Here is a 115,343-nt window from a genome sequence, read left to right as displayed (position 1 = left end):
CAGCCCTAGTTCCGGAAGGGGAGAAGCTCCTGGTCCTGTAAAACTCGTAATTGCCCGATGCCCTCGATGTTAAGTTCAAGAACTTGGTAAGGTCATAGCTCACTTCTAACTGCGCTAAAGCACGCCTGGTAAGATCTAGGTTGACACCTTTCTTGTACGACTCCAGGTAGGAATCATAAAAGCCGCTGGCGGGGCCGGGTTGAAATGAAGATGAAAAGTTATTGCCGACAACCGCCGCGCTATAAGTATCGCCGCGTTTCTGGCTCGCATCAGTTTCGCTGAGATTGGCCCTGCCCGTGATGGTTAAGCCCGGTGTCGGTTTAAAGATCCCGGTATAAGTAAGGGAGTATCTTTTGAATCCTGAACCTAACACGATACCTTTTTCATCGTAATAATCAACACCCAAGCGGTAGCTGGCCGTTTCCGTGGCGCCGCTAACCCCGAGGTTGATACTTTTCAAATTGGCATCCCTGAAGTACAATTTCTGCCAATCCGTGTTATTGTTATAGAAACTATTTAAGCTATCCGTCAACTCGATGGGCATATCTGTTGCACCGCCACCCACTTTAGAAGCGCCGTACTTATTAAATAAGTCGATCTTGAATTTTCTTTCGGCAGCGCCTCCAAGTGTTTTACGTAATTCGGGATAATAAGTAAGACCATACTGCGTATTTAAAGTAACGATAGGCTTACCAACCTTACCGCGTTTAGTATTGATGATGATAACGCCGTTAGAACCCCTCGAACCGTAGATTGCCGTTGCGGAAGCATCTTTTAATACGTCGATCGATTCAATATCAAAGGGACTGAAACCGGATAAAACACTGGTGATAGCCTGCCTTGGATCGGAAGGATTAAATACATCCTGTTCCAAGGGGATACCATCGATGATGAATAACGGTGTACTCACCACGTTGGAGTTGGCCGAGTTAGAGAAAGAAGCCAGCCCGCGGATCTGGATATTGCTCCTTCCTCCCGGCATACCGGAGTTGTTCTGGACAACCATACCCGGCGCCAAACCTTGTAACAGGCCTTCAATAGAGCCACTCGGCCTATTTTGCAACTGCGAACCCTTGATGGATGAAATAGCAGCCGTTGTTTCCCGTCTTTTTTGTGTACCGTAACCGATGGTTACATTTACTTCTTGCAATTGGGAAGCAGAAGGCTGTAGCGTAATCAATAAGTTCTGGGCAGCGCTTCTAACGAGCTGATTTTTTTGCACCTTATCAGCGGCGCTGATTTTGCCGCCTGAAATAGTTAACCTGAACGCTTCGAAACCGATGCTCGACACGATGACGGTGGCGTCTTCAGGAACATTCGATAAGCTGAAATTACCATTGGCATCTGCAACGGTGCCGTTCTTCGTTCCGGCAATCATGATGCTGGCGCCGATGATCGGTTCATTATCCGGACTTAAAATCCTACCGGAAATAGTGATCGTTTCTCGTGATTGCATTGATTTTGCAACGATCGTTACGATGTTGTTTTCAATTTCATAAGTCAATGGCTGATCCTGGAAAATCAAGCTCAACGCTTTCTCTACCGGTGTTTTATCGAGGTTAATCGTTACCGGTGCAGCCTGGCTGGCAAATTTGGAATCAAAAATGAAAGAGTAGCCTGTTTGCGAGCGGATCATCGCCATAACAGATTCTAGTTTGGCCTCTTTTACCTTGAGGCTTACCAACTGGGAAAATACGGCTGCCGTCGCGATAAATGACTGGAATACGACCAGTATCATGCAACAGGCATAACGCTTCCAGTGGCGGGGCATTTTGCCACGTCTTAAATTCATAATCAAAAATGGTTTAGAGATGATTATTGGTTGATATAAAAACTATAATTTGTTCACTTTTAATGTATCGTTGTGGATTTCAAAGTTTAGTCCCGTGGTTTTTTCCATGGCTTTTAACAGTTGATTTAATGGGATGTCTCTCGGGATTTCTCCATACAGGTTGACCGATGGCAAACTATTATAATCAACTTCGATATCGTACCAGCGTTGTAACTCCCTGGTCACTTCTTTTAGCTCCGTATCTTTGAAATAAAATATATTCTCCTTCCAGGCGGTAACAACTTTCAGGTCGGCATTTGTTACCAACGTAGTGTTTTGTGTGCTGATAGTTGACATGCCCGGTTGCAATAATATATCTTTAGAATTTTGACATAGTACTTTTACGCTACCATTTTTCAAAGTTGTTGTTACCTTCCCTTCCCCCGGGTAGGCTTTAACATTAAATTCCGTTCCCAGCACAACCACTTCTTGCAATTCCGTATTTATTTTAAATGGATGATTTTCGTCTTTGGCAATTTCAAAATAGGCTTCCCCGCTAATCGTTACACGGCGTTCCGAGCCGGAAAATTGCACCGGGTAGCTGATGGTGGTCCCGGCATTCAACATTACAACGGAACCATCAGGGAGTGTCAATTTAAAGGTTCTGCCCCTTGGAATGGCCAGCGTGTTATATTTGAGTAATCCCGCCTCGATTTTTTCATCCATCGATTGATATTTCAGACTTTTATGATCTTCCATCAAGACTTTCGTGTCTTTTTCAATAATGGCGCTAGTTGAAGCTTGATCCAGCGAAATTGTTTTACCGTCAGATAAGGTCAAGGTCACTTCCTTAGCGGGATTATTAACAGCCAGCTCTACCGGCCTATCATACGCTATATTAGGTGATGTATTGAACAGGATTTTATAAACAGTATAGGCGCCGGCAAGTAATAAAAAGCTGGCAGCCGCAGGCCAGTACCAAGATTTCTTGCGTTTTGAAGGCAAGGCAGTCATTCCCGGTTGCCGTTCCCCGGACAGAATCTTATCTAGTATTCGATCGGATTCGTCCCTACTAAAAACATTGGCTTCTACCTGTACCGGGATAAGATCAAACAAGCGCTCGTACTCCTCCCTGTTAGCGGGATCAGTTAAAAGCTCATGGAGCCGCTCCAGCTCTTCTTTAGAACATTGATGTTGTACGGCCTTTCTAAATAAATAATCCAGATCTTGGTTGCCCATATAGGTGGTAGTTGATAAAGACTTTATTATAAAGACAATAAAAACTATAAAAAGGAGATACGCGGTGAAAAAAATTATTTAAATAAATGAATTAGTGCCAGGCAGGCCAGTAAGCTTTTTTCGGCATTTACTTTTTTCTGTAGGAATTTCAAGGCAAGTTGATTGTATTTTTTTACGGAAGCAGTACTAAGTTTCATCCGCCTGGCTATTTCTGGATTTTTGAAACCCTGGGCCCTTAGGAGAAATACGATCCTTTGTTGCCTTGGTAGCTCGGAGATTAACTGGTCTAGCTTGTCAGCTACCTGGTATGTCGTCTCCGGTTCGGCTTGCGGTTGGGAGAGTAGGTGGCTCGCGTAATTGTTATATTTTTTTCTTTCGGCAACCAGGGAAGCCAGGTAATTGATCGTGCAATTCCTTAATGAGATAAACAGGTAAGCATTAAATTTCTGGATACCGGTAAGTTTGGTTCTTTCCTTCCATACTTTAAGGAATACATCCTGGATGATTTCTTCGGTAAGCTCTTTGGAATGGGTTAGGGCAAATACGGTATTGCTGGCCTGGTGTACATAGCCATTATAAAGAGTGCGAAATGCAGTATCATCTCCCCCGGCAATACAGTGAAGTAATTTGTGCTCGTTTTCTATGCTTGTCAAACCCATAATTAGCGAAGAATAGTAGCAATCAATCTTAGTTTCGAATAATTATAACAAATATCTTAAGACAGATGAAAAAATCATGCTTAATATTACCTAATATACATACAATATTGCTTGGTTGTAAGTAATTTCCACCTGTTAAATTATTAATTAAATATTCTTATGATGTAAAATATATCAACTTGAATATTTTATGCTGTCAATTAGGGATATCACACCTGGTTATTTTTTGAAAACCCCCTTGCATAATACTATCCTGTTGCCGTCAGGATCTTCAAAGGTTTGGGCTTTTTCTGCCCAGTATGGATTGGAGGGTTGTACCTGCTTGGCCCCGATAATAGTTAGTTGATGTATGGGCCTCGAATATTCAGCAGGAAGATCGAAATAAAAAACTAGGAGGTTATCAGGATGGGGCGGGGGCAATGCCCCGGGCAGAAGCCTTTCCGTAAATTCTAAGTGATAAGTGTAACCGGGTAAACCTATCATAGCGCCGTTATAACCGCGGTGGTTTTCGAATTGACCGATAAGGGGGAGTCCTCATCCTTCGGTATAAAATTGTACCATGGCATTTAACTGGTTGGTATGCCGCGCGATTCTGAATTGTACTGCCTGCATAATTATTTATGATGGTCTTATAAATAAAGTACTGGTAATTTTACGAAATGGCCAATGATTTTCGACATAAATAATGATAATGGCAAGAAGTACTTTTGCGCCTTTATTATTGATTATATATATGAACACTAGGATTACCCCGGCTTTGCAAGCCCGTAGTGAAGGCAACTGTGAACTATGTGCCAGCGAATTAGCTAGCACCGCGTACGCGGTTAGCCCAAGAAATAATGATGCCATTGAAAATGAAGTGGCCTTATGTGAGACCTGTTTTAAAGCTTTAGACGATGCGGGCCAGAAGCTGCATTGGCATTGCTTGGCAGGTAGCATCTGGAATCCGGAACCCAGTGTGCAAGCCTTGAGTTACAGGATATTATACACTTTTAAGGATGAAGAGTGGGCCGCGGAAATCATGGGTTCGGTGGAATTAGGGGAAGCGGTAGTCCTGTGGGCTAAGAGCGCCTTCGAGGTGAAGGCAGTGCATAAAGACAGTAACGGAACCGAGTTGGCAAACGGGGATACCGTGGTATTAACCCAGGGCTTGAACGTGAAAGGCGCTAATTTTATGGCGCCGAAAGGCACCATCGTTCGAAAAATTAGGCTTGTAAATGATAATGTAGAGCAAATAGAAGGTAAGGTTAACGAACAAACCATCGTTATATTAACCAAGTATGTCCGCAAGTCTTAAGTTATTTAAATAAATCTGAATTATTATTCTAATCCGTCCCGGCTGGGGCGGATTTTTTATTGCGATAGGAACTGTAAGGGGCCATTGAAAAGACAAATATAAAGTTGTAACATATATTCCCAGCCACAAGGAAACTTCCCAAGCAATAGGAAATTATTGTTGATTTCAATAGGATTCTCTATCTTAGAATTATCTTTGTACATAACCAAGATCTAATAATAAACTAAATCAACAAAGTAAATCTATGCAATGAAGGGGTAGGTCTAATTTAAATCCTGTTATATGCTTTATTGTATAATGTGAAATGAAATTGTTCTGTTCTGCTATTTTTTATGTGATATCTAAATTTTATTCACATTATTTTATTGATTAATACGTACTGGTTGTTTTAATTTCTTGATGCAGGTAACTTATCATAATCTGACCGATGATGCACTGCTCGTCTTCGTGAAAGACGACAATATAGAAGCATTTACTACCATTTATAATAGGTATTGGGAGCGGCTATTGACATTTGTTATACGTGCGATTAAGGAGCAGTCTGATGCGGAAGATATCGTGCAGGAAATTTTTATTTCGCTGTGGAACCGCAGGAAGGTCATTGCTATAAAAACAAGTTTCTCCACTTATATATTTAATTGCGCCCGTTATATGTCTATCAGGTATATCGAGAAGAATATCAACCGTGGACATTACCTCGAATACTTGGCGGATTTTATGCTTAGCATGCAGGATGGCGCCGCACCGGAAAATGTTTTGAACCTGAAGGAAACCGGTCATCAACTGGAATCAGCAATTGCACAGCTGCCGGGCAGGATGCAACATGTATTCCGCCTGAGTAGGGAATACAATTTAAGTTACCAGGAAATTGCTAACCAGCTGGATATATCCGAAGAGACGGTAAGAAAGCAAATACATCGTGCCTTAAAATTACTGCGGGTACAATTACGTCATATCTCTATTACTATCCTGGTAATTATCGCCCAAATATCCATTCAAAATTTTTTTTAGTAAAAAAGTCCACTTTTAGTCTTTTCATGTCACTAATATTAAACTGAGTTAACTTGGATAAGGAAAAAGCACGGGATTTATTGGTAAAGTACCGGAAGGGCTTGTGTTCCGAAGAAGAGAAACGGATCGTAGAAACCTGGTTTGACTATATTTCCGGGGAGTCTGGCTGGACCGTTCCATTTGGAGAAGCAGAAGCTACGAGGGAAAGGATGCATGCAAATATTTTGCAGGGCATCGAAAAAACCGGGCCAGTTATCAAGATCAGCAGATCCAGGAAAATGGCCTGGTATGCTGCCGCTGCTGTTTTATTCCTCGCATTAGCTGCTAACTTGGCTTGGTTCCTTCAAGGGAAACAAGAAAAACGCCCTTTAGCAAATGTTATCGATCAAGAACACGATATTCTACCGGGGCAATCCGGCGCTATACTAACGCTTGCTAACGGCGAAGAAATAGTATTGGATTCGCTGGGCAACGGGATACTCACTACCCAGGGAAGCACGAAAGTTATTAAAACCGGCGACCAGATCAGTTACCAGGGGGCCGATTTTCAACAACAGGTAGTTTATAATACGATCAGTACGCCGATCGGGCGCACGTTCAGGGTTATGCTGCCCGATAGTACCAAGGTTTGGCTGAACGCGGCTTCCTCTATTACTTATCCCACGGCTTTCAACACGAATACCAGGGAAGTCAGTATAACTGGCGAAGCATATTTTGAAGTAACCCATAGGCCCGATATTGTTTTCAGGGTCAAAGCAGGCACTGAAATTTTAGAAGATCTCGGGACTAGTTTCAACGTAAATACGTATAATGACGAGCCCGTGCAAAAAACCACCTTGGTAGAAGGAAAGCTTAAAATTAGAAATGTTATCCTGGAAGAAAATGACCAGGTCAGTATACATGGAAACGGCAAATTAGTACTCGATCATAATGTTGACGTTGAAAATATTTTAGCATGGAAAAATGGTCATTTCCGTTTTAATAGTGTCGATATTTATTCCATCATGAGGCAAGTGAGCCGCTGGTACGGGGTGGCAGTGGAATATCAAACTGCAACTAGTATCGGGGAAACATTTAGCGGTGGCATATCGAGGGATGTTAAACTTTCCGAGTTACTGCATATTCTCGAAGTAACCGGTAAGTTGAATTTTGAAATGAGAGATAAAACAATCATTATAAAATCCTAAAATCTAAGATCGCTTATGCCTGAATTTTGACTTAAACTATCAACCAAAGGAAACAAAATCGGCTGGATATAAAAATGCCGCTCCATGGATCAGATGGAACGGCAAAAAATGTCCGGGTCGAATGAAAGAAAATTCAACAGTAATCTAACTGTTTAGTGATTTAGCAAACCCAAACTATTCAAAAGTATGAAATTTCGTGCTTATTTTAGTCCAATTTATCATTGGGCAAGGGGGATATTCCGCCTATTAACGGCGAAAACCAAGGTGATTATGCCTGCTTTCCGCCCCCGGTTCTTTATCAAGTTCGCAACAGCTATCCTGCTCATTTTCAGCGTTTCTGCACATGCTGCCTTGCTCGGACAAAAAATTACAATTACTAAGAGAAATGCTCCGTTAAAGGAGATTTTAAAAGAAATTGAAAAGCAATCCGGTTATTCCTTTTTCTTTAGCGATAAGGATATCCGCATGGGGCATAATGTGAGCCTCGCAGTGAAAAACGGGGATTTACGCGATGTACTGAATCAATGCTTTGAAGGCCAAACCCTTACCTACGAGATCGTTAACAATACGGTTGTCGTAAAGCAAAGGGCTAACGCCAGCCCGGAAATGATGCCCAGTTCAGCCGCCGCCCGGATCAAAGTTTCCGGTAAGGTGGTGGATGAAACAGGACAGGCATTACCCGGAGCAACCGTGGTGGTTAAAGGATCTAATGTTGCCACGGTAACCGATGAGAATGGTAATTACTCGATCGATTGTAAGCCTACCGACATTTTGGTCGTTTCATTCATCGGTTATAAAACAGCCGAAGCAGCCGTAGAAGGTAAAAACACTTTGAATGTCATCCTGAAATTGAACGTCAACCAATTGCAGGAGCAGGTGATTACTGCCTATGGTAGCGTGAAGAAAGATCTTTATACGGGTGCAGCAGCACAAGTCAATAGGGATTTCTTCGATAAAAGACCCTTAAATAGTATCGCGAATGCCTTAGTGGGCGCTGCTCCCGGTATTCAAACTACGCTTAGTGGTGGTGCGCCAAACTCCGGTGCTGCCATTCGCTTACGTGGCTTCGGTTCTATCTCTGCGTCCAGCAGCCCGCTATACGTGGTTGATGGTGTGCCGTATGATGGTTCTATCAGTTCCCTAGATCCGGCGGATATCGAGAATATCTCCGTGTTAAAAGATGCTACTTCTGCCGCATTGTACGGTTCCAGGGGTGCCAACGGGGTTATCGTGATCACTACCAGGAAAGGAAATAAATACAAGCCTACCTTAAGTTTTACGGCCAACTACGGGGTAGTAAGGCGCGGTTTACCGGAGTATGATAGGGTTAATGCATTCCAATATGTTCCCCTGATGTGGGAATCATACCGCAATAGCATGGTATACGGAGATGATCCAATTCCTTTGGAAGATGCTTCCAAGATTGCTTCCGGTTTATACCCACGCTTTACCTCCGGGGCAAATGCCGGGAAACAAAATTATAACGGTACCGCTTACAGTGATATCAGCCAATTACTCGGTATGAACCCGTTCAATGTTCCCGGTGATCAACTGGTTGATGAAAATGGTATGATGAACCCGAATGCCCGCCTGTTATATCCTGAAGATTTAAATTGGAGCGACGCTGCTGAAAACGGTGGCAGGTCCCGCCAAAATTATCAATTGGCTTATAGCGGTGGTAGCGATAAATCTACCTATTACGGCTCATTTGGCTATACCGATATGAAAGGTTACCTCATCAGTTCTAACATGAAACGTTTCAACGGTCGTGTTAACTTGGATGTAACTCCAACTACTTGGTTTAAAACCGGGTTGAATGTAGCGGGTACGTATGTAAAGGAGAATGAAGATAATAGTAGCAGTAATACCGGGTATGTAAACCCGTTCTATTTCTCCCGCTATATTGCGCCTATTTACCCGGTACATGCCCATAATGATGACGGTACTTACGTTCTGGATGTTAACGGTAAACCGGCCTATGATTTGGGTGAAGACAGGCCCTTTGCCACCGGTAGGAACGCCGTATATGAAAACTTGCTCAATGCCAGGATTCAAAACCGTACTTTCTTAAGTGGCCGTACCTTCGGTGAGGTTACCTTCGCGCCGTTCCTGAAATTAAGAACTAATTTCAGCGCCGACATTCAAAGCAATTTCCAACAGAACTACGATAACAAAATTATCGGTGATGGCTCCCCGGCAGGACGTTCTACCAGGTATTCGGATCGTACCTTGAGCTATACATTTAACCAGTTGTTGTATTTCGATAAAAAATGGAACAAGCACGGCGTTAGCGCCATGGCAGGTCATGAAAACTATAGTTTGACTTACAATTACCTGAGTGGTAACAAGCAAGGGCAAATTGTAGATGGTATTTCTGAATTACCGAATTTCTCTACCATTAACTCGACTACTTCTTATCAAGATAGTAAGGCCATCGAAAGTTACCTGGGTAAAGTGTCTTACGATTATGATGGTAAGTATATTGTAACCGGGTCTATCCGCCGCGACGGTAACTCGAAATTTTCTCCAGATGTGCGTTGGGCAACATTCTGGTCACTTGGAGGTGCTTGGAACATCCACCGTGAAGAATTTTTCAATGCCAACTTTGTTGATTATTTACGTTTGAGAGCTTCTTATGGTAAAATCGGTAATGATGGCGGCATCAGCTATTACGCTTACCAATCGTTCTATAACTTGGGGCGTAATAACGCTACCGAGCCGGGCTTCGTTCAAGGTACATTGGGTAATAACCAGTTGACCTGGGAATCTAACAATTCCTTTGACCTGGGAGTTGAATTTAGTTTCTTTAAAGGTCGCTTATCCGGTTTGGTCGACTACTTCGATCGTAAAACGAGCGGTTTGATCTTCGATGTTCCACAACCATTGAGTAACGGGGGTACAACATCCGGAGAATTCTCTATCAGCCAGAACGTGGGTAATATGTACAATAGGGGTGTAGAACTCCAATTGACAGGTGAAGTAGTGAAAACAAACGATATTAACTACTCTATCACGCTGAATGCAACTACGTTCAAAAATGAAATCACCAAGATGCCTGTTGGTCAAGAGAAAATCATTAACGGGACCAAGCAATTGAGTGCCGGTCATTCAATCTATGATTACTACTTGCGCCATTACTACGGTGTTGATCCGGACAACGGGGATGCACTTTACATAGCGGAAACCTATGATCCTGATGATCCGGGAACTACCAAAATTATCACTAATAAGAACGGCGGGCAGGATACGGTAACCAGTTCCGTGAGTAACGCTAAGCTGATGTATGTTGGGGAATCTTCCATTCCGAAGGTATACGGTAGCATGCAACACCAGGTTAGTTATAAAGGTTTGACATTATCAGTATTATTGACTTATCAATTAGGTGGTAAAGTATATGATGGTAGCTATGCTAGCTTGATGCATGCAGGTACTTACGGTACAATATTCTCTACGGATATCCTGAAACGTTGGCAAAAACCGGGTGACATCACGGATGTGCCGAGATTGGATAATAAACGTATTTCCGATTTCTCCGCTGCCAGCGACCGTTGGCTAACCAAGGCGTCTTTCATGAATATCAATAATATTACCTTGTCATATGATTTGCCTGCAAGATGGTTGTCACGCATTAATGCCACGAGAGCCAGTATCTATGTTTCAGGTGAGAACTTGCACATGTTTTCTGCCAGGAAGGGGATGAACGTGAACGGCGAGTTTAGCGGTACCACTTCTAACTCGTACACTTATAACAGGATTATGACAATGGGTGTTAATCTTAATTTCTAAAATGATGAAGCGCATGATTTCGAATAAATTATTGAGCAAAGGGAAATACTTATCCCTCTTTTTCTTTGCCCTGGTAATGTTGTCTTGCAGCAAGGATTATTTAACAACCAATCCTACAGACCAGGTTGCAACAGAAGATGCTTTCAGTACAACAGACAACGCTTGGGCTGCTGTAAACGGTATTCACCGCTACTTGTATTCCCAGTTTTATAGTAACCAGGACCAAGGTGGTCAAAGTGCCAACATGATTTACATGAATGTAATGGGAAGGGACCTGGTAATGACGGCAGCCGGAAACGGTTGGTTCAACAATGAATATAAATGGATCTCGCACCGTATCAGTACCAGCCGGGTTCCATTCTTTAATTATGCTTTTTACTACACGATCATCGGTAATGCCAATATGATCTTAGCAAACGTGGACGGCGCTACCGGCCCCGAAGAAGATAAGATGGCAATCAAGGGAGAAGCTTATGCTTACCGTGCCTGGGCTTATTACCAGATGGTTCAATTGTTCGGGGAACGTTATGTTAAGGGTGGAGATAATTCCAGCCTGGCCGTTCCTTTGAAATTGATGCCCAACGAGCCGATCACGCCGAGGAATACCGTGGAAGAAGTATATACCCAGATCAATGCCGATTTGGATCAGGCTAAGGCCATGTTGCAAAATTATAACCGCGCCAATATTTCACATCTTGATTTGAATGTTGCTGAAGGTTTAAAAGCCCGTGTTGCATTGACTCAACAAAGGTGGGACTCCGCCGCTTATTATGCTGCCCGTGCAAGGGATGGTTTCACGTTGATGAGTGATGCAGATTATATGTCAGGGTTTAATGATTACTCCAATGATGAGTGGATCTGGGGTGTGCACCAACAGTCGGATCAAACTACTTATTATTATTCCTTCTTTGCATACATGTCCTGTAACTTCGGTTCATCGAACATCAGGGGGAATCCCAAAGCAATCTTCTCTCCATTATATGCTAAGATTACAGATACCGATGTCAGGAAGCAATTATGGGATTCTACAGGTAAAAATACCGACTTCCCCATTCCTAATAGCGGTAAACGCTACCCATATATGAGCCGTAAGTTCCGCGTTGCGGATGGCGGTAGCAGTATCGGTGACCTGGTATTGATGCGTGCCTCCGAAATGATCCTGATCGAAGCGGAAGCAAATGCCCGCGACGGTAAAACTGCCGAAGCTGCGCAAGCTTTATATACCCTGGCTCATCAACGTGATCCTAATTATGTAATGAGTACCAATACGGGTGCTGCCCTGATCGATGAGATACTAACACAACGCCGTATAGAATTGTGGGGTGAAGGTTTCGACTTCTACGATCTGAAACGTATGAACATCGCCTTGGATAGAAGGGGTGGAAATCATAATTCAAGTCTTGCCGGTGACGTTCTTTACGTAGAACCGACTGACAAAAGATGGCAATTCGTAATACCGCAAGATGAAATCAACAACACCAATGGTATAGTTGTCCAAAACCCATTGTAATAGAAATTGTTGTGATTCTAAATGGTGCCGGTGGAACATATTTATGTTCTGCCAGGCACCATTTTTTTTGAAGTATGTTTTGTTATAACCCATCAAGATTGTTAACCGAAGGAGGATCCCTTTGTATATCCATATGACAAGTTTGTTAAATTTTTGCGCAAAATGAGGATAGGTATGCGCAAAACAAGGTTGATTTTACTGTCTAGTCATAATATATTTGTTTAAGTTAATGCCTTGGGAATATTTCATCAGATGTTGCATGAAAAGTATAAAGCGATATTCCAAGCTTACGCGATGAAAAACGATGACTTGTTCAACCAAAATGCTGTATTCATTCAAAAAATAAACCCAGGTAGGAAACAGATCAACCAAAATTGTGCAATGACGCTTAGCTTAGGTTAATTCACAACAAGCTACTCTGAGCTTTGCTCCTTTCAATCGAAATACAAGGTACTGACCGGGATGGCCAACTCCCGGAACGGACCGTCATTGCCCTAAGGTTTCATGATGCATATAAGATGTTGACTTAATAAAGAAAAGTAATGGCCGCAACAAATCAACCGATCGTCTTAATTAACTCCTAACCGGAGTATGGCATGATAAAAATCGATTTATATGAAAACTCTACAAATGCTGCACGAATCACGGGGAGTTATGATCAGCATCCGCTTGCTTATGATCATGATTTCGCTACTCGCGATTCCCCCTTCCATGTACGCCGCGGGCGGTAAATACATGGAACTATCCCCCCGGCAATCAAGAACCGTCAAAGGTACGGTAAGCAATGCTTCCGGCGAACGATTGATCGGGGTCAACATCTTGTTAAAAGGTACTTCTAAAGGAACGGTGACCGATGCACAAGGCGCCTTTAGCATGGAAGTTCCTTCTAATGATGCCGTTTTAATATTCTCTTACATCGGGTTTAAAGCAAAGGAAATCCAGGTAGGTACGCAAACAAACCTCAGCATCGTATTGGATGCCGACCTGGGTAATTTGGATGAGGTGGTGGTGATGGGTTACGGTACCCAAAAGAAAAAATTAGTGACGGGCGCCACTGTCCAAGTGAAAGGCGAGGAGTTACGCAAGTTAAATACGGTGAACCCTTTAGGCGCTTTACAAAGCCAGGCGCCGGGTGTAAACATTACCCAATCTTCCGGTATGCCGGGGGAAGGTTTTAAGGTCGTAATACGTGGTCTCGGCACCGTGGGCGATGCCAGCCCCCTTTATATCATCGACGGTTCTCCCGGGGGTGATATTAATAGTATTAACCCGGCTGATATCGAATCTATCGACGTTCTAAAAGATGCTGCCTCTGCTGCGATTTACGGTTCCAGGGCTGCCAACGGGGTAGTATTAGTTACTACGAAACAAGGGAAGGCCGGAAAGATGAAGATCTTTATCGATGGGTTTTACGGGGCACAGAATGTATACCGCATGCCGCAGGTATTGAATGCACAGCAATATGCGGTGATCGTGAACGAAGCCAGGTTGATGGATGGACTTACTCCTTACGATTTTGCTGCCGATGTTCCCGACTGGGATAAAATTGCGAACGGCTCGTGGAAAGGAACGAATTGGTTGGACCTTTCCCGTAATAAAAATGCGCCGACACAGAACTATACGCTGAACTTTAGCGGTGGTAACGAACAATCTGTTTATTCCGTTGGTTTCGGATTTACTTCCCAGGAGGGTATCTTGGGAAAACCCGCGCAACCGGATTACGAGCGTTATACCGCCAGGATCAACTCGGAGCATACGCTGTACAAACATAATGATCGCGCTATCGTGAAATTGGGTGAGAACCTGTTGTATTCTTTCGTTCAGAACAACGGTATCGCTATTGGTGATATGTGGTATAATGATGTTCGTAACCTGATCAAAACAAACCCTTTCCTTCCGAATTTAGATGAGAACGGGGAATACCATTACGCGATTCCTTGGGAAATCAGGACAGCCAACCCCATCGCCCAGATGGATGTGCGCTCAAAAAATTTAAATAAGAATCACAACCTGAAAGCCAATATATTCTTAAACATCGAACCGGTCAAAGGCTTGGTGTTGAACTCGAATTTTGGTTATACGCTCAATGCGGGAAGTTACCGCAGCTTTAACCCGAAATATAGCTTCTCTTCTACGGTATTTAATACTTTGGAATCCGTTTCGCAAAGCATGTGGGCCGGGATGAGCTATACTTGGCAAAATACGCTGACGTACCAATTTTCTTTGAGAGAGAAGCACAACTTCAACGCGATGGTAGGACAATCATTAGAACAATACGGGCTCGGTGAAAGTTTGAATGCAGCTAATGGTAATCCTATTTTTCATGATTTTAAACATGCGTATATCAGCAATGCGCCATTGACGGAAATCAATGCCGCTACTTCGATGGGCGGGACGCCTTGGGGTAAAAGCTCTATCGCTTCTTTCTTCGGTCGCGTGAACTACGATTATGCTGATAAATATATGCTCTCCCTGGTATTACGCGCTGATGGTTCTTCTAACTTCGCGGAAGGCAACCGCTGGGGGTATTTCCCTTCCGTGTCCGCTGGTTGGATCATGACTTCTGAACCTTTCATGCAAAAAATTTCTACCGCGGTTAATTTCTTGAAATTAAGGGCCAGCTGGGGACAAAATGGTAACCAGTCCATAGCGCCATTCCAATACTTATCTCCGATATCTAATAATGCGCAATACACTTTCGGGGATGATAAAACGGTTCCGTTAATTGGTTCTTACCCCAGGATTTTACCGAATGAAGATGTTAGCTGGGAAGTTTCCGAGCAAACCAATATCGGCTTGGATGCGCGTTTCTTGAATAGTCGCCTGGGACTTGCCTTCGATTACTATATCAAGAAAACGAAAGATTGGTTGGTCGTTGCACCGCAATTAGCTTCTTACGGCACGGGAGCACCTTATATTAACGGTGGAGATATCGAGAATAAAGGTATCGAGCTAGCCGTAGATTGGAAAGATCATATCGGTGCCTTCCAATACGGGGTAAATGCCAACATGGCTTATAATAAGAACAAGGTAACCCGCCTGGCCAATTCGGAAGGAATCATTCACGGTGGAACGGACGTTCTCTTCCAAGGTTCTACCGAGAGTTACCGCGCGCAGGTCGGCTACCCGGTTGGTTTCTTCTATGGTTACCAAACTGCCGGGATCTTCCAAACACAGCAAGAAGTGGATGAATATAAAGGTGCCAAGTTGGATGGAACGCGCGAAGGGGATGTTATTTGGGTAGACCGCGACGGTGACGGCGAAATCACGCCAAACGATCGTGGTATGATCGGAAACCCGCATCCCGATTTCTTGGTAGGCTTGGGTTTAAATGCCAGCTATAAGGGATTCGATATCAGTATTCAAATGCGCGGTGTTTTCGGGAATCAAATTTTAAGGTCATACCGTTCCTGGAGTGATTCCCCGAAGGATAATTTCACTGCCGACATATTCGACCGTTGGCACGGCGCCGGGACCTCCAACAGGTTCCCTAGGCTTAGTACGAATGTGCATACCAACAGGCAATACGTTTCTGATTTGTACATGGAAGACGGGGATTACGTGCGGATGCAAAATATCACCATAGGATATGATTTATGCAGGTTGTTCCCGCGTACTTTCTTACAAAAGGCACATGTGTACGTGGGTGCGCAAAACCTGTTCACGATCACCAAGTACCCCGGTATGGATCCCGAAATCGGTTATGGTGCAGGGCAAGGATGGGTTTCTGGAATCGATCTTGGTTTTTATCCAAGCCCTAGAACCTATATGGTGGGTATTAATCTGAACTTCTAAAACTAGCGACATGAAAAGAATCATCATCATAATGATTGCAGCCGTCTCCTTGGTGGCCTGTAACAAATTCTTAGATACGGAGAACCTCACCGAAAAGGATACATCCAACTATCCCGGGAACCAGGATGAGGTTAATAATTTACTCACCGGCGTATATGCCGCTGCCCGCGCCATGGAAATGGACGAAAATGCGCGTTGCGCGTTTGTGGTAGGAGAGGTGCTTTCGGACGACCGCTTCGGTGGCGGTGGGCCGGATGATAAGGATTGGGCCAACCTCGAAAAATTTGTATTGTCGGATCCGAACATGTTCCGCGATACCTGGTCAAACGCATATAGAAGCATCTTCCGGGTAAACATGTTGTTGAGATCCCTGGATATGATTACTTGGGATAGCGAGGCCTCCCGTTCGTACGTTGAAGGACAAGCTTATTTCCTGAGAGCCTATTCTTATTTCTACCTAGCCAAGTTATTCGGAACGGCGCCGCTAGTACTCTCACCCGATCCAGAAAACCTGCCGAGAGCCAGTGCAGATGAACTTTTTGGCCAGATCGCTGCCGATTTGAAAATGGCTATCGAAAAGATGCCAAACACCCCTAAAGTAGCTGAAAGAGGCAGGGCCAGTAAATGGGCGGCCGAAGCATTGATGGGCAGGGCTTACCTGTTCTATTCCGGGTATTATAAGAATGAAACCATCAACTTACCGGGTGGCGGTACCATGGGTAAAACAGAGGTTGTTAATTATTTAGACGATTGCATTACTCATAGCGGCTATGACCTTTACCCGGATTTTCGCAATTTATGGCCTTATAGCAACTTGCTTTCTAAAAGGGATGGCTATCCTTACTCTATTGATAATGATCTGCAATGGGCCGGGGAAAGTGGTGGTAACTATGAAACCATCTTCGCTTTTCAAAATGCTGCGAAAGTGACTTGGGATAACGTGGGAGATTGTAACCGCATCAACTTATATTTTTCTCCCCGTGAGCAGGATGAAGCGGGTATCTTCCCTTATGGAAAAGGTTGGGGTTTTGGCCCGGTAAACCCGCAATTATGGAATAACTGGCCACAAAACGATCCGCGTAAAAAAGGCTCTATCATCGATGTTACCGACGCAGATAACGAAATGCCGGCTTACCAATGGGCTGCCGATCATCAACAGCACGAATCCGGCCTTTGGCAAAAGAAATACATCGCCGTAAACGTGAAAAAGGACGGTGGATTCGTGAATTATAGTAAAGAATTATACGGCGAAATGGTAAATGATGATTATCAAATCAATAATACCCAGGACCTGGTGATTATCCGCTTTGCGGATGTATTGTTGATGGCTGCCGAATTGAAAAAAGATGCCGCACCTCTAAACCTCGTGCGCCAAAGAGTAGGCTTGGGCGCCGTTGCATATTCGGATAATGCGCTCCGCAACGAACGCCGCTGGGAATTGGCTTTCGAAGGTTTGCGCTATTTTGACCTGATGCGTTGGGGCATTGCTGCACAAGCCTTGAACAATCAAAACGGTGTAGAAATTCAAAATGATGGTGTACCAACCAACCTGGATCTAGGCGACCAAGTGGGACGATTCAATGAAACGGGTGGTTTTATGCCCATCCCTGAAGCGGAAATTCAACTTTCATCCGGCGTTTTAAAGCAAACACCTGGTTGGGAATAACATCTTTACAACATTCATTTAAATAGAATGATATGAAACATATTATAAAGCTATTGATACCCATGATCGTTTTGTTCGCTTGCGAACCGGTCGTAGATGATAAACCCATGGGGGGAGTGGTTCCGGAAGATCAACTCAGTTTAGTCGTGGAATCCGTTTCGGAAGGAAGCAACGAAATCCTGATGGAAAATAATACGCCGGGCGTCGGGTCTTATTGGGACTACGTTATCGGTAAATCTACCAAGCAAAAGGAAGTTGTACGTTTACCTTTCCTCGGGGAAACGACCATTACTTTTACGGGTCTGTGTGATGGCGGCACCGTGACTACTACCAGGAAGGTTAATGTGACTAAAATCGATAAACCTGCGGAGGCAGAATGGACTATTTTCGGCGGTGAGGATCCTGCCGGTAAAGTTTGGGAATGGGATCCGGAGAGTTTCGGCGGCATTGTATACGGTACTGCCGGCTACGGGAATGATTTTGGTCCGGGCTGGAGCGTTTTCGGAATTGGCGATGAAGTGTTCGGCGGTAAAGTAGTGAGCGCTGATGAAGAAATGGTATTTGACCTGAATGGCGGCGCAAATTTTACCCGTCGTAAGGTAGGTGGAGATGTGATCGAGAAAGGTACCTTTAAATTTGATATGTCCAAGAAAAAGGTGAAGGAAAATGGCACGGTATGGAGTATCGGGGAATTGCAGTTTTCTGGAGCCACCGTATTATCCGGCAGCAGTTGTTGGGATACGGCCCCGGTATATGTATTCGATATAATCTCTCTTTCAGATGATAAGATGGTATTGGCCTGGGCTGAGCCGGGGATCGAGTTTGAAGTGTGGAACGAAGCAACGTTTTGGTGTTTTAAAGCGAAGTAATAAGCACCTGGTATATTTTTAGTACGTAGGATTTGAGATGATAAAAAGCAGTATTAACCGTTTTTTGTCTATTAAAATTATCCCGGTTTCGCACCGGGATAAATCCTCGATATTTATTTATTCATTCTATAAAATAATTCAAAGCATATCCTCATGATGTTAGGTATTGATCTAGGTGGAAGTAATGTCAGGATCGGGCAGATAAGTGATGGGAAAGTGGTTAAAAAAATCGTGGAGCCAAGTATGGCTGGTTTGTCATTGGAAGATTCGTTAGCGTATTTTAAGAAATTAATCCGCGGCATGATGACGGATGATATCGAAGGAATTGGAATCGGGGTGCCTTCGGTAGTAGACATCGCCAGGGGTATTGTTTATAATGTAGCCAATATTCCCGCTTGGCAAGAAGTTCCTTTGAAAGAGATTTTATCCGCAACATTCAATGTACCGGTATTCATCAATAATGATTCGAATTGCTTCGTATTAGGTGAAAAAGAATTTGGGATCGGCCGGGAATTTAAAGATGTAGTGGGAGTGACGCTAGGAACCGGTGTCGGTGCGGGGATCATCATCAATGATCAATTATACGCGGGAAAGAATAGCGGGGCAGGAGAAATAGGTTGTATTCCATACCTCGAAGCAACCTTGGAGCATTATTGCGGAAGCGAATTTTTTAAGTTGCATAATACGACCGGGATGATCGCCGCGGAGAAAGCCTTGGAAGGAGAACTGGGCCTTTGGAAAGAATTTGGGAAGCATATCGGGGTATTAATGCAAACGATCCTGTTTGCTTACGATCCGCAGCTTATTATTATCGGTGGCGGAATTGCTGGTGCTTTCCCTTATTTTTCGGATGAAATGTATACCATCATGGAAAGTTTCCCTTACCCGGAGACGATTAAAAATATTCAGATCAAAGTTTCCCGTAACGCGGATATCGGTATTTTGGGTGCGGGCGCTTTAGTTGTAAACAAGATTGAAATGTATTAATTGTTATGAAGAAGAACTTGTTTTTACTGGCGGTAGCAGGGATCTGCTCCTGGTGCCACCCGGATGTATCGGCGCAGCAGAAGACAAATGCTCATGGAGAAATACTACTCTCCGGTAATTGGAAAATCCAGAGTGCCGCCAAGGTACATGATGATGGCAAGAAATTATCTACATCGCAAGGGAATACTGTCAACTGGTTCCCGGCAAATGTACCCTCAACCGTCATGGCTACCTTGACGGCTAATGGACTATACAAGGATATTTTCCTGGCGGATAACTATAAAAAGGCGGATCGCTCGGCATTTGATACATCTTGGTGGTATCGAACAAGTTTCGCTTTACCCCTGGAGCCAAACAAACGTGTTCACCTGGTATTTGATGGTATTTCTTACCGCGCTAATATCTGGATCAACGGCAAATTGATTGCACCTAAAACGCAAGTGTACGGCTCCTTCTGCCGTTACAGTTTCGATATTACCGGTGTCGCCAAACCGGAAAATTTCCTGGCAGTCGAAGTATTCCGTGCTCAGAAAGGGGAACCGAATATCGGTTTCGTAGATTGGAATCCCCGGCCGCTCGATGAAAGCATGGGGCTTTTCCGCGATGTAAAAGTCGTAATTACCGGGGATATTGGCATTGAGAATAGCTGGGTGAAGACGATCGTTGACACCGCTACTTTAAAATCCGCACAACTAACGGTTCAAACCGAACTAGTCAATTATAGCGATCATCCCGTGAACGGGACTTTGGAATTGAAGTTGGAAGGAAAACATTATTCTAAGCCGGTCAGCCTTGCCGCGAAACAAAGACAATTGGTTAAGATCGATCCCGCGCAGATGAAGGCTTTATCAATCACGAATCCGCGCCTTTGGTGGAGCCATGATCTTGGCAAACCTGAATTATACCAACTTAACCTGGCATTCGTATCCGGTAATAAAACAAGCGACCGTAAAACTGTCACCTTCGGTATACGGCAGATCGATACCTATTTTACTGGGGAAGGACATCGCGGTTATAAGTTGAATGGAAAGAAAGTGTTCATTAAGGGCGCCGGGTGGACGGATGATATATTCCTGCGTGATACGCCGGGATCCAACGAGCGGCAAGTACGGTACGTGAAAGATATGAACCTGAATACGATCCGTTTTGAAAACATCTGGGGAACTTCTCAAAACATTTATGACCTCTGCGATCAATACGGCATCCTTGCATTGGTTGGATGGAGCTGCCAATGGGAATGGGAAGGCTACTTGGGCATACCGGACGATGATTTCGGTTGCATCCGCTCCGAACACGATATCAATTTGCTGACGCGGTATTTTGAAGACCAGGTAAAATGGTTGAGAAATCATCCCGCTATCATCGCTTGGTATGGTGGTAGTGATAAATTGTTAAGGCCGGAATTGGAGCGGCGCTATTTATCCTTCTTAAAAGAGAACGATAATCGCCCGTATATCGGTTCCGCCAAGGGTTTGAAAAGCGACGTAACCGGCCCCACGGGCATGAAGATGCTCGGACCCTATGAATATGTAGGACCCAATTATTGGTTTATTGATGACAAATTGGGCGGTGCGTATGGATTCAATACGGAAACCGGGACCGGGGCGCAATTACCTGTTCTGGAGTCTATAGAAAAGATGATCCCCCCGGATCAGCTTTGGCCAATCGGCGCTACATGGGATGCTCATTGCACCACATCATCTACGGCATTGAACAGCCTGAAAGTTTTGACCAAGGTCATGGATGCTAAATACGGCGCTGCTGTTAACCTGGAAGATTATATCAATAAAGCGCACTTGTTAGGCTACGAATCTACTAAGAGCATGTTCGAAGCTTTCCGCGTGAAGCAACCGAAAACAACGGGTGTTATTCAATGGATGTTGAACTCGGCCTGGCCGTCGATGTATTGGCAACTCTATGATTATTACGGTATACCCACCCCGACCTATTACGGGGTGAAAAAAGCAAACCAACCGGCACAATTGATTTATAATTATAAAGATCAAGGTATTTATTTCGTCAATGAATCAACAGTTGCTCTCAAAGGAGCTAAGGCGATCGTGGAAGTATTCTCTTACGATTCAAAGCGTTTATTGAAGGAAAAGATTGATATTTCAGGCTCATCGGAACTGGCCAGGAAAATATTTACCCTCGATAAAATGGATCGGAACACTTTCCTTTCATTGAAGTTGGTTGATGGGAAAGGTAAATTGATAACGGATAATTTTTATACCCTTTCTTCCGGCCAAGATGTTTATGATTGGGAAAATTCGGATTGGGTAGGCTCGCCCATGTTATCTTATGCTAGCTTTAAAGAATTAAACGAACTGCCAAGCGCCAGCTTGGAAAAGGAGCTGATGACTGCACCGGGTAACCGTATGTTACAGGTAAAGATTAAAAATACCGGGGAAAACATAGCCTTCTTCGTAAACTTGAAATTGAAGGATGCGCAAGGTAATATCATTGTTCCCGTTACCTGGTCGGATAATTATTTCACTATTTTGCCAGGAGAAGCTAGGATCGTGGAGTGCAAGTTGCCGATGGATATGGAAAAGTTAGGCGCAACCTCTATCCAGCTTGCAGCTTGGAATGTGCGTCCATGGATAATTGCAATGAATTAGCCTAATTATAGTACGTGGAAAAATGTATGAAGGCATGGAGATCATATGATTCCATGCCTTTCATGCTTCAATAGATTAAAATCCTTACATTTAGAACTATACTTTAAATAGCTGGAACCATATGCCGCGGATTATCTTGCTAACTGATTTTACCGAAGATTATGCCAATGGACTTCTGAAAGGAATCGTGAATTACTCCAAGGGTAGGGGATCTTGGGTGTTATGTAAAATGCCGTTGTCGTACCGGGAAGTACACGAAGTGGAAGGCGTTTTGGAATGGGCATTGAAATGGAAGGCCGATGGGATCATCGCGCAGTTTTATAATAGCGACAATGTTAAAATCTTTCAAGAAAACGGTATTGCCGCCATTGCGCAAGATTTTAAACAGCGGTTTACCGATATTCCCAATATCACGGGAGATCATTACCTGGCGGGTAAGATGGGGGCGGCTTATTTTATCAAGAAAGGATTCCAGCACTTCGGCTTTTACGGTTTTAAAGGGATCGTTTGGTCGGAAGAACGTTGTGAAGGGTTTAAGAACGAATTGGAGAAAAACGGGTTCCACGACCGATTTTTCGAATATCAAAATGAAGAATCCACGGATTTATGGTATTATGAATCGGCGCCGCTGATGGATTGGTTGCGTAACTTACCCAAGCCGGCCGCGGTCATGACCTGCGATGATCACCAGGGGCATCATATTATCGAAGTTTGCAACCAGGCGGGCATCCAAATTCCCGATGAAATCGCCGTTCTAGGTGTGGATAATGATGAAATCATCTGCACATTATCCGATCCGCAGCTTTCTTCTATTCACCAAGATGTTGAGCAAGGCGGCTACGAGGCAGCCCGGTTGATGGAAAGCATGATCGAAAGACCAGGTGATCTGCATGATGACGTGATCGTAAACCCCACCCATATCGTTACCCGTAAGTCAACAGATGTGTATGCCACGCAAGATGCACAGATATCGATCGTATTGAAATACATCCACCAAAACTTGGATCGCAAGCTGAATGTAAACGAGTTATTGAAATTGGTGCCGCTTTCCCGGCGCTTGTTGGAATCCCGTTTTAAAAATGCCACGAATTACTCGATCTATTCTTATATCCTCAATCTGAAAATAGAAAAGTTTGCAGAAAAATTATTAGAAACGAACAGCCCGATAGTCGAGATCGCGATAGAAATGGGTTTCATAGAGTACAAAAATATTTCCCGTCAATTTAAAGCAAAGATGGGTTGCACTCCTACCGAATACCGGTCGCGTTATGCCGTTAATAATTAAAAAAAAATGTTAGTTTCAATCACTTATCATCCAAATCGGTAGTTCGGCATCAGAAAATTTTATAATTTTCCTATTATCTCAATGATGCAAATATGATCGGGAATTTCACATTTTATTTAAGTTTAATTGTTCTGCTGGTTTTAATTATCATGCTGGCAAATAAGATTAAGGTCGCATACCCTGTATTATTAGTTATTACGGGACTGGCTGTTAGCTTTATTCCGGGGCTGCCGCCATTCCATATAGACCCGGAGTTGATATTCATCATTTTTTTACCGCCCCTGCTTTACGAGGCAGCTTGGGCTATATCCTGGAAAGAACTGTGGCACTGGCGAAGGATAGTAGGCAGCTTTGCATTCATCGTTGTTTTTTTTACCGCTACGGCAGTTGCCATTGTTTCCAATAAAATAATTCCCGGATTCTCGTTAGCGATGGGTTTCTTGCTGGGTGGTATCGTTTCCCCGCCGGATGCAGTGAGTGCAGGTTCCATCCTGAAATTCGTAAAAGTGCCGCGCCGCGTATCTTCTATCTTGGAAGGAGAGAGTTTGATGAACGATGCTTCTTCGCTAATCATATTCCAATTTGCAATGATCGCGGTTGGAACAGGACAATTTATTTGGTACAACGCAGCGGCGAGTTTCGTTTGGATGGTAGTAGGTGGCATCGGGATCGGGCTGCTAGTGGGATGGATTTTCATGAAAATTCATAAGAACTTGCCAACCGACACGAATATGGACATTATACTATCGATCGTTGCCCCTTACGTGATGTACCTGGTTGCGGAGGAATTACATAGCTCCGGTGTGATGGCCGTTGTAAGTGGTGGCTTATTACTTTCGAATAAACGGCATGAATTTTTGAGCAGCAGCTCCCGTTTGAGGGGCGTAAATGTATGGCAAAGCTTGGTATTCGTGTTAAATGGACTGGTATTTATATTAATCGGCTTAGATCTTTCGGAGATCAGGGCAGGCTTAGCTACGGAAGGTGTCAGTTTAAGCCAGGCGATCGGTTACGGTTTATTGATAAGCGCTGTATTGATATTGGTGAGGATTATCGCGGCATATGGCGCCGTGATTACGACGCTGATCGCGAGGAATTTTATAACGGTGGCAGACGCCAGTAACCCAGGCATTAGGGTGCCTTTTATCCTGGGATGGACGGGGATGCGCGGTGTCGTTTCTTTGGCGGCAGCATTATCAATCCCCGTACAGATGGACAATGGTTTACTTTTTCCGCAGCGTAACCTGATTCTGTTTATTACATTTATCGTCATTCTGACCACCTTGCTCGTTCAAGGACTAACCTTGCCGGTGATCATTAAAAAGATCGGTTTGCCGGTTTATAAAGATTACTTACCGGAAGAAGAATCGGTCGAAATATTACGCAAAGGAGTAGCCGGCCATGGCTATAACTTTTTGACAACGGAATATAGTGAGCAATTGTCGAAGCACCCGTTCCTGCAACAACTAGCGGATAAGTTGCGGGGTAAAAGCAGCGATGAAATAGATTATGCGGTAACCGGGGAAAGCAGGGAAATTTATCTCGAGGTAATTAGTAAACAACGGCAATGGTTACTGGAATTGGGACATTCTAAGGATAAGCATGATGAAGAGGTGATCCGTAATTATTTGTTGCAATTGGATATAGAGGAGGAACGCATCAGGCTAAGCTAGCGAGCATTTTAATAAGAAATTAGCGGTCACCCAAAAGGGCGACCGCCGGCATGGCTGCTTTCTTGGTCTGAAAGACCCGATTTATATGAAATCTTTAATCACCTAAACTGTATTTAACATTCACGTTAGATAAGTAAACCTGCATGGAATTGGGGGGCGTATATGGTGAGGCCGTTCCGGAATTGCCGGAACCGTTTACACAGAGACTATTGATATCACTCAAGGATGATAATTCCCCTGAAGCCGGGAAGTCAACTAAAGAAGCGCCCGTTGCAAGCCTTGTACCATTCACCCAAACATTAAAAGTTTGTGCCGGCAAAGTATAAGTGCTCCCGCCTTTATTATAAGTAGTTGAAATACTGTTATTATTACAATACAGTTCGACTTTATAATTACCCGTTTTATTAAAAGTGGTATTATTGATGACATTATACCCGTAACTGCTGTTCCTGTATGAAAGCGTTGCATAACTACCACCGTAAAAGTCTAACCGGATAGCGCCAAATACTCCCGGTGTATAGGTAGATGTTAACTGGTTCGTATTGTTAAATACGGTACTGCCCGTAGTACTGTACCCGAAAGGTATAATCAATTGACCATTTGTATAAGCAGCATCTAATTCAAGTTCGAAAGAGAGCGCGGCAATAGCTTCCGATTCATCAATATTATACCAGGAATATTTAGAAGGGTTACTCGTAGCGCTGGAAGTCATCTTTAATCTCGGTATACCTGTAGCTGAGCTTAACTCGAAGGAACCGCCGCAATTCGCCGGTAAATGTACCTTTCCATAACCGTAATACGGAGCGGGTAAGAAACCGGGATTTCCTTTGTATGAAACGGAGTACTTGATCGCGGTAGAATCCCCGAAAGTGCTGCTACCACCCGTGTACAGGTTGTAACGCCAGTTTACATATGGGCTGGTCCAACCACTATCGATATTAATTTTATCATCTATGGCTTTCAAGAGGGAAAGGGAGCCGCTAGCATCTTGTAACACTTGCCAGAACATGATACCGCCGCCACCGTTTTGTGCGAGGGCAGTCTTGTTCTGAATCGTGGTAATGCCATTATAGTTAACGAAATACCCATCGGTTCTTCTCACGCTGTCCTGGTATTCACTGCCGGGATAGGCTGCAACGATCTGCGAAAACTTCATCGAATATAAGCTCCCGGATACGGTATAATAACCGTAGAAAGGTACACCGATTACCACTTTGTCAGCAGGCATTCCCCGGTCGTTTTTCCAGTAATCAAGATGTTGTGTTGCATAGCTGTAAGGCGAATGTTCATCACCTGCTTTATCGTAAGCCATCACGTTGATGAAGTCGAATGCCGCCAAGCAAGAGTCGGTAATCCTGCTGCGGGTCCACCAGGCAACGGCGGCGGTCAGTAATTTGCCCTGCGGTTTTAATTCGGCGGATAAATCCAGGATAAAAGCTTCGTAATTAGAGTCGATATTATCACCTTCCAGGTCTACATCGATACCATCTACCCCGTACAAGGACACGAGATCAACGATGTTATCTACAAAGTCTGCCCGGTTGGCAGTAGTTAGAAGATCTGCATACTGGCTTTGGTTGGAGCCGCCACCTAGCGACAGCAGAACTTTTACATCGTTCATATGCGCCTTGGAAACAATGGTATCTAAGCCGGTTCCTTGTGAAGCGGGGAAGTCGCCGTTAACATCAGGGTTGAAGAACGCGATGTTTAGGTGCGTGATCTTGCTGAAATCGAAGGCATCGATATGGTCGGCCAATGTGCTGGTGTACTTCGGTAGATAAGCGATGACTTTAAACCCGCTGCTCCCGGAAGTGATGCCGGCGCTCAGTGGTTTTCCGCCCGGTTTTTGTTGAAGAATTTGCTGCTTGTTACAAGCTAAAGCTATTGTAGTTAACAGCAGCAATAAGTAAATAGTAGTTTTCATTTAAATTGGATTTACATGGAGAAAGAATGAATTTAACTATAGGGAAAAGCCAATCGTAATCGGTCCGCGCACCGTTATGCACGCTGGAAAAGTCCTGTCATATACATTTTGTCAATATCTTATTGGGATACCGGGGAATAAGGAATATTGCTGCGCAATACTAATTATATGCGAGCATTGAAGAAGGTTGGCTGTCTTTTATGAAAAATTCGTGTACGTACACAAAAATATTTATTATTTTTAGATTTCCAAATATTTTTACCTGGTCAGTTTGATTTTCGTGGTAGAACGGATGCGGGAAATAAATTTTAAATGGAACAGCCTTGAATTTCGTAATTTCGAAAGTAGTAATGATTCTACGGTAATGACAACTGGTAAAACCACAATAATTGATACATGAAAAATGAAGGGGCACCCAGCCAAGTAGGCGTGAAGGAAATAGCAAAGAGGGCGAATGTTTCTATCGGTACGGTAGATCGTGTTTTAAACAACCGTACCGGTGTTGCGGTGAAGACCAGGGAAAAGATTTTAAAGATCATAAAGGATCTGGATTATCAGCCCAATATGATGGCAAGGAGGTTGGCCTCAAAGCGAACGTGGAAATTGGCTGTCCTCATCCCGGCAGCGTCGGGGGAAACTGGGTATTGGGATGCACCGTTGAACGGCATAAGGCAAGCTGCTGCGGAGGTCAGGGATTTCGGCGTCATTGTTAACGAGTTCCTGTTCGATCAGAATGATAAATCAACCTTTTCTGCCAGGGTCAACCAAATCATGAAACAAGAGTTTCACGGTATTTTATGCGCACCCATGTTCGAGGAGGAAACGAATAAATTGGTGAAGAAATGCGGCACCAAGAATATTCCTTTCGTATTTATTAACTCCGATATGGATCATATGCAACGCTTGAGTTATATCGGTCCGGATTTATACCAGAGCGGCTACCTCGGGGCTCACCTGGTACATTATATATTACGTGAAAAGCAACAGGTGTTGATCGTGAACATTTCGAAGGAGATGGATCTACACCATCACCTCTTAAAGAAGGAAGAGGGGTTCAGAGCTTATTTTGATAATAACGGCGTCAATGCAAAAATATTGAAGACCGATATCCGTCAAACGGATTACCGTTCGGTAAAGAATAAGCTGAACCGTGTGCTGAAAGAACATGAGGTGCAGGTTATTTTTGTCACCAATTCAAGAGTGTCAACAGTAGGGAAGTTCTTGGAAGAAACGGGAAAGCCGGATATCAAGCTCTTAGGATACGATTTTTTACCGGAGAATATCGAATACTTGAAAAAATCATTCATTGATTTTCTCATTTGTCAAAAACCGCAGGAACAAGGTCATAAAGGCATTATGGCATTGTATAATTACCTCGTTTTGGGTAAGCAAGTGGATATGGTGCAACATATGCCGATCGATATCATCACGAAGGAAAATTACCGGAATTACCGGAATTGATCAACGTTCATCCGTAGAGACAAGGCATGCCTCGTCTCTACTCGCACCGATCCCCCGCATCCCAAAAAAAATCCAAAAAAAATTCCTCTACCCCTTGCATTTTCAAACATTATGATTAAATTCGTGTACGTTAACGAAAAACAAGGCTTGCATAAAGCCTTTTAAAATTTGAAAAATCGTTAACGTACACGTTGCCTTCGGGCTTTTTTTAGGATAAATTTCGTGTACGTTAACGTAAATGCATCAACCAAATCATTTGCTGCAGCGCACTTTCTTCATTGTTTCTATGTGTGATTGTATACCAGGAAAAGGATTTATCCGTCTGAACGGGCCTGGCTGGTTTTATTGAAATTTCGACCGTGTACGTAATGAAATAGGTCAACCAAAATTACCACTATGATGAATGTAATTGTAAAATTGCAGCGCCTTTGTTGTTGCATCGGCATTATCTCTTTATGCCACCTGGATACCATGGCTCAATCGCCAGGTATTATCAAGGGTACCATCACCGATGAAGATGGTACCGCTATCCCTAGTGCCAGTATCCTCAATAAGAACAATAAGAAAGTCGTCATCTCCGATCCCAAGGGTAACTTTTCTATCGTGGCGCAAAAAGGCGATAGCATTATTATTCAAATGATGGGATATCAACGCTACGGGTTCTTAACCAATACTACTCAAAAAAATTATGATGTCATTTTGCACTCCGCCGTCCGGAACCTGAAGGATGTCGTGGTAACCGCTCTCGGTATCAGGAGGGAAGAACGTGAATTGGGATACGCCTTCTCCGAAGTTGATGGCGATGCCATCAACAAAGCAAAGGAAACAAACGTGATTAATTCGCTGGCGGGAAAAGTGCCGGGTTTAATTATTAACAGTACAGCGGGAGGCCCTTCCGGCTCATCCAGGGTGATTATCCGCGGTAATACCAGTATTACGGGCAATAACCAACCATTATATGTTATAGATGGTGTGCCGATGGATAATTCCAATTACGGTCAAGTGGGCGATACCAAGTACGCGGAGGGTGTGGATATGGGGGATGCAATCTCCGCGCTGAACCCGGATGATATCGAAAAAATAAGCGTGCTGAAAGGTCCGTCGGCTTCTGCGCTTTATGGCAGCAGCGCCGCTAACGGTGTTATACTCATTACGACTAAAAAAGGTTCCCGCTCGAAAGAATTGGGTGTAGAGCTAAGCAGTACGGCTACTTTCGAAAATCAACTTACGAAACGCGACGGCGTACAATACTTGTACGGCCAAGGGCGATCCGGCCAGCTTCCTTTAGATCAGCAGCAGGCGCAAGGTACGATGTTCATCAACTTTGGACCGAGATTGGATCCTAACATTAACGTGATCGGCTTCGATGGCGTATCCAGGCCTTATGCTTTAGCGGAAGATAATTTTGATAGCTTCTTCAGAACGGGTTCATCCCTGAATAATACCCTTTCCTTGACGAATGCTACCGACAAATCTAACTTCAGGTTCTCTGCCGGCGATTTGAGATATGAGGATATCGTGCCGAATAGTAATATCCGCAGGAATACTTTCAGCTTCAGCGGCCGCTCTAAGTTCGGTGAGCGGTTGGATGTATCAGTCCGGGCAACTTATATGAAGGAGAAAGTGAAAAACCGCGCCGGGCTGGGTGATTCTCCAACCAATATCGGGCAGAACTTCAACGGCTTAGCCAATAATATTGACCAGGCCATTTTCAGCGATACATATAAATCGCCCGGAGGTGATTACGTGGAATGGGGTGGTGGTCAATACCGCTTAAATCCATACTGGGTGCTGTATGAAATGTCGAACCTCACTAACAAGGACCGCCTCACGGGTTCCATAAATGCTAATTATAAGGTTAACAATTGGTTGAATTTGATGGCCAGGGCTTCCACGGACATTACTTTCCTGGATTATCAGAAATACAGTCCTGTTACTACTCCATTGGCTTTGTCTGGTTTGATGAACACGATGAACCAGAAATACACGACCAACCAGGCCGATTTCATAGCAACTTTCACTAAAAAGCTGAATAAAAATATCAAGCTAACTGCCCGTTTGGGCGCCAGTTTAAATCAAAGATACCGCAAAGGTACTACCGGCGCTTATTCTAATATGACGGTAAAAGATGTGGTGAGCATCAACAGTTACCAGGATAAAAGTATCGTGGAAAATAACATCCGCCGCGAAATACGTTCTGCTTACGGCTTGTTAACTTTTGCTTATAAGGATTATTTGTATGTAGATGCAACTTTACGTAGGGATGGTTCTTCCACTTTACCCGGGGGTAATAATGTGTACAGTTATCCTTCTGTCAGCAGTAGCTTCATCTTTACGGATGCTTTCAAAATACATAGCAATGTATTATCGTTCGGTAAGTTCAGGGCTTCATGGGCTGAAGTAGGTAGTGATACCGATCCGTATATGTTGGATGTGTATTACAATTTATACCCGTTCTCATTTAACGGTGTACAACCGGCCAAGTTAGCAACGAGCATCATACCGAATACCAACCTTAAACCGACCCGTACCCGTTCTTTTGAAACGGGCTTAAATATGAAATTCTTCAACGGCAGATTGAATTTCGATGGAACCTATTACACGGCGCATTCGAGGGACCAGATCAATATCGTTCCGGCGCCGGTATCTTCTGGCTATAGTAAGCAGATCATTAACGCGGGCATGATTACCAATAAAGGGGTGGAGCTGATGGTTTCCGGTACACCGATTTCCAAGAAGGATTTCAGTTGGGATTTGTCGGTAAACTTTGCCCGCAATATTAACGAGGTAGAATCCTTGGCGCCCGATGTACCTTTCATTGCGCTGTCCGAAGCCCGCTGGCTGGGCCTGTTAGTGGCTGCCAAACCGGGAGAGAAGTACGGCGCTATCATGGGTTATGATTATCAAAGGGATCCCGGTGGAAACATCATCCTGAATCCAAATACTTTAACACCGGTACCTACGGCAGATAGACGCGTGCTGGGCAAAGGTGTTTTTGATTGGACCGGGGGCCTAACTACGAAGTTTAATTACAAGAATTTTAGCCTGAATGCCGTATTCGATGTGAAATATGGCGCTGATATTTTCTCGATGACGGATCTATTCTTGGTTGTAAGGGGGAGCAGCGTAAAAACATTACCGGGTAGGGAAGAATGGATTGCTTCTGAAGAAGCCCGCATGGCGGCTAAAATGTCGTTGGGCGAATGGAGGGCCGCCGGAAATGTAAAAGGTTACGTGCCGGAAGGCGTCGTGCAAACGGGAACGGATTCCGAAGGGAAGCCAGTGTATGAGAAAAACACCCAAGCAGTGGATCCATCCACTTACTGGAGCCAGTTCTATTCTGATGGCAACGGTATCGCGGTGCCATTTATTTATAAGGCTACTTACGTGAAAGCCAGGGAAATAACCTTGAACTACAGCCTGCCGAGATCCTTCAACCGGAAAATCGGTTTTAAATCGGCATCGGTAGGGTTAGTTGCCAGGAACCCGTTTATACTGTATAAAGATGTTCCGAACGTAGATCCCGATTCCAACTATAACAACAGTAATGGACAAGGTTTAGAATATGGTTCCTTGCCTTCGAGAAGGGGCTGGGGAATCAATTTGAACGTGAAATTCTAAACAGTTAAAGTATTACAGTTATGATGAAGAGTTTATTCAAACAAACAAGATATATTTTACCGTTCTTGCTATTATTGGCGACTTCCTGTAGCAAATTCGGTTCCCTGAATACCGACCCTACCAAGTCGAGCAAAATCAACCCGCAAAGCCAGTTGATCTTCGCGCAATTGTGGTTTTCCGGTGACTTATCTACCCAGGAACGGACCAATAGCATCGTGTTGATGCCGATGATGCAGCAACTGGGCGCTGTATACTATGCCCGCGTAGGTGGGATGTACATCAAGGATGCTACCCGCATGTGGGTGATGTGGGAGAATAGCTATCCGAATGATGTTGTTAACATCGTGGATGCCGTTACCCGAACGAATGGTGTTGAAGGGCAGTCCAACCTGAACGCGATGTGCCGCATTATGAAAGCATACACGTTCGCAAGACTTACGGACCTGTACGGTGATATCCCGTATTTCGAAGCGGGCTCTGCTTACTATACCCAGGTGAAAAGACCCGTTTACGACAAGCAGGAGGATATCTATAATGATTTGCTGAAGGAGCTGAAAGAAGCATCGGCACAATTAGATCCTGCAAAGGACAAGGTGGGTGATGAAGTATTCTACCAGGGTGATATTACTTCCTGGAAAAAGTTTGCCAATTCCTTGAGAATACGTTTGGCGCTTAGAATCGCGGAACGTAATCCCGCTAAGGCCAAGGAAGAAATTACGGATGCTTATAATGCCGATGGCGGCGTATTCACAAGTAATGATGATATCTGTATGACACGCCATATGGATATCCAAAGTACTTATGCCGATGTCAGGGGAAATGCCGTCTCCGTTGCTATCAACCAACAAAGCGGTATGCCCAAGATCGTGAATACATTTCTCGATCAATTGAAGAATACGAATGATCCGCGTATTAACTATATCCCGCGTTGTTATAAGCAAAATTCACCAATGAAACCTTTCGAACGGGAAGATATTACCGAGCAGATCAAGGCGAGCCCTGCTGGGTTAACCGGTTCTAATCCCGGGAAATATGTGTATGAAGATTGGTCGGGTTCCGTAAATATTACCTTGGCCGATGGCAGTCCTTATACCGCGGTGAACGGTGATATTAAATGCGAATTAAATACCTGCTTCATGCGCAACAACGCGCCTTTCTTACATATGACTTATGCCGAACTGGAATTGCTATTGGCCGATGCTACCGAACGTCTTGGCTTAAGCTTGGGTGGAGACGCGGCTTCACATTACCGCGCGGGAGTTACAGCGGCGATGAAACAATTAAGCTTGTACCCGGGTGGTCCCGTTGTAAGCGATGCCGAAATCAACCAGTTCTTAACCGGTAATCCTTTGCAACCGGCAACGGCTTTAAAGCAAATCAATGAGCAGCTTTGGGTGGCGTTAATGTTGAATGGCCCGGAATTATTTGCTAATTGGCGCCGGAGCGGTTATCCTGATTTGCAACCTACCCCTAATTCAGAATCCACTTCCTTGCAAATTCCCAGGCGTTTTCAATACCCGCTGTCTGAAAAAGAGCAGAACGCGGATAACGTGAATGCCGCCATTGAAAGAATAGGTGAAGATGATTGGTTGAACAGGGTTTGGTGGGATAAAGAATAGTCATTCAAATTTTAGGATCAAAATCGAACACGATGAAAAGATATTCATATATATTATTGATATTCACGATTGGGGTTGTTGGCTTTGCTTCGAGTTGTAGCAAAGATGAGGTTAAGGAACAAACGGATAATGCAACTTTTTACCCCAGGATTTTTAATGATGTGTATTTATTCCCAGAATACAAGGATAGTGTGTATATCATGAAAGCCGGGGATACCTTGGCTTTCAGGGGGCTACAGTTTTCGCCCGGCGATAAAGTGCAGGTGGCTTGGTCGGTAAACGATACGCCTGCCGGGGATGGTAAAGAGTACTTTTTCGTTCCGCAAGAAGGTGGTGATTTCCGTATCAAGGTAGAAGCAAGCTATGACGGGATGAGTACCAGCCGTTACCGGGACGTTTTCGTAATCCCTAGTTCATTTACACCGAAACCTTATAACCACGTGGTGATGGCTTATGCGAGTGATACGGCGCAGTATAAGTACCTCGATTTCTCCAAGATGACCCACCTGGCCTACAAGGTCGCAACTGTGACTGCTGCCGGAACCATGGACGTCTCCAAAGGTGAAATCTATAAAAAATCGGATGTCCTGATCGGTAAAGCACATGTAAATGGTGTACCCGTTTTGCTCGGTATCAGTGGGACGCTCTCGGGCGATGGTTGGAGCGTGTATGCCAGTAGTAATTTCGGGAACGCACTAGTTGATATAGCAAAGCGTACCGCCTTAGTGGCCGCTATCAAGGAATATGTTACAGCCAAGAAGATGGATGGCGTTGAAATCCTTATGACGGATATCAACAATACTACCGGGGCGCAGACCAACGCTAACATACAGGCCGCTGGCTTATTTCTGAATGAACTAAGGGCAAGTCTCGGCGCGGATGCCATTATCACGATTACCGTACCGGGTATCCAGTATGCTGGCAGTTATCCCGACTTGTCGGCTGCCAATTGGATCAACGTTCATGCTTACGAGGATGGTTTGCATGTTGGCCCCGGGAAACCTTTAGGGCAACCTTCCGGTTATGATTATTTCGTAGATTGTGCCGAGACCTGGATGGCTAAGTATCCGAAGAATAAATTGGTAATCGGTATACCCGCTTTCGGATTAAGATACACGGCTTTGGACGGCAATGGTAACAATCTCGGTTGGACTTCTTACAATTACATGCCTTATAAACAAATTTTAGCCGCGGATGCAACCGCTTCCGGGAAAGAATATGCAGAGATAGCGGAAGGTGTTTATTTTAATGGTATCCCGCTGGTTACGGAAAAATCAAACTATCTTAAAGAACAAGGATACTTAGGCGCTTACATCTGGGCTGGCGAGTATGATGTTACGACGGAACAATCCTTAACGGCAACTATTCATAATATATTACAATGAGAATCTTAAAACTGGCTATATTTTTTTTGTTGTGCTCCTGCGCCGGGTTGCAGGCCCAGTTCAAAGTAATCGGGTATTTAAGGGTGACAGGTCATATGGTAGATGACTTATCGAAAGTTGACTTGTCAAAAGTGACGCATTTAAACATCGCTTTCATTAACCCAGATACTAATGGGGTCATCCATCCTGTTCCCGGTCTTGATACGGTGGTTAGCATTGCTCATCAGAATAATGTGAAAGTATTACTCTCTTGCGGCGGTGGTAGCAGGCATGCTTACTTTGCCAAGATATTAGCGCCGCCGTACCGGAAGTTGGTCATAAAAAATTTCCTTGATTTCGTGGATCATTACCAGCTCGACGGTATTGATGTGGATATAGAGGGTGAAGATATCGATACTAATTACGAAAGCTTCGTGCTCGGACTGGGAAAGCCGCTGCATAAGAAGGGAAAACTATTAACGGCCGCGGTGGCTTATTACACCCGCAATCGTATGACCGGTAAAATATTGAAGCAATACGATTTTATTAACATGATGGCTTATGATAAAACCGGCCCATGGCGGCCATCCAATCCCGGTCAACATGCGCCGATGTCTTACGTGCTGGATCATATGCTTTATTGGGGTAAGGACCGGGATTTACCCGCTGAAAAGCTGGTTGTTGGTTTGCCTTTTTACGGTTATGGATTTGGCGCTTCGCCGGATACCGGTTTATACCGCTCCATGCAATACAAGGATATCGTGGCCACATTTCCCGGCGCATCCAAAAGGGATGAAGTTGAATTACCCGCTGATGGCGGGACATTATACTATAATGGAATCGCGAGCATCAAGGAAAAAACCGCCGTTGCTGTAAGGCACGGTGGCGGCGTAATGATTTGGCACTTGTTAGCCGATACTACCGGGAACGAATCCTTATTAAACACAATACACGAAACGATCATCAAAAACGGGGGCAAATAATGTTTAGGAAATTCATCGCGTTATGTTTATGGGTAGTGTGTTGTGTGAATACTGTATTTGCGCAACGGGAGGATTTTCATATCAAGGGATTTCATCTCGATCTGAGGATCCAGGTAATGAAGATGCCCGTGTTAAGGCAATTTGTTAAACACCTGGCCGACAACGGAATCAATACCCTGGTGATGGAATGGGAGGCGAGCTACCCTTACCGGGAACATGCCGTGATTTCTAATCAATATGCCTATAGCCGTCAAGAGGTGAAAGACTTTATCAATTATTGTGATAGCTTACATGTGGATGTTATTCCTTTGCAACAAAGTTTCGGCCATGTAGAATATATCCTGAGACATCCCAGGTATAAAAACTTGAGGGAAGACAGTAAGGATTATTCCCAGGTTAATCCTACCAAGGATGCTGAGTGTAAAGCTTTGTTCAAGGATTTATACAAGGACATGATCTCAACACACCATTCCAAGTATATCCATATCGGCGGTGATGAAACGTATTTACTCGGTCATTCCAAAGCATCGCGGGAAAAGGTAGCCAAGGTTGGAAAGGGGAGATTATACGGGGATTATATCAAGATGTTATGCGACCTGGTGGTTAGCCTGGGAAAAATACCCGTAGTTTGGGCTGATATCGCGCTCAAGTACCCGGATGCCTTGGAAGGTTTGCCGAAGCAAACTGTATTCGTAGATTGGAATTATGGTTGGCCTTTAGATAGGTTCGGAGATCATTCCAAGCTCATGCGGAGCGGCTTCGAAATATGGGGATCGCCTGCAATCCGCAGCGGACCAGATAATTACTTCCTGTCGGATTGGGCCAAGCATTTCGATAATATAAGCACGTTTATCCCCCAAGCAAGAAAACTGGGCTATAAAGGCATCGTGATGACTTCCTGGTCTACTTCAGGCATTTATTCTCCCGTTTTTGAATCGGCAACCGATATTGTTGATCTATATGCAGTGAGGCGGGTGTATCCACTTTCTGGCTTCAATATGCTGGTAGATGCTTACTTGAGGTCCGTTGAAGCTTCCTCGCCGCTAAATATCCGGCAGTTTATTGACCAATATTGCAAGGAAAAATTTGATTTTAATCAGTCGCAATCCGGGAAATTTTGGGCTGCCTTAAAAGCCGCTCCTTATGAAGTAGTGCAAGATACTGTGCCGGTAGCCGGCATTTCAATTGCAGCTTTATTGGATAGCGCTCAACAAAGCGCGGAAGTAATCCGCAGGTTACAACCTCGGAAAAATTCGGCGCTATACGGCCATTACTTATTGATGGCAGATATCCGCGTGTTTTATTTAAGCTGCATGGAAATTCAATACCGTTTGAATAAGGATGATTTTAATCCGGCTATTGCTGGAAAGTTGTTAAGTCAATTAAAGCGACTGCATCCTGAAAAATTGGATCAAAGATTTGCATTGTTAAATAAAGATTGGCTGTATCCCGCTGAAATAGGCGAAGAAAATAGGCTAAGAAACTATAAATGGCATTTGTTAAAGCAGAAACTGGAAGCCTATGTCCGTTCAAACTAAGAATAATACTTTTACGGCCATCGTCATCATTGCCATGATGTTTTTCATCTTCGGTATTTTGACCTGGATCAATTCCATCTTGATTCCTTATTTCAAGATCGGTTGCGAACTCAATAATTTCCAATCTTACCTGGTAGCTTTTGCCTTTTATATCGCTTACCTCGTGATGGCAATCCCTTCGGGATTATTATTGAAGCGTGTGGGTTTCCGGAAAGGCATCATGATAGGGTTCTGGACGGTAGCAGCGGGAGCATTCATATTCGTACCTGCCGGGTTAAACCGTTCATACCCGCTTTTTCTTACAGGCCTATTTGCTATCGGTGTTGGTTTGGCAATATTGCAAACGGCCGCCAATCCTTATGTTACAATTTTAGGGGATAAAGAACGTGCGGCGCAAAGGTTCAGTATCATGGGTATTTGCAATAAGATGGCCGGGATTTTAGCGCCGTTGGTATTTGCAGCATTGATTATTCGACCGGGCGATCAACAGGTGTTTGATGCGCTACCCACGATGGATGCACTTACCAAGGAACGTACGCTGGATGAACTAATAGCGAGGGTGTCGACTCCTTACGCATTTTTGAGTGCAGGATTATTTCTATTCGGTTGCTTTATCCGGTTTTCTCCTTTACCCGATTTGGATGCAGATGAAGAAAAGAACCCCGCACTTATGAAAGGGAAGAAAAGTATACTCGATTTTCCACATTTGGTATTGGGAGCTTTTGCCATCTTCTTTCACGTGGGGTCACAGGTGATCGCGGTGGATAGTATCATTAATTATACAACGAGCATGGGAGTACCATTGGCGGAAGCCAAGGTTTTTCCCGCGTACACGTTAACCGCTACGATCATTGGCTACCTGTTGGGGATTATCCTGATACCAAGATTTTTTAGCCAATTACAAGCGCTCCGTTGGTGCACGATCCTGGGGTTCGTGTTAAGCGGCTGCATCCTCGTAACGAGCCAAGAAGTCCATTGGTTGGGACATGCCGTGGATCTATCCGTTTGGTTGATCGTGTTGTTAGGCTTTGCCAACTCCATGATCTGGGCAGGTATATGGGCTTTGGCGATGGATCGGCTGGGGAGTTTCGTAAAAACGGGGGCATCCTTATTGGTGATGGGCTTATGTGGTAATGCCATTTTACCATTGATTTACGGTTACTTAGCAGACAGGACTGGCTTACAAAGCGCTTACATTGTTCTGTTGCCTTGCTACGCTTACTTGATATTTTATGCATTTCATGCTTACCGTTTGAAAAGTTGGAAAAGGAGGATCAAAATTGATTATGAAGTACCTGAAACTGTATAACGGGAAAATTATTACCCCCGGTGGAATTATAAATGGAGGTTCCGTAGTTATAGCGGATGGAGTTATTGTGGATGTTTTGAAGGATGATGTCGACATACCGGGTGCGCAGCTCCTGGATGCCGGGGGCGCTTATATCGCCCCGGGCTTTATCGACATGCATGTACATGGAGGCGGTGGGCACGATTTCATGGACAATACCGTGGAAGCATTTTTGCAGATAGGTGCTATCCACGCCAGGTATGGTACCACGGCCTTGTTGCCCACTACCTTAAGTTGCGGGATGGATGATTTGATGAAAACATTGGATACCTACGAAAAGGCGCATCCGCTTAACCGCGGGGGCGCTACTTTTTTAGGGATGCATATCGAGGGACCGTATTTTGCAATGTCTCAAAGGGGGGCACAAGATCCCAGGTATATCCATCATCCGGATCCTAATGAGTATGAACGGATATTGGAAAAATATCCATCTATTGTTCGCTGGAGCGTGGCGCCTGAATTACAAGGGGCTGTGGAGATGGGGATAAAATTGGTGCAGCGTGGTATTCTTCCTTCTATTGCACATACTGATGCGATTTATGAGGAGGTGCTGAAAGCTTACGACGCGGGGTTTACCCATGCCACGCATTTTTATTCTGCCATGTCGGGTGTTACGCGACGAGATGCTTTCCGTTATGCCGGTGTCGTGGAAAGTGCGTATTTACTGGATGATATGACGGTAGAGATAATTGCTGACGGGGTGCATCTTCCGGAAGCATTATTAAAACTCGTGTACAAAATTAAGGGCGCGGAACATACGGCCCTGGTAACGGATGCCATGCGTGCGGCTGCTATGCCGGAAGGACCGTCGATCTTGGGTAGCCTGCATAACGGATTGGAAGTTATTGTTGAAGATGATGTTGCGAAACTACCGGATCGAAAAGCCTTTGCGGGTAGCGTGGCCACGGCTGATCGCCTGGTGCGGGTAATGATTAACAAGGCCGGCATTCCTTTGCAGGATGCGGTTCGGATGATGTCTTTAACACCTGCAAGCATCCTGAAAATACAAGATAAAAAAGGCTCCTTGGAGAAAGGAAAAGATGCGGATATCGTGTTGTTTAATGAAAATATTGATATACAAACTACCATCATCAAAGGGGAAATAGTTTACCAAGTAAAGTGAGATTAAAATAATAGCATGGAAAAAGTGTTTCACGTTGATTTATTACAAGTTAAAGTTTATAATGACCGTACTTCAATGGGCGAAAATGCTGCTGCTGAAGCAATCTGCATATTGAAAGACTTGTTATCCCGAAAGTCTGAATTAAATATCGTGTTTGCAGCAGCGCCTTCTCAAAACGAGTTCCTTGCCCATTTGAAACAAGCGGAAGGTGTTGATTGGACAAGGGTCAATGCTTTTCATATGGATGAATATACCGGTTTACCCGTTTCCGCACCGCAATCGTTTGGGAATTTTTTGAAAGCAAGGATATTTGAAGAACTTCCGTTCCGCGAAATATTTTATATACGTGGTAACGACGGGGACGCTGAATGTGAACGCTATACCAAAATATTAGAACAACATCCTCCCGATATAGTATTTATGGGTATCGGTGAAAACGCGCATCTCGCATTTAATGATCCCCCGGTAGCCAATTTTGATGATCCGCTTAAAGTCAAGCTCGTACCCCTGGATCTTGCATGTAGGCAGCAGCAGGTGAATGACGGTTGCTTTATTAGCTTGGAGGAGGTGCCTAGGGAAGCTATTACGCTGACGATCCCCGTTTTAATGTCGGCGCCGCATATTTTCTGCATGGTACCCGGGTCTAGGAAGGCCGCGGCCGTATTTAATTCGCTTACACAAGCCATTCAAACATATTACCCGGCATCGATCCTGCGGATGCATCCCGGCGCAACCTTATACCTGGATAAACAAAGTTTCGGAATGATGAGTACACAAAATATTTAGTGCATGCAGCAATTGAAAGTACCGTTTTGTATGGCTAGCACACCCTGGCAATTGGAGGAAATCAGCAATGTTTTAGACGGGCAGGCAATGATCCCGATCGCATGTAATCCCTGGCCGGAATTTGGGCACGAAGTAAAAGCAGGGTTCTCGATGGCGCATTGCAGGGAAGCCATTTTATTGAAGTATTACGTGGAGGAAAGTTACCTGCTGGCGGCTGCTACCGCTAACGGGGAAGTGCATAAAGATAGTTGCGTGGAATTTTTCGTAGCCTTTGACGGTGATGAGCATTATTATAACCTGGAATTTAATTGCATCGGTTGGTACAAGGCCGGTTACGGATCATTCCGGGAGAACAGGGATACCTTACCTGCCGAAGTAACGGATCGTATCCAAACAGCAACAAATATCCGTTCCTCCGTTCAAAACGGGGCAAGACGTTTTTATTGGGAACTTACGATGGTATTGCCCTTGGAAGTATTTTGTTTCCACGGGATACAGGGATTGTCGGACTTGAAAGTAAGGGGTAACTTCCACAAGTGCGGCGATGAATTACCTACCCCGCATTTCCTTACTTGGAACCATGTTCGTGCAGAAGAACCGGATTTTCACCGCGTGGAAGATTTTGCAGACATTTTATTTTTATAAATCTTTAAAAGCTATGCAAGCCGCCAGGGAAAGATATCAAGCTTTAGATGTTTTGCGGGGCATGACGGTCGCCTTTATGATAATCGTCAATACACCCGGCAGTTGGAGCCATATTTATGCTCCTTTACAACATGCGGAATGGCATGGATTTACGCCAACCGATTTGGTCTTTCCTTCATTCCTGTTCGTTATTGGGAATGCCTTCAGCTTCAGCATGAAAAAATTGCGCAGCATTGGTGCGGCATCATTTTTAATAAAAGTAGTTTACCGTGCTACGATGATTTTCGCGATCGGTTGGTTGTTAAATGCATTTCCTTTTGTTACCTATGTTGATGGGCATTATACTTGGAAAGATTTCTCAGCCATCCGGTTATGGGGCGTATTGCAGCGAATCGGGTTCTGCTACTTTTTTGCAGCCTTGTTGATGTATTACTGCAATAGAAGAACCTTGATATTGGTTTCCATATCGATTTTGTTAGCCTATTGGGGGATTTTATACTTTGGCGGGGAAACGGGAGCGCAATATACGCTTGCCGGAAATATCGTGGGGAAGATAGATTTAGTTTACCTACCGCCCAAGAACATTTACCCCCATTATGAAATTCCATTTGATCCCCTGGGTTTGTTAAGCTCATTCCCTGCAATCGTTAATATCATTGCGGGTTTTTTGGCAGGGTCGTATTTACAATCTTCCGGGCAAGCAAAGAAATCAGTCGTACGGAACTTGTTACTTTCCGGTTTATTACTATTGCTTTTGGGCTTGGCCTGGTGGCAAGTGTTCCCGGTTAATAAGGCCTTATGGACCAGCTCCTACGTAGTATATGCTACCGGTTGGGATTTGTTGCTACTAGCGATCTTGATCTTGGTTATAGATATATTTTCATGGCGCAGATGGTGTAAGATTTTCGAAGTGTTCGGGAAAAATCCGCTATTTATTTATATACTTTCCTGGGCCTTGATCGTGTTATTAGGTATCATGCATCTACCTTCGGGAGCATCCGTTAAAGGTTGGGTTTATGGCTATTTCACGATGGCTTTTCCTCCAAAGTGCGCCTCTTTAGCATTTGCCCTGTTGTACAGTTCCTTGATGTGGCTGGTGGCATGGTGGATGGATCGAAAAAAATGGTATATAAAAGTGTAATCTTCTCGCTGTGTTGATAACCCCGCCTGTGCATTGTTTCCAACACATCTTTCAACATTTCGCTGATAATTTCAATCGTTGAACTTTTTTCCCGGGATGAGAAAATACCCTGTGATAGGTATTTTCTTAGGTGTCGGTTCTATTTAAATTTGCAATATAGATTGATATTCATTATCATTGCTGTACGGCTAAAATCGCATCCAATTTACTTGGATTCCTTACTTGGTCAAGGACATAAGCGAAGGATGATCTATTCAAAATCCCGGGTTGCTACGCCGAGAAAACCGTGGAACTTCGTATTTTTAATAGCGAACGTTAGCTGGGCCATACAGTAGTACAAAAGCTGGATCGAGCGATCAAATTGGCGGCCGTGATGGCCAATTTGTGCCCTTTTTTGGTGCTTTTTTGGGCAAGCAAAAAAGTACAAGAAACGAGCAGATGAACATTGAATCGAACTATCGAGGGGTCAAAAGTGCTCCCCGGTTAAAATTTAGTCGGACAACAATGATTCATTATATTAATTTACATGACGAAATAATTCATACAGCGGAATATTAATTCAATAGCGTAAAAGAGATTCGAATAGCCTTTATTTTTCCGGCGCACATCACATGATCCTATACCTTATCATCCTTCTCTGCTAAATGGTATCTATACAATTTTTGGATACTGATAAACTGATTTGCGAACATTCTTATTTATGATGAACATGAAGAAATACCTACTGTTACTGCTTTTTTTATGGCCATTTTTCACGTTATTAGCTCAACGCACGGAACACAAGGAGGTGCGTTTTGAAAATGTTAGGGGCTTTTCAGGGCTGGTGACTTTTGACGTGACTTACACCGGGTTCGCGACTGTGCTTAGCGGGAAAAAGGCTGTTTTAATACTGGAGAAATATGATGCATCCAGTGAAGATTTAAAAGCCTTGCTCAAGGCCGGGTATGATCTTAGGGGATACCCTGAGAGCGGTTATACCCCTGACCAGTATTCATTCGTAGTACAGGGACAAGCAAAAATAGGGATGCTATCTTTCTATGGAAGTACTGAAAACAAGGCTATCGGGTTAGACAAGTTGCAGCTCGATAAAAATTTGGGTGATTTTACTACGCCTGATTTCAAGGAAAGTATGAAGGAGGCAACGAGGAAATGGCAGCAGGAAAATGAAGGAAGTCACTGGGAGTTAACAGGTTCGTTCACGGATATCAAAGTGATTGAACTGTATATTTCGGAGTTTGAAGAAACGATAAAAAAGGTGTTGGGTAAAGCGGCTGTCGCCGAGCGCTTGGAAAGTGCCGAAGATGCCGTTAGCGAAGCACAGAAAGCCATGATGTACGGGAACTTGAGCCGTGCCAAGAGCTTGTTGGAGAAAGCATACAAGCTGGATCCAAAGAATGAAAGAATGATCCAAGCTTCCAAGGAATATGCCGTGAAAAAGAAGGAAAAGGATGAAAGAGATCTGCAAAATATGATGATCGAAGCGGAGTTAGCCCGGCAGGAACGCCTGAGAAATGAAGCTGCGGCAGAGGCTAAGGAGTTAAAAACGCTGCGCTCCTGGCAAGCGGGAAGTCCCAATAATTTTAGTCCCCAGAACAGGGCACGGCTAGATGAACTAACCAAGAAGGAGACGGCGCGGAACGTTCAGAAAATCAACGATATATTTGAAGCAGGACGCGAACGTATCCGGGAACGATCCAAGCAAAGATTGGCGGAGATCGATGCAGAGTATGAACGGAATGTCGCTGCCCTGAATGAAAAATTTGCCAGGGAAAAAAGGCAAACTATAGCAGCTACTGAAAGGGATAAAGAAAAGATCCGGGCCGAGAATCTACAATATGAAATACAACGTTTGTCTAAATACGGATACCGAAAGGGGGAGTCCGAAGCAGAAATGAAGGGCAATGTCCGCAAGATGGCCGCGGAAATTCCAGCGAACAAATTCCATGATGGACTCGCTCCTTTGAAATATTTTAAATACGGTTATGTCAACAAGAATGGAGATATCATTGTACCCTTTAAGTATGATAGGGCAGGTGATTTCCATGATGGATTGGCAAGTGTTTCTTATGAAGATATTTACCTGGGGAATATGTACGAAGAATGGAAACGGAAAGCCGGTTATATCAATACTTCCGGGAAAGAAGTAATTCCCTTAAAATATGAAGAGGCCTGGGATTTTAAAAACGGCCATGCCATGGTTGCCATAGATTTTAAATATGGTGTCATTGATCGTACTGGTAATTTAATAGTGCCCATGGAGTACCAGTTTTTGGATTATACGAGCGTAGGACTTATAAAAGCAAAAAAAAATAACAGGTTCGGCTATCTTGATGAACGTACAGGAAGACCCGTGATCCCTTTTCAATATGAAAGGGTTTTGAATTTTCGTGATGGGCTGGTTGCGGTGAAGTCAAATGGTAAATGGGGATTCCTAGATAATAATGGGAAAGTCGTTATCCCGTTCAAATTTGATGATGTGAAAAATGGTGGTTTTAAAGATGGCTTAGTTTCCGTCGTTGAAAATGGAACCACTACCAAAATCAATCGATACGGTAGACGGGTAGATTATAGTGTTTACCCTTTTGATATCGGCGATGGAATGATTCCCTTTAGAACTAAAGAAGGAATGTATGGTTTTTTGAATGAAGCTTATGAACTTATTATACCTCCCCGGTATGACAAGTATCAAAAATTTGAGAATGGTATTGCATTGGTGGAAAAGAATGGGAAGCATGGAGGCGTTGATACGAAAGGAAACGAAGTGATCCCGGTTAAATATAATAGCTTGGGTTATAGATTCTTGTCGGGCTTGCTCAGGGTAACCGATGAATCGGGTAAATCGGGTTATGTAGATAAATCCGGCAATGAAGTCATCCCTTTAAAATTTGACAAGGCACAATCATTTAATGAAGAAACGGGGTTAGCCGTGGTTCAAAAGAATGGCAGGTACGGGATGATCGATACGAAGGGGAAAACAAAAATCCCGTTTAAATACGAATACATGAGCGATTACGAGTTAACGCGATTAGATTTAATCGAGGTTAAACGAAATGGTAAGATCGGTTTCTTAAATGGAAAAGGAAAAACGGTTATCCCGGTAACATTCGACAAAATTGTAAAAAGTTTTTTTGAACGCACGACGGCAGTACTGATGAAGGATGGTAAACAGGGCGTTTTTAATGCTCAAGGTAAAGCGTTGGTGGAAGTAAAGTATGATACCATTGCAGGGTTTAAGGATGGCTTAGCTTTTGCCAAGCTGGATGGAAAGTACGGATTTGTTGATAGCAATGGGAATGCCGTCATACCTTTTAAATATGATAGTGTATATGACTTCATGAAAGGTTTTGCAGAGGTGCATTTAAATGGTACGTCCTTTATCATAAATAAGAAAGGAGAAATACAGGAGGGGAAAGAATTTATCTTGGTCTCCAAATTCTCTGAAGGCATCGCAATGGCTATGCAGCATGGAAAATATGGTTATGTGGATGAAAATAACCGGTTACTCACGTCTTTTAAATATGATTTCTTACGGTTTTTCCAGGATGGGATGGGGATGGTAGCCGTACAGAAAGATGCTTATTCGCGTTTGTACGGGTTCGTAGATCGCAGAGGTAAGGAAGTAATCCCTCCAAAATATGACAACTTTGATCTAAAAGAGGGCAAGTATTACAACTATTATTACTTTGAAAACGGTTTAGTGAAAGCCGAGTTAAATGATAAATATGGTTTTATCAATAAAGAAGGCAAAGAAGTGATCCCGGTGATTTACCGTAAAGTAGGGGAATTCTCAGAAGGGATGGTGTGTGTTAATAATTATGGTTTAGACGGATTCCCCGAACCCCAGCGGGGTAAGTGGGGCTATTATGACCTGGATGGGAATAAAGTAATTGATTTCCGGTTTAGTGAAGCGCGCAACTTCTCGGATGGCTACGCTTATGTTGAAAAGGGCGAAAGTAAAGGTTTTATAGATCGTACCGGTAAAGTCGTGATCCCCTTTACTGAAAAATATAAGCGGATCAGCGATTTTATCGACGGTATAGCCATCGCACGCAACGCGGAAGCTTGGGGATTTATCGATAAAAAAGGACAAGCGGTATTGCCCTTTGAATTTACAGACATAAATGCAGGTAATGGCTATGTGGCTCTTCAAAAAGATAATAAATACGGTGTTGTGGATAAAAATGGGAAAACAATTATCCCGTTTAAATATAACAGGCTCTTTTTTGAATTAGGCGGCTTCATGTCTAATGATAAGGTTACTGATTTTATCGTATCCATGGAATCGGACAAATGGGGGCTGATCAGGTTATCCGATGGTAAACAAATCACGAGTAATAAGTATGATTTTATTTCTAGTTTCTACGATCATGATTTGACGACATTTAGGATGGGGGATAAATGGGGCGTGCTGGACAGGGATGGCCGGGAGTTGCTTCCCGCGCAATATGATGTGATCAAGTATTATGCTGACGCAGGCTTTTTAGCAGTTAGTTATAATAAGAAATGGGGGATTGTAAATAAGTTTGGCGGTATCGTTATCCCTGTTAAATATGAATCCATTTACCGGGACGATGACGAGATCATTGCCGTTCAATCAACCGGTGTAAAGGATATTTATAATAGCTCGAATTTCGAAATAGTATCCAGGTGAAAATCTGGCCAAGTTACAGGTGCATTTTCTTTAAGAAATTTTCCTTGTAATTGGCCCCGATCGGGATTTCAATGTCTCCGAGGGTGATCGTGTTTCCCTGTATGCTTAGAACTTTATCCATATGGATGACATAGGATCGGTGGATGCGGAAAAACTCATCTTCCGGCAGTAGCTCTTCCAGGGCTTTCAAATGCATACTGATCAGGATCGATCTACCATCATTTAGGAATGCTTTGCAATAATCTCTTTCTGCTTGTATGTAACAGATTTCCGCAAATGGCAACTTTACAAATTTGTAATCCTGTTTTATAAAGATGTAATTGGGTTTTTTGTTTGACTGTTGGCCCGGTGCAGCGTGAAGGAAACGCTCCCTTGCTTTTTCAACCGCTTGGTGAAAGCGCTCGAATGTAATAGGTTTTAGCAAGTAATCGACCGAGTTTAAATCAAATCCTTCCACTGCAAATTGTGGATGTGCCGTGGTGAAAATCACTTCCGGGGGATGCCGCAAAGATCGCAGGAATTCGATACCTGATACTACGGGCATCTGTATATCAAGAAAAGCAATATCGATGGTATGAAATTGTAGTGCCTCATAAGCTTCATCGGCATTGCGGCAGCTTTTTACCAGTTCAAAGTCCGGGATCCTTGAAAGATAGCTTGTCAACAGATCCCGGGCAATGGGTTCGTCGTCTACAATAATGCAATGAATCATTTTCATATTAATGATAAACTTAAATTTACGGTATAAACGCCATTTACATTCATTATTTCATAATGGTATTGATCCGGATAGTATAATTCCAATCTTTTATGAAAGTTTGTTAACCCGATACCACCTTTGTTTCCTTGCTGCCGTTTGGGGTCTATCGAATTATCAATTTTAAATTGTAAAGTAGCTTCTTTTACATCAATTGAAATATAGATAAATGCACCGGCTTCATCCGAGCAATATTTGAAGGCGTTTTCAATGATCGGGATCAATAACAACGGTGCTATTTTATTGGCAGATGCATCATACCGCGCGTCAAATTGCACTTCGGTTTGATTTAGCCGTACTTTTTCAAGCTCAACATAATCCTGTAATAACTTGATTTCTTTATCAATGGGCATATAAGTTTCATTAGATTCGTAGAGAATATATCTTAATAACTCGGATAGCCTAGCTACTAATCCCGCCGGTTTTTCTTTACCGCCTTGCATGATCAGGCCGTAAATATTATTCATCGTGTTGAACAGGAAGTGGGGGTTCAGTTGTGCTTTTAAGAAATTGAATTCTAATTCAACATTTTCTTTCTGTAGTTCTAAAGCCTTGATATGTTCCCTGGCGCCTTGTAATGATATTTTTATACACAAGGGGAATGCTAAAAACAGCATTAAACCCAGGGGAGTACCCAAACTAAGTAAACGTTTCAACACGATATTTACCAAGCCTGATTGTAACAAGGAATAATATGCCGGCTGATCTTCGGCTAGTATCGCTAAACAAGGCTTACATTGATGTAATACTATTTGTTCCGCGATGGCGTCAAAGAGGGTATACAGGACAAATATTCCAATCAGGAACATTATAAAGGAAAAGTATTTCTGTTGTCGTAATATTTTCCATGCAGGACCCACCACCATATAATAACATCCTGCTATAATGCCGGTACTTAAGAAATTTATCACCAGTAAACTTTCAACCGGGAAGCCGCTATACACATTAAATGTTATATGCGAAAGGTAAAATCTAATCAAGAATAGGATTATCCAAAAAAGTAGGTGCATCCATATTCTTTGTTTCAGACTAGGTTGATAGATATTAAATCGTTGAAGTATTTGCATGATCCCTGTTATATGCCGGTATAATTTACACAATTTTTGCTTGGCTTATTGCTCCTGGAAGTTCATTGTTCAATGGTTTCCGCTTAACGATATATAATATGAGTATTGTTAAGGATGCTACCAGCAGGTATGGAGCAATAATTTCCCAGGTATGGTACGTATGCTGCGAACTTGTTATTTGAATCAGCCCGTAACTGCCATTTTCCGGGCTAGCGGCCCTTGGAATTAAGGATTGGGCAAAGTTCCAACCGAAATGCAGGCCAATTGGTAGCATTAAATGACCTGTTTTAATGTATGCCAAACCGAATAATATCGAACCTATCCCGGTCGTGAGCATGGTAAGCCCCATTTGTGCAGCGGTCATCCCGGTATGGAAATGCATGAATCCGAACGGAATTAGTATAGCTAGCTGTGCAATCCAGGTACCATATTGACGGATCAGCGCTTGGAAGGGGTAACCCCGGAACACAAATTCTTGAACAAATGCGGAAAATAGTGTATTGACAAATGTCATCAGTATAATGCCGGTACGGATTTGATCGGCAAATTTCCAATGGTCTCCTGTTAACTGTAACGTAATCGCCGTCGTAAGCACTAACATGCCGCAACCGGCTACTGTTCCGAGGAAAAACTGTGCCCAGTGCCGAACGCTTTTAGGAACAAACTGTAATGAAAATATGCTTTTATCTTCTGACCAAAGAAAGAGGCCGCCCAGGGCAACGGATACCAACAGGAAAAATACGAACCCGTTCAAGGCTGGAACCAGTGCGGCCAACAATGTACTCAACCATAATATGAAAAAGTATAAGACTACTTTTAGCCATACCGGGATTTTTTGTAAGAAATTTTTCATCAGCTTCTATTTTTTTACAAATAGAAGGATTCGGATTCCGGCAGGAAAAAATATTCTACGAAATCAACGAGTAATCCAACGAGGGGATCATTTGGGCCAACAAATAATTTGCTGGTTCCCGTTAATGCGTGGCAATGATAGTAGTAGAATCAGGATTTCGAAGTAAAATACTCCTTTCGTCGAGTAAAGCTACCAGTTCCGGATTATGCAATGAATCCAATGGGAGGTTTTTTAGGTAAAATTGTTGTTCTTTTCCTCCGTCCGTCAAACTTATAATTTTACATTTGCAGCTGCTGTTCTCAATAGTATTCAGGATTTCTCTCGTGTGCCCATTATCGCTTTGCTTAATATAAACTTCCCTGATACCGATGATGTCGTTATATTTCTCGGTATCGAAACTCCAGGATGCTGAAATGACGTTCTGGTATTTTTTGCCGGGCTCCAATCGCAATAATGATAATCTCGGTGACTCGATAGTATCCTGGTCGTTTTCTACGTATGAATGGATCGATACCAGGTTTTTCCCTTCAAATTGCATATAGCCGGAATGGTTAAAGTTGGCGCCATATCTTTTAAATACGAAATACCCGTCTTTATACTTAACATCTACAATATTGGTTACGACGAGGTGATACCTGTTTCTCTCGGATTTCCGGGCCTGCGGGCTACCGATGTAAACCAACCACGTTCCTTCCAGGTTTTTGATGTCGGTTGCCGTAGGCGTATACACACCGATACGCATATCCTTGGTAATATGCTCCAACCTTTGATGATCGATGAAGCTAATGACGGCCAGTATGATACACAGCGTACCTAAAATAAGGCTGATAAATATCCACTTTTTTAGGAGCTTACGGCTCGACTTCCTTCTAAGAACGGCTAAATTAGTTGCTGTAGGAGCATCAATATCGATTCCATTATTTTCAGGCAGATCTTGCTCATCGATCAATAAATTTTCATCAAGCGGGTTATTTTCGAAACCTTTTCTGCCAACTCCATATAAATAAATGTAACAAGCATCAATTAAAAATGGCCTGGGGTTGGACACAATCCCGCTGGCAGCATCTTTAATTTGTCCGCCGGAAATGTCATATTTAAGAAAAGGGTACGATAGTTTGTTCTTATTTCTGTCGGGCGAATAATGGTCGTGTTGCAGTTCTTCGGCAGTTTCTGGCAAGCGGTTACTGATCTCGCTAAGCATCCTGGCGAGGTCTTCGTAATTCTTTCGGTTGGTATTACGTCGCACTTGGTTCCCGGTAGTACGTTCGTACTTGGAAAACACTTGTTCTAATAAATATATAATTTCTTCTTTACCAGATTTCAGTCTCATTATTGGAACTTGGATAGTGTTACAGGAAAAATGGTTTCTAAAATAGTAAATGTTCAGCTATTGTCCACGGATTTAAATCGATTAGGGGATTTTACGGATTGTTTTTAGGTTTTGTTCACGGATTTGAATTGATTAAGGGATTTCACGGATTGTTTTTGGGTTTTGTTCACGGATTTGAATCGATTGAAGGATTTCACGGATTGTTTTTAGGTTTTGTATGATTGGGTAAGGGGTGATCTTGAGGTTGTTTTTAATCAAATGAGGGGCAAATGCTGGGGTTAGATACAAGTTTATGCTGTCAAACGGCACCGATATACGCTTACATTTCAAATATCATCCGTGAAATCCTTTCATCCTTTTTAAAATCCTTGATAATTGATTATCAATTACTTGTAAATATTTCCGAAATCCATGACCGTTTTTTCGAACCCGTGAAATCGTTTTCAAAATAATTTCCATTGCAGAAAAGATAAATGAGAATGTTTATTTCGCTTTGAGAACAGTGCGGGCTCCCCCCGTGAAGATTTTAAACCAAAATTCTACGTCGCATGAAAAAGATGATTCCACAGAAACGTCCGGAACAGCGGTTTTTTAAACCACCATTTTTGAGAAGCATATAAAATTTCCACAACACTTCCTGTAGCTAAAACTTTATGGTTACGCTATTAAATTCCTAGTTATGAAGTATAATTACTTTCCACGCTCGTTTTACAAACGACTAAAACTGGTACTATCAGTATTTGCAATTCTATTGCTTTCGGCAGCGACCGCGGTAGCGCAGAAAAAGATTAGCGGCACCGTGGCTGATGTCAATAAGGAACCACTGATCGGGGTTACCGTTCATATCAAGGGCAGTATGAAAGCCTCGGTATCTAATAGTGACGGCGCTTTTAGCATTGAAGCGAAGACTTCCGACACATTGGTATTTACCTACATCGGCTTTATGGCCAAAGAGGTAGCCGTGGGCAACAATACCCGGTTATCCGTTATCATGGAAACCAACTCCTCAAAATTGAATGAAGTGGTAGTAGTCGGTTACGGTACCCAGAGAAAATCTGATCTTACCGGGGCCGTTGCTTCGCTTAATACAAAGGTTTTGGAAGAGAGGCCAACCACAAATATTGTAAGCGCCTTGCAAGGCTCGGTTCCGGGACTAAATATTGCTATCACAGGTTCCGGCGCTGATGGCAGTAATTCTGTAACACGGATACGGGGAACAAAATCAATCACCGCCGATGCCCGTCCCCTAATTATTTTAGACGGTATTCCTTTTGATGGCGCATTTGCTGAGATCAACCCGAATGATATCCAATCATTAGAGGTGTTGAAGGACGCATCTTCCGCCGCTATTTACGGCGCCCGTGGCGCCAATGGCGTGATCCTCATCACCACTAAGAAGGGTACGGAAGGGAAATTAACCGTAGCTTATGATGGCTTTGTTTCATTTGATAAAGCGATCAATATCCCCAAGATGATGGACGGGGAGACCTTCTGGAACACCAAGGTTGAAGCCTTGAAAGCTGCCAATACCATCACCCCGACACCGGATAATCCCGAACCCTGGTTAGGCGCGATCACGCCTACGGAACAACGTATGCATGATGAAGGCTTATCCACGGATTGGGTGAAAGTTGCCACGCAAAACGGCTTAAAGCAACAGCATAATTTCTCTTTCAGCGGGGGGAATAAAACTACGAAATACTTTGTTTCTATCAATCATGCCGATATTAAAGGTGTGGCTTTGAATGATAAATTCGGCCGGGATAATTTGCGGTTCAACTTTGCCCAAGAACTGACTTCTTGGATGAAATTCTCCACGAATACACAAGTAGGACGATACGCGCGGGATGGTTGGCCACCGGACTTTGGCCGTGCCTTCAGGATGGTGCCATTGGCAGAACCTTATGATGAAAATGGCAATATACGCCTTTCAGCCTGGGAAGATGCCAGTGTTGCTTTTGCTAAGAACCCCCTGAGCGCGATTAATGAGAAGAATAGCGACAAAACGACGAAACTGATTTCAAATAATGCTTTAGATATCACCTTCCCTTTCGTGCCGGGGTTAAGTTATAAATTAAATACCGGCTATACTTTCCAAGCCAATAATTATAAAAATTATCAAGGTCGCGATACTTATGAAGGTTCACAGGCTAATGGTGTACTGAATACGAGCAATACGGAAACCAACGACTGGATTATCGAAAACATATTATCCTACAACCGCGAATTTGGTAAACATCGCTTATTCTTGACCGGGCTTTATTCTGCCCAAAGCAGGGTCGTGGAAAATAATTCTATTACCGGCCGTGATTTTCCGAATGATGTCATGTATTATTATCAAGCATCGAAGGCAGGAACGCTGTCCAGTACAGCTTCTTATACAAAAGTGAACCACGAATCACAAATGTTTAGAGCCAATTATTCTTTTGACGGTCGTTATTTATTAACTGCAACAGCCCGTCGCGATGGTTATTCGGCTTTTGGAGATAATACCAAGTATGGCGTTTTCCCTTCATTGGCGGCAGGTTGGAATATTTCTAACGAAGCATTTTACCGTCAATCCGGCCTGGCCAATATTTTAACCAATTTTAAATACCGCGTTTCTTGGGGAAAGAATGGTAACGAGGCGGTAAATGCTTACGTAACATTACCCAACTTGTCAACATTCAACTACCTGTCGGACGACCATAAAGCGATGTACGGGTTTTATCCTTCCCGTTTAGCTTCACCCAACTTGGGTTGGGAAACGACCGCCTCCGTGAATACGGGATTTGATTTCGAATTATGGCAAGGTCGCGTATCAGGTACTTTCGATGCTTTCTGGGCCAATACGACGGATTTATTATTAAGCAGGACCATTCCTTCTATTAACGGGACCAACTCCGTAACGGAAAATATCGGGAAAACATATAATTCGGGATATGAATTTCAAATTAATGTAAATGCTATCCGTAGCAAGGATTTTTCCTGGACTGCAACCTTGAACTATTCCCATTACAATACAAAGATCAAGGATGTTGGATTGTATGATGAAAATGGTAAACCGGTTGATGACGTCGGCTCCCGGTGGTTTATCGGTCAACCGATCGATGTGAATTACGACTACGTATTTGACGGTATTTGGCAAATCATCGATAAGGATAATCCAACCGGGCAACAAGACCCTAATTATCGCTATTCCATCCCTGGAAATGTAAAATACAAGGATGTTGATGGCAAAGATGATATCACCACGGCAGACAGGCAGGTGATTGGGCGCACGATACCCGATTTTACCGCGAGCATCATTAATACATTCAGTTATAAAGATTTTACACTGAGCTTCTTCCTGAATGGTATGAAAGGCGTAACCGCCAGGAATGTATTACTGGAGGAAAACGATATGTCGTACCGCCAGAATGTACTCGATAAAGTTTTCTGGACACCTGGAAACCCGATCAATACTTATCCTAAAAATGATTTAAACGGCTCGGTTAATCCTTTGAAATCCGGATATTACCGCAAAACCGATTTTATTCGCTTGCAGGATATTACTTTATCATACAAGTTACCTGCTAAATTAACCAGCCAACTGCACCTCCAACGGTTAAATGTATATGCCAACGTGAAGAACTTGGCTACATGGACTAGTTGGACAGGATTGGATCCCGAGTTTATCGGTAACCAGCTAGCAGCGCCTCAAACCCGTTCCTTCATTATCGGTTTAAGAATCGGTTTATAAAATTAATTCCACCAATATGAAAAAGTTTATATATTTTATACTGACCGCTTGCATCCTGGCCTCGTCTGCCGGATGTAATAAAGACTTTTTGAAAGAAGAGCCGCGTGATAATATCTATGCGGAAAATCTCCTGGTCGACTATGCCGGCTTCAAAACGATCATCACCGCGTTGCAGGGAATGATGCGCCATGAATACCGCCGCACGGATGCCTTCGGGGGATTCGGCAGTTTACCTTTAGTGCAACAAAGTGTTTGGTCTTGCGGTGTAGATAATTCATGGAGTAACAACTCCCATAGCTCATTTAAGTTTATGTATTTTCCACGTAATATAGACCAAACTGATGCGCCGCCATTCAGGGCTACTTTCGAATGGCTATTCCGAATGGTAAATACATCCAACCTGGTTATTTCCAGGGCGGAAGCCGGGGGAATTGATTGGTCGGCAGGAAGTAAAGAAGAGATCGTGGCCACCGCGCGTTTTTTCCGCGCTTGGGCTTACCGGCATTTGACGTACACTTTTGGCGCCGTACCATTAACAACCGAAGAAATCAGCGGCTCCAATTACCGTTCAGATTGGGAGCGCACGCCCGTTGCCGAAATCAGGAAAGTAATGGAAGAAGACTTTAAATATGCTATTGAAAATCTTCCATTGAGAGCAGATAATAACACTTCCATTTCCGGGGCTATGGCACGCCATTACCTGGGCGAATTGTACCTGGCGATGGATCAGCCGCAACAAGCGGTGAATGTCTTGAAGCCATTGGTAGAAGGTTCCGAATACAAGTTAATGACCGAAAGGTTCGGTGCCAACGCTGCTAATCCTGGAAATGCATTTATCGATATTTTTCGTTCACCACTATTTTCCCAAGGTAATTTAGAAGTGTTGTACTCATTCCTGAATACCGAACCGGAGGTAGAATCGCATGGAACATCAGATATCTATATCAAGAGTACTTACAAGAATTATTACTCCAACGATGTGGTGATGCGCAAGAGTAATTTGAATGCACCGGAGTATGTTAGCGGCGCAGTTACCCTGCCGCAAATGTTTTGGTTGGTTAATGGTGGAAAAGGCGCCGGAAGGTGTGTGCCTTCATTGGGCGCCATCAGGCTGTATAACTATAAAGGACAGGGCACAATAGATGATCGAGTTTCTGAATACGCAATGGTATGGAAGATTTACGAGAAAGATGCATCCGGCAGTATCGTGGAGTACGCGCCAAATGGGAAAAGTCCTATAGATACGACGCTTACCGCGGCCATGTTAGACGACAACAGGACTACTATACAAAATTATAAATGGCCAACAACCCGTAAATGGGATTATACGCAAACGATCGCATCCCGCGGAGATGCAGATGCTTCTTATGCTGATGTACCTTATGTTCGCTTAGCAGAAACCTATTTATTGTACGCGGAAGCATTGTATGAGAATAATGATCCCGCAAACGCGATCATTTGGATCAATAAAGTACGCAACCGCTCGCAGGCATCATCAATTTCAGTGGCAGATTTGAATAGCGCCGGTTTGGATTTGATATTAGACGAACGCAGCCGCGAACTGCTTTCCGAAGAAGAGCGCAGGCACACGCTTATCCGCGTAAGCCAGGAAAACGGGGGAGATGAAAGGGATGTCAACAATTACTTCAAACGACGCATGCGCCAGTACAATGAAATTGCAGGCCGCGATGCCAGGGGGATGAATGATTATGAAACCCCGGTATTGTTCCCGATCCCGCAAGACTTTATCGATTCGAATACCGGGAGGGTGATCGATCAGAATCCCGGTTACCATTAATGCCCTTAAATGGGTCGCGATAGAATACCCCTTAGTATCGCGACCCATTTTTAAATAACAATTACTAGTTATCACAGAAAGATCATTCACATGCAATTTGCCAGGGGGATGAACCCATAAATTGAAAAAATAGTGAAATACCTGAAAACACTTTATGTACAGGTGCTTATAGCCATCGTGATAGGCATCCTCGTCGGACATTATTTTCCCGGTTTTGCACCCACGGCAAAGCATATCAGCGATATGTTCATCAACCTGATCAAGATGATTATCGCGCCGGTAATCTTTCTTAGTATCGTGGTGGGAATCGCCAAAGCGGGGGATATCAAGAAGGTGGGCCGCATCGGTTTGAAAGCGATCGTTTATTTTGAAATTATCACGACGATCGCCATCATCATCGGCCTTATTACCGCAAATTTGATTAAACCGGGTTCGGGAGTAGATGCCGCAAAGGTGGCCCATGAAGGCGCCGGCGCAGTTGCTTCCGCAACAGGTGGAATAGATTGGATGGAGTTCTTCGTGCATATCATCCCGGGTAACGTGGTCGAAGCTTTCGCGAAAGGTGATATCGTGCAAGTGTTGTTCTTCGGGATATTATTTGCATTGGCCGTAGGCAAGATGGGCTCCACCGGGCAAACCGTTGTGCAAGCCTGTGAGAAGATCAATCAAGTGCTGTTTAATATCCTGCATATCGTGATCAGGGTGAGCCCTTTGGGCGCTTTTGGTGGGATGGCATACACGATCGGGACGTTCGGCTTTGATACCCTGGCCGTGCTTGGGAAATTATTAATTACCTTTTACGCGACTGGATTAGTGTTTATTTTCGTAGTGCTGTACTCGATATTGAAGTTGAATGGATTCAGCTTATGGAAATTACTAGGTTATATCAAATCCGAAATTCTCATTGTGCTGGGATCGAGCAGCAGCGAAGCCGTATTGCCGAATGTCATGGAAAAACTGGAAGCCGCCGGTTGTCATAAAAGTGTTGTTGGGCTCGTGATCCCCGCGGGTTACAGTTTCAACTTGGATGGAACGAGTATTTACCTGAGCTTAGCAATTATTTTTTTAGCACAGTTGTTTCATATCGATCTTACGCTCGGCCAGGAGCTGACGATTATCGGTGTGCTGATGTTGACCAGTAAAGGCGCCGCGGGAGTTACCGGTAGCGGATTCCTGGTATTGACATCCACCTTAACAGCATTGAAAATCATTCCGTTAGAAGGCTTGGCTTTATTGGTCGGTGTAGACCGTTTTATGAGTGAAGGCAGGGCCTTGATTAATGTGATCGGGAATACGGTGGCAACCATCGTAATCGCAAAAAACGAAAAGTTAATCAATGTGAAGCAATATAAATCCGTGGTAGAACACCGTGGAAAACATCATCAGCATGGCATTGAAGAAGCGGAAGTAATCGCCTTGGAGAATGAGAAAGTATAATATAGCTAACAGATTATAACAGATATTATGAAGAGAACATTATTCATCATCCTACAGCTACTTTTTGTATGCTACGGGTTTGCACAGGAGAAGCACCGTTTTGAAGCGGATGTTAAAACTATCAAGAAATACGATAAGATTTATAAGCCTGTCGATAATCCTATCCTTTTCGTTGGAAGTTCTTCCATCCGTAAGTGGAACGATTTACAGCGCGTATTCGGTTCTTATAATGTAATTAACCGGGGAATAGGCGGAGCCGTTATAGATGACATTATTTATTTCAGTGATGACCTGATCTTTGATTATGCTCCCCGTCAAATTGTTTTATATGTAGGTGAGAATGATCTGCCCAAGGAGGATGAAAGTCCTGAATTGATCCTGAAAAAAACTGTGGACTTGATAAACCTGGTCCGTAAAAAGATTCCCGGCGTACCCATTGTTTACATCGCGATGAAACCCAGCCCCGTTCGGGATCAATATATGGATAAATGTAAAAAGGCGAACGAGTTGATAAAGAAGTATATCAAGGCTTTAGATAATGCCAGTTTCGTAGATGTTTATTCCCCGATGGTTAAAAATGGTAAATCCAGGCCCGAATTGTTCGTGAAAGATATGTTACATATGAATGCCGACGGGTATAAAATTTGGACGAAAGCCGTAAAGAAGAAGTTGATAAAGAGGTGAAAAACCGTAGAGCCAAGGCATGGCTTGGCTCTACGCTTAAAAGAAATAAAATTCACCAAAACATAAAATAACATCGTAACTTTGTGTAACATTGTTACGAAAATGAAGCATCTCGAACGCAAAATCCGCGAAAAACAACAAATCCGGGAACGCATCCTCAAAGCAGCGCTCCAAATTGCTGAAGACGAAGGTTGGACGGCAGTAACCATCCGTAGGATAGCGGATGCGATCGAATACACGACTTCGATCGTTTATAGTCATTTCGATAGTAAAGAAGCCTTGTTGGATGAATTAGCAACGGGAGGCTTCGAATCCTTATCGCGGCAATTACAGAAAATTCTTTCGAAGGAACGCGATCCTGCACAACAATTGAGAAAACTCTCGGAAATAAATTGGGATTTCGCAGTGCAGCACATGGCTTTATATAACCTGATGTTCAATATGGGGAAACCAAAGAACCCGGGCGCTGAAAAAGGTATGGAATTGGTTCAGCAAGTATTTAAATCACTGACAGGTAAAGAGGATGTACAAGAATACGTGTTGAATTGGATCTGTTTAAGAAGGGGATGCATCCATACCATGTTGAATTTCAATTATAAAGAAAAGGGACAAGCTAGCCCAAGATCTTCGAAAAAACGCTATATGAGCTTTATCGATCGTTTTATACAAAGCATCCTGTAAGATGCTTTTTTTTGTTCAAAAAAAATAACGTTGTTATAAAATATAATGTCGTTACGTTCGTCTTTAATAATAAAAAACATGGAAATGCATATTCAAGAGCAACAAATAGCTATCGTTGGAGGTGGCCCCGGGGGGCTCACTTTAGCAAAACTATTACAGCAGGCGGGCTGCCGGGTAAATGTATTGGAAAGGGATGCTGATAGGGAGGTGCGCCAGCAAGGGGCAACCTTGGACCTGCACCGGGATTCCGGTTTAAAAGCCTTGGAAGTGGCCGGGCTAATGCCGGAATTTAGAAAGCGCTACAGACCAGGTGCAGATAAAGTCAAGGTAGTGGATGCGGCGTTAAAAATGCATTTCGACGATCATGAGTCCAAGCAAATCGATGCCTTCGATGATGCTTATTTCCGCCCGGAAATAGATAGGGGACCATTAAGGGATCTACTCATCGATTCTTTGGAACCGGGAACCATCCTTTGGAATCGACAGTTTGATAGCATGGAAGCCCGTGGGGAGGGTTGGTTGTTGCACTTTAAAGACGGTAGCACCGCAACTGCTGACCTGGTAATTGCCGCCGATGGAGCTAATTCCAAATTGCGGAAATATATCACGGCCATTCAGCCGGTCTATTCAGGTATCTCTGTTGTTGAAGGAAATATTTACCGGGCAGAGCATAATGCAAAGCATTTATTTAATCTAACGGCAGGCGGTAAAGTGTTTGCACTTTCGAATGGGCAAAGCCTTATTCTGAGTGCGAAAGGAGACGGTAGTTTATCCTTTTATACCGGTTGTAAAACCCCGGAAGATTGGGCCAGTTCCGGTAAAGTGGATTTTAATAGCCGTGCATCGGTTTTTAATTGGTTTAAAGCTAGTTTTGATACCTGGTCTGAATCTTGGTGGGAGTTGTTCCAGTCGGATGAAAGCTATTTTGTACCGAGACCGATGTATCATTATCCGCTTGATCAATCTTGGGCTTCATTGCCTAATCTAACGATGATCGGGGATGCCGCACACAGGATGCCGCCATATGCCGGAGAAGGGGTGAACATGGCTATGCAGGATGCATTGGAGCTATATGAATGCCTGGTGGATCCCGGGTATAACACGCGGTTGGAAGCGATCGCCGCCTTCGAGGGGATCATGTGTAAGCGGGCATCTGGGATTACCCGCTTAACCTTGGAACAAACGGAAGCTTTACATTCCGGGGAAGCGCTGACACATTTGTTGACGCTTTTTACTAACAACCACGGAGAAGCTTAGCGCTGTATCAATAATTCTTTCTCATCCAAGTTGAATGTAATCTTGGAACCTAACCAGTTGATCCAGATGATACCGTCGTAAATCAATCCTTCCAGGAATTGTGCACGGAAATTTTCAATCCCGATGCTGGCAGTATTATTGCAAGCCAGTTTTTTAACTTGTGCGAGGTATATGTGGGATACGAAATTCTCGTCTACCTCGCTTTTCTTTGTAATAGTTTTTACATGGGCTGTATCCGATTTATCGATGCCGAGAGCTTCCATGTACTTGGCATTGATGCGGTACACATCTTTACCTGCACCGCTGTCTAAAGAGAATTGCAGCTTTAATGTATCATTGACTTTGAAATATGAGAATAATGTAAGCGACTTATCCCGCGATTGCTCTAATTGTACGGGCAATATTTGCGCAGACTTTTTAATCTCCCGGATGCTGCCGGCCGTTTCAAGCCTGATGACTTTCTTTTCATAATCGATCGTAAAGGCCGTATTTTCGAGAAATTTTAACGCGATGATACCATCCAAGCCACCGAAATTCGCTTCGATGGAACTTACCTCTTGCCAATCTTTATGAATGGGTCCCAAGTTAAAATCTTTCACTTGGTATAAGTCGATATCAAGTCTTTCACCGGTAGCCCTGAAGCCAGTATAGCCACCATCTTCTTTCTTCAACGCTTTCAATTTATCAGAAAATTGCTTGACGAAAACAGTAATGCCTGCGCCGGTATCGAAGATGAAATTGCCCTCAATACCCTCTACGCTTGCTTTTACCAGTAGGTGACCGGAAGGGAGCAGTTGGAATGGAATCTCATTTTCCTTGCTTTGCGCATGAAGGCTGGCATGGGCTGTAAATAAGGTCAGTATTAGTATATAGATACTTTTCATAATCAGATGTCGTTCAATTTTATAAGTTGCAAGGTATTATTTTCAAATGAAATGGAGAAACAGGCGTGTTTGATGTTAATATCCTCCTATATCTTAGGCCTGTAACTTCTACAGCTACTTTTACGTTTCATAAAAAAGCTTATTTAACCTAAAGACGACCTAAATGAAAAATTGTTACTATTACGGCTTGATTTTATTGTTTCTTTTATCTGCATGTTCCAAGGGAGGATTCGATCCTAGTGACCCTGACGATGGGGATGTTGTTAACCTGTTTCTGGATCATTATTCCCAGGGAGCGGATGCTCAAATTTATTTGAATAGCGATCGTACGAGACAGGTAGGGACTTCCTTAACGGGCTTTCCCGAAAGGCAAATTGGTTATACATATATTGTAAAGGCCGTTGTTGAAATGGCTCCAAAAGGTACACAAGATGGGCCTTTATATACTTTTCGATACATGAAAACTTATGCTTCGGAAAAACGCATGGATACGGCAATGTTTCCATTAAGGGTATTAAACTCTCAATTGTTTGGTGTGTCTTCGTTAATCAGTAAAGATTCAAGTGGGTATAAGTACTCCGGAAAATATTCATTGCGCTTGAATAATACGGATATGGAATCAAAGCTGGACCAGTTGATCGACTCCATAGGTAATTTGAAAAGGTATAACGGTGAATTTGGTCAATCAAATATCCTGGTGAATCACGATCCGGAAAACTATGGAGAGGGTTATGTCGTGTATAAAATAAATTATTGATTTAAATTATTGTCCGACTAAATTTTAACCGGGGAGCAATTTGATCCCTCAATAGTTCGATTCAATGTTCACCTGCTCGTTTCTGGTACTTTTTTGTTTACCCAAAAAAGAGTACCCAAAAAGGGCACAAATTGGCCATTACGGCCACCAATTTGATCGCTCGATCTAGCCTTTCTACTACTGTATGGCCAAGCTACCCTTCGCTATCAACGGTGCGAAGTTCCACGGTTCTCTTGGCGGGGGGTAAATGTATCATCCTTCGCTTATATCCTTGACCAGGTAAGGAATTTAAGTACCTTTAAAGCATTTTTAGTCGGACAACAATGATTGATTTTAATATTACGGAAACCGGGTTTAATTAATACCAATGCCATTCAAAAGCATCTGGGATCGGCTTGTGTAAATGTTTACACAGGCCGATTTTATTTTATGTGAGTATTTAAATCTATGTGAACATTACATGATACCTTGTTATTCAATGCTATTTCCAAGAAAAAAGCCGTAACATATTAGGAGTCCAAACCCTTTAAACTCATCTAGTTATATTTTTGTGCTAATAAAATGTTATAAATGGAATCTATAGTTATGTGAAAAATAATATTTTGCGATCCGAACTTTGTTCTTTGCTTAATTTTGACAAAGTTTACATTTTGAATAGCACCTAAAATAACTTATTGTCAACCAATCTTTCATACGATGAATCAGCGCTGATTTCTTCATTTCAGCGGGGAGAACGTTGGGCTTTGCAGCAGGTTTACGAACTGTATATGCGGCCGCTCTGCTATTTTACTGATCAAATAGTAGCAGACACTTTGGCCGCGGAAGATATCGTCTCCGAATGCTTTATCCAGGCTTTTCAACGGAAGGAGCAATTCCCTTCTTTACCGGGATTGAAATCTTTTCTTTACACGGCTGCCAAAAATGCCGCCCTCAATTTTTTGAAATCACAACAGCGCCACCAGGCCGTTCATCAATCTATTGCCTTAGGCTCCGAAAAGTTATCCATTGATGTTGAAAAGGCATATATCAAATCCGAAGTGTTACAAATTATTTACCGGGAAATTGAAAAATTGCCGCCACAATGCAGCGCGGTCGTGCGTTTGTCTATAATAGACGGTAAACGTCCGCAGGAAATCGCGGAAGAACTCGATATGGCTTACCAGACCGTTTTAAATCAAAAAGCAAAAGGACTGGCCATTCTAAGGACCAACTTATTGAAAAATAAATTAGTGGCATGGCCAATATTGGCTACAGCATTGACTTTTCTGAATAGTTAGAATTTTTTTGAAATCGTACGGTATAAAATGCCGACTTAGTTGTTTTAATAGTATATGGGCTTCACGGATCAGCATATCATTGAATTAATTCACAAGCATCTGCAAAATAATTTGTCGGATGAAGAACAGGTAATTTTAAATACTTGGGTGAATGCCTCTGAACAGAACCGCCGGATTTTTGAATCTGTGACCGATCCGCAGGAATTGTTGCCGGGTTTGCAACAGTTCTACAATTATAACCCGGATAAAATTGCCGCGAAAATTGCCGAACAAGTCCCGGCTTTCGCTGGAAGGGAAGTTATCGGTATTTCCCGCCGTAAATGGTGGTGGGCTGCGGCCGCCGCGGTATTGATGATCGGCGCAGGCCTGGTATTATTGCGCCCCAAGCCGCCGGAACCTACCATGATCGTTGGTAAACAAGCCGAAATTTCGCCGGGAAAACAAGGTGCGATCCTTACTTTGTCCGATGGTAAACAAGTGGTACTCGACAGCCTGGAAAATGGAGAGGTGGCTGAACAAAACGGTACTTCCGTGATGCTTGCTAACGGATCATTGATATATAGTAATAATTCCCATGTAAATGCTGCCCTGGCATATAATACCATGACAACTCCCAAGGGGCGTCAATTCCAGGTAACTTTACCGGATGGTACGATCGCCTGGTTGAATGCCGCCAGCTCTATCCGCTACCCGACTACCTTTCTTGGAAATGAAAGGAGGGTAGAAGTGGATGGTGAAGTTTATTTCGAGGTAGCGCCGGATGCATCGAAGCCATTTAGGGTGGCCATCGATAACCGGGCATTGGTAGAGGTTCTCGGTACCGATTTTAACGTGAATGCTTATAATAACGAAAATACGATTACCACGACCCTGGTTTCGGGGAGTGTCAGGGTTTCGAACGTGTTAAAAAACGGGGTTGTACTACAACCCGGCCAACAGGCGGAAATTATAAATGCCGCCAAACCGGATGCTAACATCAGGGTACATCAACAAGTGAATCTAGAGAAAATATTGGCCTGGAAAAATGGTCTCTTCAACTTCGAAGGCGCCACTTTAGAGGAAGCTATGCGACAACTAGAGCGATGGTACAACATAGAAGTAGTTTACGAGAATGGAATACCGAATATCACTTTCGTCGGTGAAATTAATCGCCAGATGAAACTAAACGACATGTTAGAGATATTAAAGAGAACAGATGTAGACTTCAAGATCGATGGAAGAAGGCTGATCGTATTGAATAAATAATTAATTGTATCGAATAATGGATGACCGGATTTTGCCCGGCAGGTTGAAGAACCTGGCCAGGTAGGGAACTTTTGTGCCCTGTCAAAAACCAACCATTATAAAAAAAAACGTCGCGGATTGCGGCCACGACGTTTTGAAATGATCCGGTTTTATCATTAAAGAGCTTTGTAATTCACATTAATTAAAAACCAAAATCACTTGCAATTTATGCAAAAAAAATGCTATTGGCCCCCCGGGAATGCCGGAAAATTTAGGGGTCTGACCAAAATCTTGAAGGCTATGAGATTGACCACCATCTTATTAACGGTTGCATTCTTGCAAACCAGCGCTGCTGGCCTAGCCCAGAAGGTGACCTTGATGGGCAAAACGATCCCGTTAAAAAATGTTTTTTCCGAAATCAAATCACAAACAGGCTACGTGGTATTCAGTAATTCGAATACCGTGGATCTGTCGAAGATGGTAAGCCTCAACGTGAAGGATATGCCATTGGAGGAATTACTCGGCGTGGTATTGAAGGATTTTCCCGTTACCTATATGATCAAGGATAAGACGATCGTCCTATCCAGGAAAGAAATACAGGATGTTCCCGCTGTTACGGAACAGCAAGCCCCGGGATCTATCTCCGGGGTGATTAAATCATCTTCCGGCGAAGTAATGCCGGGCGTATCGATCAGGGTAAAGAACTCCGCAACACCGATGGGGACGATTTCCGGGCAGGATGGTCGCTTTTTCCTGAATAATCTTCCCGATGATGCGGTACTGATCGTATCAATGATCGGTTTTGAAACGATGGAAATTGGCATCCGTAAATCTGGTAATAATGCTTATACCGCCTATCCCCTTAAGAAATCACATGCCGCTTTAATCAATAGTAATACAGGTGAAAACCTGGTATTGAATGTGATCATGAACAGGAAAGACCTGGAAATGGGTGATGTTGTTATTACCGGCTATATGAATGTCAATAAAGGTAATTACGTTGGTTCCGTATACTCTTTGAGGGCGGATGATATCAAGGTGGCCGGTGAAACGAGCATTGACCAAATGTTACAAGGTATGGTGCCGGGTATGTCGGTTATCACGAAGTCCGGCCAAGTAGGAGCAACGCCTAAGATCAGGATCCGCGGTACTTCTACCATTCTCGGCAACCAGGAACCGCTTTGGGTAGTAGATGGGGTTATCCAAAGAGACCCGCTGCCGATCCCGAATGGAAACGGTTCTTTGGCAGGCGATATGAGTGAATTACGATTGATCGCCTCCAATGCTATATCCTGGTTGAACCCTAACGATATTGAAACGATCACCGTGCTGAAAGACGCCTCTGCAACTGCTATTTACGGTTCGCAGGCTGCTAACGGCGTTATCGTATTAACAACCAAGAAGGCTCGTCCCGGCAAATTGGCTGTTGCCTATACTAATAATTTATCTGTAGGGCAACGTCCGCGCTATGGTATGTATGACTTGATGAACTCGCAGGAATTAATGCAGTTCTCGAAGGAACTATACGAGTCGAGGGATAGTTACACCTTCGATATCTTACCGATTGGCTACGGCGGTTTGATCCGTAAGTTACAAAACAAGGAAATAGACTACGCTACCTATATCGAGGAGTACCGTAAGATGGAAAATATGAATACGGATTGGTTTGACTTGTTGTTCCGCAACAGTTTTAGCCAAAACCATAGCGTCAGTGTTTCCGGTGGTAACGAAAGAATCGTGAACCGTACTTCGCTAAGTATGCAGCAACAAAATGGGGAAGCTAAAGGGAACGACTTGCGAACTTTTTCTGCCGCATCTAATACCACGATGCGTTTCGGGGAACGTTTGACCGTGAATTTACTTTTAAATGGTAGCATGCGGGAAGCGGATGGTTTTGCCTACGGTGTGAATCCTTTTGATTATGCCTACAATACGGCAAGGACAATCCCGATGTACAACGATGACGGCACCTTGTTTTTCCATGAAAAAAGGGGGACGACTAGTTCCGCGATCCCGGGGAAATCAAGCTATCTCTATAATATTCAGAATGAAATTAATAATACCGGCAATAATAATATGACCACTAACTTAAGCGCTACTTTAGATACCCGTTTGAAATTGTGGAAAGGCTTGGAATACCAGGGATTATTATCATATAACAGCGCTTCCAGTAACGTGAAATCTTATGCTACGGAATTATCAAACTATATTACCGAAATCCGTGGATATGAGTTCGGTTCCGTGCTTTCTAATTCGCCGCAGGAGCTTTCCACCATGTTGCCTTTCGGTGGCTTGATCCAATTGGAAAATGCTACCAACAGGGGCTATACTTTCCGCAACAGCTTGGTGTATAACAAGTTGTTTGCAAAGAAACATAACGTTACCGTACAACTCGGTATGGAAGCCCGTTCCAGTACTTTGGAAAGCAATTCCAATACCCGTTACGGTTATTTACGCTACAGGGGTGAGACCTACGCTCCATTGCCGCTAAATCCAACTTATTTAGGTGCTACACCCGCAACTTCTTTGCATGAACAAATGCGTTTGAATTCCAAGATCGTGAATCAAACCAGTAACTATGTAAGCGAATACTTTTCTGGTGTGTACGGCTATGATTCCAGGTATATCATCAATTTTAACGCCCGCTTGGATGCATCTAATAGGTTTGGACAGGATAAAAACAAACGTTTCCAGCCCACCTGGTCGATCGGTGGTAGATGGCGTGCGGCCAACGAAAAACCGTTGCGTAACCTGTCTTGGTTGAATGCCTTGGATTTGTATGCCACCTACGGTTACCAGGGAAATGCCGTAGAAGCCGTATCTCCTTACCTGATCGCTACTGATGGTGGCTTAAGCCCGATCTTTAAGCAGTACGTTTTGAATATTAAGTCATTGCCATATCCTGACTTGGGTTGGGAAAAAACAAAATCCTGGAACTTGGGTTTAGACCTTTCCTTGTGGAATGGAAGGTTGAACGCTACGGCTAACCTGTATAGGAAAACGAGTAATGTATTGGCTTCCCGTCCCGTCCCGGTTGAAAACGGGATGAGCTCCGCCACGGTATTCGGTTCAAAGATGGAAAACTACGGGTATGATTTCATAATCAGTGTAATGCCCATACGTACAGCTGATTTTACATGGCAGCTCTCCGTGAATGCCGGTTTGGCAAGGAATAGGTTGAAGGAAAACACCCGTATAAATTCATTGGAAGATTATATCAACGGTTCAGCCATCGTAAATGGTGAGGCGTATTCCACTTTCTATTCATACGCTTACGCCGGGTTAAACGCCGCTAATGGTGTTCCGATGTTCAATAACATGGATATCAAACCTACGGATAATTACCAGGAGTTCCTGGTGAAGTCCGGCAAATTGGAGCCTGATTTTGCCGGTGGTTTCAATTCTTCGTTCCGTTATAAAAATATCTCCCTGTATGCACAGTTTGCTGTTTCTTTCGGGAACCAGGGCAGGGTGCCGGCCTTTTATAACCCGGCAGGTGCGCCAACACCGGATCAGAACGTTCCGAGAATCTTGAAGAACCGTTGGCAAAAGCCGGGCGATGAGCAACAAACGGATATCCCGGCAGTGCCGCCCGGTAACCCTTCTTCGCTCAATTTTAACCTGCCCACCATTGCTTGGAATTATGTTTCTCCTTATACCTTGTATAACCAGTCTGATTTCATGGTGGCAGATGCAGATTTTATCCGTTGCCGCCAAATTGCGATCAACTATGAATTTGGTTCCGATTTTATGAAGTGGTCACATTTCAGGCGTCTGAGTGCTTCTCTTAGCATGACGAATCCATTCTTGATCACCTTCGATAAAAATTGGCGCGGCTACGATCCTGAAACCGGCGGATGGCCTGCAAGGAGGGTGACTTCATTATCTCTTAACATGACATTTTAATCTGGATATTCATGAAATATAGATTCTTAAACATATTCGCGATACTAGGTTGCCTTACGATGAGCAGTTGTTCCAAGTTCCTGGAAGAGCAATCTCAAAGCGAGGTCATCCCTAAAACCGCGATCGATTACCGTGAATTATTGATGGGTTCCGGTTATCTTGGCCAAACAGAACCGACATCCTTCCTGTACTTTATGGATGATGATGTGGATTTATTCCTGGAGTATGCCGATGGTAATGCTTCTATCGTTGGTAGTGATGACGCGGTTAGAAATTTCCTGTATTATACTTGGCAACCGAGGCTGGCCGATGTTGACGGCCTTGGCAATATTACCGGAGAAGATCCTGCCAGCACTGCTTATTATGCTTTTTATGAAAAGATTATGGGCTGTAACGCGGTATTGGACAATATCAATAGTTCTATCGGTACAGAAGATGAAAAAAATAGGGTAAAGGCGGAAGCCCTGGCGATGCGATCTTTCTATTATTTCCGCTTGGTGAACCTTTACGGTATGCCGTATAACAGCGATCCCACAGCCCCCGGCGTTCCTTTAAAATTAAATTCGGGCATCGATAACTTGCCTATGAAAAGGAATACGGTTAAAGAAGTATATGATGTAATCGTTAGGGATTTGAATTTGGCGGCCGATTTAATGGATCCGCTTCCGATTGCCCGCAGGGATTACCATATCAATCAACCTGCGATCCATATTTTATTATCAAGGGTTTATCTGTATATGGAACGCTGGGAAGATTGTATTAAAGAAGCGGATAAAGTATTCCAACAGGGAGGTGTAATTACGGATATGACCGGTTATACTACCGGGTACTGGATTACCTACACGAACCCGGAAGTTGAATGGATGTTCGGCGGAAACCCGCAAGCCAACCAAAGCACCTATATTCCTTCGGCTGATTTCAGGGGAACTTTCGATCCGCAAGACGTAAGATTAAATTACGGGTTCAGCATCCTTCCTCAAACTTTTACGCCATTGGTAACTAAATATACCCAAAGTGATGAGCTATCCCAGGGTATCCGCAGCTCGGAAGCATTGTTGAACCGTGCCGAAGCATATGTGCAGGTAGATGAATTGGAAAAGGCGATGGCGGACCTGAACCAATTGCGTTCGCACAGGATCGTTGGTTATTCGAATGAAAGCATCTCTGAAAAAAATACCTTGTTGCAAGCCGTGAGAGACGAACGCAGGAAAGAATTCTGTTACGAAGGTTTCCGTTGGTTTGACTTACGCAGGTACGGGATGCCCTCTATTTCGCACAGGTATCAACATCAATTGGGTGAAGCCGTTTTGCATTATGTACTCAAGGCTAAGGACCCGATGTATGTATTACCTTTTCCCAATAGCCTGATCTTAAGGAATACCGAGTTGGAACAAAATCCTTCGGCAAATATCCCCGAGAGGATCGGTGAATAATTCACGAACAAAATGATTATAGAAAATGAAATATAATATCATCATTACCGCGTTGACTTGCTTGTTGTTCGCAGCATGTAAGAAAGATGTTGCCATCGGGCCGCCGGAAAGCATCGAGCCGGATTACACCTTGCCTCAAGGCGATGCTTCCGATGAAGATAATGCTAAGATACAGGAGTTGTATGATCAGTATGGAACGTATTTCTTATACAACTTCACGCAGAAAGATTTTGTTTGGGCCCTGTATACCAGCACAGGGAATTCCAAGATTGATACTGCCGTGTTGGGCGATACCCAGTACGTTGGAGACATGTTGCAGTTTTTAGACGATTGTTGGTTGAAATTCATACCGGAGGAGAACAAGAAAAGTAACTGGTTACCTTACCGTGTTTTCTTGGCTGATACCATTCGACAGTTCCGTGGACCGGGTTATCCTCCTGGTTATGAATACTTGTATTCCGACATCAAGATCACGGGTAAATCATTTGCATTCGCGGGGATGAACGCTTCTTTAAGAACTATGACTCCCGCGGAAAAAAGAACGAAGAAAAATGCTTACATCAATGCTATTTGGAAATACTACCAAGATAATGGTTTGATCGAAGTGCCAGATTCTTTTTTCCTGTTCTCCGATTATAACGCGCCTGCGCCTACGCCCCCTGTAAATGCATCTAACCCGGCCAACCAGGCCGCTTTCAGGAGTATGGGCTTTTTGCCGGGCAGTTATACGTACGGTGTATCCGAATGGTATTATGGTACTTACTCCTGGGCCCGCGCCAAGGATAGTGATATCAGCTCTTTCATGCTGCATATCTTGCAAAGAACCGATGAAGAAATGGCGCCTTATCTTACGTATCCGTTGATCAAGGAGAAATTTGATTTCTTGGTGAGATTTTACCGGGAACATTACAATATAGATGTTAGAGCGATTGCCAACGCTACATTCTAATTCCTATTAAACTGTTTCCTCCCGGTGGTATTCCGGGGGGACAGTTTTCCCGAACATTACCTGTAAACCTATTCATTTTGCAAGTCCCTGGCTTGTACCGGGATTTTATTTTCATAACAATATCAAATAAATGGAAAACGCCATTGTAAAAGTTGAAAATTTATCGCACAAGTATACTTCCCAGTGGGCAGTGCGCGATATCAATTTCGAAATCCGCAGCCAAGGTGTGGTAGGGTTATTGGGCTCCAACGGCGCCGGGAAGTCAACCACGATGAATATTATCTGCGGTGTACTCAAGCAAACAAAAGGTGACGTGTACATCAACGGGATCAACCTGAAGGATAACCCGGTAGAAGCTAAGAAAAATATCGGTTTCATGCCCCAGAAATTGCCTTTGCACCTTGATTTTACCGTCGAAGAATACCTTACTTATTGCGCTGAATTGCGGATGGTGGAAAAGGCAAAGATTAAATCTGCCGTGGTAGAAGCTTCCGAAAGATGCGGTGTCGCGCACTTCAGGGAAAGGTTGTTGCGCAACCTTTCAGGTGGTTACCAGCAAAGAGTGGGCATCGCGCAAGCCATCGTTCACAACCCTAAGTTCGTAGTACTGGATGAACCGACCAACGGGCTGGATCCTAACCAGATCGTAGAAGTTAGGCACTTGATCAAGGATATTTCAAAAGAACGGTCCGTATTGCTTTCTACCCACATCCTTACAGAAGTGCAGGCTACTTGCCAGGAAATTAAGATGATCGAGGAAGGACAATTGGTATTCTCAGGAACCATGGAAATGTTTGATAACTATATCGAACCCAATACGCTCGTTATTTCCCTCGATACGCCACCGGTAGAAGAAAGGTTGAAAGAAATAGAAGGCATCCGCTCAGTCGAACAACTGTCGCCTTACAAGTTCAGGATGGGATATGACGGGGATAAATATACCGCGCAGCGACTTGCCGTTATGAGTGTGCAGCAAGGATGGGGACTGATGGAGTTAATGATTGAAAAAAGCAACCTGGATGCCGTGTTCGCACGCCTCTCGAAAAAATCGAAATAAACCATACTGATAAAATCAATATCAATGAGACAAATTCTTAAGATCGCCAAGGCGGAAATATTCACGATGTTTTATTCACCCATCGCTTGGTTGATCCTGGTCGTGTTTGCTTTTCAAACCGGTATGACCTTCATGGATCTTTTTCAGGAGATGGTACGCGCACAGCAAACCGGCTTCGGCGGCGGTTTTATGACTGCCGGGTTATTTGCTGGAAACCGGGGCGTTTTTACTGTATTACAACAATACCTGTACCTGTATATTCCATTGTTGACAATGGGATTGATAAGCCGTGAATTTAGCAGCGGCTCTATCAAGTTATTATATTCTTCTCCCGTTACTTCGGGTCAAATCATCATGGGGAAGTTCCTGTCGATGGTATTTTACAGCCTTACCTTGATCGGGGTATTGATGATCTTCGCTATTATCGGCATGATTAATATCGATCATTTCGATATGCCCTCCGTATTATCTGGTTTGTTAGCACTGTTTTTATTAATGTGCGCCTATTCTGCCATCGGTTTATTCATGTCCTGCTTAACATCTTACCAGGTGGTTGCAGCATTGGGTACCTTGGTATTATTGGCCGCGTTAAGTTATATGAATCAAGTTTGGCAAGATGTAGAATTTATCAGGGACATTACTTATTGGTTATCGATATCGGGCCGTTGTAACGAGATGGTGCTGGGTTTAATCAATTCGGAAGATGTGCTGTATTTCTTAATAGTGATCGCCTTGTTCCTTACGTTAAGCGTATTGAAGTTACAATCCAACCGTACGCATGCTTCTTTCTCGATGGTATGGATGCGTTATGCCGTGGTTTTTGTAGCGGCTATGATGCTGGGTTACATCACTTCGAGGCCGATGGTCATGGCGTACTACGATACTACTGAAACCAAAAGGAATACCTTGACGCCCAACAGCCAGGAAATCATGAAAAAACTGGATGGCGGTTTAACGATTACTACTTATGTAAACTTGCTGGATCGCGAGTACTACAATGGTATTCCTTCGCAGGTAAATGTTGATAAAGAACGATTGAAACAATACATCCGTTTCAAACCGGAAACCAAGTTGAAATATGTATACTACTATGATAAACCGAGCAATAACCCTTGGTTAGAACGCCGTTTCCCAAACAAGACTTTAGCCGAACAGGCAAAGGAACTTGCAGAAATGCGGGATATCGATCTCGACTTATTCATGCCGCCCAGTGAAATAAAAAAGCAGATTGATTTATCTGGTGAAGGGAATACGTTCGTACGTTTGGTGGAACGTGAAAATGGCCAGAAAGCTTTCTTGCGTATATACGATGATATGATGAAGTTTCCCAATGAAGCTGAAGTCACGGCGGTATTTAAGCGTATGGTCATGAAGCTGCCTAAGATCGCATTTTTACAAGGACAAGGTGAAAGGAAAATTGAAGGCGACAGGATCATGGATTATACCTTGTTCTCATCGGTGAAAACATTCCGTTATGCCCTGACAAACCAGGGTTGCGATGTCATGAACCTGGATCTTTCCGGCAACCGGCAAATTCCCGATTCAGTGGATATTATCGTGGTGGCTGATATGAAAGAAATGCCTTCAGACGATGTAATGAAAAAAGTAGATGATTATGTTGCGAAAGGCGGTAACCTGTTAATCACATTAAAACCGGGTTCCGAGGTAATGAACCAATTTATCGCCAAGTTCGGTGTGAAAACCGTTCCCGGTCAACTGGTGCAACCCAAGCAAGATATTGCCGGCAACGCGGTGATTTGCAGGCCTACCCAGGAATCTTACAAAACCGCTGAAATCTATGAAATGATGAATCAACGCCATCAGTACGTAGGAATGGTAAAAGCTGCCGCCCTGGTGATGGATTCTTCTAACGACAGGGGCTACGCCGCTATACCGATCATGAGAACGGATACGATGAAAACCTGGAACGAATTGCAAACGATCGATTTCGTGAATGATTCCGCTTCCTTGGATCCCGCAACAGGGGAACGTGTTGATAGCTTTGTAACCGTGATGGGATTAACAAGGCAAGTAGGTAAGAAAGAACAGCGCATCGTCATCATCGGTGATGCGGATTGTATCAGCAATGGTGGTATGAACCCGCCGATCAGGATTTATGGGGCGGGCAACTTCACCTTGGTGCCGGGTACTTTTCACTGGTTATCCTACGGCACGGTCCCGGTTGATGTTAGCCGCCCGAAACCGTCTGATGATAACACGACGCTGACCAAGTCCGGTGCTAAGATCCTGAGAATTTCCTTATTGTGGATATGGCCGGGATTGTTGTTATTAATTAGTTCCATTTTATTGATCCGTAGGAAAAGAAAATAGTTCGCGATGAGTTTGATGACTGATAAACAAACGCTCAACGATCTGAACATCTTTGGTAAAGCTGGGGCTGAAGGTATTTACAGTATCTTCAACCGCACCTTTACCCGGGGTGGGGCCTTGTTGTTGGAGCAGATGTTCCGTTCCCCGCTTTCCGATGTTGAAGAGATCAATAACCGCAGCTCGACGATCCGATTTTTCGCGGAAGGCGATATTGCTTTCCCTTTCGAAAGCGCCTGGTTTGATGCGGCCGATCAATACCTGCAACAAACAGATAGCCGTACGCGCTTAAATGCGGAAGATCAAACGCTTGCCAGGAAGTTTAATCAATTAATCGCTTCCGATACGGAATTTAAGAATACCGAGAAGGGTATCTTGCATCTGCTCAGGTTATTACAAGCCAGCCATGCTTTCGTAAAAAAAATGTTGCAGCAGGTAAAGCAAGAGCATTTCAAGCAACAACTTCGTAAAATTGCAGCCATCCTGGAAGCGGATGCCCTGATGCCGCTACAGCAGGAATCGCTGAAGGCTAAGCTGCCGTATGCTACTTTGGCGAAGTATGACCAGTTATTAAGATTCCGCCACCGGGAGGAGATGTTGAAGTTACTAGAGGCTATTTATTGGATCGATGTATATGCTTCAGTTGCCAAAGTTGCCAAGGAGCGGAATTACGTGTTTCCGGAAGCTAAAGCTAAGGAAGAGCAATTGGTTATCTTGGAAGATTTTTATCATCCGGCGCTTACCGACCCTGTTGTAAATACGCTCGAAATATCCCCCGGTGGTAATATTATTTTCCTGACAGGCGCTAACATGGCCGGGAAATCTACCTTCATGAAATCATTGGGCGTTGCCATGTACCTGGCACATATGGGATTCCCGGTAGCTGCTTCCAAAATGGAGTTTTCCGTGAGGGACGGGATATTTACTACGATTAACCTGCCAGATAATTTACGCCAGGGCGCCAGTCATTTCTATGCAGAAGTGTTGCGAGTAAAACAGGTAGCCCAGGAATTAAGCCGGGATAAGTACCTGTTCGTAATATTTGATGAACTGTTCAGGGGAACGAATGTAAAAGATGCATACGAGGCTACGATTGCTATTACGAAAGGCGTTGCCCGCAGGAATAACTGCATGTTCATCGTTTCTACACACATCATGGAAGCCGGGGAAGTATTGAAGGAAGCTTGTAAAAATATCCAGTTTTTATATTTACCCACGCATCTCGATGGAACTAAGCCCGTTTATACGCACAAGTTAACAAAAGGAATTACCGCAGATCGGCACGGGATGATTATCATAGAAAACGAGGGGATCATTGATATGTTACGGAAAGCAAAACAATAAGGAGTGTTATATGAGTTTTATTGCAGATAAACAAACTTTGGAAGATTTGCAAATGCTGGGTAAATATGACAATGCCTCGGTATTCAACATCTTTAACAAGGTGCAAACCAAGGGAGCAGAAAAGTTGTTGGATCAAATGTTTCAGCAACCTTTGACGAATGCCGGGGAAATAAATACGAGGAGTAATGCCTTCCGTTATTTTACCGAACATCCTACCGAGCTCAATTTGGATTTGTCGCTCATTGCCCCTTTTGAAGCTTTCCTAGATGAAGGCGGGGATTTGTCCATGCCCGTTCTGGCCTGGACACAATTGAAACGGAAGGTGCTGCATTTTGCCGTAAAAGATGAATTATTTGATAAGGATGTTGAAGGATTACATGCTACGATCGCTTTCCTGGGGCAATGCCAAAGGCTGCTGGGAGATTTGGAATCCGTTGGCATGGTTTTGAATACGCCTTGGGAAGCGTGGTACAGTTGTGCTAAACAGTTGTTTGCAGATGAAAGGTTGCAAGGTTTATTGGTGCAGCCGGCCAGTAGCTTATCCTGGTGGCAAAGTGCGAAATGGAAATACTTGATATTACAATCTTTGCAGGGAAACTTGCGGCAGCTAATACTGCTTACTTACGAGTTAGAAGTATTGATAACTGTTGGGAAAGTTGCCCGCGATAGAAACTTTGACTATGCGATTGCATTACCAGCCGAACTAAATCTGATGGAAGCTGCGAATGTAAGGCATCCCGGCTTGGATAAAGCAATAGGAAATACGATCTCCTTCCAAGGCAATAGTAATGTAATGTTCCTCACAGGTGCGAATATGGCGGGAAAGTCTACCTTGATGAAATCTACAGGGATCATGGTTTACCTGGCCCATATGGGATTTCCTGTCGCAGCCAATAAATTACGATTTTCAGTCTTGGATGGTATATTCTCCTCTGTAAATGTACCGGATGATCTTCAAAAAGGCTATAGCCACTTTTATGCAGAAGTATTGCGCGTAAAGCAAGTTGCAGAAGCGGTCGCATCAGGAAAGAAATTATTTATCATTTTCGATGAACTGTTTAAAGGGACGAATGTTAAAGACGCTTACGATGCAACCCTGGCTGTAACAGCTGCATTCGCGGCATTCCGTGCATGTTTTTATATAATCTCCACCCATATCATCGAGGTTGGATCTGCCTTGCAGCAGCAGGAAACTACCGTGCAATATAAATTTATGCCTACCGTGATGGAAGGAACCGTTCCCCGTTATACCTATCAATTGCAAGAGGGCATCACGGGTGATCGGCAAGGTATGATTATCATCGAGAATGAAAAAATTCTGGAAATGTTATAAGGAGTAGAAAACCCAACATAAGAAATGGAGGCCGAGAATATTGATAATACAATATTTTCGGCACTTCCATTCCAGTTGTAGGTTAATACGAGAAATATTCCGCCATTCTATTTCTCTCTTAAACTTATTTAAATTTCATTCCGAGTGTCAAGATATTACTGTTAAGGCCAGTAGATCGCATGTAATGACCGTATCTCAATTCCAACTGGTTAAACCGCTGCCAATGAAATACGCCCCTCGGTGGCGCCAAGCGAAGCCCGGTGCCTACGAATGAACTATGCTGCGTGGCCAGGTCATAATCGCTGGTGAAAAACTCCGTACCGGGTGCATGCTGCCCATAGGGCGCAAAATACCGGGTTCCCTGCTGGGTATTATAGCGGTAGAACGGACTTAGCGACACGAACGAGGTAAATTTAATCGGCACTTCAATTTCCGCCGTATGTGCCCTCACACCCCAATCATCCATATAGAAACGGTAGAAAGTCCGGATAATGAAATGGTCGTCCAGAAAATAATTGAGCCGCAAACCGATCGGTAATTTATAACGGTTGCCGGGTAAGTTTTCCGGCAGCACGCTGCCATCGGTAAAATAATTCCTTTGATAGCGTGTTGCCAATAAACCGTGTTGGTAAGACGGTTCCACGATAACCATGGCCTGCAACCTGGTATTGATGACTTGCGACAAGGCAAAAGAAGCGCTAAACGAATTGCGTGGCTCCGTACCGGCGCTTTTTACTGGTTCGTAACTTCCCGGTTTGGAAGGCCTTAACTCGTAAGGTAATATTACTGTCCAGTGATCCAGGAATGCTTGCAAATGAACGTCGAACTGCCGGTTTTGATCCTTGGAAATCCTGCTTAAGCTTAAGCCGGCGCCGATGGATTGATAATCATATTCTGATGAATAGTACAGTGATGCACCGAAGGAATTGCCGGTTTTGTTATCGGTATTCGTCCAAGTTAAAGAAGGATAAATACGAGTATCTGCGCTGGATGCGGAGGAAATCGTATTAGGATCGATTTTATCCGATGAAGCGGAAGTGTAATGATCGATCCCCAATTCTAATAAGAAGGTATGTTTATGATCATTTTTATTCACTTTCGACACCTGTACATCGAAAGTATTAGCAAAGTCGGTGAGTTTTTCCGTTCCGATGCCGCCCGTTACGGCCGAATTATTGCCATCTTGGTGATAATATCCCGACACGATATTGATCTCATCTAATGTTAATTTCTTGATCTTGTAATGCGATGAATCGGTAGCAGGCGCTTGCTGCGCTTTCGTTCCTGTGGCCAACATTGCAAAGTACATGGCCAGGATACCAAATTGAATCTTCTTCATATGCTCATCTGTTTAACTTAATTACAACCGCAGCCCCCGCCACTTTTACCACCGTTGGCCCCTGATCCGCCTTCCCGGTACAATTGGAAGTTCTGTTCGAACCTTTGTGTTTTCCTGGCGGATAATTCCATTTCCGCATCGTTGATCCTGTTCTTCTGGTAAGGTTTTACGGTAGCGCAGGCGCTAAAACCGATGAGCCCCATCATTGCCAGGCATGAGATTCCTACCTTGAGCCTTTTCATGGTTTGCTAATTTTTATGTTATCAGAACAATACATCCGGTCTTGATCATCGATAATGATGCATCCAACCATGTTTAATTGATTGATTAGATCTAATCCAACCCTTATACCCATCACCATTACAGGCGTAGCCATGGCATCCGCCAGCTCTGCACTGGGGCAGATGATGGTTACGCTTTTTATCCCGGATACCGGGAGCCCGGTAGTTGGATCTATCGTGTGCGAGTATTTTCTACCATCGATGATGGCAAATTTTTCATAATTCCCCGATGTGGCAACTGCCATGTTGCTGATCTGTAAAGTAGAAAGGGCTTTTCTAACCTGGTTCGGATCCGCGATGCCGATGGTCCATGGCTGACCATCGGGTCTATTTCCCCAGGTGGTCAAATCCCCCGCCGCGTTTACAATACCGCTTTCTACGCCTTTCGATTGCAGGAGTTTTTTCGCCCTGTCGGCAGCGTACCCTTTACCGATTCCACCAAAACCGATGCGCATACCTTTATATTTCAGGAATACGGTAGACGCTTTTTCATCGATCAGAACATTTTTGTAATTGATTAACCGCACCGCGGCTTTGGCGGTTTGAGGATCGGGTAGGGAAGTCATCGTGGTATCGAAATTCCACAAACTTTTGTCGATGCCGCCATAAGTAATGTCGAAGGCGCCTTGGGTAATTTCAGAGATTTTAAGAGAACGCTGAATTAATTCAATCACTTCACGATCAACCTTTACAGGTTGCGAACCCGCATTCTTGTTGATTGCATTTACCTGGCTAGCCTCGTTGAATGTTGTGAACAATTGTTCTATCCTTTGCACTTCTGCAATCGCTTCATGAATAAGGGATTCAGCCCATTCAGCGTTCCCGCTTACAACTGTAAATTCAAACCTGTTTCCCATCAATTTCGTAACCTTCGAATACGCTTGTAAGCTAATTTTACTACTGGTCTCCATCCTTCACAGATTTTATGGCCGCAATCATTTCATCGGCATCGAGGCCCGGGTTACCTTCCCATGATTTCAGGATTTTCCCGTTTTCATCCAATAGAAGTGTGTAAGGAAATATCCCGTTGGGATTATATTGATCGGCCATTTGTTCATTTCTTTTCACCTGTTCTTTATCCAACCGGTGCTTCTTTTGCCTGGGAAAATCGGCCCGCACCAATACCAGGTTATCCTTTGCATAATTTGAAAAGTTTTCGGACTCAAAAACATCCTTGGTAAGCCTTATGCAAGGCCCGCACCAATCGGAACCGGAAAAGTTTAACAGGATTAATTTGTGTTCTTTTGTTGCAGTTGTTTTGGCTTCCTGGATATTTCCCAGCCATGCGGTATTAGGCAATAAATATAGGAGTGCCGTCGCTAACATCCATTTCATACGATTAATTTTGATATAAGCCTATAACAGTATCGTCCGGAAAATGAAGCCGGTTTTAACGCTGTATTCAAATTTTACAATAATATTTATGTGATTCAAGTGGAGATTTATATCCCTTTATCCCAAAAAATTGACAAGTAGAATTATATCATAGACCGGTTTGGATGAATAGATTTCGAAAACGAAGCTAGCGGCAAAATCTGAACAGATTCTGAATTTTTAGAAGCCAATGGACAAGAGCGTACCTTGATTTATTAAATAGCTGATAATCAATTATATATAAAATGTTAAAATCTAATTTAAAATTACTTATATTTAATTTCTAATGATTGTGAAACACGGGTTTTATTAATCGATTACCATATCATCTACGCTTCGTATCTCATTCAGAATGATATTTTCTCTGAACAGTTTATAAAATTTCCAAATCCACTATCATGAAACAGAAAATCCTATTTGTAGTAAGCTTACTATTTGGCCTGATCTACATCAACTCTGGACTGAACAAGTTTTTTAATTACATGCCTGTACCGGACGATTTGCCTGAAAGTTTACTTAAAATAATGTCTGCTTACATGGAAATCGGCTGGCTGATTCCATTAGTTGGCGTAATCGAAATTGTTGGCGGCATACTTTTTATCACGAATAAGTTCCGAGCTTTGGGCGCTATCGTGATCCTCCCGGTCATGGTAGGAGTATTATTAACGCATACTGTTAATGCTCCATCGGGTTTGCCGATGGCATTAGCCTTATTTATCGTGAATATTTGGGTGATTTACGAAAACAGGCATAAGTATATGCCTATGCTACAAAAATAATTACTCGATGAAATAGCCCGTAAAATTTGCTACGGGCTATTTCATTTAAATAAATACATTATTGTCCGACTAAATTTTAACCGGGGAGTACTTTTGATCCCTCAATAGTTCGATTCAATGTTCATCTGCTCGTTTCTTGTACTTTTTTGTTTACCCAAAAAAGCACGAAAAAAGGGCACAAATTGGCCATTACGGCCGCCAATTTGATCGCTCGATCCGGCCTTTCTACTACTGTATGGCCAAGCTTCCCTTCGCTATCAACGGTGCGAAGTTTCCACGGTTCTCTTGGCTGGGGGTAACCCGGATTTTGAATGTATCATCCTTCGCTTATATCCTTGACCAGCTAAGGAATTCAAGTACCTTGAAAACATTTTTACTCGGACAACAATGAAATAAATATATCGTAATGTTTAGTTATCAATTGAACTTTCCAGCGTTTTAATATCCCGCATCAACTTCTGGATGCTTTGCTTGTCCGTGGCATCGTAAAAACCCCTGATCCTCCTGTTGTTATCCAGTAATGCAACGTACTGCGTATGGATAAAATCATTCTCGGAACCTGTTTTTACATCTGCCTCTTCAACGGCAAGTAAATAGTCTGTCCTCGCAGCTTTATACAAATCATATTTATTCCCCGTAAGGAAATGCCAGTTGGACGAATTATCTACGTTCATCTTTTCGGCGTAGGCGGCTAAAACAGGTACGGAGTCCATTTCCGGATCAACGGTATGCGACAGCATGATAAACTTAGGATCTTTTCCATACGCTTTATAAACATCATACAGGTTTTTGTTCATCACTTTACAAATTCCGGGGCATGTTGTAAAGAAATACTCTACTACTGCCACCTTGCCATCCAGATTTTTTTCCGTAATTGTTCGGCCGGATTGGTCTTGGAACGAGAATTGTCCTACCGTGTGACCGGGTTCCCCGACATACGGCAGCTCCGGCGTTTTGCCGAAGAAAGAATATCCCATGTACAAGATGACCAATAAAGTGGCAACTGTAAAACCGATGATGATAACTTTTGATAAACGCATTTCCTAAGTTTATAAAATAAAATTACATTATTGTCCGACTAAATTTTTTGATCCCTCAATAGTTCGATTCAATGATCATCTGCTCGTTTCTTGTACTTTTTTGCTTGCCCAAAAAAGGGCACAAATTGGCCATTACGGCCAGCAATTTGATCGCTCGATCGGGCCTTTCTACTACTGTATGGCCAAGCTACCCTTCGCTATCAGCGGTGCGAAGTTCCACGGCTCTCTTGGCAGGGGGTGAATGTATCATCCTTCGCTTATATCCTTGAACAGGTAAGGAATTCAAGTACCTTTAAAGCATTTTTAGTCGGATAACAATGATAAAATTACAACAATATTGAAACATGCACCATGGCCCTATTATGTGCCTGTACAAATCCCCCGGCCAAATCTTGGTGCAATGGCGTTTGGAAATTGCCGCCTACCGAGAACTTGTTAAAGCTAACTTCTACACCTGCTGTACCCATAGCGATGTTACCACCTGATATATCGTTGGTAAAACCGTCGTCTTTATCTTTCTGTGCAGATTCGTACAACGCACCGATATTGGGTGCGATAGTAACTTTATTTTTTACGCGGAATTTGTAATATGCCTGCGCATTCAGGCTTACCTTGTTTCCGTATTGATAATGTTCTTTGTTTTCTGTATTCAGTTTATAGCTCGCCGCAAAATTGATTCCGGCATCTTGTATGCGCAGGTCGTACATCGCGTTGAACGTGAAATCTACGCTTCCCGTTCCCAGTTGAAAAATGTTGGCGGATTGTTGCGATGGACTTTTTTCTTCCGAATCGTACTTACCTGTCGGCGCTTTAATACCGGCGCCGAGCCAAAGAGATTGTACGATCAACTTTTGCCCGGCACTTGCCCTGTTATCTAATAATTGGTAATAAGCTTGCAGGTTCATATCGCCCAAACCATTTTTGTGCGTCGTTATTCCTTGATTGAACTTTTCATTAAAATTTACAGGTAGGGTTCCCATGATACGGAACCTTTTCCCGATCGTCCAACCTCCCCATAATTCAAGTGTACGGTAAGTTTCATCGGTCGTGAGGTAAGAGGTTTGTCCGCCGGCGCCAATATGCGTAGTAAGCGTATTGTAACGGTATCTCAGCCCGAAAATCTTTTTATTAAATTCCGGTAAAATGCCGATGTAGTAACTACCGACGCCGCAGCCGCAAATGTCGCAAGCGAAGGTTGTTGCACTTGCACAGAGCATTATCATTAATATGAATATTTTTTTCATCATCATCTATTTATTAGCCATGGATGTAAAGGGAATTTCCAAGCGTAAGCGTTCCCATCTCAATACGATCTTTCCTTCTTGTTGATTCACTTTTTCTACTTTGTATGTTAGCCTCGGTAAACTTTCTTCCTCCCAAATCGGCTGTAAAGTTATTCGGGCTACATTTTTAGTGGAATCATAGTTGTCGGCAAGATGCTGTTGGGCATCTGTATTGAGCATTACCTGCCAGCTTGTTTTCCCTGGTATGGTAAACAATGCATATGTACCCGGTTCCACTTTCCGGTCGCCTATTTTTACAGGATGATTTACCTGGATATTAGTTGCCATGTGTGCGCCACTTGCCCAAACTTGGCCATAGGGAACCAATCCGCCCCAAATAACGCGGTTTTTAACACCCGGTGCGCTGTAAGTTATATGAACATGGGTGCCGCCAACAGTGGCCATCGCCACACGCTTTGGACTGCCTTTCATCGTGTCTTCCGGTATGCTGCCGCTGTTGACCATTGAAATATAATCATCTGCATCCGTTGCTTCATGCATCATATGCCCGGCATGATCCGGTTGTTGCACGCTGCTATCTTTAGCGCTCGTATTTTTAGTGGATGTTTGACAGGCAGACAAGATGCCGATAGAACCTATTATTAGAATACATGTTAATTGTCTCATATCGCCAATGGATTATTGTTCAGAAAATCTTTTGTCGTTAATAAAGGTCTCATCGTTCAGTGTATTTAAGAAGGCCAAGATGGATAGTTGTTCCTCCTTGTCCAGATGTAAGCCTAACCGGCCATCTTTTTGTAATAAGGGGTCCAGGTTCGGTGTATCCTGGACATTATCGGCATAATGTTCCAACACGGCTTCCAGGGTGATGAATCGTCCATCGTGCATATATGGCGCGGTGTATTTCAGGTTCCTTAAGCTGGGTACTTTAAACTTGTATGCATCTGCCTCGTTCAATGTAACGAGATACCGGCCTTTGTCATTATTGTAACCGGTACCGATACCATTATTCCTGAAAGATTCGTCCGTGAATAAAGGTTCCTTATGACAACTGCTACAATTCTGTTGAAATAATAAGTAACCCTTTTCTTCCTCGGCTGTAAAAGCTGCTCCCTGTTCTTTCCGCATTACATGATCATACTTTGAATCAGCGCTTACGAGCATCACCATGAATTGCGATAAAGCTTTCATCATCCTGTCATTGGTAATCTCCGGTGTGCCGAAAGCCCTCTTGAATAAGGCAGGGTACTGCGGATGTTCTCGCAGCTTGTTTAATACATTGTCGATCGTTTCATCCATCTCGACTGGATTGGTGATCGGCGCAATAGGTTGCAAGTCGAGATCGAAAACACCGCCATCCCAGAAGAAGCTATTTCGCCAAGCTAAATTCATAATGGGAGGGGAGTTTCTACTCCCCAATTTATCATCGATGCCATGACTGACATCGTGCCCGTGTTGCGTGAAGCCGGACGTTTGAATATGGCAGCTTCCGCAACTAATGGTATTGTCGCGGGAAAGCCTCGGTTCGTAAAATAATTTACGACCCAATTCAAACTTGGCAGTACTGATTTCATTCGTCTCGAAATGGTAAGTCGGTGTCGGAAAGTTTTGAGGCTTTTCAAAACTAGTCAATACCTCTACCGTTTTCTTGGAACAGCCGATGAACAAGATGATCGCTGTAAATGCCAACCAATGTTTCCTTCTCATAGCCGGTTAGTTTTCGGTATGATCATGGTGGAACATCGCGGCATAATTATCAGCAATATTAACGCTGAACGCGCTGAACATCACGGTTGGGTTTGCGGCGATACTAAGCGTGGTATTGCCCGAAAATACTTTCGAGATATCTACCATCAAATGGATGTTCGCTTCCCGGCCGGATCTTACTTTAGGCACACCACCTTGCGTTAAATCGATCGTTATAGTTTTGATATTGTTAATGGTCGGTGCATCATATCCACCGAAGCCACCGATATGGTAACGGAATTTGTGTTGGCCGGTCGGGTCGGCTGGCGCTGCATCGGAGCTGCCCTCCATTTTAAAGAAAATATAACCGCTGTTCCAGGTCCAATACATACCTTCTGCCATTTCTCCGGCAGGATCCAGAACGCCCGTGCGTTTGCTGATATCCATCGTGTTTCTGAGGCTGTCAACACCGAGGGTAAAGGTTAGCTGGGTGTATTCCCCTTCGGGTACGTTTACCTTGGCAAAGCGGGTTTCGGGATCGGCTTCATTAATCAAAAAATAACTGCTGTCTTGCGGAACGGTATATTCATCACCGTTAGCTTTCGTAACCTTTATATTACTGATAAAGTATTTTAAAAGATTTACGGTGTACTTTTCACCGCTGGAATTGGTGTACGTGCTGTTGTCGAGCACCAGGTTTTGTCCGCCCACGATATTATCGAACTCGATGGAAAGTGTCGCCATATTTTCTTGCTGGAATTCAGGATCATCTTTCTTACAAGAAACAATTGCGGTTGATAATAGGAGGATAGCGATCAATGACGGCATTGAAAATATTTTCATTTTGATGGTATTAAGTAACATGAATTGGTTGAGCTGGTCGGGTTATAGGCATCGTCAAGTAATCGAGGTAATGATTATTCCAAGGAATAAATACCTGTTACTATTGGATATATATATAAATCCAACCTGCAATAGAAAATTTTAAGTACGTGATTTGTTTGCGCTATGCAAACTGATTTTATCGGGAACTATACCATCGGGAGCGGGGGATGGAAAACGCTTTCCACGTATCCTTGTAAAGACCCCGGGTCTTGAATAGATTTATAGGATTTATTAACGATAACCGGGTTATTATCAAAATTGATCGTTTGTAGATTTTCAACGAAATCAACCGTCAATACTTTTGCCGATTCTTTCGAGCTATTAGAAGTGGGGAGATCGCCTGTTTTGGCTAACTGTTTGTCTAGGTGACATTTACCATAACAGTGTAACTCGGGTTTATCTTTGTTTTCGCAAAAATTGGCCGCGATATAATCCTTGTTCAGCTCATAATGGAAGCATAAAAAAGGGAATGCCATGATTTTAATACACATGAGCATCATGAGGTAAGCTGCGGCGATATTTTTGATCGAAAACTGCATAACCGGGGGCAAAAGTACAAAAAAATCCGTCCGGCCAACTTTTAATGCATGAAAAATATGTGCTTGAAGGGTATGATTTTTATCAGTTTTCAATTTGAGGTATCATGAGTACCTTCGTTAATCAAGATAGTCCGAAAGGGAAGTCCTGCTAAGATACCTTTGTTTTAGAATAAAAATTATTGATATGAATGAGAACGAGGTAGAATTTGATCCGCAGGAGCCTTTATTTAAAAGGCTTAGGGGCAGCTTGTTCCCGGTTCAACCGGGAGATTCCGTATTTAAAAAGGTGTTGAAGAATTCCGGCTTCTATGCTGTCGCCGTCATGGTTTCCTTGATTTCTTTATTGCTCATGGGGATTGTCACATTTGTATTGTAAAATGAAGCGCTTATTGGATCCGTTTTTTATGGTTTACTTGGTTACCTGGAGCCTGGTCCGGTTATCAAGGCATTTGGATGTGTCGATCGGCTACCTGAACGATCATCTAACGGATTTTATCGCGGTTCCTGCCATGGCGCATGTATCTATTTATATCACGAAGAAATGGATTATCAAGGATCCGCTTTACAGGTATCCCTTACTTTACCTGTTGTTTATTGCAGCTTATACATCGATCGTGATGGAGTGGTGGATGCCGGTGTTATCAACTAAATATACCGCTGACTTTCTAGATGTTATAGCTTATTTTTCGGGGGCTTTATTTTACTACTACGTGCATGTGCCACTTGTTACGAGGTCTGCGAAACTTAATCGTAGCTGATTTGCCAGGAAACACCGAACCGATCATTGACCCAAGTAAATTTTTTACTAAAACCGTAAGCGCCTAAAGGCATTAAAACGCCACCACCTTCCGATAGCGCTTTGTACAATTTTTCAATTTCTTCTTCCTGCGTACAATTCACGAATAACGAGATGGCAGGGGTGAATGTAAACTGGTGTTTTACATGGCTGTCGATCGCCATAAACGGTCTGCCATTCAGCGAAAACGTGGCTACTTTGACAGTGCCCGCGGGTCCCATTTCCCCCTCTTCATAATAATCAACATTAGTAATCTTCGAGTTTTCAAAGAGGGAAACATAAAACTCCATGGCTTCTTTTGCTTTTCCTTCAAACATTAAGAAGGTGGTCACCTGGGTACTCATGGGCTAAATCTTTCCCGATAAATTACGTTTTTTAATTGATATATTAAAATATGTAATGCTTTATGGGTTGATCTTTTATAATGCTTACCTGGGATTACTAAGGAAAATTGTATATTTAAGGCTGTTTGATAAATGCCAATGACGGGGGAAGAATTTTCTACTTTAGCTGATCGGGAATTGCTGATACTTATCGCGCAAGGCGATGAGCAGGCTTTTACGTCTTTATATTGGAAGTACAGCACGCCCCTGTTGGGTAACCTGGTTAAATTGGTGAAAGACCAGTTGCTAGCGGAGGAATTGTTGCAGGAACTATTTACCAAGGTTTGGCAGAAAAGGGAATCTTTGCAGGTGGACAAGGATTTTAAGGCATACCTTTTCAGGATGGCATACCACCTAGTGGTAGATTTTTACCGCAAATTGCAAAGGGATAAAAGTTTATTGTCACATTTCCAAGAAGTAATATCCGGGAATTACAGCCATATAGAAGAAATATTCAACCTGAAAGATAGCCAGCAATTACTGGATAAGGCCCTGGATCGATTGTCACCACAACAAAGAAAAGTTTTTCAACTCTGTCGCCTGGAAGGAAGAACTTACAAGGAAACCGCGGAACTGCTCAACATTTCCCAACATACTGTCAAAGAATATTTCGTGAAGGCAAACGCGTCAGTTAGGCACTATTTATCTGAACACACCGATATTGCGTTAGTCTTGTTAATGATACATATCATCCATCATTCTGTTTAATTTCGAAAAAAATATTTAACCGACCCCCCCGGTCGGATTTTGTGCAACGTCTTTATTAGAAAAGAGCGTGGAAGAACAGCAGCGATACCATCATTTATTTAAAAAATTGTTGGACAATGATTGTCCGCCGGAAGCCGTGCCCGGTTTGCTGGATTGGTTGTCTGATCCTGCAAATGAGAACGCATCCGGTGAATGGATCATGTCCGAACTGGATGTTCCCGCCGTTCAAGACTTGGATGAAAATACCCGCAGTCGGTTGGAAATGAGGTTGCAGGCCATTTTAAATGATAGGAAAAGTGTTGCCGGGAAGCATAAGGTCATCCGGTTGATAAGCCCTTGGAAGGCTATTGCCGCCGGGATCGCTTTGCTATTAGGCGTAGCAGCTTTTATAATATGGAAACAAAACCAGCCACTTCATACCTCCCAATATGTTGTTAGCGATATAGCCCCGGGCAAAAACGGGGCTATCCTCACCCTTGGAAATAACCGGCAAATCGTTCTGGACAGCCTGGGAGATCAAGATATTACCACGGCCATGGGAACGGTAGCACATGTGCAAGCGGGACAATTGTATTACCGGGGAACTGCAAAAGGAAGCCGGCAGAACGAATATAACACGCTTAAAACGCCTAATGGCAGGCAATACAGTATCCGCTTACCCGATGGTACCCGGGCCTGGTTGAACGCGGCTAGTTCTTTGAGTTTTCCGACGAACTTTTCGGGCAAGGAGCGCCAGGTGAAAATTTCCGGGGAGGTGTTCTTCGAAGTGGCAAAAGATGAAAGGCTACCTTTTAAAGTGGTATTGCCGGGTGGTGAAAGTATCGAGGTACTCGGAACCTCGTTTAATATAAATGCATATCAAGACAATGGGCTCACAACAGCTACATTAATCACCGGCGCCATCCGTGTAAATGCACCTTATGCCGGAAGTGTACGCCTGGAGCCCGGCCAGCAAGCGAGCTTGTCTGGTAATAACACGTCCATTCCCGTTACTCCCAATATTGATATCGCCAGGGTCACTGCCTGGAAAGAAGGTTTATTCAACTTTAACGGCCTCGGCTTAAAAGAAGCTATGAACCAATTAGCACGTTGGTATGACATCGAGATCATCTACCCGCAAGGAATTCCGAAGATCGAATTTTTCGGGGAAATTGCCCGCGATGCTTCCTTGACAAGCGTATTAAAAGGTTTGGAAGGCGCCGGGGTACATTTTAAGTTGGAAGCCGGCAATAAATTATACGTCTATCCATAGTTCAGTTATCCAAGCTAAATCGTGAGAAAAATTAAATGGAATAATCAATGTAATGATTGATACCGGCTAATAAAAAACCGGCAGCAGGTCGAAGTGCTACCGGTTATCATAAGGCTGAGTATCATTACTAGGAACGCAATTTTATTCAACCAAACAATGCAATTTATGCAAAATTCTGCTGAAGCTTACAGCAGGCCAAGGAAAGTTTGCCAAAACCTTCGCCTGTATGTGGCTGTATCAACTAAAATCATGTTGCCGCCGGGAGGCACGAAGCTCCGCGGCCGAATGAAAGTACTCTTTATGACGATGAAATTAACTTTCATATTATTAACTATCGCCCTGCTGAATGCAAGTGCGGCGGCCTTTTCCCAAACGGTCACGTACAAGGGAAAGGATGTTAGTTTGAAAACGGTATTCGCTGTCGTAAAGCAGCAAACAGGTTATACCGTTTTTGGAAATAAGGATATGTTTGCCCAAGCCCAAAAAGTAACGGTAACGGCTGATCATACCCCGTTGAAAGATTTCTTGGACAATGTTTTCATCGGGCAACCGCTAACTTATCATATCGATGGTAAAACCATCTTTATCTCTAATAAACCGATCGATCATACTGTAAAACCGCTCATTAAAAAGGATACTTCTAAGCCGGGCGCCGACTTTACAGCCCTCGTTATCAACTTGCAAAGCGAGGCGATGATCAACGCCACCGTGGTCTTGAAAAGAACCGGGAAAGGCGTCATCACTGATGTTAAAGGTCGTTTCGTGATGAAGGATGTAAAAATGGGCGATGTGTTGACGATCAGTTACATCGGTTATAAAACTACAACGCATATCATTACCGAGCTGTCTGATCAAGTGTTGTTGTTGGAACCTACCGATAATAGCTTGGATCAGGTCATTATACAAGGTTACGGTAAAACTACCCGCCGGAGTACCACTGGCAATATCGTGAAAATAACCAGCGATGAAATCCTCAGGAATAATAATATGAACCCCATGCTGGCATTGGTTGGTAAGGTGCCCGGCTTGGTGGTAACACCGCAAAGTGGTTTTGCCAGTTCAAGCGTTCGGTTCGAATTAAGGGGAAGGAAAGGCATAGGCGGGCAGTTCGTTGCAGATCCCTTGTTTATTATTGACGGGGTGCCGATCATGAACTTGGAAATGGGTTCTGGAAATTATGAAACCGGCTCTACCGGTGTAACCCAAGGTTTCGTTACAGGTCCCGGCGGCGGACAAAGTCCTTTCTTCAGCCTTGACCCTAACGAAATTGAAAGCATCGAAGTATTGAAAGATGCCGATGCGACAGCTATTTACGGCAGCCGCGGCGCCAACGGCGTTATCCTGATTACTACGAAACGCTCCAAGGAAAATTCCGGTACCCAGTTAAATTTTAATATCGCCCAAGGCGTTTCCATGATCACGCGGGAATTTGATTTGTTGAACACGCCGGAATATGTTCAAATAAGGAAGGAGGCGTTGGCCAATGACGGTTTGCCGATCGATGCCATCAACGCGCCTGACCTAGTACTATGGGATACGACCCGTTATACCAATTGGCAAAAGAAAATTTGGGGCAACTGGGCGCATGCTACCCGTGCAAATATGACCTTAAGCGGCGGAAACATGTTAACGCAATTCCGGCTGAACGGAAGCTTCGAGCGCCAAACGGAAGTGAACCTCGGTTCCGAAGGAAACAAACGCGGCGGCGTATCGCTATCGGTTACTCATACTTCGATCAACAACCGCTTCCGCGCCAATGCTACGGCTTCATACATGTTGACCGATGTGGGATTGTCGGCTTCACCCGGGAATGCAGATATGGCGCCTAATTCGCCATCTATTTATAATAAAGATGGCAGCCTGAATTTTGAAGAGTGGATGACTAACTCGCGCTATGAAACTCCTTTCGCCGTTCTAAAGCAGCAGTTTAGTAATAAAACAGGTTTCTTGAGGGGCAGCATGAATTTTGCGTACGAGTTGGCCAGGGGGCTCAATGCCAGCATTAACTTTGGTTATAATAACAGTAAGTCCGATGCTTTCCAAGCCATGCCTATCGCCGCGCAGAACCCTATCTTTAATCCTACAGGTTACAGTTTTTCCAGCACAACCAATAGCCGCAACCTGATCGTGGAGCCGCAACTGAATTATAATACTACTTTAGGAAAAGGTAGGCTCAGTGCACTTTTGGGCGGAACCTGGCAATCCACGCAAACAGATGTATCCAACATGATGGGTTTCGGTTTTACTTCGGACGACCTGATTCATGCCATTCAAAATGCCCCGGTACAATCCGTGACGCAAGTGTTTGGAGAGTATAAATATGCAGCCGTGTTTGCAAGGTTGAGCTACAGTTTACATGACAGGTATTATTTCAACCTGAATGCCAGGCGGGATGGCTCTTCCCGTTTCGGCGCCGATAACCGCTTTGGAAATTTCGGTTCCGCAGGCGCTGCCTGGATCGTTTCGGGAGAAAAATGGATGCAATCCTGGTTACCTAAATCTCTTTCCTTGGTGAAACTGCGAGGTAGCTATGGCATCGTGGGCAGCGACAACGTGGGTGATTATCAATATATGGCTCAATGGTCATCTATGCTGAATGGTAATATCTTGGAAGATTATGATGGCAAAGCCCCGCTCACCAGCCTGATTGCTGTGAATCCTAGTTACCATTGGCAGGCCAACAAGAAATTTGAAGCGAGCCTCTCGCTCGGTTTCTTGAATGACCGGATTTCGCTGGATGCCAGTTATTATAATGAACGTTGCGATAACCAGTTGACACAATTCCCGATTGCCTTGATGACCGGGTTCAGCAATGTAACGGCAAACTGGCCTGCAAATGTTGAAAACAGCGGCTGGGAGTTTACGTTAAACGGCGCGTTCATGGAGCGGGAAAATTTCCGCTGGACCGGCTATTTCAATATCGGCATTAACAAGAATAAATTGATCGCGTATCCCGGTATTGAAGAATCGCCTTACTATACTGTTTACAAAGTGGGACAGTCACTTAATACCAAGTATTTATTGCATAGCACGGGCGTGGATCCGCAAACAGGGTACTACAGTTTTGAAGACCGGAATAAAGACGGTGTCATCGATATGACTACAGGTATACCGGGAGAAGGGGTGAACGACCGTTATATCCCGATCGATTTATCGCCCAAGTACCTGGGTGGATTCGGAACCGGGTTCAGGTATAAAAATTTTGATCTAAACCTCGCCTTTAATTTTAGAAGACAATACGGCATTGATCCTTCATACGGTTCAGTAGCTGCGGGATCATTGGAAAGTAACCAGTCCAGGGAATTGCTCGGTAACTATTGGCAAAAGCCGGGAGATGTTAAAAAATTTCAGCGGTTAACGACTATTTCCTCCATCGAAATCAACGAGCTAAGAGAATCCGATGCCTATTACCAGGATATCACTTTTGTAAGGTTAAATAACGTGGCGCTTTCATACACTTTACCTAGTAAATGGTTAGCCGCGATGAAGTTAAAAACCTGTCGCCTGTACTTGCAAGCACAGAATGTATTCGTGATCACGAATTATAAAGGATTAGATCCGGAGATTTATCAACCATTTGCTATCCCACCGGTGAAATCCTTTGTGGGAGGACTTTCTATTCAACTTTAAAAAAATCGAGATGCGGTATAATATACATATCAATAAATATTTCAACATAGCGGTTTTGTCCCTGGCCTTGGGTTTAACCAGCTGCGATAAACTGCTCGAAATAGAGGAACCGAGAACTTTTATTACAACTAAGAAAGTTTTTGACTCCAATGCCCAGGCGGAATCTGCCATGGCCGGTGTTTATTCCCAACTCATCAACTCGCCGGGCTATAACAATACATTTTCCTTTACCAGTTTTGCTTCCGGTAGCTCGGGCATCATTTCCGGTTTGGCAAGCGATGAATACTTATTTACATACAACCAGGCATCATGGGAATATTTTCTCAGCAGGAACAGCGTTACGATTGATGCATCCAGTTTCACGATGACGCCTTGGGTCAGTGCATATGATTGCATCAACGGGGTGAATACTGTCCTGGAAGGAATCGCGGAATCCAAGTCGGTACAGTTGACGCAGGCAGTTAGAGATCGTTTGAATGGTGAGTCTAAGTTTTTGAGAGCATATGCTTATTTCTACCTGGTGAACTTTTTCGGGGATGTGCCGCTGGTATTATCAGGTGATTTTAATAAAACGAGCCAATTGCCCCGGAGCGCCAGTAGCCTGGTGTACCAACAAATCGTCCAGGATTTGGAAGCGGCAGCCGGGTTATTGCCCGCCACTTACAATAGCGCTAACGGCGATCGGATCATTCCCAACCGGTGGGCGGCGAAGGCATTGTTGGCAAGGGTAAACCTTTATATGAAAAATTATGAAGCGGCTGCAAGTTTATCCAAGGAAATCATCGACCAAAATGATCTGTATTACCTGGAACCTAGTATAGAAAATGTTTTCCTGAAAGGTAGTCCCGAAATGATTTTTCAACTAAAACAAAGCAGTAATAAAAACACGCAAAATAATGCTACACCGGAAGGAACGGACTTAATCCCTGTTGACTTCCTTTCAAGCCAGGCGCGCTATGTAGCTTCAAACCAGTTGCTGAATGCATTTGAGCCCGGTGATAAAAGAAAGGAGTTTTGGTTAATGCCCACCGATGCCAATGGCGATCGCGTTTATTTTCCTTACAAGTATAAAACAGGAGCTTATAATTCCGTATTCGGTGCAGAGCCTACGGAATACCAAGTGCAGATCCGCTTGAGCGAAATTTACTTGATCCGTGCGGAGGCCTTATTAATGGGAAGTACGAAAGACAAGGATGCGGCTATTGCATTGGTCAATGAATTACGGGCGAGGGCAGGACTTACCGTACCGGTTTCTAATACCATTTCCGATGAAGAAGCCTTCAAACTCATCCAACATGAAAGGCAAGTGGAACTTTTCGGGGAAGGGCACCGCTGGTTTGATTTGATACGCACCGGGAAGGCAACGGAAACATTATCTGCCATACCATTAAAACAACCTTGGAAAGGGGATTACCAGTTAAAAATCCCGATCCCCGATTCCGAGGTCAAGCTCAATCCCAAGCTAGTGCAGAACCAGGGATATTAACATTCTATAGTCGAAGAATAACCATGAGCCCTTGACGCGGTACACAGCGTCAAGGCAGGGCGTGCTTTGCCTTTACTTTTCAAACAAATTGATAATTATATGAAAAAACTATTGCTGACATGCTGTGGTTTGGCCCTGTTTACCGGCTTATTAAGTAGTTGCGGGCCTTCGAAACCGGAGCGGAAAAAGTTGCCGATGTACTCGGAAGCGGCAACTTGGGAAGGGCCATACGGCTACCGCGGTATACAGGCTACGGAGCCGGGTAACGCATCAACAGCGGCGTATTTTACTTACGCGGACACCTTGGTGGCCGGGCAGCGTTATGCCCATTTAAACATGTTTAACCCGGAGCTCGACTCATTGGCATTGGCTGCTGCTAAGTTTTATCAACCGATGGCTACAGCCGCCGTGCAGTTATTGAAGCAACAGGGGATTTCCGGCGTGGTGGCCGATTTCAGGATGCCCAATAGCTTGGGCTTCAAACAATCATCTTTCCTAGCGACAGATTTAATGGGGCAAACAGCGCCCGTAATTTTCCTATGGAATGATGCCTCCGCAGCAAGAGCTGCCGTGTTTATGCAAACCTTGAACACTACACAGGGACTTAAAGTGAATCAATCAAATAATTAATAGAAATATGAAGTGTAATAAAATATTGTGCAGTATTATTTTGTTGGTAATACTCCAAGTCACCGCGAAGGCTCAGACGATTCCTTTGCCGTCTATTCCATTGCCTCCGGGAGCATCTATCGGGGAGCCGAAAATCGATACCGTCAAGAAGCCGGAACCGGCTCCCGATCCGAGGTTGCAGATCAAGCCGTACCGGGAAGTAATTGGCGCCGGTTACGTATCGAAACAAGGTATGTTCGACGTACATCAAAAGCAAGACACCGTCTATTTTGAGTTACCTAAACAGTTATTGAACCGCGATATCCAGGTAATTAACCGCCTGGTAAAGGGCCCGGCAGGTAGCGGCGTGTACGCGGGGGAAGAATTAGCTTCGCAAACCATCCGCTTTGAAAGGAGTGATTTGGACTCCAGCATCCGCTTGGTATATGTGACGGTTTACAGCATGGCTCAAAAGGGATCTAAATTGGAACGCGCGGTAAAAGATTCTTATAGCGATGTGGTAGCTTACCAGTTCCCAATTAAATCATATGGGAAAGACAGCAGTATCGTTATTGAAGCTTCCCCGTATATTAAAGCGCCGGGCTCTTTATTCAACGAGATAAAAAATGATGGCATCAACGCGGTGATGGATAATAAATCGTTTAAAGATTTCCTGCTGGAATCCGTTCAAGCTTATCCCATCAACGTGGAGTTCGTGACTTTTAAAAATGCAACGGGTAAGGGCATTCAGAATATTGGTCTGCCACCGGGTGTACAAACATCTATCGCGATGAATACATCGTTTATCCTGTTACCAGGGAAACCGATGCCTTTAAGAAGCTTTGATAAAAGGGTTGGCTATTTCGCCGATTTCATGTACTTCTATGCCGATGATCAACAGCAGGTAGAACAACGTAGTTTTATTCAACGCTGGAGATTAGAGCCGAAGCCGCAAGACTTGGCCAAGTACAAAAAGGGTATCCTGGTAGAACCGGCCAAGCCGATCGTAATATACATAGACCCCGCTACGCCGAAGAAATGGCGGCCATACTTAATCGCGGGTGTCAACGATTGGCAGAAAGCATTCGAGCAAGCCGGGTTTAAAAATGCAATCATCGCTAAAGAATGGGAAAATGAAGATTCAGCCTTAGCGCATTTAAACGATGCGAGGTATTCTTTCATCCGGTATTTGCCTTCCGAGGTAACGAATGCATACGGACCGAACATCCACGATCCGCGTACGGGAGAAATTATTCAAACACAAATCGGTTGGTACCATAACGTGATGAAGTTATTGCGCAATTGGTATATGATCCAAGCAGCGGTAAATGATCCTGCCGCCCGCAAGATGAAATTCGATGATAAGTTGATGGGTGAACTGATCCGTTTCGTGTCATCCCATGAAGTTGGTCATACCTTGGGGCTGAGACATAACTTCGGTAGCAGCAGTAAAACCCCGGTAGATAGCCTGAGGAGCATCTCCTACTTGCGCAAACATGGCCACACGGCCAGTATCATGGATTATGCGCGTTTCAACTACGTGGCGCAGCCGGAAGATCATATCCCGCAGGAATTATTATTCCCGGGTATCCACGAATACGATAAATGGGCCATTGAATGGGGGTATAGGTATAATGATGCCGCTAGCTTCGAAGAGGATAAGAAAATGATGAACCGGTTGATCACCGAAAGACTGGCCAAGAACCCGCGGCTCTGGTTTGGTGATGGTGAAACCGTTAAAGAAGATCCGCGTTGTCAAACGGAGGACTTGGGCGATAATAATATGAAAGCGAATACTTACGGTATTAAGAATTTGCAGCGCCTGGTGCAGCACCTGGAAGAGTGGACGCAAGTAGAAGGTGGCATCTACCAAGGAATGGCGGAAATGTATGCTGAAGTAAAGAAAACGTATACCCGCTATGTAACGCATGTCATGAGAAACATTGCTTCCGTTGAATATACGCCGATGAGCGAATCTTTGGAGAAGGAAACAGTGGCGCCCGTTACGAAAGCACAAACATTAGAAGCGTTGGATTTCTTCGATAAGCAAGTGTTTACGACGCCGGATTGGTTGTTGGATCCAAAGGTAATCAACAAGATAGGAACACCGGAATACCCCGATTTCGTGATGGATATCCAGGTAAAAACTTTGAATACCTTACTCGGCGAGGAAATTTTACACAAAATCATGGTTTTGAATGATCGTTTCGGCGCGGCCGCAATTACGCCCGATGCATATCTTGAAGCAGTGGAAAACGGTTTATGGAGAGAACTTTCCACCGGGAAAATTACCAGCATGCACCGCCGGAATTTACAGAAAGCTTACGTTGGAAACTTGCAAGCCATCGTTTTATCTGACAATCCCGAGTACGCGGAAACGGATATTACTTCAATAGTGCGTCACCGTTTGAAAGTGCTGAAAACAAAACTACAGAATGCGCAGCCGGCAATAACGGATGCGATGACGAAAATTCATATCGATGAATTGTTAAGCAGGATTGAGAAAGTATTGGACAATAAGTTGAAAGGCTAGCCTGTATAACACGAATAATGTTTTGGTAAGGTCAACATGGTTTAGATTGTTTAGGTTGATTATGTTGATGATTTTAACATCCGGTTACATCTGTAACCGGATTATTATTATGAAAAATAATCATTGTTGTCCGACTAAAAATGCTTTTATGGTTCTTGAATTCCTTACCTGGTCAAGGATATAAGCGAAGGATGATACATTCACCCCCCGCCGAGAGAACCGTGGCACTTCGCACCGTTGATAGCGAAAGGTAGCTTGGCCATACAGTAGCAGAAAGGCTGGATCGAGCGATCAAATTGGCGGCCGTAATGGCCAATTTGTGCCCTTTTTTGGGCAAGCAAAAAAGTACAAGAAACGAGCAGATAAACATTGAATCGAACTATTGATGGATCAAAAGTACTCCCCGGTTAAAATGTAGTCGGACAATAATGAAAAATAATAATGATATTAAAGTGTAATTGACTCAATATGAAGGGACCATGATATCCTGTCGCGATATCCTAAAAATGCCGTGGAAATTTTTAAATTTGCACCTGATTCCACTTTATTTAACCAGACAATCTTTGGTGCGTATGTGTCGCTATGCCATGAGTATTTATAAGCCTCATTATGCTTGCTTTGAATGTAAAAAAGTGTTTAAAAGGAAGCTACTTAAAGATGTGAACCGTGATATGAATGAAACATCTCCGGCAAAGTGCCCGCAATGTGGGAATCTTATGGCCGATATGGGTTTGGACTTTAAAGCGCCTGCTTCCAAGGATATTAAGTCATGGCAACATGTTAAAAGTTTATACTCCGTTGGGATTACATTTCATTCATGCGGTTGTACAGGCCCCGGTTACATACCGGCAGACAGGGAGCGTTTAATAGCTTTTTTGCGGGAAAAGATGCTGGCTTTTCAACAGCAATTGGCATTTTGGAGAGCAAGGGTAGCGCCTGGAGATAAAGCTGCTAGGGATCGTGAGATTAGCAAAAGTTGGGAATATTTAGCAAAGATACCCAGGGTCAGGAGGTCGAAAAAAGAGGCGGTTTCTAATGAAGAAGCCAAGAAGTACTGGTTGGAAAGAATTTATGAAGTAGAACAAAAATTATCTTTAGTAGAAGGACAATAGTAACAAGACAATATCTAATTTCTAATGGCTTAACATTTTTACATATAATACATTGTTGTCCGGCTAAAATTGCTTTAAATGTACTTAAATATCTTACTGGTCAAGGATTTATGTGAAGGGAGATGTATTCAGCCCCGTCAAGAAAACCGGAACTTAGTACCGTTGATAGCGAACGGTAGCTTGGCTACACGGTAGTACAAAAGCTAGATCGAGCGATCAAATTGGCTGCCGTAATGGCCTATTTGTGCCTTTTTTTGGTACCTCTTCTGGGCAAGCAAAAAGTACAAGAAATGAGCAGGTAGGCATTGAATCGAACTTTTGAGGACGATTAATTTTTTCAGTGAATATTTAGTCGGATAATATTGATATAATAATAAAATTTTTGCTATAATAAACTCCCGGTATAATGATCATACCGGGAGTTTTTATTATGAAGCTCGTTTGAATTATTTAGCAGGGGTGATAGTAATTTTACGGAATTGTACCGGGCCATGATCACCTTGGATATAAATTGGACCGGGTTCAGCTTCATTACTATCTAAAGCGCCACCGGTTATACCCGGGATCTCCTGGTTGCTAATTACCGTTTTTCCATTGGCAACGATGGTTACCATGCGGCCAATCAACGTAATATCATAAGATTGCCATTGGTCAGGCCCCAGGGAATTAATCTCACTCGGGGTCAGGAAACCGTATACGCCGCTAAAGAGGTGGCTGTCCGGATGTTCATCTTTCGAGTTGTCGAGGATTTGTACTTCGTGCCTTCCCCTCAGGTAAATGCCGCTGTTGCTGCCTTTAGGATATTTAAATTCAATATGCAGTTTGAAATCTTTAAATTTTTGTTCAGATACCAAATTGCTGCCGGACTTAGGGCTGGTTAAGATGCCGTCCTGTACGATCCACTGGTTATGACCCATGGCTTTCCAGCCGCTAAGGTCTTTACCGTTGAATAATTGTATCGCTTTTCCCCAGGATGGCTTCGCGCCGGTATTCCGCAATGAAGGCGCTTTAACACCCGTGAACGGGTAGGTTTTGCCTTCGCTGGTCTCGATGGTTCCCTTGATTCCATCGGCAGTAACTTCTCCCTGTATTACAAAATCCTTATCGCCCCCTTCCCATTGCGGTGGAATCTTAAAATCAAATTTCCCGTTATTGAAATGTACTTCCGAGATAGGGCGTGCGCTACCGCTTACCCCGACAAACCTTCCCACCAAAGTACGGTAGCCGGATAAGTCAACTTCCAACCAGGAAGGAGCCGGTTTACCATCTTGATCAACCGTGATATCCCAACGACCGATGAGATCCTTGGGTTTTATTTGATCTTGGATCATTTCAAAAGTATTAGATGGTGCGATGGGCATTGCGATCGTAGAACTTGCCAAGAGTAAGCTGGCTACTCCGAAAAGCAAATTTTTTCTAAGCATAAGTATTCTTTTTTCTGTTGATGGATGCAAAAATAGGTCCAATAAAGCGTGGTTAAGATACAGCATATTTACCTTTTGTACAAACGTGGTGTAGTTTTTACACTTTAAGTTTTATATTTAGCAACTAGCTAATTAAATTCCGCTTATGTGTAAAAAATGCATGCTACTCTTATTTTTGGCCACGATATCCCTTGCTACTTATGCCCAAGAACGTCCGAATATTATTGTTTTCTTGGTAGACGATATGGGTTGGATGGATAATACGGTTCCCTTCAGCGGGAAAAAGCAGGGCTTCAACTTCATCTATCATACACCCAATATGGAACGCCTTGCTGCCAAGGGGATGATATTTACAGATGCTTATGCTACGCCCGTTTGCACACCCTCTAGGTTGAGTTTATTGACCGGGATGAATGCTGCTCACCACGGCGTTACCAATTGGACATCCCCGAGGAAAAATCAGCCTACTGACAACGCCGATAGTATGTTTTTACCTGCCAATTGGCGTTATAACGGGATCACCACCGGCAAGCCGGATCGTACATCATTCGCGGCAACCACTTACCCGCAATTATTAAAGGATAATGGCTATTTTACGGTGCATGCCGGTAAAGCGCATTGGGGCCCGATGGGCACCACGGGCGCTAACCCTAGAAATTTAGGTTATGTCATAAACATTTCCGGGCATGCTGCGGGGCATCCGCAAAGTTATTTGTCGGAGGAATTTTACGGAAATAAACCCGGTAAAAACTCGGCTCAATCTGTTCCCGACTTAGAAGAATATTATAATACCGGAACTTTTCTTACGGAAGCTTTAACCTTGGAAGCCTTGAAAGCATTGGAGTTCCCGGTGAATCAACAACAACCTTTTTATTTAAATTTAGCGCACTACGCGGTACACGCACCGATTCAAGGAGATGACAGGTATTTGCAAAAGTACATCGATGCAGGGATGGACATCCGCGAAGCCAAATACGCGACCTTGTTGGAAGGCATGGACAAAAGCTTGGGGGATGTGATGGATTTCTTGGAACAACATCATATCGAGAAAAATACCGTGATCATTTTTATGAGCGATAATGGAGGTTTGAGTTTGAGTTCACAAAGGGGAGGTGCGGCGCATACCCAAAATTTACCTCTACGCGCCGGGAAAGGCTCCGTATATGAAGGTGGTACAAGGGAACCGATGATCGTTGCCTGGCCCGGGCAGGTTGCTGCCGGAACGGTAACTCATCAACCGGTAATTATCGAAGATTTTTTCCCGACAATCTTAGAAATGGCAGGAATTACAGGCTATAAAACCCTTCAAACGGTAGACGGCATCAGCTTTATGCCGATATTGAAAAAACCGGGTTTTAAAGATGATACAAGAACTTTTGTATGGCATTTTCCAAATAAATGGATTCCCCGCGATGGGCCGGGTATCAACTATTGCAGCGCTATACGGCAAGGTGATTGGAAGCTTGTCCTGCATTTGCGTGATGGACGGAGAGAATTGTATAATTTGAAGCAAGATATCGGGGAAACCAATGACCTGTCGAAATTGAACAAAGAGAAGACTGATGAGTTATACAAATTGTTGGTAACAAAATTAAAAGTTTGGAATGCCCCGATGCCCGTATTGAAATCTACCGGGAAACCGTTAATATTAAATTAGAAAAAATCAATGTTGTACGGACAACAACGGTTAACAATAATTAAATCATAATACTATTCAAATGAAAGCTCAACAAAACTTACTACGGGATAATATTTTGCTCAGGGGCTTGGAAAGGAAGGATATCGATCTTTTGTGGCAACTAAGATCCGATCCCCAGGTTTTGACATATATAAAACGTGATCCGCCGAAGGAGAAAGCTGATGTAGAAGCGTTTTATCAAAAAATAGAAGAAGCCGTTGATAAAGGAATCTCGTACTATTGGGTAGTTACCACGCATTCCCATTCGCCGGAAGATGAGCTGTTGGGAACCATCTGTTTATGGAATATAACCGCAGATGGAAAATGTGGGGAAATTGGCTACGAATTGCTGCCGGTTCACCAAGGGAAAGGAATTATGAGCGCTGCCTTGAAAATGGTTCTTTCGTTTGCCTTCGATATATTAAAATTAGAGCTCGTGGAAGCATATACCCATAAGGATAACCAGGCTTCCCAAAAATTATTATCCCGGTTTGATTTTATCCTTGATCCATCGATCAAAGATGAATATGTCGAGGAAAACATCGTTTTCAGAAAGAGAAATCCGGGCAAATAGCGAAGTCCCCCGGCAATAACCCACATCAAGTTATTGCCTAGGGGACTTAAATCAACACAAACATATGAAAGATGACTATGCTTACTTTTTAAGGATGAAACTTTAGTTGTAACAACCTTAGTTTAAAATTATCGGCGGAAGGAGGCTACTTGTCAATAATCCGGATTTTGCGTTAATTGTGGACTACGGATTAATTCGTCATCCGGGATGGGCATTAGTAAGGAATGGTTCGACCAGGGTTTTTTGTTCTCAATTGTTGAAAGAACACTTTCTGTTTTGCCCCAGCGTTTCAAATCGAACCAACGGTGACCCCATTCACCGATGAACTCAAACAGGTTCTCATTTTGCAATGCTTGCATGGCAGTATTTTCATCGAGGTCATGCAAGCCTGCTAAGCCCGCTTTTTCCCTTACCGCGTTTATATCGTTCAAAGCGCCGTCGATATCATTTAAATGTAGTTTTGCTTCCGCCCTAACAAGGTATTGTTCTGATAAGCGAAGCACCATGTAATATAGATCAGGTTTGCTCACATTCAATAATCCCCTGTATTTTACAGAATAGTAATAAACCCTGCCATTATAAGGTTCTATGTTTGGGCATGGTACACTGTCAATCCAAGTAGCCCGGCGTTTGTCAGTGATATCGAATTGATCGATGATCTCGTTCCTGTAGGTAAAGTCATTTAAATAATAACCGTATCCGAAGTATATCGGGAAAACGCTGGGATCAGTAAATACTGCAACATCGGCCGGCGATAATTGTGAAAGCCTAATCAGGGGTACAGACAGATCCGGCTCAGACATTAAATACGAAGTTCCTTCATAGTTCTTAAATTGAAGTATGACGCCATCATTATTGGCTAAAAACGCTTTATCCGGGGTAACTAACTGGAAATTACCTTCGTTGATAACCGTATCAGCGTATAACTTAGCTTCTTCCCATTTTTCTTCATACAGTTTCACCCTTGCCATCAATGCCAAGGCAGCCCAACGGTTAGCCCGAACTTTTTCTCCACCGAATTGGGAATAATCAGTTGGAAGCAACTGGCAGGCATCGGATAAATCATGCTCTATCTGCTTGTAAACATCTGCAACGGGGGAACGTGTCAGTTGAATGGTTTTGTTGGCATCATAACTTAACGGGAGCGGGATATCCCCGAATAAGTTAACCAGGTAAAAGTAGCTAAATGCCCTTATAAATTTGGCTTCACCGGTTACGAGCCTCCGGCATTCGTCCGACAATGCCGGGGAGCTGGATGACTCGATACCGTTTAAAATGGAGTTTGATATATAAACGGATTCGTAAAGGGAAGCCCAAAAAATGCTACTAACAATACTATTAGTTTTTAAGATTTTGTTGTTCTGTAATTCTGAGTATTCAGGATCATTAGCCGATACCCTGCTTTCCATTTCATCCGATAAAATACCGGTATAAAGTGTAATACCACCATTGGTTGCATTAATTTGATGGGAATTGTACATCATCTTGGAATAAGCAGCAGCAATGGCGCTATAAGCCTTAACATCCGATTCGAAAACCTTTTCCGTAGTTATTGAGCCGGCAGGGGGATCTACTTCGATCAATTTGCTACAGGAGCTGCCGTAAAACAAAATTCCTGTTAAACAAAGTGATATAAATAATTTAGAATGATTTTTATATCGTAACATCTTAATATACTTTTACTGGTTAGAAACTACAATTGATACCGAACATGAAATCCCTGGCAGTTGGTAATCCTGCTAAAGATGTATAAGGTATTTCCGGATCGCGATCTTTTTCACCCGTAATTTTCAGTAAGTTGGTAACGGAGAAGTTAAATCCTACTGTCGTCATTTTTATTTTCTTGACAAAATTTGCCGGTAATTGATAACCCATTCTAAGCGTATTGATTTCAAAGATGTTGATCATCTTGTATGCACCTGTAGAAATACCGAAGTTGCCATTGTTAGGATTACTTAGCGTAGTCAATTTTGAAATGAGGGCAACATCGCCCGGTTTTTGCCAACGGTGATCATACACGTACTGGGTTATGTTTCTCATACCTCCCGCGGAAGAAGCAATGGAACTGTAGCCAAACTTCCTGCTGAAACTGCCGTTAAACTGCAACGTAATTCCTTTATATCGGAAGCTATTGGTAAACCCGCCGTAAAATTTGGGCGCGAAGGGAAGAACAACGATCCTGTCGTCATCTTCTGTTCCGGGGAATGCACTGTTGTTTATAGTGATTTTCCCGTCCTAATTTGCATCCGTGTAAGTAAACTCCCCGGTTTCTGGATCTACGCCGTTATATTCCAACAAGAAACGGTCGTTGGTTGATCCGCCGATCTTGTAGCGGTTAGCGTAGGGTGACAATTCCAGGTTGGGAAATGCCAAGATCGTATTCGAATTTCTACTGGTGTTAAAGCCAACATTCCAGTAAAAGTTTGCACTGCGCATGATTTGCGCGGTGATATTTAATTCGAAGCCCTTGTTCTCTACTTTGGCCGGTAGGTTGGCAGTAAAGGACGTATAACCCGTGAAGATCCCCGTAGGGTATGATACCAATTGGTTGTCGCATAAGTTTTTATACCAGGAGGCATTCACGTTGATCTTTCTGAATAACTGGAACTCGATAGCTCCTTCTAACTTGTTATTCCTTTCCCAGTGAAATTCATTATTGGCGTGCAGTAAGGAAATAATCGGCACAACCCCGTTGTAAGGGTAAACTGTAAAATCTCCATTAGCTGCTATATTATTACCCCATTGGGTCAAATACTGGTATTCTCCTACCTGGTCGCTACCCGTACTTCCGTAGCTACCCCTGAACTTCATATAGGTAAGGATATTTGGAATGAAGGTTTTCATCCAAGGTTCTTCCGTGATGATCCAGCCGGCGCCGATGGAACCGAAGTTACCAAAGCGGTTATCTGCACCGAACCTGCTGCTGCCGTCCCTTCTTCCGCTAAAGTTTATTAAATACCGCTCTTTGAACCTGTAGCCGATTTGAGAATACAACCCTGCATATTTATATTCTGCGGAACGGTCATTCACGCTAATATTAGGAGCATTACTCATCGAGTTAATCAGGTCATCAGAAGTGAAGCCTGTTGCCCTTATAAATTTGGAGGATGTTTCCTTGGAATTATACGTAAACCCGACCATCGCTGTAAAAATACCTTGGCCGATACTCTTATTGTACACTAAGGTAGGGTCAAAGTTTAAGCTAGTGTTTTTCGTGGTCCCGTTATTTACTGAACCGGTAGGGGGCGTATTTGATACCGGGTCGGAAGCGGCTACTGGAATCATGCTTTTAGCTTCCATATTGGAGTTGTCATAACCTAGAGTGGCAGTGAAATCCAATCCTTTAATGATATTATAACTTAGGTTGACACTACCTGATATCCTGTCCGTATTCGAATTGTAAGCTTGTTTTAAAGATTTGAATGCCAAGGGAAATTGATAAATACCCCTGTATTCATCAAAGTTCAATTCCCCATTGGATTTTAAAGGATCCGGTGCATTGGGAGGGAGGGTGCTTTTATCACTTGTATTGATGGCATCGACCTTATTTTTACCTACGTTTAAGCTCATGTTCAACATGAATTTTTCGTTTTTGCTCCTGATGCCGTAATTGGTACTCAAACTCATATTTTTCGTTCCGCCCCTTTGACCGATATTCTGACGGTCAAAGTAAGCGCCGCTTATTCTATACGTACTCAATTTATTTCCACCGCTTACACTCGCGCTGGCATTCGTGCTTTGACCTAAAGCATCGTAGAAATATTTACCCCAATCCGTGTACTTGGTAGAATCCCAGATCAATAAATCCGGCGCATAACCGGGGGCGGTTGGGTCGGAGCTGATTTCGATCCCGTCATTGGCGAATGCTTCCTTCCTCATGGCGCGGTATTGATCCGTATCCAGGAAGTTGTAAAAACGGCTAGGGTGGGTAAAGCCTTTGCTCACATTTACGTTGACCCTATTTTCCCCGAATTCACCCTTCTTCGTCTTGATAATAATCACACCATTGGCGCCCCTGCTACCATAAATGGCTGTTGCATCCGCATCTTTCAATACACTGATAGATTCTATATCATGCATGTTGATCCCGAATAAAGGGCTTTGTCCGCCGGTATAGCCAGCGGAGATACCGGATTGATCCAAACCGGGAGAGATGTCTAAATTGCCGGAAGTTTGCGTGCTTTTGATTAAATCGAGCGGGCCGATCGGAACACCGTCAACAATGATTAATGGATCGGTGGGTATTGTTGGATTCAGTGAATTTCTTCCGCGTATTTCTATTTTGAATGGCGAGCTGGGATCGCTGTTTACCTGTGATATTACGAGGCCGGGTACCCTGCCTTCCAAAGCCATGAGCGGGTTTTGGAAAGGTAAGTCTTCGATTTCTTTCCCGGAAATCGTGATGATGTTACCCGTATTGAAACGGTTACTTGTTTTACCGTAGGCAGTTACCACCACTTTATCAAGTTGGTTATTGGCCAACTTCATAATTATAATCCTCCGTTTCAAATTAGAAGAAGTCGTAGTCGTATAATCTTCGTAACCGATATACCTAACCACTAACTTTTCTTCCCACTTCACCCCGTGCAGCACGAAGTTACCCGTGGCATCGGTTAAAGTCATCCTCTTGGTAGTTAGCGTCATGACGGAAGCATTGGGTAATCCACCGTTCGGGATTCCCTGGTCAAAAACTTGACCGTAAAGGGTGAAAGTATCACTGATAGCACTTGTTGATCCGGGAATCGGTTTGGGCTCGGCTGTATTAACTGATACAACTTTGTCTACAACCTTATAACTGTAGGGGAGGTCTTTGAAAACGATTTCCAAAGCTTTTGATATGGGCTCGTCCTTCACCACTGCCGTTACCGGGAGTGCTTTGTCTTTTAAGTCTTTTGCATAAACGAAATAATAACCTGTTTGTTTTTCAATTTGTTTACATACTTTTTCGAACGGTGTTTTGTTCGCGTTAAGCTTCACCGTTTGAGCTACCAGGGCTTGAAAAGAAATGAACAACAGGAGTGCTGTTGTCCCGAGCTTTAACAAGGCCGGTTTGCCTGCCCGGGCTTTAGAGAAAAGTTCCCGGGAAAATTGGATTTTGGTTGAAATATATTTCATGATCAATTAAGCGGTTTAAATGTCCCGCCACTATTGGCGGGCGATAACGGTTAAGTGCCGGCCTTCCAAGCGGAAGCGCACCCACCCGGTTGATTCTAAAATTTCCAAGACACTGGAAAGATTCATGTTTCTCGGGATTTTACCGACAAATTGTTGATTGATGGAACCTTCATATGTTACCTCTACATTATACCACCTGGCCACTTGATTCATAATATCCTGGATGGAAGCATCTTGTAGGTTGAATAGATTGTTTTTCCATGCTAATGTTGCTGATAGGTCGGCTTGACGTGTTTGCATCTCCTGTTGTTGATCCACGATGACTTGTTGTCCTGCTTGTAAAATGGAACTGTTTTCCAGCAATTTGACCCTTACTTTACCCTGCACCAGCGTTGCTGCGTGAACAGTTTCCCCGGGGTAAGCCTGGATGTTAAATTCTGTTCCCAATACATCTACTGTTATCGGTGCATGATCGTTTCTTTGTACCGTTACCCTGAAAGGTTGCTGTGCCAGGGCGGCAACATCAAAATATGCTTCACCCGTAATCTGAACTTCGCGGTTTTTGCCCCGGAACGATGTAGGGTAGCGGATAGAAGAAGCTGCATTCAACCAAACGATCGTATTATCGGGCAATACTACCTTGAAAGTTCCTCCCTTTGGAGTCGTTACCCTGTTATAAGTAACGGCAGTGGAGGCATCTTCAGCACCGGCAGGCAAGTAACTGATATCGCCTTTTCCATTGGCAACAACGGTACTATTTCCTTGCTGGGCAAGTTTGCCGTTGCGGTTGCTGTCCAATTCAATCGTGCTGCCATCGGCCAGTTCCAATAAGGCCTTGTTACTTCCCGGCGGCACATCATTTGCATAATGTGCCGTTCCTGGAAGTTCTGTGGAATTTATAGAGTGCTTATGAGTAAACCACCAGGCGCTGCCGATTAACAGGGCGGCAATGGCTGCCGCGCTGCTAATCTTCAACCACCTGTTCATATTAATGACCCTTGTTTCTTTAACCGGTGCTTGTTCTATGCGTGTCCATACATCTTGCAACGCCGCTTCCGTGTCCAGATGGTAAAATTTCTGAATATGCGCCTCTATGGCAGGCCAATCTGTCGTTGCTTCTAAAAATTCCCGGTTTTCATCGGATTGCCGGGCGAGCCATTGCTCCAGTATTAATTGTTCTTCATGGCTTACCTGCCCTTGAAGTTTTTTCAAGAACAAGGCAGCGATGTATTCGGCTGTGTGAACAAGGTGCTGGTCGTTATTTTGCGCTGATGATGGCATGCTAAACAATTTCGGTCGATTAATTAGAGTACACTTTCTTAATCCTGCTGGAAAGATCTGATAAGTGAGCTTTCGTCAAGAAGTCAGAAGTGCGCGTACTGGCTTGTTTTATTTGTTTGTCGAGTTGTTGCAACTCTGCATTGGCGATGGTGGCTGCATCTGATTCGCGAACATCTGCCTCGGTGGCTAACAATATGGCTGATAATGCCCCGATATAGGCTTTTTGTAGTGGCCGGCGATAGGTGTCTATTTTCAAATGGCTGTCGTTCAATTCATTCCAAACCCCATTGTGCAAGATACTCAAAAACTCCTTGATTCCTATAGTCTTATCACCGAAGCGGTTTTCATTGCCTATGATAGCATTTAATTTTTTGGCGTCCAGCAATGTGTTGATTACCCGCGCCTGTAAATCCATCAGGAAGTCATCTTTATCAGGGTTTCCGACGATATCCGTTACTTTCGAATCCAGTAACCAGTTCGGGGTATTGAATAATTCATCGTTAAAGAATTTCAATGCCCTTACTTGCTTTTCTCGGGATACCGGAACATATGCGGGGTTACTATAATCGCCTACATGAATGGTAAACATGGTGGCGCCCACTTGGCGGATCACATGGTTCATATAACGGAAATATTGCGATTGTACTTGCTTGTACATTTCCGCCATCGTATTGTGGAAACCGGAACTTTCTTGTGTCCAGTTTGGCAAGCCGTCCATCACGCGTTTCAAATTCTTGATACCGTAGGTATTAGCCTTGATGACATCATCACCCAGGTCCTCGGTCAAGTTGCGCGGATCTGTTTGCATGGTTTCGCCATCCCCGAACCAAAGGCGGTCGTTTTGTTGTAATGCGGCCGTAGTCATACGGTTCATGATCTTCTTATCTTCCTTATCATCGGGGGTGAAATTGTCCTTGTAACCCCATTTAATGGCCCAGGTATCATATTCACCGATGCGCGGGAAAAGCAACTCTTGCGGGATGTGATCTTCGGGCTGCGCCACGTAGTTGAAACGGGCATAGTCCATGATACTGGCTGTATGGCCGTGTTTGCGCAGGTAAGAAATGCTCCTCAGGCTGTCAACAGGTGTTTTGCTACTGCTACCGAAGTTATGACGTAAGCCCAGGGTATGACCAACTTCATGGGATGATACGAATCGGATCAATTGACCCATCAATTCAGTGTCGAATTTCGCTTTACGCGCTTGCGGATCATTTGGACCTGCCTGGATCATATACCAGTCGTGCACCAATTGCATCACGTTATGATACCATCCGATGTGGGACTGGATGATTTGTCCGCTCCTGGGGTCGTGCACATTAGGACCGTAAGCATTAGCGATCTCGGAAGGGAAGTAGTTGATAAATGAATAGCGCGCATCATCTAAATGCATCGTGCTGTCATTTTCAGGCCATTCCTTCGCTATGATCGCGTTTTTGAAACCAGCTGCTTCAAAAGCTTTTTGCCAGTCATTCACCCCTAAGATCAAGTATTTACGCCATTGCTTAGGTGTTGCGGGATCGATGTAATACACGATCGGCTGTTTCGGTTCAACCAGCTCGCCACGTTTGTAGCGTTCAACATCTTCCGGTTTTGGCTCCAATCTCCAGCGGTTGATAAATTTTGCAATGTTGATCTTTTGTTGATCATCGGCATATTCATAGCTGTAATCAGCGAAGAAGCCTACGCGCGGGTCAAATATCCTGCGTTGCATTGGCACTTTCGGAAGTAATACGAACGAAGTAATCGTTTCAACGGAAACGGGAACCTTTTCGACACCTTTTTGCGAATCACCCTTGGATTCATTATTTCTCAGGGTTTTCACGTTTACATTGATCGGGTATGCCGTAACATCCAATACTTCGTGATCGCGCATGCTGCGGGCCTCGATATTCTTGGTGAAACTCGAATTGGTTACGTTGTTAAAAAGGCTCCTGTTGTCCTTGATCATCTTGCTAACATCCACCACGTAGCTTAAAGAATCTTTACCGTAAGCCTTGATGGGTAATGTTTCGATAACCGGGTCGTTATTAGAGTTTTTAACGGCACGCGAAATGGCATTAGTAGAATCTGCATCGCTGATTACGTAGCGGTAGCGGATGCGGATATTTTCGTTCGGTCCTTTCTCGAAGGAGATCATGCTTTCGTCCAGCGATTCCCCGGCATATAGATGCATACCGCCCGGCATTTTACTGATCCTGTTGATGACCATGATATCGCGGCCGAACAGGCTGTCGGGTATTTCGAAGAACAAGCTGTCGAATGCTACCGAGTTATGAACTGTAAACAATCCTTCGTGGTGTTGAAAGCCCGGTTTGATAATCGTTTTAAAAGGCTTCACGCCGTTTTTGTTTGCAGGCGTAGCTGGTTTGGTTGCCGTGGTTGTTGCGGGGGATTTCTTTTGATTTTTCTTCTTTCCGCCCTTGAAAATCGCACAGGAAGCCAAAGCCAAGCATAGGCTCAAATAAGCATATTTCTTCATAGCTTAGGTTCAGATGATTAATTAGTAAGAAATAATTGGGGACTTGAAACGGGATGATGTTGTTAGAAATTGGCTAAGTTGGTTTCTGATTGGAAACCTTCTAATTGGTTTAAACCCTTGACCGCAGCAATAAAAGAGCCTACCCTGTAAGCGCTGGATTGGTTCCAGAGGATGGTTAAAGGAAATTGCCTGCCAGCGATAGATACCTTGTAATCGGCACGTTCGCTGCCCTTGGCATTACTTCTTAAATCCAGGATAAGACCCTTTCCCGATGGTACGTTGGCCAGCATCGGGATCAATAATGGTTGGTAATTGTTTACGAGGGATAAAGCCATCGAGTCTAAGCCAATATCCGGTAAGGATACCGAATAATAGGAGACCGCTTTGCCGCCGGTAAATAAATCTACATTCCCCGTGGCGAAGGGTAAGCCGGTTTGCGAATTTTCTTCCGCGAATGCATGCAAGGGAATATCCCCGGCGAAGCCATCATCCATAATGGCGGGCATCTTTTTTCGTTCCGGTGGTGCAGCAGGACCGGAGCAAGCATATATTGAACATGCTAGAACGGCCGTGGCTAAGCCATAGAACAAATTTTTAAAATCTTTCATTTGTACAACAATTGGTGTTGGTTGATAATGTAATTGCTGTTAAAACACCTTCGCCTGTAAAACGAACTAGCCGGGATCAAAAAAAAAAATGAAAAAGAGACCCATCATAAAAGTGCGTGCTAATTCATATAATTTTTTTAGCTTAGCCGCTTCGAGAATCAGCCAATATCTAAATGTGTACCGAATAATTTCATGGAATGATGGAGCAACCGGATATGTTGGAGGAAATCATCCCTGCTTTCCGAGATGGTGATCCCAAGGCTTTTGATGCTTTTTTTAAACAGTATTACAAGGCTTTGTGCTTTTTTGCGGATCAACTATTGGACGATATGGCCGAGGCCGAAGATATCGTGAAAGATAGTTATGTGAAATTATGGAACCGTCACAACGATTTCGATCATCCACAAAGTATAAAGAGTTTTTTATATACCACTACCCGGAATGCCTGCTTGAATAATTTGCGGCATGCGAAAGTCAAACACGCTTATCAAAAGGAGATTTTATACCTGGATGTGCAACAACAGGATGATTATATCTTGCAACGAATGATCCGTTCAGAACTCATGCAGTCTATTTATGCAGAGATAGCACAACTTTCTCCCAAAAGGCAGGAAGTTTTCCGCATGTTTTACTTCGATGGATTAAAACTGGATGAAATCGCGGCGAAACTGAACCTTTCGTTATTTACCGTGAAAGAGCATAAAGCCAAGGCGTTATCGCAGTTAAGGCTGAAGTTCTCCGACCGGGATTTGGCGCTTTTTCTTCTCATCGCAACAGAAATTTATCGGGAATCTCATGCGATACCGTTGCATTCTATCCATTAATCCCCTAATTTTGATAGCAAACGGGAAAGAATACAATTCTGAAAACCTAAATTATTGAATTTGATGCCCTTGATAATTAAAGATATTATAAAATTAATTATATGAATTTAATGATTTATTAATTTGTATTCTTTAATTTCAAGGACTAAACAACAATCAATCCCTTCTCACAATGAACGTAACTACCCTAAACTTGCCGAGTGTATATGAAACATCCTATGGCAATACAGAGAATTCTTCGAAAGACCTCGTGAATGGTCTGAAAATCAAGAAAGACGAAAATTGGTATCTCGTGGGCAATCTTGCCAAGAAAGGTGGTATCAACCCTGGCAGGGTCACGAATACTTCTCCGCAAGAAGAGGATTTCGAGATATTGTTTAAAGCGGCCATGGTAGTGTTGGCGGATAAAATCCAATCTCCTTGTGCTATTACCATGGGTTTCCCTTTTTCTACTTATAATGTTTATAAGCAAGCAGCGGAACAATTTCTTAAGAAACGCCACTTCATGGTGGAATACGATACCAAAACGTATAACCTGCAAGGTAGTATCAAGAAGGGTTTGTTCGATATTGAGCATTTCGAAATCTTACCGGAGATCGTAGGCGGTATTATCGGCTTGAAAAAGATGTTACAAATCCCGGAAGATGAAAACTTTATTGCTGTCAGCTTAGGTTTCGGAACTGTCGAGGGCGGTTTAGTGTCGCCGGATGGACTTGTTCACAGGACTTGTTTCTCTTCCCACGGCATTCGCTACGCGGTAAATAATCTCGGGAGGGAGCTGAACCAGGCATATTTCCTGGAGATGAAAAACGAACACCAATTGGATGATGCCTTCGTAAAGGGTTCGCTCTTTACCAACCGTAAAAGGATTGATCTTGCCAATACGCGCAAAACCATCTTGCAACAATATTACCGGGAAGTGATCTCCCCCTTGATGAAAAATTATTTTACGGACCTGGATCTTGAGAACTGTACAAAAATATATTTATTGGGTGGAGGCGCATATTATCAAGAATTAGTAGAAGCTTTCCGCGAAGAATTTGCCGGGTTTATCGATGTAGAAGTTGCACCGGACCCGGAAAACATTACGAGCGTAGGTTATCTGCATAATTCCGTAAGGATTTCGGGTAACTATCCCGGTAAATGTGCAGGGATCGACCTGGGCAATGCGACATCCATTATCTCCTATTTTAATAATAGCGAACCGGCGGCTAGCGCTAGCGCTAATTAATCGGTATTATTATGGTATTAGCGAAACAGTTGTTTAAATGGAAAGTTGATGTCAGTGTCGGTAAATTAGCGGTTTTGCAAGGCCCCTTGAACTTGAAAGGAAATATTTATATCAATGGATTAGTTGAAGGGGATGTAAATATACAGGGGCGCTTATGGCTGGGAAAAGATGGGCATATCAAGGGGAAAGTGATGGCGGATCAGGCGGTAATTGCCGGCAAGGTGGATGACCTGTTGGTGGTTTCTTCCCAAGCATCTGTACAAGATTCTGCCCTGGTATGGGGAAATGTGTATTGTAGCGCCATCGAAGTTGCTCCGCAAGCAGTAATACATGGGGTCATAGAAAAACATGATGCCTACGAGATGCTGGAAAAACTTCAAGAAATTGCAGAATCTGCACCGGAAGAAGTGCCTTTGCAAGTAGTGAAAAATGAGGAGGAAAAGTCAAATTGGTTTTAAATAATTACATTGTTTGACTGCTAATTCTTATAGCTAATGATAACGCTTGAAAGAACTTATATCTTAACCGCAGCGCTCTTTATTTGGATATCCATTATACTTTGGGTGCTGAAGGGTGAGAAATTCCGGAAGAAATTACGGCAGGGCAAGACCAGCGCATTATCAAGTGACAGCCCGCAAAATGGTAAGGACGATTAATAAGATTTTACAACTCATTTAGTATACCCGGGTTATGGATGGCATTCATAACCCTTTTTAATTTTACCAAGACACCATAGTTACAATTATATCTGTATCCATGATGACTGAAACCAGATGAAATTAGCAACAAATCACCCGCTTATTTTAACCTTGG

General features: G+C 43.5%; 85 protein-coding genes (2 of these 85 running past the window's edge). 57 read left to right on the top strand and 28 right to left on the bottom strand.

Translation table 11 applies throughout. The features are described from left to right. The 4 genes from COR50_RS20050 to COR50_RS20035 form a co-directional block, all read right to left on the bottom strand. Positions 1-1,792, bottom strand: the 5' portion of a protein-coding gene (locus COR50_RS20050) for a SusC/RagA family TonB-linked outer membrane protein (RefSeq protein ID WP_098195648.1). It extends 1,745 nt beyond the left edge of the window; 1,792 of the gene's 3,537 nt are visible here — the first part of the coding sequence; the start codon lies at positions 1,790-1,792; its stop codon lies beyond the left edge, outside the window. A gap of 42 nt (positions 1,793-1,834) precedes the next feature. Continuing rightward, positions 1,835-3,010 carry a FecR family protein gene (locus COR50_RS20045; protein WP_098195647.1) on the bottom strand — a complete coding sequence of 392 codons (1,176 nt, stop codon included), beginning with the start codon at positions 3,008-3,010 and terminating at the stop codon, positions 1,835-1,837. A gap of 74 nt (positions 3,011-3,084) precedes the next feature. Continuing rightward, positions 3,085-3,669 (bottom strand): RNA polymerase sigma factor, encoded by a 585-nt coding sequence (locus tag COR50_RS20040; RefSeq protein ID WP_098195646.1) that lies wholly within the window; start codon positions 3,667-3,669, stop codon positions 3,085-3,087. Between the two features lie 219 nt (positions 3,670-3,888). After that, positions 3,889-4,191 (bottom strand): hypothetical protein, encoded by a 303-nt coding sequence (locus COR50_RS20035; RefSeq protein WP_394336715.1) that lies wholly within the window; start codon positions 4,189-4,191, stop codon positions 3,889-3,891. Positions 4,192-4,360: 169 nt separating this feature from the next. Here COR50_RS20035 and COR50_RS20030 point away from each other — a divergent pair, with 169 nt between their 5' ends. From COR50_RS20030 to COR50_RS19975, 12 genes are all read left to right on the top strand, one after another. Continuing rightward, a complete protein-coding gene (locus tag COR50_RS20030; RefSeq protein ID WP_232516216.1) occupies positions 4,361-4,966 on the top strand; it encodes a PhnA domain-containing protein in 606 nt (201 codons plus the stop codon). 399 nt (positions 4,967-5,365) lie between these two features. Beyond that, complete coding sequence (locus tag COR50_RS20025) at positions 5,366-5,977, top strand: RNA polymerase sigma-70 factor (RefSeq protein WP_098195645.1); 612 nt, start codon at positions 5,366-5,368, stop codon at positions 5,975-5,977. Between the two features lie 53 nt (positions 5,978-6,030). Next, the gene (locus COR50_RS20020) at positions 6,031-7,164 is read left to right on the top strand and encodes a FecR family protein (RefSeq protein ID WP_098195644.1); all 1,134 of its coding nucleotides are present in this window, start codon (positions 6,031-6,033) and stop codon (positions 7,162-7,164) included. 186 nt (positions 7,165-7,350) lie between these two features. Further along, positions 7,351-10,950, top strand: coding sequence for a TonB-dependent receptor (locus COR50_RS20015; protein ID WP_098195643.1), 3,600 nt, complete (start codon positions 7,351-7,353; stop codon positions 10,948-10,950). 13 nt (positions 10,951-10,963) lie between these two features. Continuing rightward, a complete protein-coding gene (locus COR50_RS20010) occupies positions 10,964-12,460 on the top strand; it encodes a RagB/SusD family nutrient uptake outer membrane protein (protein WP_098196337.1) in 1,497 nt (498 codons plus the stop codon). 615 nt (positions 12,461-13,075) lie between these two features. Beyond that, the gene (locus COR50_RS20005) at positions 13,076-16,255 is read left to right on the top strand and encodes a SusC/RagA family TonB-linked outer membrane protein (protein WP_198405721.1); all 3,180 of its coding nucleotides are present in this window, start codon (positions 13,076-13,078) and stop codon (positions 16,253-16,255) included. Positions 16,256-16,265: 10 nt separating this feature from the next. Further along, positions 16,266-17,921 (top strand): RagB/SusD family nutrient uptake outer membrane protein, encoded by a 1,656-nt coding sequence (locus COR50_RS20000; RefSeq protein WP_098195641.1) that lies wholly within the window; start codon positions 16,266-16,268, stop codon positions 17,919-17,921. 32 nt (positions 17,922-17,953) lie between these two features. Then, complete coding sequence (locus COR50_RS19995) at positions 17,954-18,790, top strand: hypothetical protein (RefSeq protein WP_098195640.1); 837 nt, start codon at positions 17,954-17,956, stop codon at positions 18,788-18,790. 153 nt (positions 18,791-18,943) lie between these two features. Then, a complete protein-coding gene (locus COR50_RS19990) occupies positions 18,944-19,777 on the top strand; it encodes an ROK family protein (protein ID WP_098195639.1) in 834 nt (277 codons plus the stop codon). Positions 19,778-19,782: 5 nt separating this feature from the next. After that, the gene (locus COR50_RS19985) at positions 19,783-22,398 is read left to right on the top strand and encodes a glycoside hydrolase family 2 protein (RefSeq protein WP_098195638.1); all 2,616 of its coding nucleotides are present in this window, start codon (positions 19,783-19,785) and stop codon (positions 22,396-22,398) included. A gap of 121 nt (positions 22,399-22,519) precedes the next feature. After that, a complete protein-coding gene (locus tag COR50_RS19980) occupies positions 22,520-23,683 on the top strand; it encodes an AraC family transcriptional regulator (RefSeq protein WP_098195637.1) in 1,164 nt (387 codons plus the stop codon). Between the two features lie 92 nt (positions 23,684-23,775). Continuing rightward, entirely contained in the window at positions 23,776-25,356 is a 1,581-nt protein-coding gene (locus COR50_RS19975) for a Na+/H+ antiporter (RefSeq protein ID WP_098195636.1), read from the top strand. Between the two features lie 94 nt (positions 25,357-25,450). On the opposite strand, the gene COR50_RS19970 is transcribed toward COR50_RS19975, so the two are convergent. Next, positions 25,451-27,280: a glycosyl hydrolase family 18 protein gene (locus COR50_RS19970; protein WP_098195635.1), complete on the bottom strand. Its 1,830-nt coding sequence runs from the start codon at positions 27,278-27,280 to the stop codon at positions 25,451-25,453. A 396-nt stretch (positions 27,281-27,676) separates the two neighbouring features. Here COR50_RS19970 and COR50_RS19965 point away from each other — a divergent pair, with 396 nt between their 5' ends. From COR50_RS19965 to COR50_RS19910, 12 genes are all read left to right on the top strand, one after another. Continuing rightward, positions 27,677-28,741 carry a LacI family DNA-binding transcriptional regulator gene (locus COR50_RS19965; protein ID WP_098195634.1) on the top strand — a complete coding sequence of 355 codons (1,065 nt, stop codon included), beginning with the start codon at positions 27,677-27,679 and terminating at the stop codon, positions 28,739-28,741. Positions 28,742-29,137: 396 nt separating this feature from the next. Then, the gene (locus COR50_RS19960; protein WP_098195633.1) at positions 29,138-32,362 is read left to right on the top strand and encodes a SusC/RagA family TonB-linked outer membrane protein; all 3,225 of its coding nucleotides are present in this window, start codon (positions 29,138-29,140) and stop codon (positions 32,360-32,362) included. 20 nt (positions 32,363-32,382) lie between these two features. Continuing rightward, positions 32,383-33,981: a SusD/RagB family nutrient-binding outer membrane lipoprotein gene (locus COR50_RS19955; protein WP_098195632.1), complete on the top strand. Its 1,599-nt coding sequence runs from the start codon at positions 32,383-32,385 to the stop codon at positions 33,979-33,981. A gap of 32 nt (positions 33,982-34,013) precedes the next feature. Next, a complete protein-coding gene (locus COR50_RS19950; RefSeq protein ID WP_098195631.1) occupies positions 34,014-35,366 on the top strand; it encodes a glycosyl hydrolase family 18 protein in 1,353 nt (450 codons plus the stop codon). Then, positions 35,363-36,328: a glycosyl hydrolase family 18 protein gene (locus tag COR50_RS19945; RefSeq protein WP_098195630.1), complete on the top strand. Its 966-nt coding sequence runs from the start codon at positions 35,363-35,365 to the stop codon at positions 36,326-36,328. The genes COR50_RS19950 and COR50_RS19945 overlap by 4 nt, the downstream gene beginning before the upstream one ends. Then, positions 36,328-37,866 (top strand): beta-N-acetylhexosaminidase, encoded by a 1,539-nt coding sequence (locus COR50_RS19940; RefSeq protein ID WP_098195629.1) that lies wholly within the window; start codon positions 36,328-36,330, stop codon positions 37,864-37,866. The genes COR50_RS19945 and COR50_RS19940 overlap by 1 nt, the downstream gene beginning before the upstream one ends. After that, the gene (locus tag COR50_RS19935; RefSeq protein WP_098195628.1) at positions 37,850-39,175 is read left to right on the top strand and encodes a sugar MFS transporter; all 1,326 of its coding nucleotides are present in this window, start codon (positions 37,850-37,852) and stop codon (positions 39,173-39,175) included. The genes COR50_RS19940 and COR50_RS19935 overlap by 17 nt, the downstream gene beginning before the upstream one ends. Next, the gene (gene nagA, locus COR50_RS19930; RefSeq protein WP_098195627.1) at positions 39,153-40,337 is read left to right on the top strand and encodes an N-acetylglucosamine-6-phosphate deacetylase; all 1,185 of its coding nucleotides are present in this window, start codon (positions 39,153-39,155) and stop codon (positions 40,335-40,337) included. Before COR50_RS19935 ends, nagA begins: the two co-directional genes overlap by 23 nt. Before the next feature lie 15 nt (positions 40,338-40,352). Then, positions 40,353-41,123: a glucosamine-6-phosphate deaminase gene (locus COR50_RS19925; protein WP_098195626.1), complete on the top strand. Its 771-nt coding sequence runs from the start codon at positions 40,353-40,355 to the stop codon at positions 41,121-41,123. Positions 41,124-41,126: 3 nt separating this feature from the next. Beyond that, on the top strand, positions 41,127-41,768 hold the full coding sequence (locus COR50_RS19920) for a carbohydrate-binding family 9-like protein (RefSeq protein ID WP_098195625.1): 642 nt from the start codon (positions 41,127-41,129) through the stop codon (positions 41,766-41,768). 13 nt (positions 41,769-41,781) lie between these two features. After that, positions 41,782-42,909, top strand: coding sequence for an acyltransferase family protein (locus COR50_RS19915; protein WP_098195624.1), 1,128 nt, complete (start codon positions 41,782-41,784; stop codon positions 42,907-42,909). A gap of 709 nt (positions 42,910-43,618) precedes the next feature. Next, a complete protein-coding gene (locus COR50_RS19910; protein ID WP_198405720.1) occupies positions 43,619-47,560 on the top strand; it encodes a WG repeat-containing protein in 3,942 nt (1,313 codons plus the stop codon). A 13-nt stretch (positions 47,561-47,573) separates the two neighbouring features. Here the strand turns inward: COR50_RS19910 and COR50_RS19905 are convergent, their stop codons facing one another. The 4 genes from COR50_RS19905 to COR50_RS19890 form a co-directional block, all read right to left on the bottom strand. Next, complete coding sequence (locus tag COR50_RS19905) at positions 47,574-48,278, bottom strand: LytR/AlgR family response regulator transcription factor (RefSeq protein ID WP_198405719.1); 705 nt, start codon at positions 48,276-48,278, stop codon at positions 47,574-47,576. After that, positions 48,275-49,297 (bottom strand): sensor histidine kinase, encoded by a 1,023-nt coding sequence (locus tag COR50_RS19900; RefSeq protein ID WP_157761023.1) that lies wholly within the window; start codon positions 49,295-49,297, stop codon positions 48,275-48,277. Before COR50_RS19900 ends, COR50_RS19905 begins: the two co-directional genes overlap by 4 nt. 112 nt (positions 49,298-49,409) lie before the next feature. Then, positions 49,410-50,237, bottom strand: coding sequence for a CPBP family intramembrane glutamic endopeptidase (locus COR50_RS19895; RefSeq protein WP_098195621.1), 828 nt, complete (start codon positions 50,235-50,237; stop codon positions 49,410-49,412). 121 nt (positions 50,238-50,358) lie between these two features. Continuing rightward, entirely contained in the window at positions 50,359-51,567 is a 1,209-nt protein-coding gene (locus COR50_RS19890; protein WP_098195620.1) for a hypothetical protein, read from the bottom strand. Positions 51,568-52,246: 679 nt separating this feature from the next. Between COR50_RS19890 and COR50_RS19880 the strand changes: the two genes are divergently transcribed. From COR50_RS19880 to COR50_RS19855, 6 genes are all read left to right on the top strand, one after another. Continuing rightward, positions 52,247-55,288, top strand: a complete 3,042-nt coding sequence (locus COR50_RS19880) for a SusC/RagA family TonB-linked outer membrane protein (RefSeq protein WP_098195618.1) — start codon at positions 52,247-52,249, stop codon at positions 55,286-55,288. Between the two features lie 16 nt (positions 55,289-55,304). Then, positions 55,305-57,086, top strand: coding sequence for a RagB/SusD family nutrient uptake outer membrane protein (locus tag COR50_RS19875; RefSeq protein WP_098195617.1), 1,782 nt, complete (start codon positions 55,305-55,307; stop codon positions 57,084-57,086). Positions 57,087-57,218: 132 nt separating this feature from the next. Next, a complete protein-coding gene (gene dctA, locus COR50_RS19870) occupies positions 57,219-58,523 on the top strand; it encodes a C4-dicarboxylate transporter DctA (protein WP_098195616.1) in 1,305 nt (434 codons plus the stop codon). Positions 58,524-58,550: 27 nt separating this feature from the next. Continuing rightward, positions 58,551-59,207 (top strand): GDSL-type esterase/lipase family protein, encoded by a 657-nt coding sequence (locus tag COR50_RS19865; protein ID WP_098195615.1) that lies wholly within the window; start codon positions 58,551-58,553, stop codon positions 59,205-59,207. A 102-nt stretch (positions 59,208-59,309) separates the two neighbouring features. Further along, the gene (locus COR50_RS19860) at positions 59,310-59,888 is read left to right on the top strand and encodes a TetR/AcrR family transcriptional regulator (protein WP_098195614.1); all 579 of its coding nucleotides are present in this window, start codon (positions 59,310-59,312) and stop codon (positions 59,886-59,888) included. A gap of 78 nt (positions 59,889-59,966) precedes the next feature. Beyond that, entirely contained in the window at positions 59,967-61,145 is a 1,179-nt protein-coding gene (locus tag COR50_RS19855) for an FAD-dependent oxidoreductase (protein WP_232516214.1), read from the top strand. Here the strand turns inward: COR50_RS19855 and COR50_RS19850 are convergent. After that, positions 61,142-62,029, bottom strand: a complete 888-nt coding sequence (locus tag COR50_RS19850) for a retropepsin-like aspartic protease (protein WP_098195613.1) — start codon at positions 62,027-62,029, stop codon at positions 61,142-61,144. The genes COR50_RS19855 and COR50_RS19850 overlap by 4 nt on opposite strands. A 163-nt stretch (positions 62,030-62,192) precedes the next feature. Here COR50_RS19850 and COR50_RS19845 point away from each other — a divergent pair, with 163 nt between their 5' ends. The 10 genes from COR50_RS19845 (at position 62,193) to COR50_RS19800 (ending at position 77,637) form a co-directional block, all read left to right on the top strand. Continuing rightward, positions 62,193-62,786 carry a hypothetical protein gene (locus COR50_RS19845; protein ID WP_098195612.1) on the top strand — a complete coding sequence of 198 codons (594 nt, stop codon included), beginning with the start codon at positions 62,193-62,195 and terminating at the stop codon, positions 62,784-62,786. A gap of 674 nt (positions 62,787-63,460) precedes the next feature. After that, positions 63,461-64,063: a sigma-70 family RNA polymerase sigma factor gene (locus tag COR50_RS19840; protein ID WP_098195611.1), complete on the top strand. Its 603-nt coding sequence runs from the start codon at positions 63,461-63,463 to the stop codon at positions 64,061-64,063. 54 nt (positions 64,064-64,117) lie between these two features. Then, positions 64,118-65,308: a FecR family protein gene (locus tag COR50_RS19835; RefSeq protein WP_098195610.1), complete on the top strand. Its 1,191-nt coding sequence runs from the start codon at positions 64,118-64,120 to the stop codon at positions 65,306-65,308. 279 nt (positions 65,309-65,587) lie between these two features. Beyond that, positions 65,588-69,193, top strand: coding sequence for a SusC/RagA family TonB-linked outer membrane protein (locus COR50_RS19830; protein ID WP_098196334.1), 3,606 nt, complete (start codon positions 65,588-65,590; stop codon positions 69,191-69,193). Between the two features lie 11 nt (positions 69,194-69,204). Then, complete coding sequence (locus COR50_RS22505; protein ID WP_198405718.1) at positions 69,205-70,626, top strand: RagB/SusD family nutrient uptake outer membrane protein; 1,422 nt, start codon at positions 69,205-69,207, stop codon at positions 70,624-70,626. A gap of 25 nt (positions 70,627-70,651) precedes the next feature. After that, complete coding sequence (locus COR50_RS19820) at positions 70,652-71,575, top strand: hypothetical protein (RefSeq protein ID WP_098195609.1); 924 nt, start codon at positions 70,652-70,654, stop codon at positions 71,573-71,575. Positions 71,576-71,705: 130 nt separating this feature from the next. Further along, a complete protein-coding gene (locus COR50_RS19815) occupies positions 71,706-72,632 on the top strand; it encodes an ABC transporter ATP-binding protein (RefSeq protein WP_098195608.1) in 927 nt (308 codons plus the stop codon). Positions 72,633-72,656: 24 nt separating this feature from the next. Next, a complete protein-coding gene (locus tag COR50_RS19810; RefSeq protein ID WP_098195607.1) occupies positions 72,657-74,963 on the top strand; it encodes a Gldg family protein in 2,307 nt (768 codons plus the stop codon). 6 nt (positions 74,964-74,969) lie between these two features. Next, a complete protein-coding gene (locus COR50_RS19805) occupies positions 74,970-76,304 on the top strand; it encodes a MutS-related protein (RefSeq protein ID WP_098195606.1) in 1,335 nt (444 codons plus the stop codon). 10 nt (positions 76,305-76,314) lie between these two features. Beyond that, positions 76,315-77,637: a MutS-related protein gene (locus COR50_RS19800; RefSeq protein WP_098195605.1), complete on the top strand. Its 1,323-nt coding sequence runs from the start codon at positions 76,315-76,317 to the stop codon at positions 77,635-77,637. Between the two features lie 124 nt (positions 77,638-77,761). On the opposite strand, the gene COR50_RS19795 is transcribed toward COR50_RS19800, so the two are convergent. From COR50_RS19795 to COR50_RS19780, 4 genes are read right to left on the bottom strand one after another with little or no spacing between them, the layout of a single operon-like run. After that, complete coding sequence (locus tag COR50_RS19795; RefSeq protein ID WP_098195604.1) at positions 77,762-78,976, bottom strand: DUF3570 domain-containing protein; 1,215 nt, start codon at positions 78,974-78,976, stop codon at positions 77,762-77,764. A gap of 17 nt (positions 78,977-78,993) precedes the next feature. Continuing rightward, entirely contained in the window at positions 78,994-79,218 is a 225-nt protein-coding gene (locus tag COR50_RS19790) for a DUF4266 domain-containing protein (RefSeq protein ID WP_098195603.1), read from the bottom strand. After that, positions 79,215-80,168 (bottom strand): FAD:protein FMN transferase, encoded by a 954-nt coding sequence (locus COR50_RS19785; RefSeq protein WP_198405717.1) that lies wholly within the window; start codon positions 80,166-80,168, stop codon positions 79,215-79,217. The genes COR50_RS19790 and COR50_RS19785 overlap by 4 nt, the downstream gene beginning before the upstream one ends. Continuing rightward, positions 80,155-80,592: a thioredoxin family protein gene (locus COR50_RS19780; RefSeq protein WP_098195602.1), complete on the bottom strand. Its 438-nt coding sequence runs from the start codon at positions 80,590-80,592 to the stop codon at positions 80,155-80,157. Before COR50_RS19780 ends, COR50_RS19785 begins: the two co-directional genes overlap by 14 nt. A 437-nt stretch (positions 80,593-81,029) precedes the next feature. Between COR50_RS19780 and COR50_RS19775 the strand changes: the two genes are divergently transcribed. Further along, positions 81,030-81,410 carry a DoxX family protein gene (locus COR50_RS19775; protein ID WP_098195601.1) on the top strand — a complete coding sequence of 127 codons (381 nt, stop codon included), beginning with the start codon at positions 81,030-81,032 and terminating at the stop codon, positions 81,408-81,410. A gap of 410 nt (positions 81,411-81,820) precedes the next feature. Here COR50_RS19775 and COR50_RS19765 read toward each other — a convergent pair whose 3' ends face one another. The 6 genes from COR50_RS19765 to COR50_RS19740 form a co-directional block, all read right to left on the bottom strand. Further along, positions 81,821-82,450, bottom strand: a complete 630-nt coding sequence (locus COR50_RS19765; protein ID WP_098195599.1) for an SCO family protein — start codon at positions 82,448-82,450, stop codon at positions 81,821-81,823. A 326-nt stretch (positions 82,451-82,776) separates the two neighbouring features. After that, complete coding sequence (locus COR50_RS19760; protein ID WP_232516213.1) at positions 82,777-83,673, bottom strand: transporter family protein; 897 nt, start codon at positions 83,671-83,673, stop codon at positions 82,777-82,779. Between the two features lie 27 nt (positions 83,674-83,700). Then, positions 83,701-84,360, bottom strand: a complete 660-nt coding sequence (locus COR50_RS19755) for a DUF2911 domain-containing protein (protein WP_098195598.1) — start codon at positions 84,358-84,360, stop codon at positions 83,701-83,703. Positions 84,361-84,372: 12 nt separating this feature from the next. Next, positions 84,373-85,401, bottom strand: coding sequence for a cytochrome-c peroxidase (locus COR50_RS19750; protein WP_098195597.1), 1,029 nt, complete (start codon positions 85,399-85,401; stop codon positions 84,373-84,375). A gap of 6 nt (positions 85,402-85,407) precedes the next feature. Next, on the bottom strand, positions 85,408-86,223 hold the full coding sequence (locus COR50_RS19745) for an MbnP family protein (RefSeq protein ID WP_232516212.1): 816 nt from the start codon (positions 86,221-86,223) through the stop codon (positions 85,408-85,410). Positions 86,224-86,411: 188 nt separating this feature from the next. Then, positions 86,412-86,741 (bottom strand): hypothetical protein, encoded by a 330-nt coding sequence (locus COR50_RS19740; protein ID WP_198405716.1) that lies wholly within the window; start codon positions 86,739-86,741, stop codon positions 86,412-86,414. Between the two features lie 247 nt (positions 86,742-86,988). On the opposite strand from COR50_RS19740, the gene COR50_RS19735 reads away from it, so the two are divergent. Then, entirely contained in the window at positions 86,989-87,180 is a 192-nt protein-coding gene (locus COR50_RS19735) for a hypothetical protein (RefSeq protein WP_098195594.1), read from the top strand. 1 nt (position 87,181) lies between these two features. Beyond that, positions 87,182-87,562 (top strand): hypothetical protein, encoded by a 381-nt coding sequence (locus tag COR50_RS19730; protein ID WP_157761021.1) that lies wholly within the window; start codon positions 87,182-87,184, stop codon positions 87,560-87,562. Here COR50_RS19730 and COR50_RS19725 read toward each other — a convergent pair. After that, positions 87,549-87,944: a VOC family protein gene (locus tag COR50_RS19725; protein ID WP_098195592.1), complete on the bottom strand. Its 396-nt coding sequence runs from the start codon at positions 87,942-87,944 to the stop codon at positions 87,549-87,551. The two genes, COR50_RS19730 and COR50_RS19725, sit on opposite strands and share 14 nt — an antisense overlap. A gap of 138 nt (positions 87,945-88,082) precedes the next feature. Here COR50_RS19725 and COR50_RS19720 point away from each other — a divergent pair, with 138 nt between their 5' ends. The 7 genes from COR50_RS19720 (at position 88,083) to COR50_RS19690 (ending at position 99,313) form a co-directional block, all read left to right on the top strand. Then, positions 88,083-88,691, top strand: coding sequence for an RNA polymerase sigma factor (locus COR50_RS19720; RefSeq protein ID WP_157761020.1), 609 nt, complete (start codon positions 88,083-88,085; stop codon positions 88,689-88,691). Between the two features lie 67 nt (positions 88,692-88,758). After that, positions 88,759-89,943, top strand: coding sequence for a FecR family protein (locus COR50_RS19715; RefSeq protein ID WP_098195590.1), 1,185 nt, complete (start codon positions 88,759-88,761; stop codon positions 89,941-89,943). Positions 89,944-90,108: 165 nt separating this feature from the next. Continuing rightward, complete coding sequence (locus COR50_RS19710; protein ID WP_157761019.1) at positions 90,109-93,573, top strand: SusC/RagA family TonB-linked outer membrane protein; 3,465 nt, start codon at positions 90,109-90,111, stop codon at positions 93,571-93,573. 10 nt (positions 93,574-93,583) lie between these two features. Next, positions 93,584-95,059: a RagB/SusD family nutrient uptake outer membrane protein gene (locus tag COR50_RS19705; protein ID WP_098195588.1), complete on the top strand. Its 1,476-nt coding sequence runs from the start codon at positions 93,584-93,586 to the stop codon at positions 95,057-95,059. Positions 95,060-95,158: 99 nt separating this feature from the next. Further along, positions 95,159-95,689: a hypothetical protein gene (locus tag COR50_RS19700; protein ID WP_098195587.1), complete on the top strand. Its 531-nt coding sequence runs from the start codon at positions 95,159-95,161 to the stop codon at positions 95,687-95,689. 7 nt (positions 95,690-95,696) lie between these two features. Beyond that, complete coding sequence (locus tag COR50_RS19695) at positions 95,697-98,201, top strand: zinc-dependent metalloprotease (RefSeq protein WP_098195586.1); 2,505 nt, start codon at positions 95,697-95,699, stop codon at positions 98,199-98,201. Between the two features lie 632 nt (positions 98,202-98,833). Further along, the gene (locus COR50_RS19690) at positions 98,834-99,313 is read left to right on the top strand and encodes a hypothetical protein (RefSeq protein ID WP_198405715.1); all 480 of its coding nucleotides are present in this window, start codon (positions 98,834-98,836) and stop codon (positions 99,311-99,313) included. A gap of 446 nt (positions 99,314-99,759) precedes the next feature. Here the strand turns inward: COR50_RS19690 and COR50_RS19685 are convergent, their stop codons facing one another. After that, a complete protein-coding gene (locus COR50_RS19685) occupies positions 99,760-100,737 on the bottom strand; it encodes a 3-keto-disaccharide hydrolase (RefSeq protein WP_098195585.1) in 978 nt (325 codons plus the stop codon). Positions 100,738-100,897: 160 nt separating this feature from the next. On the opposite strand from COR50_RS19685, the gene COR50_RS19680 reads away from it, so the two are divergent. Beyond that, positions 100,898-102,394, top strand: a complete 1,497-nt coding sequence (locus COR50_RS19680) for a sulfatase (RefSeq protein WP_198405714.1) — start codon at positions 100,898-100,900, stop codon at positions 102,392-102,394. A 61-nt stretch (positions 102,395-102,455) separates the two neighbouring features. Next, on the top strand, positions 102,456-102,989 hold the full coding sequence (locus tag COR50_RS19675; RefSeq protein WP_098195583.1) for a GNAT family N-acetyltransferase: 534 nt from the start codon (positions 102,456-102,458) through the stop codon (positions 102,987-102,989). A 152-nt stretch (positions 102,990-103,141) separates the two neighbouring features. Here the strand turns inward: COR50_RS19675 and COR50_RS19670 are convergent, their stop codons facing one another. The 6 genes from COR50_RS19670 to COR50_RS19645 form a co-directional block, all read right to left on the bottom strand. Further along, positions 103,142-104,656: a RagB/SusD family nutrient uptake outer membrane protein gene (locus COR50_RS19670; protein WP_098195582.1), complete on the bottom strand. Its 1,515-nt coding sequence runs from the start codon at positions 104,654-104,656 to the stop codon at positions 103,142-103,144. A gap of 19 nt (positions 104,657-104,675) precedes the next feature. Further along, a complete protein-coding gene (locus COR50_RS19665) occupies positions 104,676-105,029 on the bottom strand; it encodes a hypothetical protein (protein ID WP_157761018.1) in 354 nt (117 codons plus the stop codon). Between the two features lie 195 nt (positions 105,030-105,224). Continuing rightward, entirely contained in the window at positions 105,225-108,104 is a 2,880-nt protein-coding gene (locus COR50_RS19660; RefSeq protein WP_098195580.1) for a SusC/RagA family TonB-linked outer membrane protein, read from the bottom strand. A 30-nt stretch (positions 108,105-108,134) separates the two neighbouring features. Continuing rightward, a complete protein-coding gene (locus COR50_RS19655) occupies positions 108,135-109,385 on the bottom strand; it encodes a FecR family protein (RefSeq protein ID WP_098195579.1) in 1,251 nt (416 codons plus the stop codon). Positions 109,386-109,404: 19 nt separating this feature from the next. Continuing rightward, positions 109,405-111,867: a zinc-dependent metalloprotease gene (locus COR50_RS19650; protein WP_098195578.1), complete on the bottom strand. Its 2,463-nt coding sequence runs from the start codon at positions 111,865-111,867 to the stop codon at positions 109,405-109,407. 62 nt (positions 111,868-111,929) lie between these two features. After that, complete coding sequence (locus COR50_RS19645) at positions 111,930-112,475, bottom strand: hypothetical protein (protein WP_098195577.1); 546 nt, start codon at positions 112,473-112,475, stop codon at positions 111,930-111,932. Positions 112,476-112,672: 197 nt separating this feature from the next. Between COR50_RS19645 and COR50_RS19640 the strand changes: the two genes are divergently transcribed. From COR50_RS19640 to COR50_RS19625, 5 genes are all read left to right on the top strand, one after another. Further along, entirely contained in the window at positions 112,673-113,299 is a 627-nt protein-coding gene (locus tag COR50_RS19640) for an RNA polymerase sigma-70 factor (RefSeq protein ID WP_098195576.1), read from the top strand. 172 nt (positions 113,300-113,471) lie between these two features. Beyond that, positions 113,472-114,530, top strand: coding sequence for a ParM/StbA family protein (locus COR50_RS19635; RefSeq protein ID WP_098195575.1), 1,059 nt, complete (start codon positions 113,472-113,474; stop codon positions 114,528-114,530). Between the two features lie 11 nt (positions 114,531-114,541). Beyond that, on the top strand, positions 114,542-114,988 hold the full coding sequence (locus COR50_RS19630) for a bactofilin family protein (protein WP_098195574.1): 447 nt from the start codon (positions 114,542-114,544) through the stop codon (positions 114,986-114,988). Between the two features lie 36 nt (positions 114,989-115,024). Next, the gene (locus COR50_RS22375) at positions 115,025-115,186 is read left to right on the top strand and encodes a hypothetical protein (RefSeq protein WP_157761017.1); all 162 of its coding nucleotides are present in this window, start codon (positions 115,025-115,027) and stop codon (positions 115,184-115,186) included. A gap of 117 nt (positions 115,187-115,303) precedes the next feature. Continuing rightward, positions 115,304-115,343: the 5' portion of a 2'-5' RNA ligase family protein gene (locus COR50_RS19625; protein WP_098195573.1), read on the top strand. It continues 470 nt past the right edge of the window; only the first 40 of its 510 coding nucleotides appear in the window; it begins with the start codon at positions 115,304-115,306; its stop codon lies beyond the right edge, outside the window.

This window comes from Chitinophaga caeni, from assembly GCF_002557795.1.
GTDB classification, from domain to species: Bacteria; Bacteroidota; Bacteroidia; order Chitinophagales; family Chitinophagaceae; genus Chitinophaga; species Chitinophaga caeni.
Note: the sequence above shows the minus strand (reverse complement) of the source record. Positions and strands in the feature narration are given on the sequence as shown.

Bases quoted from the DNA above. Each gene is read 5' to 3' on its own strand.
- COR50_RS20045 (WP_098195647.1), bottom strand. From the start codon at position 3,010: ATGGGCAACCAAGATCTGGATTATTTATTTAGAAAGGCCGTACAACAT.
- COR50_RS20040 (WP_098195646.1), bottom strand. From the start codon at position 3,669: ATGGGTTTGACAAGCATAGAAAACGAGCACAAATTACTTCACTGTATT.
- COR50_RS20030 (WP_232516216.1), top strand. From the start codon at position 4,361: ATGGCAAGAAGTACTTTTGCGCCTTTATTATTGATTATATATATGAAC.
- COR50_RS20025 (WP_098195645.1), top strand. From the start codon at position 5,366: ATGCAGGTAACTTATCATAATCTGACCGATGATGCACTGCTCGTCTTC.
- COR50_RS20015 (WP_098195643.1), top strand. From the start codon at position 7,351: ATGAAATTTCGTGCTTATTTTAGTCCAATTTATCATTGGGCAAGGGGG.
- COR50_RS20010 (WP_098196337.1), top strand. From the start codon at position 10,964: ATGATTTCGAATAAATTATTGAGCAAAGGGAAATACTTATCCCTCTTT.
- COR50_RS20005 (WP_198405721.1), top strand. From the start codon at position 13,076: ATGAAAACTCTACAAATGCTGCACGAATCACGGGGAGTTATGATCAGC.
- COR50_RS20000 (WP_098195641.1), top strand. From the start codon at position 16,266: ATGAAAAGAATCATCATCATAATGATTGCAGCCGTCTCCTTGGTGGCC.
- COR50_RS19995 (WP_098195640.1), top strand. From the start codon at position 17,954: ATGAAACATATTATAAAGCTATTGATACCCATGATCGTTTTGTTCGCT.
- COR50_RS19990 (WP_098195639.1), top strand. From the start codon at position 18,944: ATGATGTTAGGTATTGATCTAGGTGGAAGTAATGTCAGGATCGGGCAG.
- COR50_RS19985 (WP_098195638.1), top strand. From the start codon at position 19,783: ATGAAGAAGAACTTGTTTTTACTGGCGGTAGCAGGGATCTGCTCCTGG.
- COR50_RS19980 (WP_098195637.1), top strand. From the start codon at position 22,520: ATGCCGCGGATTATCTTGCTAACTGATTTTACCGAAGATTATGCCAAT.
- COR50_RS19975 (WP_098195636.1), top strand. From the start codon at position 23,776: ATGATCGGGAATTTCACATTTTATTTAAGTTTAATTGTTCTGCTGGTT.
- COR50_RS19970 (WP_098195635.1), bottom strand. From the start codon at position 27,280: ATGAAAACTACTATTTACTTATTGCTGCTGTTAACTACAATAGCTTTA.
- COR50_RS19965 (WP_098195634.1), top strand. From the start codon at position 27,677: ATGAAAAATGAAGGGGCACCCAGCCAAGTAGGCGTGAAGGAAATAGCA.
- COR50_RS19960 (WP_098195633.1), top strand. From the start codon at position 29,138: ATGATGAATGTAATTGTAAAATTGCAGCGCCTTTGTTGTTGCATCGGC.
- COR50_RS19955 (WP_098195632.1), top strand. From the start codon at position 32,383: ATGATGAAGAGTTTATTCAAACAAACAAGATATATTTTACCGTTCTTG.
- COR50_RS19950 (WP_098195631.1), top strand. From the start codon at position 34,014: ATGAAAAGATATTCATATATATTATTGATATTCACGATTGGGGTTGTT.
- COR50_RS19945 (WP_098195630.1), top strand. From the start codon at position 35,363: ATGAGAATCTTAAAACTGGCTATATTTTTTTTGTTGTGCTCCTGCGCC.
- COR50_RS19940 (WP_098195629.1), top strand. From the start codon at position 36,328: ATGTTTAGGAAATTCATCGCGTTATGTTTATGGGTAGTGTGTTGTGTG.
- COR50_RS19935 (WP_098195628.1), top strand. From the start codon at position 37,850: ATGTCCGTTCAAACTAAGAATAATACTTTTACGGCCATCGTCATCATT.
- nagA (WP_098195627.1), top strand. From the start codon at position 39,153: ATGAAGTACCTGAAACTGTATAACGGGAAAATTATTACCCCCGGTGGA.
- COR50_RS19925 (WP_098195626.1), top strand. From the start codon at position 40,353: ATGGAAAAAGTGTTTCACGTTGATTTATTACAAGTTAAAGTTTATAAT.
- COR50_RS19920 (WP_098195625.1), top strand. From the start codon at position 41,127: ATGCAGCAATTGAAAGTACCGTTTTGTATGGCTAGCACACCCTGGCAA.
- COR50_RS19915 (WP_098195624.1), top strand. From the start codon at position 41,782: ATGCAAGCCGCCAGGGAAAGATATCAAGCTTTAGATGTTTTGCGGGGC.
- COR50_RS19910 (WP_198405720.1), top strand. From the start codon at position 43,619: ATGAAGAAATACCTACTGTTACTGCTTTTTTTATGGCCATTTTTCACG.
- COR50_RS19905 (WP_198405719.1), bottom strand. From the start codon at position 48,278: ATGAAAATGATTCATTGCATTATTGTAGACGACGAACCCATTGCCCGG.
- COR50_RS19895 (WP_098195621.1), bottom strand. From the start codon at position 50,237: ATGAAAAATTTCTTACAAAAAATCCCGGTATGGCTAAAAGTAGTCTTA.
- COR50_RS19890 (WP_098195620.1), bottom strand. From the start codon at position 51,567: ATGAGACTGAAATCTGGTAAAGAAGAAATTATATATTTATTAGAACAA.
- COR50_RS19880 (WP_098195618.1), top strand. From the start codon at position 52,247: ATGAAGTATAATTACTTTCCACGCTCGTTTTACAAACGACTAAAACTG.
- COR50_RS19875 (WP_098195617.1), top strand. From the start codon at position 55,305: ATGAAAAAGTTTATATATTTTATACTGACCGCTTGCATCCTGGCCTCG.
- COR50_RS19865 (WP_098195615.1), top strand. From the start codon at position 58,551: ATGAAGAGAACATTATTCATCATCCTACAGCTACTTTTTGTATGCTAC.
- COR50_RS19860 (WP_098195614.1), top strand. From the start codon at position 59,310: ATGAAGCATCTCGAACGCAAAATCCGCGAAAAACAACAAATCCGGGAA.
- COR50_RS19855 (WP_232516214.1), top strand. From the start codon at position 59,967: ATGGAAATGCATATTCAAGAGCAACAAATAGCTATCGTTGGAGGTGGC.
- COR50_RS19850 (WP_098195613.1), bottom strand. From the start codon at position 62,029: ATGAAAAGTATCTATATACTAATACTGACCTTATTTACAGCCCATGCC.
- COR50_RS19845 (WP_098195612.1), top strand. From the start codon at position 62,193: ATGAAAAATTGTTACTATTACGGCTTGATTTTATTGTTTCTTTTATCT.
- COR50_RS19835 (WP_098195610.1), top strand. From the start codon at position 64,118: ATGGGCTTCACGGATCAGCATATCATTGAATTAATTCACAAGCATCTG.
- COR50_RS19830 (WP_098196334.1), top strand. From the start codon at position 65,588: ATGAGATTGACCACCATCTTATTAACGGTTGCATTCTTGCAAACCAGC.
- COR50_RS22505 (WP_198405718.1), top strand. From the start codon at position 69,205: ATGAAATATAGATTCTTAAACATATTCGCGATACTAGGTTGCCTTACG.
- COR50_RS19820 (WP_098195609.1), top strand. From the start codon at position 70,652: ATGAAATATAATATCATCATTACCGCGTTGACTTGCTTGTTGTTCGCA.
- COR50_RS19815 (WP_098195608.1), top strand. From the start codon at position 71,706: ATGGAAAACGCCATTGTAAAAGTTGAAAATTTATCGCACAAGTATACT.
- COR50_RS19810 (WP_098195607.1), top strand. From the start codon at position 72,657: ATGAGACAAATTCTTAAGATCGCCAAGGCGGAAATATTCACGATGTTT.
- COR50_RS19805 (WP_098195606.1), top strand. From the start codon at position 74,970: ATGAGTTTGATGACTGATAAACAAACGCTCAACGATCTGAACATCTTT.
- COR50_RS19800 (WP_098195605.1), top strand. From the start codon at position 76,315: ATGAGTTTTATTGCAGATAAACAAACTTTGGAAGATTTGCAAATGCTG.
- COR50_RS19795 (WP_098195604.1), bottom strand. From the start codon at position 78,976: ATGAAGAAGATTCAATTTGGTATCCTGGCCATGTACTTTGCAATGTTG.
- COR50_RS19790 (WP_098195603.1), bottom strand. From the start codon at position 79,218: ATGAAAAGGCTCAAGGTAGGAATCTCATGCCTGGCAATGATGGGGCTC.
- COR50_RS19785 (WP_198405717.1), bottom strand. From the start codon at position 80,168: ATGGAGACCAGTAGTAAAATTAGCTTACAAGCGTATTCGAAGGTTACG.
- COR50_RS19780 (WP_098195602.1), bottom strand. From the start codon at position 80,592: ATGAAATGGATGTTAGCGACGGCACTCCTATATTTATTGCCTAATACC.
- COR50_RS19775 (WP_098195601.1), top strand. From the start codon at position 81,030: ATGAAACAGAAAATCCTATTTGTAGTAAGCTTACTATTTGGCCTGATC.
- COR50_RS19765 (WP_098195599.1), bottom strand. From the start codon at position 82,450: ATGCGTTTATCAAAAGTTATCATCATCGGTTTTACAGTTGCCACTTTA.
- COR50_RS19760 (WP_232516213.1), bottom strand. From the start codon at position 83,673: ATGATAATGCTCTGTGCAAGTGCAACAACCTTCGCTTGCGACATTTGC.
- COR50_RS19755 (WP_098195598.1), bottom strand. From the start codon at position 84,360: ATGAGACAATTAACATGTATTCTAATAATAGGTTCTATCGGCATCTTG.
- COR50_RS19750 (WP_098195597.1), bottom strand. From the start codon at position 85,401: ATGAGAAGGAAACATTGGTTGGCATTTACAGCGATCATCTTGTTCATC.
- COR50_RS19745 (WP_232516212.1), bottom strand. From the start codon at position 86,223: ATGAAAATATTTTCAATGCCGTCATTGATCGCTATCCTCCTATTATCA.
- COR50_RS19740 (WP_198405716.1), bottom strand. From the start codon at position 86,741: ATGGCATTCCCTTTTTTATGCTTCCATTATGAGCTGAACAAGGATTAT.
- COR50_RS19735 (WP_098195594.1), top strand. From the start codon at position 86,989: ATGAATGAGAACGAGGTAGAATTTGATCCGCAGGAGCCTTTATTTAAA.
- COR50_RS19730 (WP_157761021.1), top strand. From the start codon at position 87,182: ATGAAGCGCTTATTGGATCCGTTTTTTATGGTTTACTTGGTTACCTGG.
- COR50_RS19725 (WP_098195592.1), bottom strand. From the start codon at position 87,944: ATGAGTACCCAGGTGACCACCTTCTTAATGTTTGAAGGAAAAGCAAAA.
- COR50_RS19720 (WP_157761020.1), top strand. From the start codon at position 88,083: ATGACGGGGGAAGAATTTTCTACTTTAGCTGATCGGGAATTGCTGATA.
- COR50_RS19710 (WP_157761019.1), top strand. From the start codon at position 90,109: ATGCAAAATTCTGCTGAAGCTTACAGCAGGCCAAGGAAAGTTTGCCAA.
- COR50_RS19705 (WP_098195588.1), top strand. From the start codon at position 93,584: ATGCGGTATAATATACATATCAATAAATATTTCAACATAGCGGTTTTG.
- COR50_RS19700 (WP_098195587.1), top strand. From the start codon at position 95,159: ATGAAAAAACTATTGCTGACATGCTGTGGTTTGGCCCTGTTTACCGGC.
- COR50_RS19695 (WP_098195586.1), top strand. From the start codon at position 95,697: ATGAAGTGTAATAAAATATTGTGCAGTATTATTTTGTTGGTAATACTC.
- COR50_RS19685 (WP_098195585.1), bottom strand. From the start codon at position 100,737: ATGCTTAGAAAAAATTTGCTTTTCGGAGTAGCCAGCTTACTCTTGGCA.
- COR50_RS19680 (WP_198405714.1), top strand. From the start codon at position 100,898: ATGCTACTCTTATTTTTGGCCACGATATCCCTTGCTACTTATGCCCAA.
- COR50_RS19675 (WP_098195583.1), top strand. From the start codon at position 102,456: ATGAAAGCTCAACAAAACTTACTACGGGATAATATTTTGCTCAGGGGC.
- COR50_RS19670 (WP_098195582.1), bottom strand. From the start codon at position 104,656: ATGTTACGATATAAAAATCATTCTAAATTATTTATATCACTTTGTTTA.
- COR50_RS19665 (WP_157761018.1), bottom strand. From the start codon at position 105,029: ATGAGAAACATAACCCAGTACGTGTATGATCACCGTTGGCAAAAACCG.
- COR50_RS19660 (WP_098195580.1), bottom strand. From the start codon at position 108,104: ATGAAATATATTTCAACCAAAATCCAATTTTCCCGGGAACTTTTCTCT.
- COR50_RS19655 (WP_098195579.1), bottom strand. From the start codon at position 109,385: ATGCCATCATCAGCGCAAAATAACGACCAGCACCTTGTTCACACAGCC.
- COR50_RS19650 (WP_098195578.1), bottom strand. From the start codon at position 111,867: ATGAAGAAATATGCTTATTTGAGCCTATGCTTGGCTTTGGCTTCCTGT.
- COR50_RS19645 (WP_098195577.1), bottom strand. From the start codon at position 112,475: ATGAAAGATTTTAAAAATTTGTTCTATGGCTTAGCCACGGCCGTTCTA.
- COR50_RS19640 (WP_098195576.1), top strand. From the start codon at position 112,673: ATGATGGAGCAACCGGATATGTTGGAGGAAATCATCCCTGCTTTCCGA.
- COR50_RS19635 (WP_098195575.1), top strand. From the start codon at position 113,472: ATGAACGTAACTACCCTAAACTTGCCGAGTGTATATGAAACATCCTAT.
- COR50_RS19630 (WP_098195574.1), top strand. From the start codon at position 114,542: ATGGTATTAGCGAAACAGTTGTTTAAATGGAAAGTTGATGTCAGTGTC.
- COR50_RS22375 (WP_157761017.1), top strand. From the start codon at position 115,025: ATGATAACGCTTGAAAGAACTTATATCTTAACCGCAGCGCTCTTTATT.